Source organism: Sphaerisporangium perillae (genome assembly GCF_023276435.1).
GTDB classification, from domain to species: Bacteria; Actinomycetota; Actinomycetes; order Streptosporangiales; family Streptosporangiaceae; genus Sphaerisporangium; species Sphaerisporangium perillae.
In genome coordinates this window covers 55,349-158,155 of the sequence record NZ_JALLPO010000023.1, presented here as the reverse complement: position 1 = coordinate 158,155, position 102,807 = coordinate 55,349, and the positions used below count along the sequence as shown (strand labels likewise).

At 71.8% G+C, this 102,807-nt stretch carries 83 protein-coding genes and 1 pseudogene (1 of these 84 running past the window's edge); 49 read left to right on the top strand and 35 right to left on the bottom strand.

Features of this window, described 5'->3' with window-relative positions; translation table 11 throughout:
* The 4 genes from MYF83_RS23345 to MYF83_RS23330 all read left to right on the top strand — a co-directional run.
* The coding region (locus MYF83_RS23345) for a DUF5682 family protein (protein WP_443729300.1) at window positions 1-1,965 on the top strand (1,965 nt) is incomplete at its 5' end.
* A gap of 73 nt (window positions 1,966-2,038) precedes the next feature.
* The gene (locus MYF83_RS23340; protein ID WP_248962755.1) at window positions 2,039-3,220 is read left to right on the top strand and encodes a VWA domain-containing protein; all 1,182 of its coding nucleotides are present in this window, start codon (window positions 2,039-2,041) and stop codon (window positions 3,218-3,220) included.
* Between the two features lie 228 nt (window positions 3,221-3,448).
* Window positions 3,449-4,813: an MFS transporter gene (locus MYF83_RS23335; RefSeq protein ID WP_248962754.1), complete on the top strand. Its 1,365-nt coding sequence runs from the start codon at window positions 3,449-3,451 to the stop codon at window positions 4,811-4,813.
* A 319-nt stretch (window positions 4,814-5,132) separates the two neighbouring features.
* On the top strand, window positions 5,133-6,365 hold the full coding sequence (locus tag MYF83_RS23330) for an enolase C-terminal domain-like protein (protein WP_248962753.1): 1,233 nt from the start codon (window positions 5,133-5,135) through the stop codon (window positions 6,363-6,365).
* Window positions 6,366-6,410: 45 nt separating this feature from the next.
* Here the strand turns inward: MYF83_RS23330 and MYF83_RS23325 are convergent, their stop codons facing one another.
* From MYF83_RS23325 to MYF83_RS23315, 3 genes are all read right to left on the bottom strand, one after another.
* Entirely contained in the window at window positions 6,411-8,006 is a 1,596-nt protein-coding gene (locus MYF83_RS23325; RefSeq protein WP_248962752.1) for an FAD-binding oxidoreductase, read from the bottom strand.
* 358 nt (window positions 8,007-8,364) lie between these two features.
* Window positions 8,365-9,816: an LCP family protein gene (locus MYF83_RS23320; RefSeq protein ID WP_248962751.1), complete on the bottom strand. Its 1,452-nt coding sequence runs from the start codon at window positions 9,814-9,816 to the stop codon at window positions 8,365-8,367.
* A gap of 124 nt (window positions 9,817-9,940) precedes the next feature.
* Entirely contained in the window at window positions 9,941-11,437 is a 1,497-nt protein-coding gene (locus MYF83_RS23315) for an alpha/beta hydrolase family protein (RefSeq protein ID WP_248962750.1), read from the bottom strand.
* Window positions 11,438-11,637: 200 nt separating this feature from the next.
* Between MYF83_RS23315 and MYF83_RS23310 the strand changes: the two genes are divergently transcribed.
* The gene (locus tag MYF83_RS23310; protein ID WP_248962749.1) at window positions 11,638-12,765 is read left to right on the top strand and encodes an exonuclease SbcCD subunit D; all 1,128 of its coding nucleotides are present in this window, start codon (window positions 11,638-11,640) and stop codon (window positions 12,763-12,765) included.
* Window positions 12,766-12,820: 55 nt separating this feature from the next.
* Window positions 12,821-17,365 carry an AAA family ATPase gene (locus MYF83_RS42965; protein ID WP_279339926.1) on the top strand — a complete coding sequence of 1,515 codons (4,545 nt, stop codon included), beginning with the start codon at window positions 12,821-12,823 and terminating at the stop codon, window positions 17,363-17,365.
* Window positions 17,366-17,535: 170 nt separating this feature from the next.
* Here the strand turns inward: MYF83_RS42965 and MYF83_RS23295 are convergent, their stop codons facing one another.
* On the bottom strand, window positions 17,536-18,294 hold the full coding sequence (locus MYF83_RS23295; protein WP_248962748.1) for a M50 family metallopeptidase: 759 nt from the start codon (window positions 18,292-18,294) through the stop codon (window positions 17,536-17,538).
* Window positions 18,295-18,589: 295 nt separating this feature from the next.
* On the opposite strand from MYF83_RS23295, the gene MYF83_RS23290 reads away from it, so the two are divergent.
* The 4 genes from MYF83_RS23290 to MYF83_RS23275 all read left to right on the top strand — a co-directional run bounded on the left by MYF83_RS23290 (window position 18,590) and on the right by MYF83_RS23275 (window position 21,884).
* Window positions 18,590-19,525, top strand: coding sequence for an amidohydrolase family protein (locus tag MYF83_RS23290; RefSeq protein ID WP_308201492.1), 936 nt, complete (start codon window positions 18,590-18,592; stop codon window positions 19,523-19,525).
* A 57-nt stretch (window positions 19,526-19,582) separates the two neighbouring features.
* The gene (locus MYF83_RS23285) at window positions 19,583-20,053 is read left to right on the top strand and encodes a nuclear transport factor 2 family protein (RefSeq protein WP_248962747.1); all 471 of its coding nucleotides are present in this window, start codon (window positions 19,583-19,585) and stop codon (window positions 20,051-20,053) included.
* Between the two features lie 67 nt (window positions 20,054-20,120).
* Window positions 20,121-21,269 carry a magnesium and cobalt transport protein CorA gene (locus MYF83_RS23280; protein WP_248962746.1) on the top strand — a complete coding sequence of 383 codons (1,149 nt, stop codon included), beginning with the start codon at window positions 20,121-20,123 and terminating at the stop codon, window positions 21,267-21,269.
* Window positions 21,270-21,326: 57 nt separating this feature from the next.
* Window positions 21,327-21,884: a TIGR03086 family metal-binding protein gene (locus MYF83_RS23275; RefSeq protein ID WP_308201491.1), complete on the top strand. Its 558-nt coding sequence runs from the start codon at window positions 21,327-21,329 to the stop codon at window positions 21,882-21,884.
* Between the two features lie 54 nt (window positions 21,885-21,938).
* On the opposite strand, the gene MYF83_RS23270 is transcribed toward MYF83_RS23275, so the two are convergent.
* Window positions 21,939-24,152 carry a thiamine pyrophosphate-dependent enzyme gene (locus MYF83_RS23270; protein WP_248962744.1) on the bottom strand — a complete coding sequence of 738 codons (2,214 nt, stop codon included), beginning with the start codon at window positions 24,150-24,152 and terminating at the stop codon, window positions 21,939-21,941.
* A gap of 204 nt (window positions 24,153-24,356) precedes the next feature.
* Here MYF83_RS23270 and MYF83_RS23265 point away from each other — a divergent pair, with 204 nt between their 5' ends.
* Complete coding sequence (locus tag MYF83_RS23265) at window positions 24,357-25,733, top strand: hypothetical protein (protein WP_248962743.1); 1,377 nt, start codon at window positions 24,357-24,359, stop codon at window positions 25,731-25,733.
* A 97-nt stretch (window positions 25,734-25,830) separates the two neighbouring features.
* Here the strand turns inward: MYF83_RS23265 and MYF83_RS23260 are convergent, their stop codons facing one another.
* From MYF83_RS23260 to MYF83_RS23245, 4 genes are all read right to left on the bottom strand, one after another.
* Window positions 25,831-26,703 (bottom strand): ABC transporter permease, encoded by an 873-nt coding sequence (locus MYF83_RS23260; protein ID WP_248962742.1) that lies wholly within the window; start codon window positions 26,701-26,703, stop codon window positions 25,831-25,833.
* Between the two features lie 3 nt (window positions 26,704-26,706).
* On the bottom strand, window positions 26,707-27,690 hold the full coding sequence (locus MYF83_RS23255) for an ATP-binding cassette domain-containing protein (protein WP_248962741.1): 984 nt from the start codon (window positions 27,688-27,690) through the stop codon (window positions 26,707-26,709).
* On the bottom strand, window positions 27,687-28,217 hold the full coding sequence (locus MYF83_RS23250) for a PadR family transcriptional regulator (protein ID WP_248962740.1): 531 nt from the start codon (window positions 28,215-28,217) through the stop codon (window positions 27,687-27,689). The genes MYF83_RS23255 and MYF83_RS23250 overlap by 4 nt, the downstream gene beginning before the upstream one ends.
* A 216-nt stretch (window positions 28,218-28,433) precedes the next feature.
* Entirely contained in the window at window positions 28,434-29,030 is a 597-nt protein-coding gene (locus MYF83_RS23245) for an SACE_7040 family transcriptional regulator (protein ID WP_248962739.1), read from the bottom strand.
* A gap of 85 nt (window positions 29,031-29,115) precedes the next feature.
* Here MYF83_RS23245 and MYF83_RS23240 point away from each other — a divergent pair, with 85 nt between their 5' ends.
* The 8 genes from MYF83_RS23240 to MYF83_RS23205 all read left to right on the top strand — a co-directional run bounded on the left by MYF83_RS23240 (window position 29,116) and on the right by MYF83_RS23205 (window position 37,564).
* On the top strand, window positions 29,116-30,696 hold the full coding sequence (locus MYF83_RS23240) for a carboxyl transferase domain-containing protein (protein WP_248962738.1): 1,581 nt from the start codon (window positions 29,116-29,118) through the stop codon (window positions 30,694-30,696).
* A gap of 2 nt (window positions 30,697-30,698) precedes the next feature.
* Window positions 30,699-32,735 (top strand): acetyl/propionyl/methylcrotonyl-CoA carboxylase subunit alpha, encoded by a 2,037-nt coding sequence (locus MYF83_RS23235; protein ID WP_248962737.1) that lies wholly within the window; start codon window positions 30,699-30,701, stop codon window positions 32,733-32,735.
* Window positions 32,732-33,685: a hydroxymethylglutaryl-CoA lyase gene (locus MYF83_RS23230; protein WP_248962736.1), complete on the top strand. Its 954-nt coding sequence runs from the start codon at window positions 32,732-32,734 to the stop codon at window positions 33,683-33,685. Before MYF83_RS23235 ends, MYF83_RS23230 begins: the two co-directional genes overlap by 4 nt.
* Before the next feature lie 5 nt (window positions 33,686-33,690).
* On the top strand, window positions 33,691-34,869 hold the full coding sequence (locus MYF83_RS23225; protein ID WP_248962735.1) for an acyl-CoA dehydrogenase family protein: 1,179 nt from the start codon (window positions 33,691-33,693) through the stop codon (window positions 34,867-34,869).
* Between the two features lie 168 nt (window positions 34,870-35,037).
* Window positions 35,038-35,388, top strand: a complete 351-nt coding sequence (locus tag MYF83_RS23220; protein ID WP_248962734.1) for a collagen-like protein — start codon at window positions 35,038-35,040, stop codon at window positions 35,386-35,388.
* Complete coding sequence (locus tag MYF83_RS23215; RefSeq protein WP_248962733.1) at window positions 35,285-35,815, top strand: collagen-like domain-containing protein; 531 nt, start codon at window positions 35,285-35,287, stop codon at window positions 35,813-35,815. The genes MYF83_RS23220 and MYF83_RS23215 overlap by 104 nt, the downstream gene beginning before the upstream one ends.
* Before the next feature lie 798 nt (window positions 35,816-36,613).
* Window positions 36,614-37,030, top strand: a complete 417-nt coding sequence (locus tag MYF83_RS23210) for an ester cyclase (RefSeq protein ID WP_248962732.1) — start codon at window positions 36,614-36,616, stop codon at window positions 37,028-37,030.
* An 84-nt stretch (window positions 37,031-37,114) separates the two neighbouring features.
* Window positions 37,115-37,564: a GNAT family N-acetyltransferase gene (locus MYF83_RS23205; protein ID WP_248962731.1), complete on the top strand. Its 450-nt coding sequence runs from the start codon at window positions 37,115-37,117 to the stop codon at window positions 37,562-37,564.
* Window positions 37,565-37,601: 37 nt separating this feature from the next.
* Here the strand turns inward: MYF83_RS23205 and MYF83_RS23200 are convergent, their stop codons facing one another.
* The 3 genes from MYF83_RS23200 to MYF83_RS23190 all read right to left on the bottom strand — a co-directional run bounded on the left by MYF83_RS23200 (window position 37,602) and on the right by MYF83_RS23190 (window position 41,414).
* Complete coding sequence (locus tag MYF83_RS23200) at window positions 37,602-39,446, bottom strand: hypothetical protein (RefSeq protein ID WP_248962730.1); 1,845 nt, start codon at window positions 39,444-39,446, stop codon at window positions 37,602-37,604.
* Between the two features lie 78 nt (window positions 39,447-39,524).
* On the bottom strand, window positions 39,525-40,466 hold the full coding sequence (locus MYF83_RS23195) for a carbohydrate kinase family protein (protein WP_248962729.1): 942 nt from the start codon (window positions 40,464-40,466) through the stop codon (window positions 39,525-39,527).
* On the bottom strand, window positions 40,467-41,414 hold the full coding sequence (locus tag MYF83_RS23190; protein WP_248962728.1) for a pseudouridine-5'-phosphate glycosidase: 948 nt from the start codon (window positions 41,412-41,414) through the stop codon (window positions 40,467-40,469). It abuts the gene before it with no gap.
* 102 nt (window positions 41,415-41,516) lie between these two features.
* Between MYF83_RS23190 and MYF83_RS23185 the strand changes: the two genes are divergently transcribed.
* The 5 genes from MYF83_RS23185 to MYF83_RS23165 all read left to right on the top strand — a co-directional run bounded on the left by MYF83_RS23185 (window position 41,517) and on the right by MYF83_RS23165 (window position 48,800).
* Entirely contained in the window at window positions 41,517-43,058 is a 1,542-nt protein-coding gene (locus MYF83_RS23185; RefSeq protein ID WP_248962727.1) for a phytoene desaturase family protein, read from the top strand.
* 35 nt (window positions 43,059-43,093) lie between these two features.
* Complete coding sequence (locus tag MYF83_RS23180) at window positions 43,094-43,831, top strand: response regulator transcription factor (protein ID WP_279339925.1); 738 nt, start codon at window positions 43,094-43,096, stop codon at window positions 43,829-43,831.
* A complete protein-coding gene (locus MYF83_RS23175) occupies window positions 43,831-45,216 on the top strand; it encodes a HAMP domain-containing sensor histidine kinase (RefSeq protein WP_248962726.1) in 1,386 nt (461 codons plus the stop codon). Before MYF83_RS23180 ends, MYF83_RS23175 begins: the two co-directional genes overlap by 1 nt.
* Window positions 45,217-45,324: 108 nt before the next feature.
* Entirely contained in the window at window positions 45,325-46,530 is a 1,206-nt protein-coding gene (locus MYF83_RS23170) for a bifunctional glycosyltransferase family 2/GtrA family protein (RefSeq protein ID WP_248962725.1), read from the top strand.
* The gene (locus tag MYF83_RS23165) at window positions 46,527-48,800 is read left to right on the top strand and encodes an ArnT family glycosyltransferase (RefSeq protein WP_248962724.1); all 2,274 of its coding nucleotides are present in this window, start codon (window positions 46,527-46,529) and stop codon (window positions 48,798-48,800) included. Before MYF83_RS23170 ends, MYF83_RS23165 begins: the two co-directional genes overlap by 4 nt.
* Here the strand turns inward: MYF83_RS23165 and MYF83_RS23160 are convergent.
* Both MYF83_RS23160 and MYF83_RS23155 read right to left on the bottom strand, forming a co-directional pair.
* Window positions 48,785-50,326, bottom strand: coding sequence for a DUF222 domain-containing protein (locus MYF83_RS23160; RefSeq protein WP_248962723.1), 1,542 nt, complete (start codon window positions 50,324-50,326; stop codon window positions 48,785-48,787). The genes MYF83_RS23165 and MYF83_RS23160 overlap by 16 nt on opposite strands.
* 745 nt (window positions 50,327-51,071) lie before the next feature.
* Window positions 51,072-54,839, bottom strand: coding sequence for an nSTAND1 domain-containing NTPase (locus MYF83_RS23155; RefSeq protein ID WP_248962722.1), 3,768 nt, complete (start codon window positions 54,837-54,839; stop codon window positions 51,072-51,074).
* Between the two features lie 354 nt (window positions 54,840-55,193).
* Here MYF83_RS23155 and MYF83_RS23150 point away from each other — a divergent pair, with 354 nt between their 5' ends.
* The 6 genes and pseudogenes from MYF83_RS23150 (at window position 55,194) to MYF83_RS42960 (ending at window position 57,940) form a co-directional block, all read left to right on the top strand.
* The gene (locus MYF83_RS23150; RefSeq protein ID WP_248962721.1) at window positions 55,194-55,742 is read left to right on the top strand and encodes a hypothetical protein; all 549 of its coding nucleotides are present in this window, start codon (window positions 55,194-55,196) and stop codon (window positions 55,740-55,742) included.
* A 346-nt stretch (window positions 55,743-56,088) separates the two neighbouring features.
* Window positions 56,089-56,187 (top strand): annotated as a pseudogene (locus tag MYF83_RS23145) (IS5/IS1182 family transposase); the annotation flags it as partial.
* A 181-nt stretch (window positions 56,188-56,368) separates the two neighbouring features.
* A complete protein-coding gene (locus tag MYF83_RS23140; RefSeq protein ID WP_248962720.1) occupies window positions 56,369-56,785 on the top strand; it encodes a ferritin-like domain-containing protein in 417 nt (138 codons plus the stop codon).
* A gap of 37 nt (window positions 56,786-56,822) precedes the next feature.
* Window positions 56,823-57,461: a TetR/AcrR family transcriptional regulator gene (locus tag MYF83_RS23135; RefSeq protein ID WP_248962719.1), complete on the top strand. Its 639-nt coding sequence runs from the start codon at window positions 56,823-56,825 to the stop codon at window positions 57,459-57,461.
* Window positions 57,462-57,473: 12 nt separating this feature from the next.
* Complete coding sequence (locus MYF83_RS23130) at window positions 57,474-57,794, top strand: leucine-rich repeat domain-containing protein (RefSeq protein WP_443729301.1); 321 nt, start codon at window positions 57,474-57,476, stop codon at window positions 57,792-57,794.
* 20 nt (window positions 57,795-57,814) lie between these two features.
* Entirely contained in the window at window positions 57,815-57,940 is a 126-nt protein-coding gene (locus MYF83_RS42960) for a hypothetical protein (RefSeq protein WP_279339923.1), read from the top strand.
* A 4-nt stretch (window positions 57,941-57,944) separates the two neighbouring features.
* On the opposite strand, the gene MYF83_RS23125 is transcribed toward MYF83_RS42960, so the two are convergent.
* The 9 genes from MYF83_RS23125 to MYF83_RS23085 form a co-directional block, all read right to left on the bottom strand.
* Window positions 57,945-58,202, bottom strand: a complete 258-nt coding sequence (locus MYF83_RS23125) for a hypothetical protein (protein WP_248962717.1) — start codon at window positions 58,200-58,202, stop codon at window positions 57,945-57,947.
* Window positions 58,203-58,276: 74 nt separating this feature from the next.
* Entirely contained in the window at window positions 58,277-59,128 is an 852-nt protein-coding gene (locus tag MYF83_RS23120) for a helix-turn-helix domain-containing protein (RefSeq protein WP_248962716.1), read from the bottom strand.
* A 71-nt stretch (window positions 59,129-59,199) separates the two neighbouring features.
* A complete protein-coding gene (locus tag MYF83_RS23115) occupies window positions 59,200-59,442 on the bottom strand; it encodes a hypothetical protein (RefSeq protein WP_248962715.1) in 243 nt (80 codons plus the stop codon).
* A gap of 172 nt (window positions 59,443-59,614) precedes the next feature.
* Entirely contained in the window at window positions 59,615-60,118 is a 504-nt protein-coding gene (locus tag MYF83_RS23110) for a DinB family protein (RefSeq protein WP_248962714.1), read from the bottom strand.
* Window positions 60,119-60,187: 69 nt separating this feature from the next.
* On the bottom strand, window positions 60,188-60,991 hold the full coding sequence (locus MYF83_RS23105; RefSeq protein WP_248962713.1) for an enoyl-CoA hydratase-related protein: 804 nt from the start codon (window positions 60,989-60,991) through the stop codon (window positions 60,188-60,190).
* Entirely contained in the window at window positions 60,988-63,027 is a 2,040-nt protein-coding gene (locus MYF83_RS23100; protein ID WP_248962712.1) for an acetyl/propionyl/methylcrotonyl-CoA carboxylase subunit alpha, read from the bottom strand. The genes MYF83_RS23105 and MYF83_RS23100 overlap by 4 nt, the downstream gene beginning before the upstream one ends.
* A gap of 4 nt (window positions 63,028-63,031) precedes the next feature.
* Entirely contained in the window at window positions 63,032-64,630 is a 1,599-nt protein-coding gene (locus MYF83_RS23095; RefSeq protein WP_248962711.1) for an acyl-CoA carboxylase subunit beta, read from the bottom strand.
* A gap of 157 nt (window positions 64,631-64,787) precedes the next feature.
* Window positions 64,788-66,566: a serine/threonine protein kinase gene (locus MYF83_RS23090; RefSeq protein WP_248962710.1), complete on the bottom strand. Its 1,779-nt coding sequence runs from the start codon at window positions 66,564-66,566 to the stop codon at window positions 64,788-64,790.
* A 146-nt stretch (window positions 66,567-66,712) separates the two neighbouring features.
* Window positions 66,713-68,071: an FAD-binding oxidoreductase gene (locus tag MYF83_RS23085; RefSeq protein ID WP_248962709.1), complete on the bottom strand. Its 1,359-nt coding sequence runs from the start codon at window positions 68,069-68,071 to the stop codon at window positions 66,713-66,715.
* A 324-nt stretch (window positions 68,072-68,395) separates the two neighbouring features.
* Here MYF83_RS23085 and MYF83_RS23080 point away from each other — a divergent pair, with 324 nt between their 5' ends.
* Window positions 68,396-71,167 carry an immune inhibitor A domain-containing protein gene (locus MYF83_RS23080; protein WP_248962708.1) on the top strand — a complete coding sequence of 924 codons (2,772 nt, stop codon included), beginning with the start codon at window positions 68,396-68,398 and terminating at the stop codon, window positions 71,165-71,167.
* A 139-nt stretch (window positions 71,168-71,306) separates the two neighbouring features.
* Window positions 71,307-72,245 (top strand): diacylglycerol/lipid kinase family protein, encoded by a 939-nt coding sequence (locus MYF83_RS23075; protein ID WP_248962707.1) that lies wholly within the window; start codon window positions 71,307-71,309, stop codon window positions 72,243-72,245.
* Window positions 72,246-72,273: 28 nt separating this feature from the next.
* Here MYF83_RS23075 and MYF83_RS23070 read toward each other — a convergent pair whose 3' ends face one another.
* A complete protein-coding gene (locus MYF83_RS23070) occupies window positions 72,274-73,461 on the bottom strand; it encodes a MalY/PatB family protein (RefSeq protein WP_248962706.1) in 1,188 nt (395 codons plus the stop codon).
* Window positions 73,462-73,704: 243 nt separating this feature from the next.
* Between MYF83_RS23070 and MYF83_RS23065 the strand changes: the two genes are divergently transcribed.
* From MYF83_RS23065 to MYF83_RS23030, 8 genes are all read left to right on the top strand, one after another.
* Window positions 73,705-74,070 (top strand): DUF5335 family protein, encoded by a 366-nt coding sequence (locus tag MYF83_RS23065; RefSeq protein WP_248962705.1) that lies wholly within the window; start codon window positions 73,705-73,707, stop codon window positions 74,068-74,070.
* Between the two features lie 155 nt (window positions 74,071-74,225).
* Window positions 74,226-74,699 (top strand): HIT family protein, encoded by a 474-nt coding sequence (locus MYF83_RS23060; protein WP_248962704.1) that lies wholly within the window; start codon window positions 74,226-74,228, stop codon window positions 74,697-74,699.
* A gap of 11 nt (window positions 74,700-74,710) precedes the next feature.
* Complete coding sequence (locus MYF83_RS23055; RefSeq protein ID WP_248962703.1) at window positions 74,711-75,904, top strand: sensor histidine kinase; 1,194 nt, start codon at window positions 74,711-74,713, stop codon at window positions 75,902-75,904.
* A gap of 206 nt (window positions 75,905-76,110) precedes the next feature.
* Window positions 76,111-76,881, top strand: coding sequence for a LytR/AlgR family response regulator transcription factor (locus tag MYF83_RS23050; RefSeq protein WP_248962702.1), 771 nt, complete (start codon window positions 76,111-76,113; stop codon window positions 76,879-76,881).
* Window positions 76,878-77,390: a hypothetical protein gene (locus MYF83_RS23045; RefSeq protein ID WP_248962701.1), complete on the top strand. Its 513-nt coding sequence runs from the start codon at window positions 76,878-76,880 to the stop codon at window positions 77,388-77,390. The genes MYF83_RS23050 and MYF83_RS23045 overlap by 4 nt, the downstream gene beginning before the upstream one ends.
* The gene (locus tag MYF83_RS23040; protein WP_248962700.1) at window positions 77,387-79,117 is read left to right on the top strand and encodes a sodium/solute symporter; all 1,731 of its coding nucleotides are present in this window, start codon (window positions 77,387-77,389) and stop codon (window positions 79,115-79,117) included. Before MYF83_RS23045 ends, MYF83_RS23040 begins: the two co-directional genes overlap by 4 nt.
* 180 nt (window positions 79,118-79,297) lie before the next feature.
* Window positions 79,298-79,630, top strand: coding sequence for a DUF485 domain-containing protein (locus MYF83_RS23035; protein WP_248962699.1), 333 nt, complete (start codon window positions 79,298-79,300; stop codon window positions 79,628-79,630).
* Entirely contained in the window at window positions 79,623-81,233 is a 1,611-nt protein-coding gene (locus MYF83_RS23030) for a monocarboxylic acid transporter (protein WP_248962698.1), read from the top strand. Before MYF83_RS23035 ends, MYF83_RS23030 begins: the two co-directional genes overlap by 8 nt.
* Window positions 81,234-81,370: 137 nt before the next feature.
* Here MYF83_RS23030 and MYF83_RS23025 read toward each other — a convergent pair whose 3' ends face one another.
* The 4 genes from MYF83_RS23025 to MYF83_RS23010 all read right to left on the bottom strand — a co-directional run bounded on the left by MYF83_RS23025 (window position 81,371) and on the right by MYF83_RS23010 (window position 87,063).
* Window positions 81,371-82,507: a sulfite oxidase gene (locus MYF83_RS23025; RefSeq protein WP_248962697.1), complete on the bottom strand. Its 1,137-nt coding sequence runs from the start codon at window positions 82,505-82,507 to the stop codon at window positions 81,371-81,373.
* 98 nt (window positions 82,508-82,605) lie between these two features.
* Entirely contained in the window at window positions 82,606-84,291 is a 1,686-nt protein-coding gene (gene polX / locus MYF83_RS23020) for a DNA polymerase/3'-5' exonuclease PolX (RefSeq protein WP_248962696.1), read from the bottom strand.
* Window positions 84,292-84,594: 303 nt separating this feature from the next.
* Window positions 84,595-85,566: an aldo/keto reductase gene (locus tag MYF83_RS23015; protein WP_248962695.1), complete on the bottom strand. Its 972-nt coding sequence runs from the start codon at window positions 85,564-85,566 to the stop codon at window positions 84,595-84,597.
* A 318-nt stretch (window positions 85,567-85,884) separates the two neighbouring features.
* Window positions 85,885-87,063 carry a cytochrome P450 gene (locus MYF83_RS23010; RefSeq protein WP_248962694.1) on the bottom strand — a complete coding sequence of 393 codons (1,179 nt, stop codon included), beginning with the start codon at window positions 87,061-87,063 and terminating at the stop codon, window positions 85,885-85,887.
* Between the two features lie 360 nt (window positions 87,064-87,423).
* Here MYF83_RS23010 and MYF83_RS23005 point away from each other — a divergent pair, with 360 nt between their 5' ends.
* On the top strand, window positions 87,424-87,843 hold the full coding sequence (locus tag MYF83_RS23005; protein WP_248962693.1) for a VOC family protein: 420 nt from the start codon (window positions 87,424-87,426) through the stop codon (window positions 87,841-87,843).
* 271 nt (window positions 87,844-88,114) lie between these two features.
* Here the strand turns inward: MYF83_RS23005 and MYF83_RS23000 are convergent, their stop codons facing one another.
* The 4 genes from MYF83_RS23000 to MYF83_RS22985 all read right to left on the bottom strand — a co-directional run bounded on the left by MYF83_RS23000 (window position 88,115) and on the right by MYF83_RS22985 (window position 91,663).
* Window positions 88,115-89,053, bottom strand: coding sequence for an asparaginase (locus MYF83_RS23000; protein WP_248962692.1), 939 nt, complete (start codon window positions 89,051-89,053; stop codon window positions 88,115-88,117).
* 67 nt (window positions 89,054-89,120) lie between these two features.
* Window positions 89,121-89,987, bottom strand: a complete 867-nt coding sequence (locus MYF83_RS22995; RefSeq protein ID WP_248962691.1) for an amino acid ABC transporter permease — start codon at window positions 89,985-89,987, stop codon at window positions 89,121-89,123.
* 49 nt (window positions 89,988-90,036) lie between these two features.
* Window positions 90,037-90,681 (bottom strand): amino acid ABC transporter permease, encoded by a 645-nt coding sequence (locus MYF83_RS22990; RefSeq protein WP_248962690.1) that lies wholly within the window; start codon window positions 90,679-90,681, stop codon window positions 90,037-90,039.
* A 13-nt stretch (window positions 90,682-90,694) separates the two neighbouring features.
* Window positions 90,695-91,663: a glutamate ABC transporter substrate-binding protein gene (locus tag MYF83_RS22985; protein ID WP_248962689.1), complete on the bottom strand. Its 969-nt coding sequence runs from the start codon at window positions 91,661-91,663 to the stop codon at window positions 90,695-90,697.
* A gap of 111 nt (window positions 91,664-91,774) precedes the next feature.
* Between MYF83_RS22985 and MYF83_RS22980 the strand changes: the two genes are divergently transcribed.
* Window positions 91,775-92,917 carry an ROK family transcriptional regulator gene (locus MYF83_RS22980; RefSeq protein ID WP_248962688.1) on the top strand — a complete coding sequence of 381 codons (1,143 nt, stop codon included), beginning with the start codon at window positions 91,775-91,777 and terminating at the stop codon, window positions 92,915-92,917.
* A 50-nt stretch (window positions 92,918-92,967) separates the two neighbouring features.
* On the opposite strand, the gene MYF83_RS22975 is transcribed toward MYF83_RS22980, so the two are convergent.
* Window positions 92,968-93,942 (bottom strand): magnesium transporter CorA family protein, encoded by a 975-nt coding sequence (locus MYF83_RS22975; protein ID WP_248962687.1) that lies wholly within the window; start codon window positions 93,940-93,942, stop codon window positions 92,968-92,970.
* Window positions 93,943-93,985: 43 nt separating this feature from the next.
* Window positions 93,986-94,312, bottom strand: coding sequence for a spore germination protein GerW family protein (locus tag MYF83_RS22970; protein WP_248962686.1), 327 nt, complete (start codon window positions 94,310-94,312; stop codon window positions 93,986-93,988).
* A 98-nt stretch (window positions 94,313-94,410) separates the two neighbouring features.
* Between MYF83_RS22970 and MYF83_RS22965 the strand changes: the two genes are divergently transcribed.
* The 5 genes from MYF83_RS22965 (at window position 94,411) to MYF83_RS22945 (ending at window position 99,750) form a co-directional block, all read left to right on the top strand.
* Window positions 94,411-95,391: a GNAT family N-acetyltransferase gene (locus MYF83_RS22965; protein WP_248962685.1), complete on the top strand. Its 981-nt coding sequence runs from the start codon at window positions 94,411-94,413 to the stop codon at window positions 95,389-95,391.
* A 181-nt stretch (window positions 95,392-95,572) separates the two neighbouring features.
* On the top strand, window positions 95,573-96,586 hold the full coding sequence (locus MYF83_RS22960) for a LacI family DNA-binding transcriptional regulator (RefSeq protein WP_248962684.1): 1,014 nt from the start codon (window positions 95,573-95,575) through the stop codon (window positions 96,584-96,586).
* The gene (locus tag MYF83_RS22955; RefSeq protein WP_248962683.1) at window positions 96,583-97,518 is read left to right on the top strand and encodes a carbohydrate ABC transporter permease; all 936 of its coding nucleotides are present in this window, start codon (window positions 96,583-96,585) and stop codon (window positions 97,516-97,518) included. Before MYF83_RS22960 ends, MYF83_RS22955 begins: the two co-directional genes overlap by 4 nt.
* 1 nt (window position 97,519) lies before the next feature.
* The gene (locus MYF83_RS22950) at window positions 97,520-98,338 is read left to right on the top strand and encodes a carbohydrate ABC transporter permease (protein ID WP_248962682.1); all 819 of its coding nucleotides are present in this window, start codon (window positions 97,520-97,522) and stop codon (window positions 98,336-98,338) included.
* A 101-nt stretch (window positions 98,339-98,439) separates the two neighbouring features.
* Window positions 98,440-99,750, top strand: coding sequence for an ABC transporter substrate-binding protein (locus MYF83_RS22945; RefSeq protein ID WP_248962681.1), 1,311 nt, complete (start codon window positions 98,440-98,442; stop codon window positions 99,748-99,750).
* A 14-nt stretch (window positions 99,751-99,764) separates the two neighbouring features.
* On the opposite strand, the gene MYF83_RS22940 is transcribed toward MYF83_RS22945, so the two are convergent.
* A complete protein-coding gene (locus MYF83_RS22940) occupies window positions 99,765-100,967 on the bottom strand; it encodes an RNA-guided endonuclease InsQ/TnpB family protein (RefSeq protein ID WP_248962680.1) in 1,203 nt (400 codons plus the stop codon).
* Between the two features lie 155 nt (window positions 100,968-101,122).
* Here MYF83_RS22940 and MYF83_RS22935 point away from each other — a divergent pair, with 155 nt between their 5' ends.
* Both MYF83_RS22935 and MYF83_RS22930 read left to right on the top strand, forming a co-directional pair.
* Window positions 101,123-102,199 carry an ADP-ribosylglycohydrolase family protein gene (locus tag MYF83_RS22935; RefSeq protein WP_248962679.1) on the top strand — a complete coding sequence of 359 codons (1,077 nt, stop codon included), beginning with the start codon at window positions 101,123-101,125 and terminating at the stop codon, window positions 102,197-102,199.
* Window positions 102,200-102,229: 30 nt separating this feature from the next.
* Window positions 102,230-102,807 carry the 5' portion of an ADP-ribosylglycohydrolase family protein gene (locus MYF83_RS22930; RefSeq protein ID WP_248962678.1) on the top strand. It continues 553 nt past the right edge of the window, so only the first 578 of its 1,131 coding nucleotides appear in the window; the start codon lies at window positions 102,230-102,232; its stop codon lies beyond the right edge, outside the window.

Below are 102,807 nucleotides of genomic sequence, written 5' to 3'. Positions count from 1 at the left end.
GCGCCCGGCGGTGGTTCGGGTGGGCCGGGGGCGTCGGGGGATGGCTTGGGCGGGCGGGGGGCGCCGGGGGATGGTGGGGATGCGGGTGAGGGGCGCCCCGTTGTGCATCGTGATCCGATCGGGGAGCTCGCGCGGGCGGCCGGGCACGACGATCCGGAACGGTGGTGGGAGGACGCCGTCGAGCATCGCGGGGACACGCCCTTCGAGGTGATCGCCGAGGCGATGGCGGCGGTCAGGGAGGGGTACCTCCCGCACGAGCACGAGGCGCGGCGCGAGGCGTACATGCGCAAGACCATGCGCACCGCCTTCAAGGAGGGGTACGAACGCGTCGCGGTGGTCTGCGGCGCCTGGCACGTGCCCGCCCTGCGTGAGCTCGGCCCGGCCGCGCCGGATGACCGCCTGCTGCGCGGGCTTCCCAAGGTGAAGGTCGAGATGACCTGGGTTCCCTGGACCTACGGGCGCCTCGCCTCCTGGAGCGGCTACGGCGCCGGCATCACCTCGCCGGGCTGGTACGACCACCTGTTCACCGCGCCCGACCGCCCGATCGAGCGGTGGCTCACCGCGGCCGCCGGCGTGCTGCGTGAGGAGGACCTGCCGGTCTCCTCCGCCCACGTCATCGAGGCCGTGCGGCTGGCGGACGGCCTCGCGATCGTCCGGGGACGCCCGCTGGCCGGGCTGAGCGAGGTGACCGAGGCGGTCCGGGCGGTGCTCTGCGAGGGCGACGAGCTGCCGGTGGAGTTGATCCAGCGGCGCATGGTCGTGGGGGAGCGTCTGGGCCGCGTCCCGGACGGCACGCCCATGGTCCCGCTCCAGCGCGATCTGCGCGACCGGCAGCGACGCCTGAAGCTCCGGCCCGACGCCCTCGAACGCGACCTCGATCTCGATCTGCGCAAGCCCCTCGATCTCGATCGCAGCCGCCTCCTGCACCGGCTCGGCCTGATCGGGGTCGAATGGGGCTCGCCGCGTGAGGCGCGGGGCAAGGGCACCTTCCGTGAGTCCTGGACGCTCGAATGGCGTCCCGAGTTCGACATCGACCTCATCGAGGCGAGCGGGTACGGCACCACCGTCCCGGCCGCGGCCGCCGCCCGGGTGCGCGAGCTCGTCGATCTCGGCTCCGCGCGGACGGCCCGGCACGCGGGGCACGGGCCTGCCGCCGCCTCCCCTCCGAGATCGCTGGCGGAGCTCACCGGGGTGGCGGAGCGCTGCCTGCTCGCCGACCTGCCGGAGGCCCTGCCCGAGGTCCTGTCGTCGATCGCGACCAGGGCGGCGCTCGACAGCGACGTCACCCACTTGATGGCGGCCCTGCCCGCGCTGGTACGCGCGCAGCGGTACGGCGACGTGCGCGGCACCCCGGCCGAAGGCCTGTCGGTGATCGTGGAGTCGCTGCTGAGCCGCATCTGCGCGGGGCTCTCGGCGGCGGTGACCGGGCTGGACGACGACTCGGCCCGCGAGTTGCTGGGGCACGTCGACGCCGTCCACGCGTCGATCGGCCTGCTGGAGTCCCGCAGGGAGGGCTGGCTGGCGGCGCTGCGGGGAGTCGCCGAGCGGCGCGACCTGCACGGGTTGATCGGCGGCAGGCTCACCCGCATCCTGCTCGACGCGGGCACGATCCCCGCCGAGGAGGTCGCGCGGCGTATGTCCCGGTCGATGTCGGCGGGCAATCCTCCCGCGCGGGCAGCGGCCTGGGTGGAGGGGTTCCTTTCGGGCAGCGGCCTTCTGCTCGTCCACGACGCGGGCCTGCTCGGCCTCATCGACACGTGGCTGACCGGCCTGACGGAGGAGGCGTTCGTCGACGTGCTTCCCCTGCTCCGCCGGACCTTCGGGGCCTTCGCGCCACCCGAACGCCGGGCCATCGGCGGAAGGGTCTCCTCCGGTGAGACCGGCAGGGCCACCGCCCCCGAAGCCGACGAAAACCGCGCGGCCCCGGCCGTGCGCACCGTACTCACGATCTTGGGGAGCGGCTGATGCGCCGGCGTGCCAGGTGGAGGAAGTGTCCGGGGGAACCGTTCGGGCGCGGGACGAGTGGAGGGATCGGCTGATGGACGAGCGGTTGCGGCGGTGGCGGCTGGTGCTGGGCGGCGAGGCCGACGGCACGGGCTGCGCCCTCGGCGGCAGGGACGCCCAGATGGACGCGGCGCTCGCCGCGCTGTACAACGGCGGCCGGGGCACCGGCGAGGGAGGGCGCGGGGGCGGCGACGCCGAGCGCGGTGCGGGTCTCGGCGCATCGGCGCCCCGGGTCGCGCGGTGGCTCGGGGACATCCGCTCGTACTTCCCCTCGACGGTCGTCCAGGTGATGCAGAAGGACGCCATCGAGCGGCTCAACCTCACCCGCCTGCTGCTCGAACCCGAGATGCTCGAGGCCGTCGAACCCGACGTCCACCTCGTCGGCACGCTGCTGTCGCTCAACCGGGTGATGCCCGAGACCGCGCGGCGGTCGGCACGCGCGGTCGTCAGGAAGGTGGTCAGTGATCTGGAACGCCGGCTGGCGCAGCGCACGAGGACCGCCGTCACCGGGGCGCTCGACCGGTCGGCCCGCACCCACCGGCCGCGCCGGGCCGCCGACATCGACTGGGACCGTACGATCCGCGCCAACCTCAAGAACTACCTGCCGGAGAAGAACACCGTCGTGCCGTCCCGGCTGGTCGGGTACGCCCGCAGGCAGCGCGCGGTGATCCGCGAGGTCACGCTCTGCATCGACCAGAGCGGCTCGATGGCGGCGTCGGTGGTGTACTCCAGCGTCTTCGGGGCGGTGCTCGCGTCGATGCGCTCGCTCCGCACCTCCCTTGTGGTGTTCGACACCAGCGTGGTGGACCTCACCGACCAGTTGCACGATCCCGTGGAGCTGCTGTTCGGGACGCAGCTCGGCGGTGGCACCGACATCAACCGCGCCATCGCCTACTGCCAGGGCCTGATCACCCGTCCCGCGAACTCCATCTTCATCCTCATCAGCGACCTGTACGAGGGCGGGGTCCGGGAGGAGATGCTGCGCAGGGTCGCGGCCATGACGGCGGCCGGCGTTCAGGTGATCGTGCTGCTCGCCCTCTCCGACGAGGGCCAGCCGCACTACGACCGTGACAACGCCGAGGCGCTGGCCGCCCTGGGCGTCCCCGCTTTCGCCTGCACGCCGGACGCCTTCCCCGGCCTCATGGCCGCCGCCATCGAGCGTCGCGACATCGCCCAGTGGGCAGAACGCACCCTCGCCGTCCGCGCCGCGACGTGAGGAGCCCGGCCGTACCAGGACGCGAGGAGTCGATCCTGCCGGGATGTGAGGGGCCGGAGCTGCCGGGCACGAGGGGCCGGTCGTACCGCTGGGGACGGTTCAAGACTGGGGGACGGCTCAAGATTGTGGACGGCTTAGGACCGTGGGGCGGCTTAGGACGAAAGTCCGAGGGAGGGGGCGGATGTGGCCGGTGAGGATGGCCCCTACGTTGGACAGGTGTCCTCAGCTGTGATCGATCCTCCCGTCAGCGCGCCTCCCGGTGTGCTCAGCCGTCCCTACCGGGGGCTGAGCGCCGGGATGGTCGCCCTCGTGCTCCTCATCGCGTTCGAATACCTCGCGGTGGCGACGGCCATGCCGGTGGTCGCCCGGTCGCTGGACGGGTTACCGCTCTACGGGCTCGCCTTCAGCGGGTCGATGGCGGCGAGCGTGATCGCCACCGTGGCCGGCGGCCGGTGGAGCGACGTCCGGGGACCGGTCGCGCCGCTGTGGGCGGGGGTCGGCGGGTTCACCGCCGGGTTGCTCATCGCCGGGCTGGCGCCCACGATGCACGTTCTGATCATCGGCCGTTTCGTGCAGGGCATCGGCGGCGGGCTGTTCTCGGTGGCGCTGTACGTCGTCGTGGCGCAGGTGTACCCCTCGGTGATGCACCCGAGGGTCTTCTCCCTGCTGGCGGCGGCGTGGGTGCTCCCCTCCATCGTCGGCCCGGCGATCACGGGCGCCGTCGTGGAGCACATCGGATGGCGATGGATCTTCCTCGGCATCCCGCTGTTCGTCGCCCCGGCCGCCGTGGTGCTCTGGCGAGGGATGGCCGGGCGGGCGACGGCCGCCCCGCCGCAGGACGGGCCGCAGCCGGCGCCCTCCCGCGCCGGGTTCGGACCCCTGCTGGCATGGGGCGCCGTGGTGGCCGTCGGCGCCGCGCTGCTCCAGTACGGCAGCGGTCTCGGCGGAGGCGGGTACGTGCTGCTCGTGGCGGGGCTGGTCGTCCTCGCCGTCGCCCTTCCCCGGCTGCTGCCGCGCGGCACGATGCGCGCGGCACGGGGGTTCCCCACCGTGGTCCTCCTGCGCGGCCTGGCGGCCGGAGCGTCGTTCGCCGCCGACGTGTTCGTGCCGCTCATGCTGACGGCGGAACGGGGGCTCAGTCCGACGCAGGCGGGTCTCTTCCTCACCGGGTCGGCGCTCACCTGGTCGCTGGCGTCGTGGATCCAGGGGCGCGGGCGGTACGACCGGAAGCTGCTGCTGCGCGTCGGCACCTCGCTGCTCACCGCGGGCATCGCCGGCACGGCGCTCCTGGCCTTCGACGCGGTTCCGCTGCTCGCCGGCCTGGCCGCCTGGCTGTGCGCCGGGTTCGGCATCGGCCTTGTGTACCCGACGCTGTCGGTCCTCACCCTGGAGCTCTCCGACGCGGGGGAGGAGGGCAGGAACAGCTCCTCGCTGCAGATCGGCGAGTCCGTCTTCTCGGTCGTGGTCATCGCCGTCACCGGCGCGGTGTTCGCCGGGTTCGGCGCGGCCTGGTGGGTGTACCTGGCCTGCTTCGGGCTGATCGTCGGCCAGGCGGCGATGGGCCCGCTGATCGCGGGCCGGGTCCAGCGCTGAAGGTCCCCCCCATCCGGCGGGGCCGCGGCCGTACCTCTCCACGGCCGTACCTCCGTCCACGGCCGTACCTCCGTCCACGGACATCCTCACGGCGGCGCGTCGTCCACGGCCGTACCTCTGGCGCGCCGTCCACGGCCGTCCTTCCGGCGGCGTCTCCACGGCCGCCCGCGCGGCCGAACGTCGTGCGCCGGCGGGACGATCATCGCTGGCGGGAACCCCTCGGCGACCAGCGGAAGGTTTCCGCGCGGACGGGCCGCGTTTGGTGCGCGTCCGCGCAACGGGCACCATGGAAGGGATAGGTGTTCGACGAGGGGGTTCCATGCCGCGTGTTCGTGAGCTCGAGGTCTTCCGGCTGGTGCTGCCCTACGGCAGGCGTCCGGAGAGCATCCTGGTCAAGCTCACCGACTATGGCGGCATGACCGGCTGGGGCGAGGTCGTGCAGTCCGCCGAACGCCGGCCGGTCCGGGGGGCGACCGCGGGCCGGGCGGTCCAGGACACGGCACGCCCCCACCATGAACGGCCGCACGCGGCCGCCGCCGCACCGGCGATCTCCGGTGACGACGCCGGAGGGACCGCTCGCGAGGAGGGCGAGACCGAGGAGGACCTCCACGGGAGGGCGGTGCACGAGCGGGGGGAGGGCGACCGCGAGGATCTGCTCGCGAAGACGTGGACGACGCTGGAGGAGTCGCTGGGCCCGGCCCTCCTCGGCGTCGACTGGGAGCACCCCGACGAGCTGGGCACCGTCCCCGGCGGCACCGCGGTGGACCTGGCCTGCTGGGACCTGTGGGCGCGGATGCAGGGCGTACCGCTGGCCCACGCGCTCGGCGGCAGCCGCACGTCCCTGATGGCCACCGTGCGGCTGGCCGCGGAGCGGTCCCTGGAGGCGATGGTCGCCCGGGTCAACCGGCACGTGTGCGCCGGGTACGCCCACGTGACCCTCGACGTGCACCCCGGGTGGGACGTCGAGCCGGTGCGCGCGGTGCGGCAGGCGTACCCGGCCCTGGCGCTCTCGGTGGACGGCCGGGGCGCCTACACCGACCTCACGGCGCTGGAGGCGCTGGACGCCTACGACGTGACCGCCATCGAGCGGCCTTTCGGCGGCCCGTACACCCCCGCCGACCTCGATCTGCACGCTGAGCTGCAGGAGCGGATCTCGTCGCGGGTGGCGATCGAGGTCCACTCGGTGGCGGCACTGGAGGAGGCCATCGCGGCGCGGGCGGGGAGGGCGCTGCTGCTCCGCCCGTCCCGGTTCGGCTCGCTTCGCGCCGTACGGACCGCGCACGACCGGGCGATGGCGGCGGGATGGGACATCACCGCCGCCGGGGGGAGGGGCACCGGCCTCGCGCGCGCCGCCACGGTGGCGGTCGCCAGCCTGCCGGGGTGCACGCTGCCCAGCGATGTCACCGAGCCGCCGCGCAGCGCCCAGATCGTGACGCCGCCGGTCGGAGCCTCCGGCGGCGTCGTCGCCGTCCCCCTCACCCAGCCAGGCCTCGGCCACCTCGTCGACGAGGACCGTGTCCGGCGGCTGGCCGGCGATTCGTTCCGCCTCTGAGCGGATCGGATCCGCTCGAGGCGCGAGCGGGCGGGAGGCGGGACCTCACCGGATCGACTGGTCGTGCTGGAAGATGTTGTGCGGGTCCCAGGTGCGCTTGGCCTTCAGCAGGCGCTCGTAGTTGTCGCCGTAGTAGAGGCGGTACCAGGGCACCTTGGAGGTGTTCCACTCGTCGCTGCCGAGGTCGCGGTCGGGGTAGTTGATGTAGCAGCCGTCCGTGACCGCGTCGGGGTCGACCGCGCCGTCGGTCGCGGCGGGCACGGGGACGCCGCCGGACGCGTGGTAGACCCTGCGGTAGAGCTCGCGTATCCAGCGCTCGTGGACGTCGTCCTCGGCGGGGTCGGTCCAGTAGGTCTGGTACTGCAGCTTCATGATCGAGTCGCGTTGCGCCACGGCCGTCTCGTGCGCCCCCACGGCGTTGATCCGGCATCCGTAGGTGTCGACCTGGATCAGCGCCTCAGGGTTTGCGTACTCGGTGTTGTCGTAGTCGTTGCCTGGGACGTCGGTGCCGTCGCGCGTGCCGGACAGGAAGTTCCATATGGCCTTGATCTGGTCGTCAGGGAACGGTTTGCGCATATAGGCGGATTTGTACTTGCCGCGCTGGTTGGCGCCCGAGCCGTTGAGCGTCTGCGTCGCCTGGATCCAGGGCACCAGGCGTGGTTCGGCGTGCATCTCACCCATCTGGGGATGCTCGCCCATCCGCACGTCGAGCGTGGTGCGCGGGAGGCCGACGCCGTCCTCCACCTGAGCGAGGAACGCGTCGAGCCGGTCGCGCCCGGCCGCGGGGTTGGTGGCGTCGATCTGGGTGATGAGCCCGATCTTGCCGGCGGCCCGGTGGGTGAGCTTCAGCAGGGAGAACAGGCCGGCGTATTCGCTGCCCGGATGGCTGTTCTCGGCGCAGAACCGTGCGAAGTTCCCGGTGAGCCGGGCGAAACGGTCGTAGGTCATGTCCTCCCAGGGCCAGGCGATGGCGCTCAGCCACACGTTCATGGGAGGCCGCGGCAGATCCTTGAACCAGTAGCGGGTGACCACCCCGAAGTTGCCGCCGCCGCCACCGGTGTGCGCCCACCACAGGTCGCGAAGGTCCCCGTCGTCGTCCCTGCGCGCGATCACCGCTTCGGCCTGGTAGTCGCCGCGCGGCTCGCGGCGCACCACGACGACCTCGACGGCGTACAGGTAGTCGACCGTGAGGCCGTGCCGGCGGGACAGCAGGCCGTACCCGCCGCCGCAGATGTGGCCGCCCGCGCCGATCGAGTAGCAGGACCCGGCGGGCAGGGTGCGGCCGGACTCGCGGTAAAGGCGGGTGTAGTTGTGCCAGTTGGTCGACCCGGCCTCCACGCAGTACGCCCCCATGGCGGGGTCGTGGTGGACGCGGTCCATCTGGCCCATATCGATGATCACCTGGACGCCGGGGTTGGCCACGAAGTTCTCGTAGCAGTGGCCGCCCGAGCGGACGGTGACGCGGGTACGGCCGCTGTTCAACGCTTCGTTCAGGGCTCCGACGACCTCAGAGGTCGAACGCACGACCTTGATGTAGTCGGGATGGGAGGTCCAGCGCTGGTTGAACCCTTGGCACAGCGCGCCGTACCTGTCGTCGATACCCGTTACGGTGATGCCCGAACTGGCTTCCGCGTTGGACACTGCGCTCTCCTTGTCGGGATTGTCGGCGTTGCCGGTGAGGCGTCCTGAGGTGGAGTGATCCATGCCGGTGGACGGGCCCGGCGGGCCCTGTGGGGCCGTCCAGAGCCCGGCGGTGCCCGGTGGCGGGATCCGCACAGGCTGCCGGAACAACGCTCTTAACAGGCCACCCGGAGCGCGGATGAGGGAACGGGAAGGACGCATCGTCGCAGACGGCTCTCAGCACGACCGCGTCACGGGGGGCAGACACACGTGAAAGACTTACCGTAGTCACTCGACTACGTCATGTAACTGAAGCGCTACCGTTACCAAACCGTGAGCGGGCGAGGGGACAGCCCCCTGCCGCCCACCCGCCCGACGGTCAGGCGCCGCAGATGCCCTCGCCGCGCGAGCCGGACTTGGCGGGCGAGGCCTGAGAGGATGACGTCGCGGTCGGCGTGGCCGATGGGGACGCCGCCGTGGCCGGGGATGACGCCGACGGCGTGGCCGCGGGGCCGGAGGCGGAGTCGCGGACGGCCTTGGCGCTGAGCACGCGGATCCGCGCCCAGTCCGGGTTCCCGGTGCTGATCAGGGGTGGCACGAACTGCACCCCGGTCACGTGAGCATCGCGCACCTTGAGGGCGAGCGGGACCAGGTGCTCCAGCATGGGCCGGGGGATGTCGGTGCGGAACATGCCCTTGGACGCCCTGGCCAGCTGGTTGAACCTCACCAGCACGGTGGCCGGGTCCGCCTGGTGCAGGAGGGCGTCGAGCACGCACCGCTGGCGGCCCATGCGGGTGTAGTCGTCGCTGAAGGTGCGCGAGCGGGCGAACCACATCGCGTCCGCTCCGCGCAGCTTGCGGGTGCCCGCCTTGACGAGGCCCTCGTTGCGCTTGCCGAACACCACGTCGGTCGGCACGGTGAGGGTGAGACCGCCGAGAGCGTCGATGATCCGGGCCAGTCCCCACATGTTGACCAGGGCGTACCAGTCGATCTCCAGGCCCAGCGTGTAGCCGATGGTCTGCTTCAGCGTCTCCGGCCCCATGCCGGTGCGCCCTCCGAACAGCTCCGGGTGGCTCTCGGCGTACTCCCACACCGCGAACAGCAGGTCCTCGCGGGACCCGTCGGGGTTGGCCGGCAGGCGGAACCCGGCCGGGAACCTGCGGCGCAGCGGGCTCCCCGGCGGGAAGCGGACGTTCTCCAGATTGCGCGGCAGGCTGAGCAGCACGGTGTCGCCCGTGTGCACGTCCACGCTGGCCACGTTGATGCTGTCGGTGCGCACGCCGACGCGGTCGGGCTGCCAGTCGCCCCCGAGGAGCAGGACGTTCACCCGGGGCCTGCCCGCCCACGGGTCGGCGGGCGCGGCTCCGGCGGTGGGGGCGGCCGCCACGGCGACCGGGGCGTCGAAGACGCTGTCCAGCGTCGCCCCCGACACCATCGCGTACTGGGCGACGACGACGAACGGCGCCGCCACGATGACCGCCAGCGCCCCGGTGAGGACGCCGGAGACGATCTGGCCCGCCTGGGACAGCCGGCCGGGCCGCAGGATCACATACGAGCGGACCAGCAGGGCGAACCAGGCGAGGCCCGTGAGGATCGCCACGACCACGATCCCGCGCAACCAGGCGGGGTCGAGCAGGCGCCCGGCGAGACCGGCGTCCGCCGTGAGCGCCACGACGCCGAGGGCCGCGGCCGCCAGGACGTACCCGCCGAGCAGCAGGAATCCGGTGCGGCGGTGACCGGCGCGCAGGTGCGCGGAGCCCGGCAGGAGGGCGGACAGAGCCGTCCAGCCGATGACCGCGGCCGTGCTCTGTGGCTTGCTCGTGTCCGGCAACGCCGCCCCATTCCCCGTTCCACCTCACTAAAAGGGGCAATGTATTCCCCGCGGCCGACGGGGACGTGAACGCACCGGGAACGGACGCCGAGTCGTACGGATATGTACGGTTAGGTGCCGGCGGTCACCACGGAATGCCGAACAGCCCGTAGTACGCCGCGGTGATCATGAGCAGGCCCGTGCCGCCCAGTACGGCGGCCACCGTGAAGCTCTGCCAGCGCCCCGGCTTCCAGCCGTCCCGCAGGGCGGTGGCGACGGCCGCCACGGTCGTGACCTCCTGCACCAGCATGAGGATGGCGAGCACCCGGACCACGAGCCATCCGGAGAGCACCGCGGGCCACGCTCCCGCCTGGTTCACCGAGAACAGCACGATGAGCGTGATGAACGCCAGCACGGCGGCGAGCAGCCCCACGCCCGTCCAGGCCATCCGGCGCAGGCGGCGGCGGATCCCCGGCCACAGGTCCGGCCGCATCGAGGCGATCACGTCACGGCCGCGCAGCCGTACGACCATCTCGGTGACCGGGGCCGCGACGTAACCGACGGCTGTGAGCGTCAGCGCGAAGCCCAGGATCGCGGTGCGCGCGTACCAGGGGGCCTTCGGCACGTCGGCCGCCTCGTACCGCTGCACTGGCGTCGCGCCCGCGATCTGCGCCCCGGCCGGCGGGCGAGCCGTGCCCGGCAGCCCGAGCACCCAGTTGGCGAGCGTCTCGAGATACCCGTGGGCGAACGGCCCGCCGTTGACCCGCATCGCATGGTCGGCCCCGCCGAGGAAGCGGATCGTGTAGTCGGTGTTGTGCGCGGCGTCCAGCGCGGAGGTGAGCTTCTGGGTGCTCTCCACGAACGGGATGGAGGGGTCCATCGTGCCGTACAGCGCCAGGACCGGCTGCCTGACCTGCCTCAGCTCGGGGACGCTGTCATAGCGCAGGAAGTCGAAGCCGACACCGCCCATCGCCTTGGTCAGCAGCTGGCGGACGCCGGTCGGGGCGTGCAGGCGTTCCAGCTGCTCGTTCAGCGCCCACGCGACCTGCCGTAACGGCGTGACGACGGGGGCGGAGACCAGCACGGCGAACCCGACGTCCAGGCTCCTGGCCGCCGCGATGGGAGTCACCCAGGTGCCCTCGCTCACGCCCCACAGGCCCGCGCGCAGCGGATCGACGTCGGCGCGCTGCCGAAGCGCCTGGATCATGCGCAGCGCGTCGTCGGCGAGCAGGCCGAAGTCACGGTGGCGGAAGTCGTACCCGACGGTGCGCTTGTCGTAGGTGAGCGTCACCACCCCGGCCCTGGCCAGCCAGGTGGCCTGCGTGGTGAACTCGCCCCGGTCGCCGCTGCCCGAGCCCTGGACGAAGACCAGCGCGGGGTGACGGCCGGGCGTGCGCGGCGACCTGATCGTCGCCGTCAGCGTGGTGCCCTTGACCGGGACGGAGACGTCCTGGACGTCGATGGCGGCGTTGTGCGGGACCGGGCGGTACTCGGCCGCGGTCTGCGCGGGCAGCGCCTGGACGCTCGCGCTCTCGCTCAGCCGCGGGGGATCGAAGGACGGCGGGGACAGCACATAGCCCACCATCGCCAGGACCCCGAGCAGGACCCCGGTCGCCACGCTCAGCCGGCTCCGGTCGCTCACGCCACCTCCTCGTCGGGCGGCTCGTCGCGGGCCGTCGCCCTGTGACCGTGCACAGCGCTTCGCTCCCGGCGCGCATGTCCATTGATACGCGGGCTTTCCGCCCTGAATACGACGTCCGAGCATCAGGTTAAGTCACGTGGGAGGAACGATGGTGCGGGTGGGGCCATGTTTGTCGGTGAGACCTGTTAGCTTCCTGCGACATGCGTGTGATGCACACCTCCGACTGGCACCTGGGCCGGGCCTTCCACCGCGAGAGCCTGATCGACGCCCAGGCCGCCTTCGTCGACCACCTGGTCGAGACGATCCGGTCGGAGCGCGTCGACGTCGTGGTCGTCGCCGGTGACGTCTACGATCGCGCGCTTCCCCCGGTCGACGCGGTGGCGCTGTGCAACGAGACGCTGCGCCGGCTCGTCGCCGAGCGGGTCCGCACCATCCTGATCAGCGGCAACCACGACTCCCCGCGCAGGCTGGGCTTCGGCGCCGACCTGATCGACGCGGCCGGCGTCCACCTGCGCACCGACCCCGCGCGCGTCGCCGAGCCGGTCGTCGTCGACGACGTCGCCTTCTACGGCATCCCGTATCTCGAGCCCGAGGTCGTCCGCGCGCCGTGGGAGCTGCCCGAGCGCAGCCACTCGGCCGCGATCGAGCACGCCATGACCCTGATCCGCGACGACCTGGCGGGCCGCGGCACGCGATCGGTCGTGCTCGCCCACGCCTTCGTCACCGGAGGGCAGGGCAGCGACAGCGAGCGCGACATCAGCGTGGGAGGCGTCGCCCACGTGCCGCTCACCGCCTTCGCCGGCGTCGACTACGCGGCCCTCGGCCACCTGCACGGCCGGCAGCGCATGAGCGAGTCCGTGCGCTACTCCGGGTCGCCGATCGCGTACTCCTTCTCCGAGGCGAACCACGTGAAGGGCTCCTGGCTCGTCGACATCGGCCCCGGCGGGCACGACGGGGCCGAGTTCGTGCCGGCCCCCGTGCCCCGCCCGATCGCCCGCGTCAGCGGGCGGCTCGCCGATCTCCTTTCCTCCGAGCGGTGGGCGGGGTTCGAGGACCACTGGCTCCAGGTGACCCTCACCGACCCCGTGCGGCCGAAGGGCGCGATGGAGAGCCTGCGCCGGCGTTTCCCCCACACCCTCGCCCTCGCCTTCGCGCCCGAGCTCACCGCACAGGACGCCCCCCGGGCGCCGCGGCTGTCGGGCCGCCCCGAGATCGAGGTGGCGCTCGACTTCATCCGCGAGGTGCGTGGCGAGCCGGCGGACGACGACGAGAGGCGCCTCCTGCGGGAGGCCGTCGAAGCCTGCAGGGCGAAGGAGGCCCTCGCCTGATGGCCTCCTGCCAGAGTGGTGGTCGTGATCGCGGGACGAGCGGAGGGCGCCCCAGATGAGGTTGCACCGGCTGCGGCTGACGGCGTTCGGATCCTTTCCCGGGGACGAGGAGGTCGACTTCGACGTCCTCGGCGAGGCGGGTCTCTTCCTTGTCCACGGGCCGACGGGCGCGGGGAAGACCACCGTGCTCGACGCCGTGTGCTACGCCCTCTACGGCCAGGTGCCAGGCCAGCGCAACAGCGCCCGACGCCTGCGCTGCGACCACGCCCCGGCCGGCCGCGGGCCCGTCGTCGTCCTCGAGGTCACCCTGCGCGGCAGGCGGCTGCGCATCACCCGATCGCCCGTCTGGCACCGGCCCAAGCTCAGGGGCGAGGGCCTCATCGAGGAGAAGGCCAAGGTCCTGCTGGAGGAGCTTCCTCCCTCCGGGGACCCGGTGTTCCTGTCCGGCAGGGCCGACGAGACCGGCGACCTCGTCGGCGGGCTGCTCGGCATGAACGCCGACCAGTTCTGCCAGGTCGCGATGCTTCCCCAGGGCGACTTCGCGCGTTTCCTGCGGGCCGACGGCGACGAGCGCCGCAAGCTGCTGGAGAAGCTCTTCTCCGTCAAGATCTACAGCGATGTCGAACGCTGGCTGTCCGAGCACCGCACCGGCGCCGGGCAGGAGCGCCAGGAGCTCCGCCACCGGGTCGACTCCGTTGTCGACCACATGCGCGGCGCCGCCGGCCCGACCCTCCTCACTTCCCTGTCACCCCCCGGCGACAACGCCGACGCACCAGGCCAGGACGCCCCTGGCACCGCCGGCCGGGACAACCTCGTCACCCCGGCCGAGGGCGATCTCGGCACTCCCGGTGGGGGTTACCTGGGTACCTCCGGCCGGGGCGACCTCGGCACTCCCGGCCGCGATGCGCCCGGCCCGGGGCCTTCCGCCCCTGACCCGCGGGAGGAGCCGCTGGAGTGGGCACGTGCTCTGCTCGCGGTCGCCGGCCAGGCGTTCGCCGCGGAGGCGGAGGCCCAGGCGGCGAGCGAGGTGACGCTCCGATCGGCCCGGGTGGAGCTCGAGAGCGCCCGCGAGCTGGCTCAGCGGCAGCGCGCCCACGCCGAGGCGGCGGCACGCCGCGACGCTCTCGACAGGACCGCCGACGAGCGGTCCGACCTGGAGGCAATCCTCGCCGAAGCGGCCCGCGCCGACCGGGTGCTGCCGCTCGTCCAGCAGGCCGAGCAGCGCGCGGAGGCCGCCGCCAAGGACGAGCGTCTCGCCGCCGACGCCATGGCCCGGGCGCTCCCGTTCATCGGCCAACCCACCGGCTCGCGGCGCGCGTCCCCCTCCAACCTGCCGGCCCGGTCACCGGGCCCCCACCGGCCCACCCCGGAGGGGACTCCGGAGGCATCCGGCCCCGACCGACCGACAGGCGAGCCCGGTCCCGAGCGGGCGGCGGGAGAAGCCAGCCCGGGGGAGCCTCGTCTCGAGTGGTCGGGAGAGGGCGGTGCCGCGCGGTCGGCGGGCGAGGCCGATGCCGAGCGGTTGGCGGAGCTGGAGCGTGACCGCCGCGACGAGATCGTCCGGCTGGAGCAGCTCCGTCCCGAAGAGACGCGGCTGGCGCGCGTACGCGAGCGGCTCGCGCTGTCGGGGAAGCGTCTCGCGGCCCTCACCGCGCAGGAGGCGCAGGCCGGCGAAAGGCTCGCCGTGCTGCCCGAACTGCGCCGGCAGACCGGCGAGCGCCTGGCGCGGGCACGCCTGGCCGCCTCCGGCCTGCCCGCCGCGCGGGCCGCCGTGGCGAACGCCACCCGCGATCTCGGCGCGGTACGCCGTCGCGACGCCCTCGCGGACAAACTCGCGACGGCCGGGCGCGACCTGCTCCGCACTGTCGCCGACCTCCCCGCCTCCCTATCCGCAGCCCTCTCCGCCCCCGCATCCTTGGATGCCTCCGCGCCCCAGCTCCTGCCCTCGCTCTCGCCTGCCGGTTCGTCCGGGGCGGGGTTCCCCGAGGCTTCCGCGTCTCTGAGTGTCCGCCTGGCCCGTGCGCTGTCCCCGTTCATGGAGGGGGACGCGTCGCCGGGCCGGTCCGCAGCCGAGGTCCAGAAGGTCGTGCGGGAGGTACGCGACCGGCTCGCCGGGCTCGAACGCGCGCATCGCGACGAGCTGGCCGGGCTGGAGCTGCGCAGGGCCGACGAGGCACGGTTCGCCGAGCTCCGCGAGAAACTCGATGCCCTCGACGACCGGCTGACAGATCTGGCCCAGCGCGAGGCGGCCCTGGCGGACACGCGGGCGGAGCTGCCCGGCCGCCTGGAGGAGACCCTGGGGCGGCTCGCGGAGGTGAAGGCGGAGGCGGGGCTGATCCCGGCGGCCGAGGCCGCCTGCCAGGCGGCCGTCGTACTGCTGGATCAGGCGCGGCGCCGGGACGCCCTGACCGTGGAGCTGGAGGCCGCCGACGGCGAGCGCCGCCGAGCCGTCGACGAGGCGCAGGAACTGCGTGACCGTCTCCAGTCGATCAGGCAGGCCCGCATCGACGGCATGGCGGCCGAGCTGGCCCGGGGCCTGGTCCCCGGAGAGCCGTGCGCGGTGTGCGGTTCCGCCGACCATCCCGCGCCCGCGTCGCCCGCGAGCTCCACGCCCGCGGTCGACGACGAGCAGGCGGCGCAGGCGCTGTCGGACGCGGCGCAGGAGGCGCGCCAGGCCGCCGAGGGCAGGGTCGCGGTGCTCTCCTCCCAGCTGGAAGAGGCGACCGTCCGGGCTGAGGGCCTGCCGGTCGAGGCCGCGCTGGCCGGGCACGATGAGGCGGAGGCCGAGCTGGCCCGCCTTCGCGAAGTGGCCGCGCGGGCACCCGGCCTGGAGGAGGAGGCCCGGCGCGCCCAGGACGCTCTCGAAGCCCTGGCGGGCCAGGCGCACGAGCTCGACCTGCTGACCGCGGAGCACCGTGCCCAGCACACCGGGCTGCGGGAGGAACTGGACCATCTCGCGGCCGTCCTCGACGCGGCCCGCGATGGCGATGACAGCGTGACCGCTCGTCATGACCGCCTCACAGAGGAGGCGGGGCTCCTGGTGGCCGCCCTCCAGGCGGCCACGCGCACCGGTGAGGCGGCCGCCGCCTACGAGGAGTCCCGCGCCGCCGCCCGGCGCACCCACGCGCCGCACACCGAAGGGCCGGCCACCGCGTCTGGGCCGGTCGTCCAGAACCCCCATGGAGATCTCGGTGACGCCGGTCCGGCAGAAGGACTTGCCGGGGGAGAAGCGGGTGGGGTCGGGGCGATCGCGGAAGGTGCTGAGGGAGTCGGTAGGGGTGGGCTGATCTCGGAGGGGGTCGGGGAGGGCCGGGACGAGATCGAGCTGAGCCTTGCGGAGGCTGAGGAGGCTCTTCGGGGGGCGGAGGTGGCTCTGGCGGAGCTGCGGGAGGTCGCGGGTGGGGAGGCCGCTCTGGTGGAGGCGGCCGGGCGCATCGACAGCGAGATCGCCGAGCTCGGCGAGCGGGCCACGCGCATCGGGCTGGAGATCGCCGCTGAGCGGGCCGGGCAGACGGGCCTCGCCGCCGACGCCGAGCAGCTGGCGGCACGCCTGGACGAGGCCAGAGGCCCGGACGCCACGCTCGCCGCCCGCCTCGAGCGACTTACAGATGAGGCGGGGCTCCTGCGTGAAGCCGCCGAGACCGCGAGGCTCGCGCGGGCTGCTGGCGCGGAGCGGAACGCCGCCCTGGCCCGGGCCGAGAGCGCCGCGGTGGACGCCGGGTTCTCCGGCATGGCCGATGTACGGGCGGCCACGCGGACCGCGGCGGCTCGCGACTCCATGGCCGAGCGGCTGCGCGAGCTGGACGCCGAGCGTGCCGCCGTGGCCGCGCTGCTGGCCGATCCGCAGCTGGTCGCGGCGGCGGCCATGTCCGTTCCCGATCTGGCGGCGCTGGCCGAGGCCTTCGAGAGGGCCGAGCGGGGGCATGCCGTACGGGGCTCCGCGCGCGACCAGGCCGCGGCCCGGCGTGACCAGCTGCGCGGGCTCGCCACCGATCTCGAAGCGGCCCTGGCGGAGTGGCGGCCGGCGGAGGACCGCTACCGCCTGGCCAAGCGGCTCGCGGAGCTCGCCGTCGGCACCTCCCCGGACAACACGCTCGACATGCGGCTGTCGTCGTACGTGCTCGGAGAGCGGTTGCGGCAGGTCGTGGACGCGGCCAACCAGCGGCTCGACCACATGTCGGCGGGTCGCTACAGCCTGCTGTACGACGTGCGCAAGTCGGCGGCCGACCGTAAGCGCTCCGGCGGCGGCCTCGGGCTGCGCGTGCTCGACGGCTGGACCGGCGCCGACCGCGATCCGGTGACGCTGTCGGGCGGGGAGGCGTTCATGGCGTCGCTGGCTCTCGCGCTGGCGCTGGCCGACGTGGTGACCGCCGAGGCCGGCGGGGTGGAGCTCGGCACGCTCTTCATCGACGAGGGCTTCGGCACCCTGGACGAGGACACCCTCGACGGCGTGCTGGACATCCTCGACGAGCTGCGGGACGGCGGCCGGGCCGTCGGCATCGTCAGCCATGTGGGGGAGCTGCGCGCCCGCGTTCCCGCGCAGCTCAAAGTGGTCAAGCAGCGCTTCGGCTCGAGCCTGTCCGTGGCCGTCCCCGCCTGAGCGGCGTCCCCGGTCTGGGCGGCGTCTCGCCTGAACGGCGTCCCCGGTCTGGGCGGCGTCTCGCCTAAACGGCGTTCCCGTCTGTACGGCGTCCGCGCCTGGGGCGGCGTCCAGCCTGAACGGCGTCCCCGTCGGGACGTCCTGGTCGCCTTCACGGTGGTGAGTCGGGGTCAGGCGGGGTGGAACAGGTCCAGTACTTCCGTGGGGGTTAGCAGGTAGCCGCCGATGATCAGGGCGGCGCCGGAGATCAGTAGGAAGAGGAAGACGAAGAAGCCGCCAGGGAACGGGGTCAGTCGCGCGAGCTGGTCGGCGTCGGAGTCGGGGGCTCTGCCGCGCCGGCGCTTGCCGCGCAGCTCCAGGATCGGCCGGACGCCTCCGAGGAGCAGGAACCAGGCGGCGAGCTGCGCGCCCACGGCCTGCACGTCCGCCGGGGCGAACCCCGACAGCACGAACACGGCCCCGCCGATGGTGAGCAGCGAGATCACGCCGAACACGTTGCGGATCATCAGCAGCATGCAGGCGAGCAGCAGCAGGATCGTCCAGAGCAGGATCGTGACGTAGCCGAGGGCGGTGAGCCAGGCGGCGCCGAGCCCGAGCAGTGAGGGCGCGACGTACCCGGCGGCCGCCGTGAAGATCATGCCGGGCCCGGTGGGGCGTCCTCGGGTCAGGGTGACGCCGGAGGTGTCGGAGTGCAGGCGAATGCCCTGGAGCTTGCGCCGGGTGAGCAGCGCGACGAGCGCGTGGCCTCCTTCGTGCGCGACCGTGATCAGGCCTCGGGAAATGTGCCAGGACCTGGGGTAGACGACCACGCCGAGGGCGATGAGCGCGGCCAGGGCCGTGATCCACGTGGGCGGCTCCGGTTGCACGGTGGTCAGCCGTGCCCAGAGACCGCTGAGCGTCTGCAGGGTCCACCTCCGTCGGGTGCGCATCGGGCGGGCGCGCGGGCGAGAACGCGCGGACCTAGCGTCGCACGACCGGTGAGCAGGGTGTGCCGTGTCCGGCCAGAACAAGATTCGATTCGATGCTACGTGGAATTTCCGTACCCTGAGCGGCGGCGGGACGTGTCCCGCGACGGAGGGCCGCGGGAGGCGTTCTCGACCGCTCAGCGGTCGCAGGTGTATGAAGGACGCCGTCCCGGATGCAGTCCTCCCGCACCCGTCGTGGGGGGTCGTGCCGGTGAGAGGCGATCGGGTGGGATCGATGGGGGTTGATGGGGTGAGTTCTGTGCGGACTGACGGCGCCGGGTCGGTGGGGGTGGATCGCCCGGGCCAGGTTCCGAGGGAGGATGCCGACGTCCGGGGCTGGACCGAGGCGCTCGGGCTGCCGGGCCTGGTGGACGTGCACGTGCACTTCCTCCCGGACAGGATGGAGCGGCGCGTCTGGCATCACTTCGACAACGGCGGGCCACTGGTCGGCCCGGGCTGGGACATCCGCTACCGCCTGCCCCGAGAGGAACGGGTCGAGCGGCTGCGCGAGATCGGCGTGCGGCACTTCACGGCCCTCGCCTACGCCCACAAACCCGGCATGGCGCAGAGCCTCAACGACTGGACGCTGGACTTCGCCCGCGTGACCCCGGAGTGCGCGCCCTCGGCCACGTTCTTCCCCGAGCCCGGCGTGCTGGACTACGTCCGCTCCGCGCTCGACGCGGGCGCGCGCGTGTTCAAGGTGCATCTGCAGGTCGGGGCGTTCGACCCGCGCGATCCGGAGATCGACGCGGTCTGGGGCCTGCTGGCCGAGGCCGGGGTGGCGGTGGTGGTGCACGCCTCCTCGATGCCGGTGCCGGGCAGGTGTACCGGTCCCGAGCCCATCGCCGGCGTCCTGAAGGCCCACCCGCGGCTCGCCGTGGTGGTGGCCCATCTCGGCATGCCGGAGTACGACGAGTTCCTCGACCTGGCCGTCCGCTATCCCAACGTGAGCCTGGACACAACGATGGCGTTCACCGATTTCGCCGACGCCGTGGCGCCGTTCCCGGCGCGGCACAAGCCGCTGCTGCGCGACCTCGGGCTGGCCGGCAAGGTCGTGCTGGGTTCGGACTTCCCGACGATCCCCTACCCGTACGCCCACCAGTTGCACGGCCTGGCGCGACTGGACCTCGGCGCCGACTGGCTTCGGGCGGTCTGCTGGCACAACGGGGCCCGTGTTCTGGGAAAACGGCCCTAAGCTGGGGGAGTGCCAAACTCCCGTACATCGGCGTCACGGGGCGGCGAGCATCAGCAGGTGATCCGCGAGTTCTTCGACGCTCTCGCACGTGGTGACATCGAAGCCCTCGCGCGGTGCTATCACCCCGAGATCAGCTTCGGCGATCCCGTCTACCTGGAGCTGGAAGGCCGCGAGCGCGTGGTGGGCATGTGGCGCATGCTGCTGGAGTCCAGCGCGGAACTGCAGGTGGCGGCGCGTGACATCACGGCGGACAACCATTCGGGCGCGGCCCACTGGACGGCCCGGTACGTCCTGCAGCACAACGGCAGGCGGGTGGTGAGCGAGGTCGACGCGCAGTTCCGTTTCGAGGACGGGCTGATCATCCGCCACCACGACGACTTCGATTTCCGTCACTGGTCGAAGATGGCGCTGGGCAGGCCCACGGGAGTGCTGGTGGGCTGGACGCCGGCCCTGCGCCGGAGGGTCCGCGATCGGGCGCGCCGCCAGTTGGACGAGTACCTGCGGAGCGATTCCCCCATATCGGGTTAGGGTCTGACACGGGCGGGACTATCGGGTCGTATCCGCGGCCGCTCCGATCGTCCAGGGGAGGTGTCCGGTGTCCGATCGTCGTGTGCGAGGGCTGAGAGATCTGATGCGCGTGCCGGCGCGGGCGGGCGATCGGGAGGTCGCCCCTGAGCACTCCATGGATCCCCGTTCCCAGGAGGCCGATTCCTCCTTGCGGCGGCAGAGCGTGATCGACAACGCCGTCTACGTGGACGGCCGGCGCGTCGACACTCCGCCGTCGCTGGCCGAGGCCGTGGCGGCCCTGCGCTCCCGGCAGGGGAGCATGGCGTGGATCGGCCTGTACCGCCCGGCGGAGTCGGAGATCCTCAAGGTCGCCGAGGAGTTCGGCCTGCACGAGCTGGCCGTCGAGGACGCCATCGTCGCCCACCAGCGGCCGAAGGCCGACCGGTACGGCGAGACGCTGTTCCTGGTCCTGCGGGCCGCGCAGTATCTCGACTCGCCGGAGAAGGTGGAGTTCGGCGAGTTGCACGTCTTCGTCGGTCCCGACTTCGTGCTGACCGTGCGTCACAGCGAGGCGCCGGATCTGAGCAAGGTCCGGCGCCGGATGGAGAACGACCCCGACCTGCTGCGCCAGGGGCCGCAGGCGGTGCTCTACGCCATCTTGGACGCCGTGGTCGACGGCTACGCGCCGGTCGTCGCCGGCCTGCAGAAGGACATCGACGAGATCGAGGTGCAGGTCTTCGGTGGCGACCCGGCGGCGCCGCGGCGTATCTACGCGCTGTCGCGCGAGGTGATCGAGTTCCAGCGGGCGACCCGGCCGCTGCTCGAGATGCTGAACAACCTGATCGCGGGCTCCTTGAAGTACGGCGTCGACGGGGAGCTCCAGCGCTACCTGCGCGACGTGGCCGACCACGCCATCACGGTGGTGGAGCGGGTGGACAACTTCCGCCAGATGCTCCAGGACATCCTCATCGTGAACTCGACGCTGGTGAGCCAGGCGCAGAACGAGGAGATGAAGAACGTCACCCAGGCGAGCTACGCCCAGAGCGAGGAGGTCAAGAAGATCTCCTCCTGGGCGGCCATCCTGTTCGCCCCCACCCTCGTCGGCACGATCTACGGGATGAACTTCACCCACATGCCCGAGCTGGGCTGGATCTACGGCTATCCGTTCGCCGTGGCGCTCATGGCGGCGGTCTGCGGCACGCTGTACCTGATCTTCAAGCGCCGCGACTGGCTCTGATCCCATCCGGCGGGATGAGCCCGGCATTTCGGGTACGTCCGGCGTATGGAGGATCGTGTGCTGGAACTGCACGCCATCGCGATGGACGAGTTCGGTCTCCGGGTGGCGATGATCGATGACGACCGGTGGGACGCCCGGACGCCGTGCTCGGACTGGAGCGTCCGCGATCTGGTCAACCACCTGGTCGTCGAGCAACTGTGGGTGCCGCCGCTGCTCGCCGGGGAGACGGTGGAGAGCGTCGGCGACCGCTTCGACGGGGACCGGCTCGGCGACGACCCCGTGCGCAGCTGGACGGAGGCCGGCGTCGCGGCCCAGCGGGCGCTGGCAGCGCCGGGAGCGCTCGACCGGGACGTCCACCTCTCCTACGGCACGGTCGGCGCCCGGCGCTACTGCATGGAGATGACCAGCGACCTCGCCGTCCACGCCTGGGACCTGGCCCGCGGCCTCGGCGTCGACGACCGCATCGACCCGGGGCTGATGAGCGCGGTGTACGACTACCTGTCCCCGATGAAGGAGGCGCTCGCGGGAAGCGGCATGTTCGCCGAGCCCGTCCCCGTGCCGGACGACGCCGACTCCCAGACCCGCACGCTGGCCCTCACCGGCCGCCACCCGTGACGGCCCGGCCACCCGTGACGGCCCGGTACCCGTGACCGCCGCGCCGCGGCGGGCTCAGCCGAGGAGCTTGCGGGCGGCCTCCTCGATGTCGGCCTCGGAGAGCAGGACGTGCGCGGCGGCGTCGCCCAGTGGGACGAAACTGTCCCGGGAGGTGACCCGCGCGACCCGGCCGGCGAACCCGCTGTCGGCCAGCGCCGCGATCACCCCCTCCGACACGCCTCCCGTGCCGCGGGTCTCGTCCGCGATCAGGACCTTGCCGGTCAGGTCGGCCGCGCGGAGCAGATCGTCCACGGGGAGCGGCGACAGCCAGCGCAGGTCGAGGACGCGGCAGCCGTGCCCCTCGGCGGTGAGCCTGATCGCCGCCCGCAGGCTCATGCGCAGGCCGTTGCCGAACGTCACGATGGTGAGGTCCCGGCCGTCGCCGTAGGCGCGAGCTTTGCCGATCGGGACGTGGGTCTCCGCCCACCGCGAAGGCGGCACGTACGGGGTGAGCCAGCCGTTGTCGCCGTCGTCCATCAGGTCGCGGGTGTTGTAGAGCGCTATCGGCTCCAGGAACACGCAGACCTCGCCGTCGGCCTTGGCGGCGGCGACGCAGGTGCGCAGCATCGCGGCGGCGTCGTCGGGCCGGGCGGGCGAGGCGACCACCAGCCCCGGGATGTCGCGCAGGGCCGCGACGGAGTTGTCGTTGTGGAAATGGCCGCCGAAGCCCTTCTGGTAGGCGTACCCGGGCACCCGCACGACCATCGGGTTGCGGTAGGCCCCCTGGGAGAAGAACCGCAGTGTCGCCGCCTCGCCGCGGAGCTGGTCCAGCGCGTTGTGCAGGTAGGCCAGGTACTGGATCTCGGGGACCGGCAGCAGGCCGGAGTTCGCCGAGCCGAGGGCGAGGCCGAGCAGCGCCTGCTCGTCGAGGAGGGTGTCGAACACCCGGCCGGCGCCGAAGCGCTTGAGCAGCCCGCGCGTCACGCCGTACACCCCGCCCTTGCGGGCCACGTCCTCGCCGAACAGCATCATCTCGGGGTGGGCGCCCATGAGGTCGGCGAGCGTGCGGTTGATCGACTGGGCGAGCGTGAGGGACCCTTCCCGCTCGGGCGGGGTGTCGCCGAACAGCTCGCCCCGGTCGGCCGCCTGCCGCGCCACCTGCGCAGCGACCTGGGCGGGACGGCGGGGGGCGAGGGGCTCCATGATCTCGCGCGCCGAGCGCAGCCTGGGCCGCCGGGTGGACTCCAGCGCGAGCTTCAGCACGTGCTCGCGGATCGTCTCGTAGCGCCCGAGCAGCTCGTCGGGCATCACCAGCCCGGCCTCCACCAGCGACCTCGCCGTGGCGAGCAGCGGATCGCGTTCCAGGTCGGCGGCGATCTCCCGCGGAGCGCGGTACGCCGACTCGACGTCGGAGCCGGCGTGTCCCATCAGGCGGACGGTGCGCAGGTGCAGGAACGCCGGTGACCGCCGGGTGCGCACGTGCTCTACGGCCTGGCACGCCGCGTCGTACGCCTCGGGCAGGTCGCAGCCGTCGGCGCGGAACCTCGGGATGAGGGGGTGGCCGGAGGCCTCGATCCACCCCGGAGGCGTGCGCACGCTGATGCCGATGCCGTTGTCCTCGCAGACGAACAGGATGGGCAGGGGCAGACCCTGGTAGGCGCAGTAGGCGGCCGTGTTGAACCCGGTGAGGGCGCTGGCGTGGTTGGCCGACGCGTCGCCGAAGCTGCACACCGCGATCGAGCCCTCCGGCCAGGCGGCGCCTGAGACGCCGAGCTTGCGGGCCCGCTCGATGGCGAACGCCACGCCGACCGCCCTCGGCAGGTGGCTCGCGATCGTGGAGGTCTGCGGGATGATCGCCAGGTCGGGGTGGCCGAAGACCTTGTGGCGCCCGCCGGCGATGGGCTCCTCGGCCGCGGCCGTGAGGCCGAGCAGCACGTCGCGCAGACCCTCTTCGGCGAGCCGGCCGGCCTGTGCCGAGCGGGCCAGGTAGAACGCCCCCGACCGGTAGTGCAGGAGCGCGGGATCGGTGACGCGCAGGGCCGCGGCCACCGCCGCGTTGCCCTCGTGGCCCGCCGAGCCGATCGTGTAGAAGCCCTCGCCCTGCTCGCGCAGCCAGCGGGCGGCGATGTCGAGCAGCCGGCTGGCGAGCTGGATCTCGAAGAGCTCGCGACATCGGGCACCGGTCAGGGTCGTGCCGGGTCGCACGGGAAGGCCGGGATCACGGCGGCTCCCCGGGATCATCGCGGCGACCGAGTCGGTGAAGTGCGTCTCTACTGTGTCGCGGGCCACAAGGCCGATTATGTCGCCATGAACCGGGTCGCGTCCTGTGGCTTGCCGAGACTGCCTCACTGTCCGGCTGGACCGTTCTATTTGACTGAGTTCAATGACGGTTTGTCAGACACACCAACCACTGGCCACCGGGAGCCGTCTACTACAAAGGAATGGACGTGGCACCCTCAAGCCGCGTTTAAGCATCGGGAAGGACGGATACCCGTGTTACAACGCATCCGCGCTGTCGTCATGGCGATGGCGATGGGGACCGGAGCCTTGGCTCTGGTCGCCACGCCCGCCTCGGCGACGGCGGTAGCGCAAGCGGCACCCACCGTCTCATCGGTGGAGGTGAGCCCGAGCCCGGTCGTCGTCGACGGCAAGGACGGCAAGCAGGTCACGCTGAAGTTCGCCGTCGACGGGGCGACCACCGGAGGGTTCACGCTCAAGCGCCCCGACGGTTCGACGGTCGACGTCGAGGCCAAGAAGGTCGGCGACGCCGACGGCAAGCAGCAGTGGCAGGGCACGCGCACCTTCACCCGCTCCGACGCCCCGGGCAGGTGGAACGTCACCGCGAAGGCGAGCAGCGCCGTCGGTACCGGTAAGGCCGACAAGGACTTCCTGGTCAAGCAGGTCTGGGAGACCGACCTCGCCGGGTTCGGCGCCTCGCCGGAGCCGATCGACAAGGGTGACACGCTGACCCTCCAGGGCCGGCTGCTGATCAACAGCACCGGCGGGTGGAAGGCGTACAGGGGCCAGAAGATCTTCATCGCCTTCCGTGCCGAGGGCAGCTCGGGTTACGAGCGGGTGGCCTCGGATCACACCGACTGGAGAGGCCGGTTCTCGGTCGGCGTCAAGGCCGAGCGCAGCGGCTGGTGGCGGGCCGAGTACGACGGTTCCAGCGTGGCCCTGAAGTCGGTCAGCGACAGCGACCAGGTGGACGTGCGCACGCGAACCACCGTCAGCCGGATCACCGGCTTCGACGTGACTCCCGACCCGGCCGACCAGGGTGACAGGCTGTCGGCGCGCGGGCGCCTGGACGTGGACACCTCCCACGGCTGGGACGGCTCCGGGGGCAAGAAGGTCGACCTGCTGTTCAAGGCCGACGGTTCGAGCTCGTGGCACGTCGTCGGACACGACTGGACCGACCGCGGCGGCCGGTTCTACATCGGCACCGAGGCGGAGCAGTCCGGCTGGTTCCGGGCCGTGTTCCGCGGCGAGCCCGGGGTCGAGGGCACCAGCAGCCGCGCCGTGCACGTCACGGTGCAGGAGGTCGTGGAACCCGCCGACACCCGCATCATCAGGTACAACGCCTACCCCGAGCCCGTGAAGTACGGCAAGTACGTCAAGAGCAAGGGCAAGCTGCAGGTCTGGGACGGCGATCACTGGGTCGCCTACGACCACGTGAAGGTGGCCCTGTACTTCAAGCAGGCCGGCCACTCCAAGTGGGAGTACGTCAAGACGGTGAAGACCAGCAGCGCCGGCGCGTTCTACGCGAAGGTCAAGGCCTGGCACTCGGGCTACTGGAAGATCACCTTCAAGGGCGACGACGAGACCAACGCCTCGTCCAGCCGGGTCGACTACGTCCGCGTGAAGAGGTAGCGAGAGCACGAGCGGTGACCGCCGCGAGGTGACGAGCCGCGAGGTTACGACGGCCCGGGAGCGGACGCTCCCGGGCCGTTCGCTCGCCGGCGCCGGTCTAGTCGGTGCGGCGGAACTGGGCGATCGCGACGCCGAGCAGGGCGATGCCCATGAGTGCCACGATGCCGAGTTCGGCGGCGACCGGGACGTGCCAGGCGTACCAGTGGACGCCGGGGTTGAGCGCCTCGACGGCCTGCGGGCTGACGTCCAGGTGGGTGAAGACCGCGTGCCGCATCGGGTCGACCGCGTACGTCAGAGGGTTGATCTTCGTCAGGAAGGACAGCCACGCGGGCAGGTTCGACAGCGGGAACATCGCGCCGGAGAGGAAGATCATCGGCATGATCGCCATCTGCATGATGCCGAAGAAGGTCTGCATGTTCTTCATCCGGGCGGCCAGGCTCACGCCGAACGCGGTGATGGCGAACGACGCGAGGAACATCTCGCCGAGCAGCGTGATGATCAGGGTGGGGGAGTAGGGCACGTGGACCAGGCCCGCGAGGGCCAGGATGATGATCCCCTGCGCCGTCGCCACGATGCCGCCGCCCAGGCACTTGCCGATCACGATCGATGCGCGGCCGACCGGGGCGACCAGCATCTCGCGCAGGAACCCGAACTCCCGGTCCCACACGATCGAGCCCGCCGAGAACATCGCCGTCGTGATCACCGTCATGGCGATCACGCCGGGGTACATGAAGGTGCGGAAGTCCACGCCCTGGCTCGGCCCGCGTGACACCAGCGTGCTGAGGCCGGTGCCCATGACGAACAGCCACAGCACGGGCTGCACCAGCGTGGAGACCATGCGGGTGCGGTCGTTGACGAACCGCAGCATCTCGCGGTGGAGCACTATCTTGATCGCCCGGATGTCGTGCCGCACGCTGCGTCCGGGGACGCGCACCCCGACCACGCCGGGAGCGGTGATGCCAGTGGTCATCGTCTACCTCCTCGCCCTGGCGCGCATCCACGCCGACGCGCCGCTCTCGCCCTCGGCGTCGCGGATGGTGGAACCGGTGTAGTTCATGAAGACGTCGTCGAGCGACGGCCGCGACACGTGCACCGAGCGGATCGGCACGCCCAGATCGGCGAACAGGCGGGGCACGAACTCCTCCCCGGAGGCGACGGCGAAGGTCACCACGCCCTCCCGGACGGCCGCGTCGAGGCCGAACCGCTCCGCGAGCGCGGTGATCGCCGTCTGGTCGTCAGCGGTCTGGATCTGCACGCGGTCCTTGCCGACGCTGGCCTTCAGGGCCTCGGGGGAGTCGATGACGACGATCTCGCCGTGGTCGATGATCGCGATGCGGTCGCAGTACTCGGCCTCATCCATGTAGTGCGTCGTCATGAAGATCGTGATGTCCTCGGTGTGACGCAACTTGTTGATATATCCCCAGATGGCGGACCGGGTCTGCGGGTCCAGGCCGACCGTGGGCTCGTCCAGGAACAGCACCCTCGGCGAGTGGAGGAGGCCGCGGGCGATCTCCAGCCGGCGCTTCATGCCTCCGGAGAACGTCATCACCTTGGCGTCCTTGCGGTCCCACAGCGCGACCATCTCCATGACCTGCCTGATGCGCTCGCCGACCACCTCCTTCGGCACGCCGTACAGTTCGGCGTGGAAGCGCAGGTTCTGCTCGGCCGACAGGTAGCCGTCCAGGGTCGGATCCTGGAACACCAGGCCGATGTTGCGCCGGACCTCGTCCCGCTCCTTGACCACGTCGTGCCCGGCGACGGACGCGCTCCCGCCCGTCGGCCTGGAGAGCGTGCACAGCATGCTGATCGTGGTGGTCTTGCCGGCGCCGTTCGGCCCGAGGAACCCGAAGACCTCCCCGGGCCGGACCTCGAAGTCGATGCCTTTCACGGCCTCGACGTCGCCGTAGTTCTTCTTCAGCCCCCGTACGGCGACGGCGGGCTCCTCGCTTGTCGTCATTGTTCCTTTTCCTCCTCGTCCCTGTCGTCGGCGTCGTCGGCGAGGATCGCGAAGACGGACCTTCTGGTGTTCTTGAGCAGCTTGCGCGCCGCCGCCACCTGCCTGGGGTTGGCGACCTGGGTGAGCTGGCCGAAGGCCTCGCTCAGCTGACCCCACAGCATCCGCAGTTCCATCATGTCCTCGGGCAGCGTCCGCGCCACCTCCGACCAGGGGTCGCCGAGCGAGCGGGTGGTGACGTACCGCCGGCCCTGGTCGGTGAGGGCGTAGGTGCGGCTGCCGCCGGACTCCTCGCCCGTGACCAGCCCCTCGTCCTCCAACTGCTGGAGCGCCGGGTACACCGACCCGGGGCTGGGCCGCCAGACGCCGTGGCTGCGGTGCTGGATCTCCTGGATCATCTGGTACCCGTTGCGGGATCCCTCGTTCAGCAGAGACAGCAGGGCCGCTCGGACTTCCCCCCGCCGCACCCGCGGCGCGAAGTGCGGCCCGTGCGAGGCGCCCGGCGGCCCCGTGAAGTTCGAAGCGTCCATATCACCGATCTTCCAACTATCTAGATACGTTGACGATATATCTAGATAGTTGGCAAGACAAGCCCCAATTCGGACATGGGGGAGATTACGGCTCACCGTGTAGGGAGGGCGTATGCCGCGGAAGAGTCGTATGCCGCCACGGAAAGGCGCGGCCGGCCGGGACGGGGCCCGACCGGCCGGCGGTCCATGTAGATCGGGGCGCGGCCCCCACGGGCGTTAGTGGTCGTTAACGAGATCGGCGAGCGCGGCGCGGGCCATGCGGTGCAGGAGTGCGGCCATGGCGTCCCGGGGAAGCTCCCCGGCGCTGTGCGGGGTGGAGTTCAACAGCCCGAAGATGGCATGGGTCGCCGCCCGCAGCCTCGGCGGGGGCGCGTCCGGGTACAGCTCGGTCAGCACGGTGACCCATTCCTCGACGTAGAGCCGCTGGAGCCGCCGGATCCGCCGCCGGGCCGGCTCGGGGACGTTGCCGAGCTCGCGGTCGTGCACCGTGATCAGCGCGGGATGGTCGAGCGCGAAGTCGATCTGCCCGGCCAGCAGAGCGTCCAGGGCCTGCTCCCCGTCGGCGGCCCGGGTGGCGCGTTCCACCGCCGAGGTGCGCAGCCGCTCGCTGATGTCCAGCAGCATCTCCGAGAGCAGGGACTCCTTGCCGCTGAAGTGGCGATAGAGCGCGGGGCCCGAGATGCCGACCGCTCCGCCGATCTCCTCGATGGATACCCCGTGGAAGCCCCTGGCGGCGAACAGGGTCGCCGCGGCGTCCAGGATCTCCCTGCGGCGAGGACTCGGAACGCGGGTAGGACTCCGCACAACGGTCATGACCGGCAATGGTAGACGAATCGGTTAATGATGACTAACATCCGAGGCGGTGTTAGTGGACGTTAACCCCTGGGAGGTGCGCACCATGGCCCCTGTCCTCCGGACGGCGGTGGGCCCGGACGGCGAGGAGTTCAAGCGCAACGCGGAGGTCAACGAGAATCTGGCCGCCGAGCTGCGCGAGCGCCTGGCCGTCGCGGCCCTCGGCGGGCCCGAGCGGTCCCGTGCGCGGCACGTCGAGCGCGGCAAGCTCCTGCCCCGCGACCGCGTCGGCACCCTCCTCGACCCCGCTTCCCGCTTCCTGGAGCTCTCGCCGCTGGCCGCCACCGGGCTGTACGGCGACGAGGCGCCCGCCGCCGGGATCATCACCGGGGTCGGACGGGTGAGCGGCAGGGAATGCGTGATCGTCGCCAACGACGCGACCGTCAAGGGCGGCACCTACTACCCGATCACCGTCAAGAAGCACCTGCGCGCCCAGGAGGTCGCCCTCCACAACCACCTGCCGTGCGTGTACCTGGTGGACTCCGGCGGCGCGTTCCTGCCCCTGCAGGACGAGGTCTTCCCCGACCGCGAGCACTTCGGGCGGATCTTCTACAACCAGGCCACCATGTCGCGGCGCGGCATCCCGCAGATCGCCGCCGTGCTCGGCTCCTGCACCGCCGGCGGCGCGTACGTGCCGGCCATGAGCGACGAGGCCGTCATCGTCAGGAACCAGGGCACGATCTTCCTGGGCGGCCCGCCGCTGGTGAAGGCCGCCACCGGCGAGGAGGTCACCGCCGAGGAGCTCGGCGGCGGCGACGTGCACGCCCGGGTCAGCGGGGTTACCGACCACCTCGCCGAGGACGACGCCCACGCGCTGTCGATCGTCCGCGACATCGTCGCCACGCTCGCGCCCAGGGCGCCGAGCCCCTGGGAGCGGGGACGGACGGAGGAGCCGCTGCACGACCCCCGTGACCTGTACGGCATCGTGCCCGCCGACACCCGCACGCCCTACGACGTCCGCGAGGTCATCGGCCGCATCGTCGACGGCAGCCGGTTCCTGGAGTTCAAGGCCGAGTACGGCCCCACGCTGGTGACCGGCTTCGCGCACATCCACGGCCACCCGGTCGGCGTCATCGCCAACAACGGCATCCTGTTCAGCGAGTCGGCGCTGAAGGGCGCCCACTTCATCGAGCTGTGCGACCAGCGCGGGATCCCGCTGCTCTTCCTGCAGAACATCAGCGGGTTCATGGTCGGCCGCGCCTACGAGTCCGGCGGCATCGCCAAGCACGGCGCCAAGATGGTCACCGCCGTCTCCTGCGCCCGGGTGCCCAAGCTCACCGTGGTCATCGGCGGGTCCTTCGGCGCCGGCAACTACGCGATGGCCGGACGGGCGTACTCGCCGCGCTTCCTGTGGATGTGGCCGAACGCCCGCATCTCGGTCATGGGCGGCGAGCAGGCGGCCAACGTGCTGGCCACCGTGCGTCCCGGCGGCGACGACGAGGCGGAGTTCAAGCGCGCGATCCGCGAGCGGTACGAGGAGCAGGGCAACCCCTACTACTCCACGGCGCGGATCTGGGACGACGGCGTGGTCGACCCTCTCGACACCCGCACCGTCCTCGGCCTCGCCCTCTCCGCGGCGGCGAACGCCCCCCTCGACCCCATCGGCTACGGCGTCTTCCGGATGTGACCATGATGTTGACGTTCGACACGGTTCTCGTCGCCAACCGGGGAGAGATCGCGCTCCGCGTCATCCGGACGCTGCGCCGGCTCGGCGTGCGGTCCGTCGCCGTGTACAGCGACGCCGACGCGGGCGCGCGGCACGTCCGCGAGGCCGACGCCGCCGTGCGGCTGGAGTCGGGATACCTCGCCGTCGAGGAGGTCCTCCAGGCCGCCAAGCGCTCCGGCGCGCAGGCGGTGCACCCCGGCTACGGGTTCCTCGCCGAGAGCACCGCGTTCGCCCGCCGGTGCGCCGAGGAGGGGCTGGTCTTCGTCGGGCCGCCGGCCGAGGCGGTCGAGGCGATGGGCGACAAGATCCGGGCCAAGGCCACCGTCGCCGCCGCGGGCGTCCCGGTCGTGCCGGGCGGCGCGGAGCCCGGCGACCTGCTGGAGGCGGCACTGCGCATCGGCTTCCCGGTGCTGGTCAAGCCGTCGGCGGGCGGCGGCGGCAAGGGCATGCTGGTGGCCCGGTCGGCGGAGGAGCTGCCGCAGGTCCTGGAGTCGGCCCGCCGCACGGCCGCCGCCGCGTTCGGCGACCCGACGCTGCTGCTGGAGCGGTTCATCGCCGACCCCCGGCACATCGAGATCCAGGTGCTCGCCGACGCGCACGGCAACGTGATCCACCTCGGCGAGCGCGAGTGCAGCCTGCAGCGCCGCCACCAGAAGATCATCGAGGAGGCGCCCTCTCCGCTGCTGGACGAGGAGACGCGGCGCAGGATGGGCGCCGACGCCGTGCGGGCCGCTCGGTCGGTCGGGTACGTCGGCGCGGGAACGGTCGAGTTCATCGTCGCCGGGGACGAGCCGGGCCACCCGGGCTACTTCATCGAGATGAACACCCGGCTGCAGGTCGAGCACCCGGTCACCGAGCTGGTCACCGGGCTCGACCTGGTGGAGCTCCAGCTGCGCGTCGCGGCCGGGGAGCCGCTGCCGTTGTCGCAGGACGACGTGCGGCTGCGCGGCCACGCGGTCGAGGCGCGCGTGTACGCCGAGGACCCCTCCAGGGACTTCCTGCCCACGGGAGGCAAGGTGCTCGCCCTCGCCGAGCCCGGGGACCCCGGCGTGCGGGTCGACTCCGGCATCCAGGCCGGCACGGTCGTCGGCAGCGACTACGACCCGATGCTGTCCAAGGTCATCGCCTGGGCCCCGGACCGGGCGGGCGCGCTGCGGCGGCTGGACGCGGCGCTGCGCGCGACGACCGTGCTCGGCGTGACGACCAACATCGCGTTCCTGCGCGCGCTGCTGGCCGACCCCGACGTCACGGCGGGAAGGCTCGGCACCGGGCTGATCGACCAGCGGCTCGACGCGCTGCTCGCCGCCGCCTACGGCACCGGCGGGGCGCCGCCCGCCGAGGTGCCCGCCACCGCGGCGCTGGTCCTGCACGACGAGCTGGCGGCCCGCGCCGGTGAGGACCCGTGGCAGGTGCCGGACGGGTGGCGCGTCGGCGAGCCGGCCTGGACCACCTGGCTGCTCGCGACGGCGCGTGGAGAGACGGTCCCGGTCAAGGTGCGCGGCCTCCCGGCGCGAGGGTGCGAGGTCGCCGTGGGCGACGCCCCCGCCGTCCAGGCCCGGCTCGCGCGCGGCGACGGCGAGGTGATCGTGACGCTCGACGGGCTCACGACCCGCTTCTCCTGCGCGAGGGACGGCGCCGCCGTCTGGCTCGGCCGGGACGGCAGGTCGTACGCGATCATCCCGCACGAGGCCGGGGATCGCGGCGACCACGCCGGCGCGGGCGGCGCGGGCGACGGGGTGGTGCGCAGCCCGATGCCCGGCACCGTGCTGCTGGTCAAGGTCGTCCCCGGCGAACGGGTCACCGAGGGGCAGCCGCTGATGATCGTCGAGGCGATGAAGATGGAGCACACCGTGACCGCCCCCGCGGACGGGGTCGTCGCCGAACTCGCCGTGCGGGCGGGGCAGCCGGTCGACATGGACGCCGTGCTCGCGGTCGTCCGCGACGAGCCCCCGGACACCGGCGCCGGCGCGGTCACGGCGGCGGAGACGGGAGGATCATGATGCGCGCACCGTTCCAGGCGCCGATGGAGGGCCTGCCGGACCGGGTGACGATCTACGAGGTCGGGCCCAGGGACGGCCTGCAGAACGAGTCGGCGATCCTGCCCGTGGAGGTCAAGGCCGAGCTCGTCGCCCGGCTCGCGCGGGCCGGCCTGGCCACCATCGAGGCGACCAGCTTCGTCCACCCCAAATGGGTGCCGCAGCTCGCGGACGCCGAGGAGCTGCTGGGGCGCCTGGACCGGGTCCCGGGCGTGCGCTACCCGGTGCTGGTCCCCAACGAGCGGGGCCTGGACCGCGCGCTCGGCCTCGGCGTCACCGACATCGCGATCTTCGGCAGCGCCACCGAGACGTTCGCCCGGCGCAACCTCAACCGCAGCGTGGACGGCTCGATCGAGATGTTCACCCCGGTCGTCGAGCGCGCCCTCGACGCCGGGCTGGCCGTCCGGGCGTACCTGTCGATGTGCTTCGGCGACCCGTGGGAGGGGCCGGTGCCGGTCGAGCAGGTGGTGCGGCACGGCAGGCGGCTGCTCGACCTCGGCTGCTCGCAGTTGTCCCTCGGCGACACCATCGGCGTCGGCACCCCCGGGCACGTCACCGCCCTCCTGCGGGCGTTCGCCGAGGCCGGCGTGGGTCCCGAGCGGCTCGCCGTGCACTTCCACGACACCTACGGCCAGGCCCTGGCCAACACGCTCAGCGCCCTGAGAGCCGGGGTGACCGTCGTGGACGCCTCCGCCGGAGGCATCGGCGGCTGCCCGTACGCCCAGAGCGCCACCGGCAACCTCGCCACCGAGGACCTGGTCTGGATGCTGTCCGGGCTCGGCGTGGAGACCGGCGTCGACCTTGAATCCCTGGTCGGGACCAGCGTCTGGCTCGCCGGAGAGCTGGGCCGCCCGAGCCCGTCCCGCGTCGTCCAGGCCCTGGCAGGCAAGCCCCCGGCCGAAGAAGAGGAGTGAAGAGCATGCACCGGCTCAACGACGAGTACGAGGCACTGCGCGCGAGCGTCGAGAAGTTCGCCCGGGACGTCGTCGCCCCGGTCATCGGCGACTACTACGAGCGCTGCGCCTTCCCTTACGACATCGTCTCGCAGATGGGGAAGATGGGGCTGTTCGGGCTGCCGATCCCGGAGGAGTACGGCGGCATGGGCGGTGACTACTTCGCCCTGTGCTTGGCCCTGGAGGAGCTGGCCCGCGTCGACTCCTCGGTGGCCATCACCCTGGAGGCCGCGGTGTCCCTCGGCGCCATGCCGCTCTACCGGTTCGGCACGGCGGAGCAGAAGGCCGACTGGCTTCCCCGGCTGAGCTCGGGGGAGATGCTCGGCGCCTTCGGCCTGACCGAGCCCGGAGGCGGCTCCGACGTGCCGGGCGGCATGCGCACGACGGCGGCGCTGGACGGCGGCGAGTGGGTGATCAACGGCTCGAAGGCGTTCATCACCAACTCCGGGACCGACATCACCGGGTTCGTCGCGGTCGCCGCCATCACCGGCCGGCGCGAGCGGGCCGACGGCGAGGGGCGCGCCGCGCCCGAGATCAGCACCATCATCGTCCCCTCCGGCACGCCCGGGTTCACGGTCTCCAAGAAGTACTCCAAGGTCGGCTGGTCGGCCTCCGACACCCGGGAGCTGTCGTTCACCGACTGCCGGGTGCCCGCCGCCAACCTGCTCGGCGAGCGGGGCCGGGGGTACGCCCAGTTCCTGCAGACCCTGGACGAGGGGCGCGTCGCGATCGCGGCGCTGTCGGTCGGCCTCGCGCAGGGCTGCGTCGACGAGTGCCTGCGGTACGTGCGGGAACGGCACGCCTTCGGCGGGCCCATCGGGCGCTACCAGGCCATCCAGTTCAAGGTCGCCGACATGGAGGTCCGCGCCCACACGGCGCGCCTGGCCTACTACCACGCCGCCGAGAAGATGCTGGCGGGCGAGCCGTTCAAGAAGGAGGCCGCCATCGCCAAGCTGGTGAGCTCCAACGCGGCGATGGACAACGCCCGCGACGCCACCCAGATCTTCGGCGGCTACGGCTTCATGAACGAGTACCCGGTGGGGCGCTTCTACCGGGACGCCAAGATCCTGGAGATCGGCGAGGGCACCAGCGAGGTCCAGCGCATGCTGATCGCCCGCGAGCTGGGAGTGGGCACATCCAGTTAGATAGCCGGGAATCGATTGCGCGTTGACTTGCGCGGCGAGCCGGGCGCACGTTTCGCGCGATGGTGCCATTGTGACAGAAATGAGTCATGGGAACTGTGGGGCGTTGATGGACCGTTCTAATAAAGTTTTCCCGCCAGAAGACCGGAGTGTCCGGATTCTGGGAGAGAAGTGGCTGTCAAGCTTCCCGGCGGGCGACTGCTCGCCGCCGCCGGCGTCGGGGTATTGGCCGGCTCGATCATCGCAGGCGGTTTCGCCTACGCGGCGGGGGCGAACAGCCCCGTGTACGCCTGCGTCGACAAGAGCTCGCACCTGGTCCGCATCGTGGGCGTCACGACCAAGTGCAAGACCACCGAGGTGAAGACCTCGTGGAACCGGCAGGGTCCGGAGGGGCCGGCAGGCTCTCCCGGCACCACCGGTGCCACCGGCCCGCGCGGCCTGCAGGGGCCCAAGGGCGCCGACGGCAAAGGACGGTGCGCAGGGGGCCAAGGGCGACACGGGTTCGCAGGGCCTCAAGGGTGACGGCGGCGCGCGGGGCCCGCAAGGCGAGGCCGGGCCGCAGGGCACGAAGGGCGCCGACGGCAAGGATGGCAAGGACGGGGAGCGCGGCCCTCAGGGTCCGGAGGGGCCGCGTGGCCCGCAGGGCGCCAAAGGCGAGGACGGCAAGGACGGCGAGGACGGCGAGGACGGTAAGAACGGCTCCTCTGGCACGAGCGCCCGTGTCGTCAGCGAGGGCTTCAGCACCTCCCAAGGCGGCAGCTTCTCGGCGAACTGCGAGTCCGACGAGGTCGTCACCGGCGGCGGGTATTGGCTCACCTCCAGCAAGAACTTCGGCGTGCTGGCGAGCGCCCCGTACGGCAACAGCTGGACGGTGAAGCTGGAGAAGCAGTCCAGCGGCCAGGCTTCCACGTCCGGCGACGTCTTCGCCATCTGCGCCAAGAAGGCCTGATCACCCTTCTCCTGGCGCGTGGCCCGGGCCGGTGCGGCGGATCCGCGGCGGACAGACGCCGGGCGCGCACCCGACCCGGCCTCCGCGTCGGCCGGGCGACCAACGGCCTCCGGCCGTCTCGCCGGCCGAGCGGGGCGTGGACGTGACCGTCCGGGGTCGGGCGGGGCGGTGAACGCGGAGGCGGGGGGGCCCCCGGGGGGGGGCGCCCCCGGGGGGGGGGCCGCCGCCTCTTGTCGTTCTGTGCCGTCTGGCGACGCCTTCCGGGCCTCCGCTCAGCCGGCCAAGATCGCGGGGAGGGTGTTCTGGTAGGCGACGCGGAGCTCGTCCAGCGGGATCTCCAGCACCCCCTCGACCCGGGCGCGCGGGGGCGTGGACCCTGACAATTCAAGTAGCGGGCTATGACGTCATGCTCGAGGAGACTCTTATTGGGCTCTCGCGGGAAGGTTGTCGTGTTCTGAGGCGAAAGACGCCAGAAGGCGAAACGCCTGCTCAGCGCCATAGGGCTGATGTTGCCCCAGGTCGCCAGATGCGGTGCCGGAGAACCTGGAGATCGGCGAGGGCACCAAGCGAGGTCCAGCGCATGCTGATCGCCCGCCGGCTCGGCATGCCGGCGTGGGCGTGGCTCGCGGGCGCGCAGGCTCGCGAGGGGATAGGTGCCGGGTGACCTGCGCTATCGTGCAAACATGGGGGCGCCGGCAGTGCGCCCGGCCGGTGCGCCGGCCGGCCGGGTGACGCGTGCCTCCTTCGCCGATCCTGTCGCGAGAAAGGGCCGTCTCCATGTACGAGGCCAGTGAGATCATGGATCGGCTGACAGAGGCGTACAACAGTCATGACGTCGATGCGATCACGCGGTGCTACGGCCCGCGAGCCGTCACCGTCACGCCGGGCGGCGTCGCCGAGGGCCGGGAGGAGATCTACTCCTACTACGCCGAGTGGGTCGGGGCCTTCCCCGACTCGGTGGCGACACCCTCGCTGCTCGTCGTCTCCGAGGACACGGGCGTGCTGGAGTTCATGGTCACCGGCACCCACAAGGGGCCGCTGGTCCTGGCCGATGGGGTGGTGGCGGAGGCCACCGGCCGCCCCATCGCCCTCCGCTGCTGCTCGGTCTGCACGATGGAGGACGGGGCCGTCGCCAGCCACCGCCTCTACTACGACCAGCTGGAGCTGGCCGCGCAGCTCGGCTATCCCATGCCGGGCGGAGACCGGGCGTTCTGATCGCCGGCCTGCCGCGCGCCCCCCATCTCACGGCCCTGTTGATCGAATGGACGAACAGGCCGTGCACTCCTTAAAGTCCTTTTCATGACTTCTGATGATCTCCTGGTGCGAAGGGCCGAGAAGAGGGACACCGAGGAGATCTTCGGACTGGCCCGCGAGTTCGCTCTCTCCTTCCGCCCCCAGCGGTCGGCGTTCGACTCGGCCTTCCCGCTCCTGCTGGAGAACCCCGACGCCCTGCTCCTGGTCGCCACCGTCGGCGGCGTCGTACGCGGTTACCTGCTCGGCTTCGTGCACCTCACCCTGTTCGCCAACGGCCACGTCGCCTGGGTCGAGGAGGCCATGACCCAGCACGGCTTCCGCCGGCGCGGCCTCGGCCGGACGCTGCTGGAGGAGTTCGAGACCTGGGCCCGCTCCCGGGACGCCGGGTACATCGCGCTGGCCACCCGGCGCGCGCCGGAGTTCTACCAGGCCCTTGAGTACGAGTCCGCCGGCAACTTCTACCGCAAGGTGCTCAAGACCGACCGCCAGGCCTGATCGCCGGCGCCCCGCCGTCCCGCCCGGGCCGCCCGGCTCAGGAGGTGAGCTGGGCGTCCAGGCGGTAGCCGTCCACCGTTACGTAGATCGCGTCGCCGGGCCGGGCGTTCAGGCGCATCAGCACCGGCTGGAGCGAGTCGAACACCGGCTGGCGGTCGCGCCAGACCAGCACCACCGCGTTGTCCCCGGGCCCGGTGACCGACAGCAGCGTGCCGGGGCGCATGCCGAGCTGCGTGGCGTACCCCTCGGGCACGGGCACGGGCTCGCCCCGCAGGTGCTCGCTGGTGACGTCGATGCGCTGCCAGCGCCGGGGGTCGGACGCGGGGCCGGGCAGCGGCGGCGCGTGGGTCGCCGCGCGCGGCTCGGGCACCAGATGGGGCCGGGGAGGGCCGGAGAGCGCCGTGAGGGCGGCCAGGGCCGTCTGGGCGTCGGGCAGGTTGTCGGCGACGTTCGGGACCGGCAGGCCGCCGCGCATCTGGTGGGCGTTCGTCCCCGGAGTACGGCGGGGGAGCGGCGCGAACCCGTTGGTCGTCGTCGCCGGCTCCGGCGGACGCGTCATCGCCCTCGGCAGCGCGTCGATCCAGGCCTGCGCCGAGTGCGCGCGGATGCCCGCCTGGGCGAGCAGCTCGGCCGCGTCCTCGCCGGAGGTCTTGTCGCCCAGCAGCTGCGCCGTCCGCTCACGGAGCCTGGTGAGGTCGCCGACGACCAGCCAGCGGTCCTGCAGGCGCCGGTCGGGCATGAGCGCCACGAGCACGCGCCACAACGGCGTGCCGAGCGAGGGGACCTGGATCGGGTGCGCCGGGTCGGCCCCGATCAGCTGGTCCTCGGTGGCGGCGACGCCGAGCCATTCGGTGAGCCGGAACAGGTGCCCGGTCACGGCGGTGGACTCCGGAGAGCGCAGCCACTGGATCACCCGCTCCTCGGCCGCCCGCTGCGCCTGGGAGAGCACGTCGCGGTCGACGTGCAGCTCGTGGGCCAGCGTGCGCAGGCTGACCGGCTCCTCGGCGAACAGCCGCTCTATGGCGACGGCCCGCTCCAGGGGCGTCCACTCGCGAAAGACCGCGTCGACGAGCCTGACCAGTGGGTTGTCCGAGACCGGCGGCGGGGGAGGCGCCGCGGAGGCGGCCGGGGCCGGTGCCTCGGGGTACGGCGACGGCACCCGCGGGACCCCGTTCGCCGGGACCCCGTTCGCCGGGATCCCGTTCGGCGGGACTCCGTTCGGCGGGGTCCCGTTCGCCGGCATCCCGTTCGGCACGGGGATGCCCGGGCCGGGCTGGCGTACCGCCGGGTGCGGGCCGGTGGGTTGTCCCGGATAGGGGCCCGTGGGCTGCGCCGGATGGGGGCCGGTCGGCTGCGCGGGAAGGGGCCCGGCCGGCTGGACCGGATGGGGCCCGGTGCGCTGGGCGGGATGCGGCCCGGTGGGCGTCCCGGCGGGCGGGGGAACCTGCGGGGCGATGGCGGGCACCCGGCCGAGGATCTCCCGGAAGACGGCGGTGATGATCACTTCGGGGGACGCGGGGACCGCGGGCATCCGCAGGTCGGCGGCGGTGAGCCTGCGCAGGCGCTGGATCCCGCCCATGCCGCTGATGGCCGATCGCGCGGGCTCGGGCCAGCCGGGCAGCCCCGGATCCACCACGTGGACCTGGAGCGCCGGCAGCACGTCCATCAGTGCCAGGTGGTCCCACCGGCTGACGGCGAGCCGCGAGAGGCGGTCGCAGAGCCACTCGACACCGGTGGTGCCGAGGGCACGGCTGAGGGCGACCGAAGCCCACCAGCCCCCCGGCAGCCGGGGATCGGCGAGCACTTCGGCGATCTGCTGAGGACGGCTCCAGCGCAGAGCGGGGACGAGATCACTCAGGCAGATCATTGAATCGGCGTCCATCGGCTGACCGCATCCTCCCGAGTGTGACGCATGTTGCTAATGGTGCAGCTTACGCCGGAGGCTATCAATTAGCGCCATCTAGGGAGAACATAGCGGCTCCCCCGTCCCTGAGTTCGCCACCTCCGCAAGGCCGCCGCCCGGCAGGGGGCGCCCGCCCAGCCTGGCGACCGCCTCGGCGCCCGCCAGACAGCCCGCTTCCAGCGCCGATGCCGGCGAATTGCCATCGAGCAGCGCGGTGAGGAAACCGGCCGCGAAGGCGTCCCCGGCGCCGGTGGAGTCCACGGCGCGCGTGGCCGCGGCGGGCGCCCGGTGCACCACGCGGCCGGCCACGGCGAGCAGCGCCCCGGAGGCGCCGAGCTTGACCGCCGCCATGCCATAGCGGGCGCTGAGCGCCTTCGCCGCGGTGGCAGGGTCGGACTCGCCGGTGAGGAGCAGAGCCTCATCCCTGTTCGGGATGATCGTGGTCGCTCCCGCGGTCTCGCGCAGGAACCTCTCGGGCCCGAAGGCCCGCAGCGGCCCGGTCGACGCCGGGTCCACGCTGATCCGCACGTCACGGGCCAGCGCGGCCGCCACGGCCAGCCGCACCAGCGCGAGGCCCGGCGCGGCGAACAGCGTGTACCCGGAGATGTGCAGGCGCCCGACGCCGTCGAGCAGGCCGTCGTCCCAGTCGGCCGGACCGATGTGCGCGCCCGCGCCCCGGTTGGTGAGCATGGAACGTTCGCCGCTCATGTCCACCATCGCGATGACCACGGCGGTAGGGTGCGCCGGATCGAGCAGCACGTGCGGCCGCACGCCCGACCTGCGCAGCTCGGCGATGTGCCACGCCCCGGTGTCGTACCCGACCCGCGTCAGGATCCGCGCGTCCGCGCCCAGGTGAGCGGCCCAGGACGCGGTGTTCGCGCCCGAGCCGCCCGGCCGTACGACGATGTCGGCGGCGGTGTCGGTGCCGGTCGCGACCGGAGCCTCGTGCAGCGCCACCACGTCGGTGACCGCGTCGCCGATGACGAGCAGGCCCGACACTCAGTTCTCCAGGGCCTCGGGGGCGGCCCAGGAGGCCGCGATGCGGCCGGCCAGGCGGGTGTTGCCGCGCACGGCGGCCAGGTTCGCCTCCAGGGAGGCGCCGCCGGTGCCCCGGACGAGGAAGTCCAGCAGGAACGGGGTGATCGCCTGGCCGGTGATCCCCTCCCGGTCGGCGGCGGCCAGTGCCTCGGCCAGCACGCGGTCGTGCAGCTCCGGGTCGAGCTGCTCGGCGACCGGCACCGGGTTGGCCACGATCAGCGCCGTCTCGGGCCCGCCCAGCCGGTCCTGCGCCCGCATGACGGCGGCGGCCTGCTCCGGGGCCTCCAGGCGCCAGTCCACGGGCAGCCCGGAGGTGTGCAGGTAGAAGCCGGGGAAGGCGTCCGTGCGGTACCCCGCCACGCTGACGCCGCGCGTCTCCAGCCGCTGGAGGGTGGCGGGCACGTCGAGGATCGACTTCACGCCCGCGCAGACGACCGTGATCCTGGTCTTGGCGAGCATGTCCAGGTCGGCGGACTCGTCCTGGTCGGCCGTCCACCCGCGGTGCACGCCGCCGAGGCCGCCGGTCGCGAACACCCGGATCCCGGCGCGCGCCGCGAGGAACGCCGTGGCGGAGACGGTCGTGGCGCCGCTCTCCTTCAGCGCGGCGGCGAGGGGGAGGTCGCGGAACCCGAGCTTGCGCAGCCCGGGCTCGGTGGCGACCCGCTCCAGCATGCCCTTGTCCAGGCCCACGCGGGCCACCCCGTCGAGCACGGCGATGGTCGCCGGCACGGCTCCGGCCTCCCTGACCAGCCCCTCCAGCTCGATGGCGACCTGCAGGTTGCGGGGCTGCGGCAGGCCGTGCGAGATGATCGTGGTCTCGAGCGCCACCACGGGGGTCCCCGCGGCGAGGGCCTCGGTGACCTCCTCGGATGTCGTGATGATCGCCTCGCCGGGGCCGGTCATGTGCATGCTCGCTCTCGGTCCTCTCCGTCTGTACGCTCGGTTCTCTCCAGGGGGTTTGTTCCCCTGACGCGCTGTCTTACCGTACTGTCCGGGTTAGGAGTCTTTGGCATGCACCGGTCCCATTACGACGCCGTCATCGTGGGCGGGGGGCACAACGGCCTGGTCGCGGCCTCCTACCTGACGCGGGCAGGGCGCCGCGTGCTGGTGCTGGAACGGCTGCCCCACGTGGGCGGGCTCGCGATCTCCACGCAGGCCTTCCCGGGGGTCGAGGCCCGCCTCTCGCGCTACTCCTACCTGGTCAGCCTGCTGCCGAGCAGGATCGTCGCCGACCTCGGCCTGCGGCTGGACCTGCGGCGGCGGCGCTTCGCCTCCTACACCCCCCTCGGCGCGACCGGGCTGCTCGTGGACGGCGGCGACGCCGAGCGCACCGCCGCCTCCTTCGCCCGGGTGACCGGCGGGACCGGCGACCACGAGCAGTGGAACCGGTTCTACGCGATGACGGCCGGGGTCGCCCGGCGCGTCGCCCCCACCCTGCTGGAGCCGCTGCGCGACCGCGCGGGCATGCGCGACGTGGTCGCCGACGCCGGCGCCTGGCGCGACCTGTTCGAGCGGCCGATCGGCGAGGTGGCCGCCGAGCGCTTCGGCGACGACGTCGTGCGGGGAGTGGTGCTGACCGACGCCCTGATCGGCACCTTCGCCGACCCGGCCCGGGACCTGCTCGCGAACCGCTGCTTCCTGTACCACGTCATCGGCGACGGCACGGGAGACTGGAACGTACCGGTCGGCGGCATGGGAGCGGTCAGCGGCGCGCTCGCCGACGCGGCGCGGCGCGGCGGCGCGGAGATCCGCACTGGCGCGGAGGTGCTCGCGATCGACCCGGGAGGGGAGGTCGCGTTCCGCGACGCCGATGGCGCCGAGCACACGGTGAGCGGGGACCACGTGCTGGTCAACACCCCGCCCGCCGTCCTGGCCCGGCTCCTCGGCGAGGCCCCGCCGGAGGCGCCGGAAGGGGCGCAGCTCAAGGTCAACATGGTGCTGTCCCGCCTGCCCCGCCTGAAGGACACCTCGGTCGACCCCGCGGAGGCGTTCGCGGGCACGTTCCACATCAACGAGAGCCGCGACCAGCTGGCGCTGGCCTACGAGCAGGCCTCCGCCGGCGTGATCCCGGCGCTTCCGCCGGCGGAGGTGTACTGCCACTCGCTGACCGATCCTTCGATCCTCGGGCCGTCGCTGCGGGGGTCCGGCGCGCACACGATGACGCTGTTCGGCCTGCACATGCCCGCCCGCCTTTTCCGTAAAGATCCGGAAAAATCACGAAACGAGGCGTTGGCGGCCACCATGGCCTCCATCGACGCCGTCCTGGCGGAACCCCTCGAAGACTGCCTGCTCCGCGCCCCCGACGGCTCCCTGTGCGTCGAGGCCAAGAGCCCGGTGGACCTGGAGAACGAGGCCGGGCTCCCCGGCGGCCACATCTTCCACCGGGACCTGTCGTGGCCCTACGCCGAGGACGCCGCCGACACCGGCAGGTGGGGCGTGGAGACCCCGCACGAGCGGATCCTGCTGTGCGGCGCGGGAGCCCGGCGCGGCGGCGGGGTCAGCGGCATCCCCGGCCACAACGCCGCCATGGCCGTCCTGGGCGAACGCTCCTGACGGGTCTCTCGCTCTCGCTTAATGGAGCTCTCACAATGTCCGGCTACCGTGGGCCCGTGAGCATGACGGGAGACAAGGACGGCGCGCGCCTCCTCGTGGTCGATGACGAGCCGGCCCTGCGGGAGGCGCTGCAGAGCAGCCTGGAGTTCGAGGGGTACGGCGTCGGCCTCGCCAAGGACGGCGCCGAGGCCCTGGACGCGCTCGGGCGTGACCCCTACGACCTGGTCCTCCTCGACGTCATGATGCCCAAGGTCGACGGGCTCACCGCCTGCCGGCGGCTGCGCGCCGCCGGGAACCAGGTGCCCGTCCTCATGCTCACCGCCCGCGACGCCGTCGGCGACCGGGTGTCCGGCCTGGACGCCGGCGCCGACGACTACCTGGTCAAGCCGTTCGAGCTGGACGAGCTGTTCGCGCGGGTCCGCGCCCTCCTGCGGCGCGGCGCCCGGCACGTCCCCGCCGCCGACCCCGACGGCGTGCTGGCCTACGGCGACCTGCGCATGGACACGACCAGCCGCGAGGTCCTCCGCGGCGATCGCCAGCTGGAGCTCACCCGCACCGAGCACCTGCTGCTCGAGCTGTTCCTCGCCCACCCCCGGCAGGTGCTCACCCGCGAGCAGATCCTCAGCGAGGTGTGGGGCTTCGACTTCGAGCCGTCGTCCAACTCTCTCGACGTGTACATCATGTACCTGCGCCGCAAGACCGAGGCCGGCGGCGCCCCCCGCCTGATCCACACCGTACGCGGCGTCGGGTACGTCCTGCGGATCCCGTCCTGATGTCCGTCCGGCCGATACGGGGCGGGCGCCGGTCGATGGGGTCCCGCCTCACCCTGCTGGTCGCGATCGCCGTCGCCGCCGCGATCGCCGTATGCGCCGCCGCCTGCTGGTTCCTCGTCAGGAACGAGCTGTCCCGGCAGCTGAGCGAGTCGCTGAACCAGCCCCCGGTCGGGGGCAGGACCGTCGGGATGATCCTCGGCAACTGCTCGGAGCACCCGACCGGCACCGAGGCCCCGGGACCGTTCCTGCGCCTCCAGCAGATCGTCCGGGCCGACGGCACCCGCTGCGCCCAAGGATGGGACGCCGTCGTCGTGGACCCGGCCGACCAGCGCGTCGCCCTCCGTCTCGGAGAGCGGCGGCTGCGCGACGGCGTCACCGACAGCGGAGACCCGGTACGCGTGCTCACCGTCAACGTCGGGCCCGGCATCGCCGTCAGCGTCTCGCGCTCCCTGTCGGACACCGACGCCACGCTGCGCGGCCTCGCCCTGCTCCTCGCGGGGGTCGCCGCGCTCGGCGTCCTCGGCGCCGCGACCGCCGGCCGGCTGGTCTCCCGTACCGCGCTGCGCCCCGTCGGACGCCTGACCGGCGCCGTCGAGCACATCGCGCGGACCGAGGACCTGCGGATCCGCATCCCCGTCGACGGCGACGACGAGATCGCCAGGCTGGGCGCCTCCTTCAACGCCATGACGGCCGCCCTGGCCGGCTCCCGCGAGCGCCAGCGGCAGCTCATCGCCGACGCCGGCCACGAGCTGCGCACCCCGCTCACCAGCCTGCGGGCCAACATCGACCTGCTCCTGCACAGCGAGAACACCGGCAGGCAACTGGACCCGCAGGCCAGGAAGCGCCTGCTCACGAGCGTGAAGGCCCAGATGACCGAGCTGTCGGGTCTCGTCGGCGACCTTCTGGAGCTCTCGCGCGTGTCCGGCGGCGAGGAACCCATCGCCGACCTGCCGTTCCACGACGTCGTCGAGGCCGCCGTCGCCCGCGCCCGCCTGCGCGCCAACGACGTGCGCATCGACGCCGGCCTGGCGGAATGGTACGTCCACGGCCGCGAGGGGGCGCTGGAACGCGCCGTGGTCAACCTGCTGGACAACGCCGTGAAGTTCAGCCCCGCCGCGGGCACGGTCACCGTGCGCCTGCGCGAGGGGGGGCTGACCGTCCGCGACCACGGTCCCGGCATCCCCGAGGACGAGCTTCCGCTGGTCTTCGAGCGCTTCTGGCGGTCCTCCACGGCCAGGAGCATGCCCGGCTCCGGCCTCGGCCTGGCCATCGTCGCCCAGGCGGTCAGGGACGCCGGCGGCGACGTCGCCCTGTCCAACCCGCCCGGCGGAGGCACCCTCGCCACGCTCCGCCTGCCGGGACGGGCCACTCCCGCGCAGGCCTGAACCCCCTGCCGCGCCGGTTCTCAGACAGGGTTAATGAACGCCTAAGGGTGGTTCAATCCGGCTCCACGACGGTTGGGGCATGAGCCAGCCGATCCATAGTCGCCGCGCATGACCTCCCTGACGCAGGAGCCGTACGCGCGCCACACGACCCGCACCCGACTCGTCGAGATCGTCGTCCCCGTCTACAACGAGCGCAAAGTGCTCGCGCAGAGCGTGCGCCGCCTCCACGACTACCTGACCCGTACCTTCCCCTACGGTTTCCGCATCACGATCGCCGACAACGCCAGCACCGACGGCACCTGGGACATCGCCACCGCGCTCACCCGCGAGCTGCCGCACGTCCAGGCCGTCCACCTCGACCAGAAGGGCCGGGGACGCGCGCTGCGCAAGGTCTGGGCGCGAAGCGACGCCGACGTCGTCAGCTACATGGACGTCGACCTGTCCACCGACCTCACCGCCTTCCTGCCGCTGATCGCCCCCTTGCTGTCCGGCCACAGCGACCTCGCCATCGGGACCCGCCTGGCCAGGACGTCCCGGGTCGAGCGGGGGCCGAAGCGGGAGATCATCTCCCGCGCCTACAACCTGCTGCTGCGGTCCACGCTGGGCGCCCGCTTCTCAGACGCCCAGTGCGGGTTCAAAGCCGCCCGCACCGAGATCGTCCAGGCTCTGCTGCCGGCCGTCGAGGACGAGGAGTGGTTCTTCGACACCGAGTTGCTCCTCCTGGCCGAGCGCCACGGCCTGCGCATCCACGAGGTGCCCGTCGACTGGGTGGACGACCCCGACAGCCGGGTCGACGTCGTGCGGACCGCGCTCGACGACCTCAGGGGCATGGCCAGGGTCGCCCGCAGGACGCTCTCGGGCGCGGCGCGCATCCCCGTACCGGACCGGGTGGCCGCCGCCCGGCTGCCCTCGGGCATGGGCCGCCAGCTGCCGAGCTTCGTGATCGTCGGCTTATTCAGCACCCTGGCCTACCTCATGCTGTTCTGGGCGCTGCGCGAGATCATGACGGCCGTGCTGGCCAACGCGATCGCGCTGCTGGTCACCGCCCTGGCCAACACCGCCGCCAACCGGCGCTTCACGTTCGGCGTGACGGGTTCGGCGGGCGCATTACGGCACCAGGTCGAGGGCCTCGCAGCCTTCCTGGTCGGCCTCGCCCTGACCACCGGCGTGCTGGCGCTCCTGCCGGAGGCGGCGTCCCGGTGGGTCGAGCTCGCCGGTGTGATCGTCGCGAACGCCCTCGCCACCCTGGTCCGCTTCATGCTGCTCCGCGCCTGGGTCTTCAGCCCTCGCCGCCGGAAGGAGAACCGTTCATGACCATCGACGTCGATCGCCAGCCTCAGGGGGAGCCCCCGATGGGGCCCGGCGCCGGCCAGATGCCGCCCGGAGAACCGGCACGGCACGACACCGGGCCGGCGGCGGAGGTGCCGGGGCGAGACGGCGCGAGCGGCCATCGCCGCACCGCTCCGCGGAGCCGCCTCGCGTCCGTCGTGCTGGGCGGCGCAGGAGATCCGCGCTGGGCCCGTCCCGCGCTGATCGGCGTGCTCGCGCTGGCGGCGGTGCTGTACACCTGGGCGCTCGGCCGCAACGGGTACGCCAACCAGTACTACGCGGCCGCCGTCCTGTCGGGCACGCACAGCTGGAAGGCGTTCTTCTTCGGCGCCATCGACTCGGCGTCGTTCATCACCGTCGACAAGCCGCCGTTCGGGCTGTGGGTCATGGGACTGTCGGCCCGGATCTTCGGATTCGGCACCTGGAGCATGCTGCTCCCGCAGGCCGTCGCGGGCATCGCCGCCGTGGGCCTGGTCCACTCCGCCGTGCGGCGCGCGCTCGGCGGCGTCCAAGGGCACGCCGCCGGGCTCGTCGCGGCCCTGGTCATGACACTGACCCCGATCACCGTGGCGATCAACCGCGACAACAACCCCGACACGATCCTCGTCCTGCTCCTGGTGGCCGCGGCCTGGTGCTGCGCCGAGGCGATCAGGACCGGGCGCATGCGGACCCTGGTGTTCTGCGCGGTCCTCGTCGGAGTGGGCTTCAACACCAAGATGCTGCAGGCCTACCTCGTGCTTCCCGCCTTCGCGCTGGTGTACCTGTACGCCGCGCCGGGCCGGATCGCGCGGCGCGTCGGGCATCTCCTGGCGGCCGGTGCGGCTCTGGTGGTGTCGAGCGCCTGGTGGATGGTCGTCGTCGACCTGTGGCCCGCCGCCGACCGCCCGTACATCGGCGGCAGCACCGACAACACCGTCTGGGACCTGGTCGTCGGCTACAACGGCCTCGGCCGGATCTTCGGCGGTGACGGGAACGGAGGCGGCGGTGGCCGTGGCGGGTTCGGCGGAGGCGGCGGCTTCGGCGGTGCTTCCGGCGCGGACCGGATGTTCAACGACGTCATCGCCGGACAGATCTCCTGGCTGCTCCCCTTCGCCGTGCTCGCGCTGGCCGCGGGACTGCTCCTGGCGGCCCGCCGTCCGGGCCCGCTCCAGGCGGGCCGTCGTTCCGCCCCGCGCGCGGCCCTGCTGCTTTGGGGTGGGTGGCTGGCCGTCCACTTCATCGTGTTCAGCTTCTCGGCGGGGACCTTCCACCCGTACTACACGACGGCGCTGGCGCCCGCCATCGCAGCTCTGACCGGTCTCGGTGGAGTGCTGATGTGGCAGGCGTACCGGCGGACGCGAGCATGGGCGTGGGTGTTGCCCGCGGGCATCGCGCTCACGGGCGCATGGGCGTTCGCCGTGCTGCGCCGTACCCCTGACTGGACGCCATGGCTCGCCTACGCCGTCGCCGGGCTGTGCGCCATCGCCGCCGTCGGCCTGATCGTGCTGCGGCTCGGAGGCGAAGGCCGGGCCCGGTTCGCCGCGCTCGCGCTGGTCATCGGCCTCGTGGGTGGCCTGGCCGCTCCCGCCGCGTACGCGCTCACCCCGTTGTCCTCCGGCGTGAACGGCACCAACCCCACGGCCGGTCCGGAGGGCAGCGGCGGCTTCGGCGGCATGGGAGGACGGGGCGGCATGCCCGGGGCTATGCGCGGCCAGTTCCCCGGTGGCCAGTTCCCCGGTGGCCGGTTCCCCGGCGGCCAGGACGGCCCGGGCACGCCGCCGGCGGGCGCCGAGCCGTCGGCCGGAACCGACCAGCCGTCCGGCGCTGACATGCTGCCCGGCACCGAGCCGCCCGCCGGTTCAGAGACCTCGTCCGGTGCGGACGGTCGAGGGCGCGGCGGCTTCGGCGGCGGTCCCGGCGGGAACGTCGGCAGCGAGATGATCTCCTATCTGGAGAAGAACCAGGGCGACGCCACCTGGCTGCTCGCCGTGAGCAGTGCCCAGAGCGCCTCGTCCGTCATCCTGTCCACCGGCGGCGAGCCCGTCATCGCGATGGGCGGCTTCACCGGCAGCGACCCCGCCATGACCGTGGCCAAGCTCGAGCAGTACGTCTCCAGCGGGCAGCTGAAGTACATCCTGCTCGGCGGAGGCATGGGCGGCCCCGACCGAGGTGGCGACAACGAGATCACCACCTGGGTGCAGGCCAACGGCACGGTCGTGGACCCCTCCGAGTACGGCGGAACCGACACCGGCCAGCCCCTCTACAAGCTCGGCTGAGCGCTCCTTCCGTCTTGGCTCGGCACTCCTTGCGCACGAGGAGGGGGTGGGTGACCGGGGGTGCGTCCCCGGTAGGTGTAGGTCCAGCGGTCTTCGCCGGTACGGCGGCGTTGGTAGCGGTCGGGGTGTCGGTAGCGGTCGCGGTTGTGGAACTGGCAGGCGGGTCCGAGGTTGGCCAGGTCGGTGGGGCCGCCTTCTGCCCAGCCGTCGGCGTGGTCGATCTGGCACGTGGTGGCGGGGAGCGGGCATCCCTCCACCCAGCAGGTGGCGTATCGGGCGATGACGGCTCGCCGTTGAGCGGGAGTGGCGAGCCGTACCTTGCGGCCGAGGTCCAGTACCTGCCGGTCGGCGTTCATCACGATGCGTACCAGGGTGGAGGTGCGGGCCAGCCGGTGGACATCCCCCACCGGCAACAGTTGCCCGGTCGAAGCCAGCAGACCGGGCAGCCACCGATCGGCCCGATGCCCGCACCTGCCGCACACATCGCCAGCAGCCCAGGCGCCCTCCTCCGCTCTGGTAGGTACGCCCGCAGGCTCGGTGGATGCCGCGCAAGCTTTGCACTCGGTGGGTCCGGCGGGTCCGGTACGTCCGGCGGGTCCGGTACGTCCGGCGGGTCCGGTACGTCCGCTGGGTTTGCTCGGCGCGGAGTGTGTGCCGGAGTCGATCGGCTCGTTACGTCCGGCGGGTCCGGTACGTCCGCTGGGTTTGCTCGGCGCGGAGTGTGTGCCGGAGTCGATCGCCTCGTTACGTCTGGCGGGTCCGGTACGCGTGCCGGGATCGGTGGGCGCCTCGGGTGTGGAGTCGTCGGGGAGGGAGGCGGCGTTGACCAGGACCAGCAGCTCAGTGGTGATGTTCTCCTCCAGCAGCGAGATCAACGCATCAGCGTTTCGTACCCGCAGTGGACGATCATCACCCTCGGCCCGAGGCTTGGCGTAGGCGTCCAGCAGCGCCCTCAACCGGCCGGCCGCCTCACGCGGCAACCGAAACTCCCCCTCCACCCCACCCGAAGCGGTCGGCCGCACGATGAGAAACCGCGCCGCGTAGTCGGCCTCGGCCTCCTGCCCCGCCTCATCAGGACAGAGCACCTCACGCAGGTAACGACCCGCCCGAGCCACCTCCACCGGGCTCGCCTCATCGGCCAGAGCGACCAGGATCGACTCGGCCGGCCCCGTCTGCTCATCGGTCAACAAGGCGGTGGCACCGCAGATCGCCGACACCATCCCCTCGGCCAGGGCCCCGGAAGCGAACCGCTCGCGCACCAGCGGCAGACGCGCCAGCTCCACCGCCAAACCGACCAGACGCCCCGCCCCCGCCGAACTCATCCCGCACTGCGACCGCAACCAGGTCTTCGTCGAGGCATGCCCACGGGTTTTGACCTCACCCGACCCATGCACCCGCCCCACCCGCGCCGCAATCGCCGAGGTCAGCCGATCACGCGCGAGCACCAGAGCCTCCACCTCGGCCACACAAACCGCCGCCGACTCCGGCACCCCGGCCACCGCCAACTCCTCGGCGGCCCCCCGCACCCGTCCCACCAACACCCACGACGACCGGCCACCAGCACCAGCGCCCGTAGCAGGGCCATCAGCACCGCCACCGGCACCCGCACCGGTAGCAGCGCTATCAGCACCCCCACTCACACCGGCACCGGCAGGCTTGAGACCAGGACGCGGAGGGACATCACGAGCCTGGGCGTCATGCGCGTCACCGAGCGGATCGACCGGCGGATCGATGTTGCGGGCAGCCGAGCCCTCAGTGGAGCAACCGCTGGAACGCGCGACCATCGCCGCCCACCACGCCGGCCCCAGCACACCACGCCCCGGCGGGTGCGACCGATCACGCCTTGAAGAATCAGCCACGCCACACCTCCAACGCCATTCGAAAACCTGTACGAATAATTTCACACACCAACCCCGTTCGCAACCGACTTCCGTCAATAATTAATGTGTGAAGCAAGAAATCAATCACCATTGTCGCGACAAAGTTAAATGTCGGAATTAGCGGTATCTGTGGGGTGAGGGGCAGGGATGGCCGCGGGTGTACCGTCGCAGCGCGGAGACATCGTCTCGGCTTCTCGCGTGCCAGAACCCGCCGGCAGCCGTTGAGACGAAGAGCCTCCGACAAGTTGAGACGAAGAGCCTCCGACAATTCGTGACATTCATCTAATTCGACATGGCGCCACGGCGCAGCAGGGGTAAGCCGGCGAGCACGCCCAATGCGTCAGAGGCAGGGAACCGGTGCATTCACACCGACACGGCGCAGGAGGCGCACTCACCGCCGCCGGCCGCAGGTGTCCGAGTAGGGCAGCTCGGGGATATGGCTTTCCCACTCGGCACGGGACATGCCGCCGTCCAGGTCGCAGATCAAGGCGCTGGAAGCGTCGGGATCGACGGGGATCTCTAGCAATGCTCCGTCGGGCAAGGAGATCAGCAGCGCCGTCCTACTGAACCCCACGGCCGTCCCCCTGAACCCTAGCCCCGGGGGAAGGTGGTAGTACTCGATCGGCGAGCCGACCTGCTGGAATCCCCGCCAGTCCCACAGCCTGACGAGCCCTTCGTCCCCGGAGACGGTGGCGAAGAGGTGGCCCGGCGGGAAGGGCACGATGGCGTTGATCGGTGCCACGTCAGCGCTCTGCGGCGGAGCCAGCGGTACGCGCAAGCTTTGGTCCCAGAACGTTAAGCGACCTGAGTTGTCGACCGTCACGGCCGCGTCGCCGGAGAAGAGGGTTTCTCCCTGGGCGCGGACGTCGGGTCTGTCCTTGCTCACCGTTCCCGCGGCGGTATCCACCAGGTTCCCCTGCAATGTGTCCCCGGCGTACAGCCGGCGTCCGCCGGGAAGGAAGGTGAGGATCTCTCCACCCGCACCCGAGATGGTCTTGATCCACGCGCCGCTTCGGACATCCCACAGTTCCAGCTCTTCGCCCCCTCGGCGGTCGGGAAGGCTCAGCGCCATGGTCGCGCCGTCCGGAGAGAATGCCAGAGACGTGACCCCGCCGGGTTCCGGGTTCCGAAGGCGGATTGCCCTGACGCGGGTACCGGCCTCGATGTTCCACAACGTCACCGTCGTGGATTCATGGTGGGTGAGGGCGAGCGTTCGCCCGTCCGGGCTGAAGTGGGGGGAGTACCCTCCGGGTCCGCGCATAAGTGCCTCTCGCGAGGGATCGTCGAGGAGGATCGGGCGGCCCACGGGCTTTCGGAGGGCAATGTCCCAGATCGACACTTGACGTTTTCCCTTGTGACCGCCCTCCACCGCCAGGAAGCGGCCGTCCGGGCTGAATCGCCTCTCGTCGCCGGATCGGGCGAGGACGGTCGGTCTGGTGTGGGCGGAGACATCGAGGACGTGTACGGTTCCGTCCGGGCCGGACACCCTGAGGAACCGGCCGTCGGAAGACATGCGTGGAGCGTCCGCCGGGAGCTCCACGGCCGGTGGGAGCGGGTGGCTCATCAGCTCGACGCCGTCCCGCACCCGCCACAGGTGCACGCGCGCCGTGGCCGCCGACCCGGTGAGGTATCGCCCATCCGGGCTGAACCGCACGTGCTCGGTGAACGGAAGCAGCGGGTCCGAGATCTCCCGCCCGGTGGTGACGTCGAACACCCGGATCCCCTCAAGGGTGGTGAGGGCGAGCGTCCGCCCGTCCGGGCCGAACACGCCATCCATGGCGGCGGCCGGCAGCCATGGCGCCGGGACCGGCTTTCGGCGTTGGAGGTCCCAGACCTCCACGAGCCTGTTTCCCGACGGTTCCTCGTGCCACGTAGAGCCATCGGTGGACCATTGCCCGACAGCTCTGACCTCCACGGCCTCCGGAGGGATCACGAGAGCCAGCCGGTCGTCCGCGCTGACGGCTCTGACCGGCTCCGTGAGCACGCGCCGGCGAAGCGCGACGTCCCAGGTCTCGGTGGCGTCGCCGTTGGCCATGACGAGCAGGCGGCCGCTCGGACTGAACGCCAACCGGTCGTCGCCGGACGGAGGATCCTGCTGGGCGAGGCCGAACGACGGGCCGCTCGGCGGAGGGCCTGCGACGGTCCACAGCCGAACCCCTGACGGGTCGCCCACCGCCACGGTGCGGCCGTCGGGGTTCCACGCGAGGGCGTTCACCCGCTGTCCGCTCGCCCAGATGGCACTGGCGATCTGCTTCTTCGCGGCCACGTCGTAGACGCGCAACCAGCCCGGCTCGCCGGGCCTGCCCGCGGTGTAGGTGGCCAGCTTGGCGCCGTCCGCGCTGAGCGCGTGCACCGTTCCCGCGGCGCTGTACGGATCGCTGAAGACGTCGGCCGCCGGGTCGGTCATCGAGTCGATCAGCTCGTCACGGGCCTCCGGGACGCGGGCGATCCGCCAGGCCGCGGCGCTCATCTGGCGGGCGAGCTTTGGATCGGTGTCGCGCAAAGCGGCGGCACGTCTAGCGACCAGCCGCCCGAGCGCCTCCTCCAGCCGGTCTCCGGCCAATCTCGCCTGCCAGGAGGCCGCTCCCGCCGCCGTCGTGGCGACGACCAGCAGCACCGCCAGCGCGGCGGAGACGATAACCCGTATACGGGTTCCGCGCCGGGCCAGCGCCGCACTGGCGAGGAGGAAGCCCGACTCGACGGGCGTCAGGTCGTCGCGGTGTTCCGGCTCGGTGAGCAGCCCCTCCACGACGGCTAAGCGCGTGCCCCGGTACAGGACCCCGGTGTCCCGGCCGTGCTCCTCCCATGTCCTCGCGGCCTCGGTCAGCTGCCGCTGAGCGCGCAGGCGGTCGCGGTCCTCGTCCACCCAGGCGCGCAGGCGCGGCCAGGAGCCGATGAGCGCCTCGTGGGCCAGCTCGACGGTGTCCAGGTGGAGTGTGAGGAGCCGGCAACCGGCCAGACGCTCGATGACCAGCGCCGTGTCGGCCTCCCCTCGCGGGTCCAGCTCGGCACGGGCGGCGGGACGGCGGGTGTCCTCGCTCTGCTCACCTGGGTTGACCAACCTCAGGAGGATCCGCCGGGCGATCCTCGCCTGCTCCGGCGACAGCTTCGCGTACAGACCCTCCGCGGTGTGGCTGATGGCCCCCTGGACCCTGCCCACGCTCTCGTAGGACTCCAAGGTCAGCATCTTCGCCTTGCGGCGGTGCCAGACTTCGCGCAGTGCGTGCGACATCAGCGGCAGCGCCCCTGACTCGCCGGCGACGTCGTCGATGATCTCGGCCGTGAGCGCCCGTTCAACGGTGAGGCCCTCCGCCATGGCCGGCCGTATGATCGCTTCCCGGAGTTCCTCCCTGCTCATCGGTCCGACCAGGAGGTTGGCGTCGCGCAGGGATTCGGCCAGCTCGCGGTGCTCCGCGCATCGCCCGTAGAAGTCCGCTCGGACGGCTATGACCACCCGCACACGGCTTTCCGGGCGTCGCGCGGTCAGCAGCAGGTCGATGAACGCGGCGCGCTCGGCCTGGTCCCGGCAGAGCGTGAAGACCTCCTCGAACTGGTCGACCACGGCCAGGACGCCGGAACCGCCCTCGCCCGCGACGAGCCGATCGGCATGACGCATGGGCCGATCGCCGGGGGTGAACACGCGGATCTCCTCCGAAGCGTGCTCCGGCGAGGCGGTCCCTTCGCGCAGGACCGGCACCAGCCCGGCTTTCAGCAGTGAGGACTTCCCGCTGCCCGACGGGCCGAACACCGCCGCGAAACGACGCTGTCCCAGCAGTTCGAGCAGGTCCCCGACCAGCCGGTCCCGGCCGAAGAACCGATGGGAGTCGGCCGTGCCGTAAGGGGCCAGCCCCAGGTAGGGCGCGGGAGCGGTGTCCTCTCCTTGCATTTCACGGGCCGATTCCTGGGCGGCCTGGTGCCAACGGGACTCCCATTCGGAGGCGTCGCCGTCGCACGTCGCCACGTAGGCGAGGACGACGGGCAGCGACGCCAGGCGCTCTCCTCCCGCGGCCTGCGACAGCGTGGTGACCGAATAGCCCGCGCGCTTTGCCATGGCCCGATAGGTCATGCCGCCGGCTTCCTGACGGAGCTTCCGCAGCTCGTAGGCGAAGCGCTGTACCGGTCCCGCCGCGGGGTCCAGCGGGCTCTCACGACGACCCATCGTTCGGGCTCTCCGCTCGTTGGACGACAAGATCGCTCAGAGAGCCCCAAACTACCCATGTCAAGCGGTATCCACAACGGTGTCAGCGCTCACACGTGACGACTGTATCGATGCGCCGCCGGCCGCCGCCCCGTCGGGCGCCACACCGATTTTTTGTTTGCCCTGGTCATGGGGGCTGCCAAACAACCTTCCCCGCCCGAAACCTGGATGCACACCCCCGAAAACGGCGCGGGTCACCACCGTCCGCCGCTCGCGACAAGGGGTGGCGGCATACGGGGAGAAAGGCAGCCACAGATTCGACCAAACCCCACCAAAACCCTCAAAGACGAACATTTAGCTAGAAAAGGAAAAGGGATGCGCAAAACCATCACCACCCTCGTAGGCGGTCTCGCCCTGGGCGCGACCGTGGTCATCGGAGGAGCTTCGGGCGCGTCGGCGGCCACCCAGGGCCCCCAGGCGAATGCCGGCGTGGTCGGCTCCAGCCTCATCACCCCATCGCTCACGGGCGGCGATCTGTCAACGGCGGCGAGCACGTCCGCGGACCCCCTCAAGGCGGCGAGCTGGGTACGGAGGAACTGCGGCATCACCACGTGTTCCTGGTACTTCAGCAAGGCGACGACACGCTCTATCAAGCGGAACTTCGACACCTACGGCTGGACCGCGAAGACGGCCGCGTCACGCCTGTGCAGGCTCCTGCCGCACGTGGGCGCCAAAGCCGGCTGCACCCTCGCGGTCCGCTACCACTACCGGAGCGCGAACAGCAACGTGAAAGCCGCCTACAACCGCGGGGGCTGTGTGGTGGTCAGGGTGAGGGCCGCCTACATGAGCACGCCGGCGCTTTCATGGAAGACCATCAAGTTCGACAACGTCCCGCTCAGCAACCGCTACTGCGACGCCAGTTGACCCCAGGCGTGCCGGGCATCCGGCCTCAGGCCGGACGCGCCCGCTGAGGCGCCGACGGCCCGTCACCCCGGCCACCCCCGCTGCCCGCTCGGCCGAGCGGGCAGCGGGGGTCGCGGCGTCCGGCTGAATCGGCGACTACTTCGACGCGATGGAGAAGCTGCTCGCCGCGCAGGCCTAGCCGTACTCGGCCGTGACGTTGTGACACTTGTGGTCCTGTGCCGCGAGCCGGTCGGCAGTTAGGTCCGCGACACGCCGGATCCGTTGTGGTGCAACAAGAAGACGCAGAGCCCCGGGTATGAAGGTGGTCCTTCCACAGACCAGCTTCACCCGGGGCTCCGCGTCGACGATGAGTGTCACATACACCGCTGTGCTGCCGGTACGCGACGAGACGGTGGACTTCCTGACCGAGCTTCTGGCGGAGGAGCGCGCGCGGCGGGGTACCCGCGTACCACAATCAGTGATCAACACGTTGCGCGGAAGGGCTCAATACGGGCGATGCGCCCGAGGAGGTCGGCGCCGGCCGGTCCTGTGCGGAGCCGGTCTGAACGCATGGGCGTCGTGGCGCATCGTCGCCGGCATCGGGGGTAGGAGGGGGCCTCGACCGCTCACGAAAGGGATGATCTCGCGTGGACCAGCAGAGCTTCGTCGCCCTCCTCAACGAGGACCTGGAGAGCGAGTACCGCTCGATCGTGCAGTACACCCAGCACACCGCGACGATCAAGGGGGCCGAGTACCAGAGCATCATCGAGGAGCTGAAGGCTCACCTGCACCAGGAACTGGAGCACGCTACGACGCTCGCCGCGCAGATCTCCTTCCTCGGCGGCGTCCCGTCGGTCTCCGTTCCGAGGATCCCCAACGTGCCCAATGGCGCCGACGCCCTCCGCCTCGACCTCGATCTGGAGGCGGCGCAGCTCGAGCGATACCGCCAGCGGGTCAGCCAGGCCATGGAGCTCGGCCTGCACGACGTCGCCGAGGCCCTGCGCCCGCTCCTGCAGCAGACCCAGGACCACGTCATGGACCTGCAGGGCGCCCTGGGCAGGTAGACACCGGCAGTGGAGGCGGCCGGGGTAGGATCTGGCCGTGCGAAGTGCGGAGGGGACACGCGGCAGCCGGGCCGATCAGGCCGATCAGCGCCGGGCGGAGCTGCTGGACGCCGCGCGCCGGGTGGTGCTCGAGCGCGGCATCTCCAACACCCGGGTGGCCGACATCGCCAAGGCGACGAACGTCAGCGGCGGGCTGATCCACTATCACTTCGCCACCAAGGACGAGCTGATCACCGCGATGCTCCGGGTGACCATCGACGGCGAGGTCGCGAGGCTCAAGGAGCTGGTCCAGGCCGAGGGGCCGGCCGCCGAGCGCCTCGACCGGGTGCTGCGGTACTACATCCCCCGGTCGCGCACCGACCAGAGCTGGCTGCTGTGGATCGACGCCTTCGCGGCCGGCCTTCGCGAGACCGTCGTGCGGGACATCTTGCTGGAGCTGGAGACGGCCTGGATCGGCGCGGTCGAGCAGGTGATCCAGGCCGGCGTCGATTCGGGCGCGTTCACCTGCGACGATCCGCATGGCGCTGCCGAGCGCCTCGACAGCATGCTCGACGGCCTGATCATCCGCTATACGCTCCACCCCTCGGTGCTCTCGCGCGGGCGGCTCCTCGAGCACGCTCGCATAGCCGCCGCCCGCGAGGTGAGCGTCCCGCGCTCCGCCTTTCCCCTCTCCTAGAGGCCGGCTTCCATCGACGGTGATCGGACCACTGCCGGGGTTCGTGCGGGTGCGGTTGCTCGCGCGGCGGAGTTCCGGGCTTCCGGGGCGGGGCTGGACCGGGTGCCCGAGGCGATCGGCGATCTGCCGGATCTGCGGCGGATCGATCTGGCGTGGAACCGCATCACCGACGTCCCGCCATCGATCGGCCGCCTGCGCCGGCTGGCCGTGCTGCTGCTCGACGGCAACCGCCTCACCGGCCTGCCCCAGGAGATCGGGCGGCTCGGCGCGCTCCGCGAGCTGCACCTGGACGGCAACGCCCTGGAGGCCTCCCCCGGGCCCTGCTGGAGCTGACCGGCCTGTCGACCCTCTTCATGTACGGCAACCGCATCGCCGAGCTGCCCCGGCTGGAGAAGCTCGACCTGCGCTGGAACAAGCTGGACCGCGAGCCCGAGGCCCTGCGCGTCCTTCGCGACCGCGGCTGCGCGGTTCTGCTGTAGCCCGTCAGGCGGGGAGGGCGGCGAGGAGGTAGGCGAGGCGGCCGGCGGCGTTGTCGATGTCGTCCGCGGTGCCGAGCCGGTAGCCCCAGGAGGTGAGGAAGACGCCCTGCGGGCTGCAGGTGACGACCTCCATCAGGGTGGTGCTGAAGCGGTTGCGGACCCGTACACCGGCCGGGTTGCCGTCGATGAGCTGCACCGAGAGGTCGATGTGCAGGCGGGCCGCGCACGCGAACCGCTCAAGGCATGACATGGTGTCCAGCATGTGCCTCACCTCCACATCACCCTGGGAAGGTCAGGATTGCATGATCTTGCCGGGTTCGGCAAGCAATTGTGGCGTCAAGACGTCGATTGTTTGGCGAAATCGACAAGAACGCGAACGATGACCTCGCGGGCCTCCTCCCGGAACGCCGCCACCTCGCACAGGTCCTCGAACGCGCTCGCGTAGAAGGCCACGTCGTCGGGGTCGCGCAGCACCAGGTCCTTGGTCCTGGTCGGGACGCCCACCATGGACTCGTTGTAGATCCAGAACCCGTTGAGCAGGGCGGACGGCAGCTCGGCCGAGAAGGGGATCACGCCGAACTCGACGTTGGGCAGGGTGGTGACGGCGAGCAGCCGGTCGAGCTGGCCGCGCATGACGTCGTCGGGCGCGAGCCGGTAGCGCAGCACCGCTTCCGGCAGCACGAAACGGAAATGCCGCCCCTGGTCGTACAGGATCTCCTGCCGGCGCATCCGGACCCGGATGGCCGAGTCGATGTCGTCGGCGGCGCCGTAGAGCCGGCGCACCTTGGAGAAGATGTTGCGCGCGTACTCGGCGGTCTGCAGCAGGCCGATGACGACGCCCGGCTCGAACACGCGGAACAAGGTGGTGCGCGCCTCGAGGTCGCGGACGTCCTCCTGGAGCGCGGCCAGCCCGCTCCGGTGCCGCTGGCGCCAGGAGTCCTGGCGCTCCAGCAGCGTCACCGCCTTGCCGATCAGGTCGTCGACGACCTCGGGGGCCGCCTCGACGGCCTGGCACCACACCACCACGTCGTCCTCGGTGGCGCTCTGCCGGGCGTTCTCGATGCGGGACACCTTGGAGGCCTGCCAGTTCAGGCGGGCCGCGAGGTCCTTGCCGGAGAGTTGCGCGGCCTCGCGCAACTGGCGGAGCCGGGTGCCCAGGTCGATCCGTGCCTGCTGGAAGCCGCTCACGCTCACCTCCAGTCGGCCTCGGACTCGCATGAGGTTAGACCGCGCGCGGCGATCATGCCATAGGGATCTCCCTATTCGTGATCAGCGACACTTGCTGCGGGCCCGGAGACGCCGAGCACCTGGCGGGCGACCTCGATGAGAAGCTCGCGCGGCACCTCCACGGCCGACTCGCCGTCGAGGACGTGCCGCAGATCGGCGTACGCCTCGGAGTCGGTCAGCGTGAGCCCCTGGACGACGATCGTGCCACGGTCGGTCTCGTACAACGAAGGGCAGGCGCCGGCCTCCGAAGTTGAGCCGAGAAATCGCAGACGCATGACGATCCTTCCCCGAAACGCCGAGCTGGTCGCAATTGCGCGCAATTGTAGAGCATGATCGACGGTTCTGTCCCCTATGTCCTTCATGTCACGGGGACGGCCCCAGAAGGCCCGGGGGCAAGACCCAGGCGTGCCGGGCCTGGACGCGCGCCGACCCGGGGCGACCGGCTCATCAGTCGCCGGTGGTGCCGTCCGCCAGTTCCCGCAGGATGTCCAGGTGCCCGTTGTGCCGGGCGGTCTCCTCGACCAGATGGTGCAAAATCCAGCGCAGCGTGACGTGCCTGCCGTCCCTGATCGGCTGCTTGGCCACGGTGTCCAGGTCCAGGCCGGCGACCAGTTCGCGGTACCGGGCGCACTGCGCCTCGTACTCCTCCAGCAGCCGCGCCAGCGGGATCTCCACGGCCATCCGCATCTCACGGTCGGGATCCTCCTCCGTCCACGGCGCGTGCTCCTCCTCGCCGAGCAGCCGGACCTGGATCCAGGAGTACTCCACCCAGCGCAGGTGGCTCACCAGACCGCTGATCGTCATCAGGGGCGAGCCGGGCAGGGGGGCCTTCCTGGCGTCCTCCTCCGAGAGCCCCTCGCACTTGGCGTGGACGGTGGCCCGGGCGTAGTCCAGGAACGTGGTCAGCGTGGCCCGTTCGTCCCATGACGGGGGGATATCTGTGCGTGTCATGTGGGGCAGCCTGCTGGAAAGGGACCCGCTTGTCGAACCATTAAGCCCCCCGCGACCGGGGTGGCCCCGTCAGGAGGCGTCCTGCCCGGGGTCCGCCGCCGGGATCCAGGACGCCGGGCGCTTCTCCATGAAGGCGCGGATGCCCTCCTGGCCTTCCCGGGAGGTGAAGCGCTGGGCGGAGAGCTCCGCCATCTGCCGCATCCCCTCGTCCACCGAGAGGCCGGGGACGGTGCGCACGAGCTGCTTGGTGATCGCCAGGGCCTCGGGGCCGCCGCGCAGCAGCATGCCGGCATAGCGCGCGACCGTGGCGTCGAGCTCCTCGGCCGGCACGGCACGGGTCAGCAGGCCGATCTCGGCGGCGCGGGCGGCGCTGAACACCTCGCCGGTGAGGAAGTACTCGGCGGCGGCGCGCGGGTCGAGCCGCCGCAGCACGGTCACCGAGATCATGGCGGGCACCACCCCGAGCCGTACCTCGCTGAAGGCGAACGTCGCCGAGTCGGGGGCGATCGCGAAGTCGCAGGCCGCGACCAGGCCGAGGCCGCCCGCGCGGGCGGTGCCGTTGAGGCGGCAGATCACCGGCTTGGGGCTTCCCCAGATCAGGCTCATGATCTCCGGGAACGACGCGGTGACGGGCGCGTCGTGCGGCATGGCGTTGGGAGCGGGGGCCTGTTCCTTCAGGTCGGCGCCCGAGCAGAACACCGGGCCGGTGCCGGTGAGCACGATGACGCGGACGTCCGCGTCGCCGATGGCGCGGTCGAGAGCGCGCTCCAGGTCGCCGAGGAGGCGGATGGACAGGGCGTTCCTGTTGCCCGGCGAGTCGAGCGTGATCGTCGCGATCCCGCCCCGCACCTCGCGGTGAACCAGCGTGGTCATCGCCGCTCCTCGGTGACGGACTCCGTGACGGCCTCGTGGACGGCGTCGATGACGGCCAGCACGGCTCCCGCCTCGACCTGGCGGCCCGGTGTGACGTTGAGGGCGGAGACGACGCCCGCCGCCGGAGCGGAGATCTGATGCTCCATCTTCATCGCCTCCAGGATGAGGATCGGCTGCCCCTCGGTGACGGGTGCGCCGGGATCGACCTCGACCCGCAGAACGGTACCCGGCATGGGGGCGAGCAACGAGCCCGGGGCGATGCGCACCACCGGCTCCGGCAGCCTCGGCAGCGGCGTGAGCCGCGCCGAGCCGAGCGGCGCGTCCACGTGGACCGCGTCGGGGTAGCGGGCCACGGCGAACCGGCTCACCACCCCCGCGACGTCCAGGACGACCTCCTCGGGGGTCGCCGAGACGAGCGCCACGTCCGGGAAGCCCTCCGCGCGCAGGCCGTCGCGGGTGAGCCGGTAGGCGATCTCGACGCGGCCGTCCGGCCCGTCGAAGGCGGCGCGCTGCGGCTCGGAGGGCACGTTGCGCCAGCCGCTCGGCAGGCCGCCCAGCACTGGCGCCGCCGCCCGGTTGCCGGCCGCCGCGGCGAGCGCGGCGGCCAGGGCGAGCAGGCCTGTGGAGGCCACGCCGTACGTCGCGGACGCCGCGCTCCCGGGGACGGCCGCCGGCGTGGTCAGGTCGTGCTGGTCGAGGAACCCCGTGTGGGTGTCGCCGGCGAGGAACGCCTCGTGGCGCAGCACGCGCACGAGCAGGTCGCGGTTTGTCGTGAGGCCGTGGATGCGGGCGCCGGCCAGCGCGGCGGCGAGCCGCCGCGCCACCGCGGCCCGGCCGGGCCCGCACGCGATGACCTTGGCCAGCATGGCGTCGTAGTGCACGCCGACCTGCGACCCGCTCTCCACCCCCGAGTCCAGCCGCAGGCCCTCGGCGGCGATGCCCGGCGGCACCTCGAACCGGGCGGTCACGCCCGGCACCTCGAACAGGTGCAGCGTGCCGTTCTGCGGGCGCCAGCCCTGGGCGGGGTCCTCGGCGTACAGCCGGACCTCGATGGCGTGGCCGCGCGGCTCGGGCGGCGCGGCCGGCAGGCGGGCGCCCTCGGCGATCTCCAGCTGGAGGCGGACGAGGTCCAGGCCGTACACGCACTCGGTGACCGGGTGCTCGACCTGGAGCCGGGTGTTCATCTCCAGGAACGCGATCGTGTTCCCCGCGACGAGGAACTCGACCGTCCCCGCGCCGACGTAGCCGATCGCCTTGGCGGCCCTGGCGGCGGCCTCGAGCAGGACGTCGCGCGCGCCGGGGGAGAGGCCGGGCGAGGGGGTCTCCTCCACGACCTTCTGGTGCCTGCGCTGGATGGAGCACTCGCGTTCGCCGAGCGTCCACACGGTGCCGTGCGCGTCGGCGAGGATCTGCACCTCGATGTGCCGGGCGTTCTCCAGCAGCGGCTCGACGAACACGGTGCCGTCCCCGAACGCCGCCAGCGCCTCGCGGCCGGCAGCCTCGACGGCCTCCGCCAGCCCGGCCGGGTCGCGGACGACGCGCATCCCGCGCCCGCCGCCGCCCGCCGACGCCTTCACAAGGACGGGGAACGGCAGCTCCGCGGCGCTGTCTCCGCCGCCGGCGCCCGCAGGGAGCACCGAGGACAGCACGGGCACTCCCGCCTGGGCCATCAGGCGCTTGGCCTCGATCTTGGAGCCCATCGCGGCGATGGCGTCCGGGCCCGGTCCGATCCACGTCAGCCCGGCGTCCTGTACGGCTCGCGCGAAGGCGGGGTTCTCCGACAGGAACCCGTACCCGGGATGGACGGCGTCCGCGCCGGCCTTCACGGCGGCGCCGATGATGGCGGCGATGTCGAGATAGGTGTCGGCGGGCCTCGCCCCGGGCAGCCGGACCGCCTGGCCGGCCTCGGCGGCGTGCGGCGCGGCGGCGTCCGCGTCGGAGAACACGGCCACGGTCTCGATGCCGAGGTCACGGCAGGTGCGGAAGATCCGGCGGGCGATCTCCCCCCGGTTGGCCACCAGCAGTCGTCTGATCATGCGCTCACATCCGGAAGACGCCGAAACCGGCTCGGGCAGGGGCGGGGGCGTTGCCGATGGCGGACAGGCAGAGCCCGAGGACGGTGCGGGTGTCGCGCGGGTCGATGACCCCGTCGTCGTACAGCCGCCCGGACAGGAAGAAGGGCAGCGACTCAGCCTCGATCTGGGCCTCGACCATCTGCCGCATGGCCGCGTCGGCCTCCTCGTCGTACGCCTGGCCGCGCGCCTCGGCGGCGGCGCGCGCGACGATGGACAGCACCCCGGCGAGCTGGGCCGGCCCCATGACCGCGGACTTGGCGCTCGGCCAGGAGAACAGGAAGCGCGGGTCGTACGCCCGCCCGCACATGCCGTAGTTCCCGGCTCCGTAGGAGGCGCCCATGACGACCGTGAGGTGGGGCACCGTGGAGTTGGACACGGCGTTGATCATCATGGCGCCGTGCTTGATGATGCCGTTCTGCTCGTAGTCCTTGCCGACCATGTAGCCGGTGGTGTTCTGCAGGAACAGCAGGGGAGTGCGCGACTGGTCGGCGAGCTGGATGAACTGGGCCGCCTTCTGCGCCTCCTCGCTGAACAGCACGCCGCGGGCGTTGGCGAGGATGCCGATCGGGTGCCCGTGCAGGGTGGCCCACCCGGTGACCAGGCTCCCGCCGTACAGGGGCTTGAACTCGTCGAACTCGCTGCCGTCGACGATGCGGACGATGACCTCGCGCGGGTCGAAGGGGATCTTCAGATCCTCCGGCACGATGCCGAGCAACTCGTCCTCGTCGCGGAGCGGGGGGCGGACGCCGCCCGGGTGGGGCCCGCCGGGCTTGCGCCGGTCGAGGCGCCTGACGATGCGGCGGCCGATGCGGAGCGCGTCGTGCTCGTCGGCGGCCAGGTGGTCGGCGAGTCCGGAGACGCGGGCGTGCATCTCGGCGCCGCCCAGCGACTCGTCGTCGGACTCCTCACCCGTCGCCATCTTGACCAGTGGCGGCCCGCCGAGGAAGACCTTGGCGCGTTCCTTGACCATGACCACGTGGTCGCTCATGCCGGGGACGTACGCGCCTCCGGCCGTGGAGTTGCCGAAGACGAGCGCGATGGTCGGGATGCCTGCGGCCGACAGGCGGGTCAGATCACGAAATATCCGGCCGCCCGGGATGAAGATCTCCTTCTGCGTCGGCAGGTCCGCGCCCCCCGACTCCACCAGGTTGATCAGCGGCAGCCGGTTCTCCAGCGCGATGTCCATCGCGCGCAAGGTCTTGCGCAGCGTCCAGGGGTTGGACGCCCCACCCCGCACCGTCGGGTCGCTCGCGATGATCACGCATTCGACGCCCTCGACCACGCCGATGCCGGTGACCACGCTCGCGCCCACCGGGAAGTCGGTGCCCCACGCCGCCAGCGGCGAGAGCTCCAGGAACGGCGAGTCGGGGTCGACCAGCAGCTCCACCCGCTCCCTGGCCGACAGCTTGCCGCGCCGGTGGTGGCGCTCGACGTACTTCGGGCCACCGCCCGCGACCGCCTTGGCCTGCTCGGCCGACAGCTCGTCCAGCTTGGCGAGCATGGCCGCGCGTCTGGCCTGGTAATCGGCGCTCGCGGGGTCCAGACGACTGCTCAAGACGCTCACCCGCCACCTCCTCCGGGATCGCCGCCCTGGGCGGCGCGATCAGCCCTGGCAAAACGTAGTACACCGGCCGGCCGCACGAGCGGCCGGGTTGATCGGCCACAGGTCGACGGCCGCCGTGACCCCGATCAGCGGGCCCGTGAGCGCCGTGCGGGCGGGGTCATCCGCAGTGGGACCAGCCGCTCTTCCACGTCGCCGTGCCGTAGGTGCCGCCCCAGATGACGCACGCCTGCTTGGCGGCGAGCCGGACCGGGCCCGCGTAGGTGGTGTAGGCGCCCGCGTCGTTCCCCGTGGCGCCGCCCTGGACCTGCAGCACCACGCCCATCCGGATCTTCTGCGGGACGACGTACCTCGACATCGTGACCACGCAGTTCTTCCCCGCCGCACCGCTGTAGAGCAGGTACACGGTGGCGGCGCCCAGCGAATGGGAGTCGATGGCCTTGTAGCCGGAGCCGCACACCCCGGCCGCCGTGTACGGGTTGGGCTTGGGCGTCGGCTTGGCGGAGGTGGTCGGCTTGGGAGTGGAGCTCGGCTTCTGGGTCGGCGCCGGGGTCGGCGTCGGCTTCCTGGTCGGCGAGGCCGACGGCTTGGGGGTGGGCGTCGCCTTCGGGGTGGGCCGGCGCGTCGGCGCCGGGGTACGCGACGGCGCGGGGGTGGAGCGCCGGGGGGTGGCGGACGGCGGCGCGGAGGAGTCGCCGGCCTGGGTCTTCCCCTTGTTGGAGGCCTGCCCGGTGCGGGACGGCGACGCGGCCGGGGGTTCCGACGGCGACGCCGGCTCCCCGGCCGTGGCGTCCACGGTGGGCCAGGTGCCCGTCTGGTCCTCGCTGGGGCCCTGGCCGGTCGCCTCCTGGCCGGCGGCGACCTTCCCGGCGGCCGGGCCGCCGGACCCCGACTGGGCCAGCACGACGGTGCCCGCGGTCACGACCGCGGCCGCGAGCCCCGCCGCGATCGACAGGGCGACCGTCCGCCCGCCACGCGACTTGCGGCCGGCGGTGCCCTGCGTGGCGCCCGCGGAATGTCCCGGGGCACCGAGCCTGGTGCCCTCGGCGTTCCCGGGGCCGCCGCCGGTGGGGCCCGGTCCTGGCGCGCCCGCGGGCCCGGGTATGGGGGCGCCCGCAGCTGCGGGTGCGGCGGCGGGCCGGCCCATGAGATGGGCCACCAGGTCCTCGGCGGAGGGACGCTGGGCCGGGTCCTTGGCCAGGCAGGCGGTGACGAGGGGGCGTAACTGACCCTCGAGGGCGGTCAGGTCCGGTTCCTCGTTGAGGATACGGTTGATCACGGCCGGGATGGAGTCCGAGCCGAAGGCCGGACGGCCGGTGGCGGCGAAGACGATCGTCACGCCCCAGGCGAACACGTCGACCGCCGGGGTGACCGCCGCGCCGGCCAGCTGCTCGGGGGACAGGTACGAGGGGGTGCCGAGGGTGTCGCCGGTGGCGGTGGCCCCCGGCGTGTCCAGCGCCCGGGCGATGCCGAAGTCGATCACGACGGGCCCTTCGGGACCCATCAGCACGTTGGCGGGCTTGAAGTCGCGGTGCAGGATGCCGGCCCGGTGGATGGCGGCGAGCGCGGTGGCGGTGCTGACCGCGAGGCGGTCCAGCGCGGCCCCGCGGCGCGGTCCCTCCCGGTCGACGAGCTGGCGCAGCGAAGGCCCGGGGACGTACTCGCTGACGATGTAGGGCTGGTTGCCGGCCAGGTCGGCGTGGAGCACCGAGGCGGTGCAGAACCGGGCGACCCGCTGCGCGACCGAGACCTCGCGCAGGAAGCGGGCGCGCGCGTCGGCGTCGCCGGAGAGCCGGGCGTGCAGCAGCTTGATCGCCACCGGGTCGCCTGTGCCGGAACGGCCGAGGTAGACGACCCCCTGGCCGCCCTCTCCCAGCCGGCCGAGGATCTCGAACGCGCCGAGCCGGCGCGGATCCTCATCCGTGAGCCCCTGTGCCACCCCGACCCCCGATAACGCTATACGTCCCCACTTTGGTGATGAACGGTACCAGTGGGACGGCTGGTGCCGGGGCCGGTAAGTACCGATGGCCCCGCACATCAGCCGAGATCAGCGCAAATCGGCGGAGATGGCGCCGCCTGGCCGGGTCAGATGGCCTTGCCCGGGTTCATGATGCCCAGCGGATCGAAGACCGCCTTGATCCCGTGCTGCACCTCGGTCACCACCGGGCCGCTCTCCAGGGCGAGCCAGCGGCGCTTGAGCAGGCCGACGCCGTGCTCGCCGGTCAGCGTCCCCCCGAGGTCGAGCGCCGCGCGGAAGACCTCGTCCGCGGCGGCCCAGACGTTCGCCGGCGGCTCGGGGAGCCCGCGGTCGAAGATGAAGACCGGGTGCAGGTTGCCGTCCCCGGCGTGCGCGACCGTGCAGATCTTGGCGTCGTGCCGGGCGGCGGCCCGCTCGATCATGGTGATCATGTCGGGCAGCACCGACCGGGGGACGCAGACGTCCTCCACCAGGCACGCGCCCAGCCGCTCCTGGGCGTTGTAGGCCAGCCGGCGCAGGCCGATCAGCTCGTCGGTCTCCTCCGGAGTCGCCGGCACCGCGACGAAGCTCGCGCCGTTCGCCTCGCAGAGCCGGGCCATCTCCTCGGCGTCGCCGGGCAACCGCCCGTCCGACTGGGCGAGGAGCATGGCCCGCACGCCGGGGTCCAGGCCGATGTTCTTCCAGGCGTCGATCGCCTCCAGGGTGCCGCGGTCCATCAGCTCCAGCAGCAGGGGCCGGCATCCGGCGGCGACGATCGCGGCGACGGCGTCCCCGGCCGCGCGCGGCGAGGGGAACTCGGCGGCGATGGTGACCGGCGGCACGGCGGGCGCCCGGCGCAGCCGCAGGGTCGCCGCGGTGATGACTCCGAGCGTGCCCTCCGAGCCGACGAAGAGCCCGGTGAGGTCGTACCCGGTCACGCCCTTCATGGTGCGGCGGCCGGTGCCGAGGATCCTGCCGTCGGCGAGCACGACCTCAAGGCCCAGCGTGGAGTCGCGGGTGACGCCGTACTTCACGCAGCGCAGCCCGCCCGCGTTGGTGGCGAGGTTGCCGCCGATGGTGGAGATCTCGTAGGAGGAGGGGTCCGGGGCGTACATCAGGCCGTGCTCCCGGGCGGCGCGGTCGAGGTCGGCCGTGATGACTCCGGGCTCGACGACGGCGATCTCGTCGGCGGGGGACAGCTCGCGGATCGCGGTCATGCGCGCGAGCGAGAGCATCACGCAGCCCTCGACCGCGACGGCTCCGCCGGCGAGCCCCGTGCCCGCTCCGCGCGGGACCACCGGGACGCGGTGCTCGGAGGCCCAGCGCATCGTGGCCACCACGTCGTCGCGCGTCCGCGCCGCCACGGCGCACAGCGGCTTGCCGGGTTGGAGGAACGTCTGGTCGCGGGCGTAGGAGCCCGCCACGTCCGGATCGGTCAGAACCCTTCCGGCGGGCAGCGCGTCGATGAGGGCGTCAACGGGGTTCACGCCTGTGACTGTACGTTCTGGCCGCCGGAATCCGAATTCACCACGAAAGGGCATGAATCGGGCATCACATTCCGCGGCCGGCGGTAGTGCGGGCTGGAAAGCCCATGGCGGCTGGACCGTCGAGGATGACGATTTCGCAACATCCTCTGTCGGCTTTACTACTCCTTTACCTTTTCGTCTAACGTCCGCTTTGCCGATTCTGGGGCGTTCCATTGGTAAACGCCACAGATCTCCACGGCTGGCGTGTCCATCCCGGCGCGCCTTGACGTGTGCCCGGAGACCCCGGGCCGAGCCCGGACACTCCGGGCGGAGGAGGAAACCCTGTTGTCACGCAGAGTCAGGCGTCTCGCCGCGGTACTGCCGGTCCTTGGGCTGGCGGCGGCGGGCCTCGCGGTCACAGGTGCCGCGGCACCGGGGGACACCACGGTCGCCAGGTACCAGCCCAGCGCGAGCGACTACTACATCAACTACGCGCCTCCGAGGGTGCAGAGCGACACGGCCTCGAAGGCCGCGGAGAAGGTGGACACCGGGGCGGCCAAGCGGCACGGCACCGCGCCCACCCCCGAGGAGTTCGACCACAAGTTCTCCCTGGGCAACCCGGTCGCCGCCCGCGAGCTCACCAAGCATGAGCGCACGGCCGTCCGCACCGGCAAGAACCCCTACGAGTTCCTGTACAAGAAGGCCACGACCACGCAGAAGGCGAAACTGCTCACGCTGCTGGTCGAGTTCAACGAGAACGCGAACGACGACTTCTCGGGCTTCAGCCACCCCAAGACCATCGACGACGCGGACGACTGCATCACGGAGCCTCCCGGCACCAAGATCAACGGCCCGCTGCACAACACCATCCCGAACCCCGCCCTCGCGGCCGGCGGCGGTAAGGACAACAACTCCATGTGGGTGGCGGATTTCAACAACGCCCACTACAACGACATGCTCTACTCCACCAAGGGCATCACCAAGCGGGTCCGCACGGACCTGAAGGACCCGCGCGACGGCAAGCCGGGCATCGACATCTCCGGCTACACCATGAAGAACATGTACGAGGAGATGTCCAAGGGCGCCTACACCGTCACCGGTGAGGCGATCGGCTGGCTCAAGGTCCCGCACTCCGAGGCCTGGTACGGCGCGGGCGCCTGCCACGCCGCCGTGCAGGACACCTCCGGCCACCCGGACAACCCGCGCGGCGCGTCGCAGCTCGGCATCGACGCGGTGAACGAGCTGGTCAAGCAGAACCCGAGCTTCCCCTGGGCCGACTACGACCAGGAGGACACCGGCGACGCCGACGGCGACGGCAACTACAACGAGCCCGACGGCGTGGTGGACCACCTGGTGCTCGTCCACGCGGGCGAGGACAAGTCCGGCGGCGGCGGCGCGCAGGGCACCTTCGCCATCTGGGCCCACTCCAGCGCGATCGCCGGCGGCTACACCGTCCCCGGCACCAGCGTCAAGATCTCCAACTACATCGTGCAGCCGGAGGACTCCGGCGTCGGCGTGTTCGCCCACGAGTACGGCCACGACCTCGGCCTGCCCGACCTGTACGACGCCACCGGCGCCGGTGACAGCGACGTGGAGTTCTGGGACCTGATGTCGACCGGCTCCCACTCCGGGCCGATCTTCCAGTCGATGCCGATCCACATGGGCCTGTGGGACAAGTGGGTGCTCGGCTGGGCGAACCCGAAGGTCATCAACCCCGGTGACGGCACCAAGCTCGTGACCGTCGGCCAGGCCTCGCGCACGCCCAAGCTCACCGAGGACGGCGTCCGGATCAACCTGCCCGACAAGTCCGTCACGCTCACCACCCCGCACAGCGGGGCCAAGGTGTGGTGGTCGAGCAACGACCAGGACTGGGCCGACACGCGGATCACCCGCGACATCTCCGTCCCGGCCGGAACCGACGGCAGGTTCTGGTTCTGGAACGACTTCACCATCGAGCAGGACTGGGACTACGGCTTCGTCGAGGTCTCCACCGACGGCGGCACGACCTGGGCCGAGCAGAAGGTCTACGGCGAGGACGGCGCGCTGGTCTCCACCGGCGACGACTACCCCGACCCCAACAAGCGCCTGCGCGACTACGGCAACAAGAAGTACGGCCTGACCGGCGACTCCGGCGGCTGGCAGCACTACTACGCCGATCTCGCGCCGTTCGCGGGCAAGGACGTCAAGCTGCGCCTGCGGTACGCCACCGACGCCGCCGCCAACGAGCGCGGCTGGTTCGTCGACGACCTCTCGGTCACCAGCGGCGGCACCACCGTGTGGAGCGACGACGTGGAGTCCGGCGCCAACGGCTGGACCGCCACCGCCGGCACCTTCACCGACACCAAGGGCGCCGGCTGGACGCAGCACAGTGGCAGCCTCCAGAGCGCGCAGTACTACCTGGCCGAGTGGCGCAACCTGGACGGGTTCGACAAGGGCCTGAGCTACACCTACGACACCACCTGGAGCCACGACAACGCCTGGAAGGTGGAGAAGGTCCCCTACAACGCTCCGGGCATGCTCGTCTGGCTGCGCGACACCTCGCTCGGCTACAACAACGCCGCGTCCAACGTCTGGTCGCTGCCGTCGGCGGGCGCCAAGGGCCAGTTGCTCCTGGTCGACTCCCACTTCGACCCGCTGCGCCGCACCGGCAAGGCGGCCGAGCTGGACCCGGGCACGCTGAAGAACATCCCCTCGCGCCCGCAGTCGTCCAACGCGGCGTTCGGCTTCATCAAGACGTACCCCTTCAAGGAGTGCCTCGAGGGCGAGCCGTTCACCGAGTACTGCACGCAGTTCGCGCCGCAGGCGGGGGTGAAGACCTTCACCGACGCCAAGACGTGGTACCCGGGTCTGGAGAGCCGCGAGACCGGGCTCTTCTACCGCTTCCGTGACGGCTCGGTGGTCGTCCCCTCCAAGGGCGACCAGCCGTACTCCGTGCGGGTGGTCAACGCCGACGGCAGCCCGGCCACCGACCTGTACGGCGAGACGATCAACGGCTTCACCCTCGGCTCCGGTAACCCCGGCGACGAGGGCAAGCAGCTCGGCGTGCAGATCAAGCTGGTCGCGCCGCTCCCGGGCAACCTGGGCGTGATCGCGCAGTTCACCCCGCCGGAGAAGTAAGAGCACCACGAGAACAGGTAAGGCGGAACCGGCGGCCGGTCGGCCGCCGCGGGACGGGTACGGCCTCGCCGTACCCGTCCCGTTCGTTTTCCGCGAGTGCATAGCATGTCCCGGACAGCTTCTACGGGATGGGTGATCGGTGAGCGAGCCGCGGAGCAAGGCGGAACACACCAAGGCGATCCGCGATCTGCGCAGAATGGTGCTGGTGGTCAACACCCGGTCCCGGCGGGGCCGCCATCGCTACTTCGAGACGCTGCGGCTCCTCCAGGCCGGCGGCTTCCGGCCGCTGCGCACCTACGCCGTCATGGACCCCTCCCGGCTGCCGCAGATCATCGAGGAGGCCCTGGACCTCCAGCCCGACCTGCTCGCGGTCGGCGGGGGCGACGGCACCCTCAGCGAGGCGGTCAAGCACGTCGCCCACCGCGACGTGGCCCTCGGCGTGCTGCCCCTCGGCACCACCAACAACTTCGCGCGCAGCCTCGGGCTCCCGCTCGACCTGGCCCAGGCGGTCAAGGTGTTCAGCCGGGGCAAGGTCGCCGACATCGACCTCGGCATGGCCGGTGACCGGCCCTTCGCCAACCTGGCGAGCTTCGGGGTGTCGGTCGAGGTGGCGGGGACGGTCAGGCCGTGGCTCAAGCGGATCCTCGGCCGGGCGGCCTACCCGCTCACCGCGCTCACCATCCTGCCCAAGCACGAGCCGTTCCGCGCGTACATCACGGTGGACGGCCGCCGCCACGAGCTGCTGACGCACCAGCTCAACATCGCCAACGGGCGCTACCACGGCGGCTGGCAGATCGCCAGCGACATCAGCATCGACAACCGCAACCTGGTGGCCTACCAGCTCGGCTCCGGCAAGCGGCTGCGGCTGCTCGCCGAGACCCTGGTGCGCGCGGCCGGCGGGCGCTGGCGGAGCCTCGCCGGCGGGCCGTTCGTCACCGGCAGGGAGATGCTGCTGGAGACCGAGCCGCCGATGGCCGCCGACGTGGACGGCGAGGTGCTGCTGCGCACGCCGATGACGATCCGGGCGATCCCCAACGGCCTGCGCGTGATGGTGCCCCCGAGCTTCGTCGACACCTGATCGCGCCGCGCGCCCGGGGGCGACGGCCTCACCCGCGCGCCGGCGCGGCGCCTCCCAGCGAGTCCGCCATGCGGCCGACCGCGTCGGCCACCCGCTCGGGCGAGGTGGCGAAGTTGAACCGCGCGAAGCCGTGCCCCGGCGTCCCGAACTTGTGGCCGGAGTACAGCGCCACCCCGCCCTTCCGCAGGAACCACTCCGCGGGGTCGTCGCCGAGCCCGAGCGCGCGCAGGTCCAGCCAGGCCAGGTAGGTCGCCTGCGGGGGCTGGTACCCGACCTCGGGCAGCCGCTCGGCGAGCAGGTCGCGCAGGAGGGCGCGGTTGGCGGTGAGACCGGCCATCAGTTCGTCCAGCCACGGCTCACAGGCGGTGAACGCCACCTCCGAGGCGATCACGCCGAACAGGCCGGCGCTCTCGCTGACCTCGAGGTCGACGGCGGCGAGGTCGGCGCCGGCCTCCGCCCCGGGCACGGCGAGCGCGGCCTTCAGGCCGGCGAGGTTCCACGCCTTGGAGGCCGAGGTGAGCGTGATCGAGCGGGCCGAGGCGGAGGCGTCCAGCGACGCGAACGGCACGTGCCGTGCCTCGGCGTAGACCAGCGGGGCGTGGATCTCGTCCGCCACGACCCGGACCCCGTACCGCTCGGCGAGGCGGGCGACCGCCAGCAGCTCCTCCTCGGTGAACACCAGCCCGGTGGGGTTGTGCGGGCTGCACAGCAGGTACGCGGTGGCGCCGGCGGCGAAGTCGCGCTCCAGAGCGGAAAGGTCCAGCCGGAAGCCCTCCGGGCCGAGCGTGAGCGGGCTCTCGACGACCTGCCGCCCGATGCGCGGCAGCCAGTAGAAGTACGGCGGGTAGGCGGGCGTGTTGACCACGATCCGGTCTCCCGGCTCGGTCACCACGTGCAGAACCTCGACGATCCCGGCCATCACGTCGGGTACCAGGCGGATCGCCGAGGGGTCGGTGTGCCAGCCGAAGCGGCGGGCCGCGAACCGGGCGAACGCCTCCGGCAGGCCCCCGGCGACGGCGTACCCGGTGTCGCCGCGCTCGATGGCCGCGGCCAGCGCGGCGGCGATCGGCTCGGCGAGCGGGGTGTCCATCTCCGCGACCCACACCGGCAGCACGTCCGGTGGGTACTCCCGCCACTTGGCGCTGCGGCGTTCCCGCAGCTGGTCGAGGCCGTAGGCGGAGAGCGGGGATTCGCTGCCGGTGCTGGTGCTGCTCAAGGTCGTCCTTTCGCCGGGAACACGGCCCTGCGCCGTACTGTCGATCATGACTGCCCGTTGATGATTGCCGATGTAAGTCGTCTTTCACGTGATAGCACATGATTTGTCGCTCCGAGCGGGGAGTTTCAGGCTATTCCTGCCGAGGCGCGGTGATTTCTACCCGATCGGGTGATGTGCCGGGAATCGGGGACGCTCAGCATGGTGACGACGCGGCGGCCCGCGGGCCGGGGAGGGAGCCATGTCATGAAGCAGCGGCCGGATCTTCCGCGCGAGGAGTGGCGGCAGTTCTTCGACGCGATGACGCGCGACTACGAGGGCGTGGACGTCACGGTCGAAGTGGTCAGCGGGGAACTCGGCGACCTCGTCGAGGCCGAGCGGTCACCGCTGGCCTACCTGGAGTACGACCCCAAGGACGACCAGTTCGCGGTGGGCCTGGAAGACCGCGAGGGCGACCCGGTGACCCGTCACGCCATCGACCACCCCCAGCAGATCATGGCCGACACCGTGCAGCATGGCACCGTGCGGGCCTTCGACGTCATCGACGCCGAAGGCGGCCAGACGATCGTGACCCTCTACCTGAGCCGGCTCGCCGAGGGCGCCTCCGCCTGAGCCTCACCGGCGGGCGTCCCGCCGAGCGGCCTGCCCCGCGAGCGGATGTCCGGTGGGCCGGTCTCGGCGGGCCCGATCTTCGAGGGGGCGCGCGGCCCGGGCGCGGAGCGTGCTGGAATGGGCCGAGACCGCCTCCCTACCGATCGGACGCCCGCATGGACCCGCAGCCGAACGAGAACCCGGCGACCGGCGGAGGCTCCGGCCCGGCGTGCGTGTTCTGCCGGATCGCCGCGGGCGCCGTCCCCGCCCAGGTCGTGCTCGCCGACGAGGTCGCCGTGGCCTTCCTCGACGCCCGCCCGGTGTTCAAGGGCCACGTGCTCGTCATCCCCGCGAGGCACGTCGAGACCCTCGCCGACCTCCCCGGCGAGGCGGTCGGGCCGTACTTCGCCCGGGTCCAGGCGATCTCCCGGGCCGTCGAGAAGGGCCTCGGGGCCGACGGCAGCTTCGTCGCGATGAACAACAGGATCAGCCAGAGCGTCCCGCACCTGCACACCCATGTCGTGCCCCGCCGGCGCAAGGACGGCCTGCGCGGCTTCTTCTGGCCGAGGGTGAAGTACGACGGCGACACCGAGGCGGAGTCGTACGCCGGCAGGATCCGCGAGGCCCTCGACGGCGGCCCGCTGGAGTAGGCTCCGGCGGCGTGGACCCCCTGCTCGCCCTGCCCGTGCTCCTCGCCCTCGTCGGGGTGCCGGCCGTGGTGCTCTGGCGCGTGCTGCGCGGCCGGCGCGAGCTCGGCACCAGCCCCGCCGAGCGCGCCACCTTCGAGACCCTGCACACCGCCTCGCTCGCCGCGCCGCCGCTGCGGGCCGGGCTGACCGCCGCCGGGGCGCTCAAGGCCTCGCGCTACCTGCGCGAGCTGCTCGGCTCGCCCGCCATCGCCATCACCAACGGCGAAGAGCTGCTGGTCTACGACGGCGCGGGCGACCACCACGCGAAGAACGCCTTCGCCCACGCCGCCGAGACCCTCCGCGACGGCCGCATCCAGGTGCTCGGGCCCGACGTCGTCTCCTGCGAGCTGCCCGAATGCCCCATCAGGCACGCCGTCGTCGTGCCGCTGACGACCGACGACCGGGTGGTCGGCTCCCTCGCGGCCTACGGCGACCACGCCTCGGCCGGCCTGGTCAGGGCGACGGGCGAGGTCGCCGCCTGGGTCGACTCCCAGCTGGAGCTGGCCGAGCTGGACCGCTCGCGGACCCTGCTCATGGAGGCCGAGGTGCGGGCGCTGCGCGCGCAGATCTCCCCGCACTTCATCTACAACTCGCTGACCACCATCGCCTCGTTCGTGCGCACCGACCCCGAACGCGCCCGCGAGCTGCTGCTGGACTTCGCCGACTTCACCCGATACTCCTTCCGGCGGCACGGCGAGTTCACGACGCTCGCCGAGGAGCTGCGGTCGATCGACCGCTACCTCACCCTCGAACGGGCCCGCTTCGGCGACCAGCTCCGGGTCACTCTGCGCATCGCGCCGGAGGTGCTGCCCGTCGCCGTGCCCTTCCTGTGCCTGCAGCCCCTCGTCGAGAACGCTCTGCGGCACGGCCTGGAGAGCAAGGACGGCGTCGGGCGCATCGCGATCACCGCCGAGGACGCCGGCGCCGAGTGCCTGATCAGCGTGGAGGACGACGGCATCGGCATGGACCCCGAGCGGCTGCGCCGCATCCTGTCCGGCGACTCCGACGAGCGGTCGGGGACCGGTGGGGTCGGGCTCGCCAACGTGGACGAACGGCTGCGCCAGGTGTACGGCGACGAGTACGGCCTGGTGGTCGAGACGGCCGTGGGCGCCGGCGCCAAGGTGAGCGTCCGCCTCCCCAAGTACCGCCCGGGCGTCTCCGCGTAGCAGCCCCCGGCGGCGCCACCTGGCATGATCGGCCGAGGGTGTCTCCTTATAGTTATCGTCGCCGGTGCCCCGGGCCGTTGACTTCCCCTGCCTGATTCATCACTCTCTTGTGCGATGACCAGTTACGCCCGCCACGTCCCGACCGATCCCCCCCAGCATGAGCCGGCCCATCCGGTGCTCACGCCACCGGGGCGAACGGCACTGACGTGACCGGCCTGCGCGTGCTGGCCGTGGACGACGAGCAGCCGGCGCTGGAGGACCTCGCGTACCTGCTGCGGGCCGATCCCCGCATCGGCGAGGTGGCCATGGCACGCGACGGCGCGTCGGCGCTGAAGATGCTCGACCGCGCCATGGCCGACGGCAAGCCGGTCGAGGCGGTCTTCCTCGACATCCGGATGCGCGGCCTCGACGGCGTCGTGCTCGGCCGCCTGCTCGCCCAGTTCGCCCGGCCGCCCCGCGTCGTGTTCGTCACCGCCTACGAAGAGCACGCGGTGGACGCCTTCGAGATCAAGGCCGAGGACTACCTGCTGAAGCCGGTGCGGCCCGAGCGGCTGGCCGAGGCGATCCGCAGGGTCTGCGCGAGCATCCCCGGCGGACCGGCGCCGGACGAGACCGGCCGCCCCGCGCCGGACGGCGAGACGATCCCGGTGGAGCTGGCGGGGGTGACGCGGTTCGTCGCCAGCTCCGACGTCCGCTACGTCGAGGCGCAGGGCGACTACGCCCGCCTGCACACCGCCACCGGCAGCCACCTGGTCCGCATCCCGCTCGCCGCGCTCGAGGAGCGCTGGGCCGCTGCCGGGTTCATCCGCGTGCACCGCAGCCACCTGGTCGCCGTCAAGCACATCGACGAGCTGCACATCGACTCCGGCCGCTGCACCGTCCGCATCGGCGACACCGAGATCCCCGTCAGCCGCCGCCACACCCGGGAGCTGCGCGACCTGCTCGTCCGCCGCGCCAGGAAGGGCCGCGCGGAGTGACCCCCGACAAGGATCCCTCCGGAGCCGCCCGCGGCGAGCGGGCCGGGCGGGACAAGGACCTCCCCGGGTCCGCCTGGTGGGAGCGGGCCGCGCGCGGCGAGGCCACGGACGGCGGACGGCGCCGGACGGCGCCGAAGGCCCCGGAACGGCCGCGGCGGCAGGTCGTCACCAGCCCGCGCACGACGGCCGCCCGCAGGCCGCGCTATCCGGCGACCATGGAGATCGACGAGCAGACGCGCCTCGGCGAGGTCTACATGCGCTCGCTGGTGCGCACGCAGTTCCGGCTGGCCCTGTTCGTCTGCACGGTCCTGTCGTGCCTGATCGGCGGCCTGCCGCTGCTGTTCCTCGCGGTCCCCGGGCTGCGCGAGACGCGGCTGCTCGGCCTGCCTCTGCCCTGGGTGGTGCTCGCGGGGCTCGTCTACCCGGCGTTCGTCGCCGGAGCCTGGCTCTACGTCCGGCAGGCCGAGCGCAACGAGCGCCACTTCGCCGACCTGGTCGAACGCCGGTGAGCGCCGGACTCGGCGTCTCCGCGGTGGTGGTGGTCGTGGTGGCGGCCATCCTCATCGGGGCCTTCGGGCTACGGCTGTCCCGGACGACCTCCGACTTCTACGTCGCCTCGCGGTCGGTGTCACCGCTGTGGAACGCCTCGGCGATCGGCGGGGAGTACCTCTCGGCGGCCTCCTTCCTCGGCATCGCCGGCCTGATCCTCGCCTACGGGGCCGACATGCTGTGGCTTCCGGTGGGCTGGACGGGCGGCTACCTGGTGCTGCTCGTCCTGGTCTCCGCGCCGCTGCGCCGGTCGGGCGCCTACACGCTGCCGGACTTCGCCGAGGCCCGGCTGGAATCGATGGCCGTGCGGCGGATGGCCAGCGTGCTGGTCGTGCTGATCGGCTGGCTGTACCTCATGCCGCAGTTCCAGAGCGCGGGCCTGGTCCTGCGCACGATCACCGGCGGCCCGGCCTGGGTGGGCGGCCTGCTCGTGGCCGTCGTCGTCGCGGTCAACGTGCTGTCCGGCGGGATGCGCTCGATCACCTTCGTCCAGGCGTTCCAGTACTGGCTGAAGCTGACCGCCCTCGCCCTGCCGGTGGTGTTCCTGCTGTTCGCCTGGCACGGGCACGGCAAGCCGGGGCTCGGGCGCGACGCGCCGCCGGTCTTCACCGACCCGGTCACGGTGACGGTGAGTACCGAGGTGAGCGTCCGCGTCGAGCGGCCGGTCGAGGTCACGGTCAGCGGCCAGGTGGACGGCAGGGCGGCACGCGGGGAGCGGATCACGCTTCGGCCCGGCCCGCACACGATCGCGGCGGACACGACGGTCGGCTTCCCCGCCGGGGCCCCGGTGCCGCACATCGAGAGCCTGCCGGTGCTGACCGACCACGAGTGGGCGCTGCCGCTGCACGGCCGCGAGCATCCGCTGTACGCCACCTACTCGCTCATCCTGGCGACGTTCCTCGGCACCATGGGGCTCCCGCATGTCCTGGTGCGGTTCTACACCAACCCCGACGGGCGGGCGGCCCGTCGCACGACGCTCGTGGTGCTGACCCTGCTCGGTGCCTTCTACCTGCTCCCGGCCATCTACGGCGCCCTCGGCCGTCTCTACACCCCCGAGCTGCTGATGACGGGCCGTACGGACGCCGTCGTGCTGACCCTGCCGGGACGCCTGGTCGGCGGCACGGCGGGCGAGCTGCTCGGCGCGCTGGTCACCGCCGGGGCCTTCGCCGCGTTCCTGTCCACCTCCTCCGGGCTCGCGGTGTCGGTGGCGGGCGTCATCGGGCAGGACATCCTGCGCGGGGGAGTGCGGTCGTTCCGGGCGGCCACGCTGCTGGCCGTCACCGTGCCGCTCGCGCTCGCCATGGCGGCCCGGTCCCTCGCCGTCGCCGACGTGGTGGGCCTCGCCTTCGCGGTGGCCGCCTCCTCCTTCTGCCCGCTGCTCGTGCTCGGCATCTGGTGGCGCCGGCTGAGCGCGGCGGGGGCGATGGCCGGCCTGCTCACCGGCGGTGGCCTGGCCAGCGTCGCGGTGATCGCGGTCATCACCGGCGGCCCGTACACGGGCTGGACCGGGGCGCTGCTCGCGCAGCCGGCGGCCTGGACGGTCCCGATCTCCTTCACCGTGATGATCGTCGTCTCGCTGCTGACCCCGGGCGGCGTCCCGCTCGGGGTGGCGCGGACGATGGTGCGGCTGCACGCGCCCGAGACGCTCAACGTGAACCGCGGCGACTGGCGCCCGCGCTCCAGCTGAGCGGCGGACCTTCCGCGCCGCCCGACCACTCGTCGCAGGGAACGGGCCTTTGGGCGCAGGGGCGCGCCACGTGAGCGAGCGGTCGGGGCGGCTTGGCGACGGTGGCGCCCGCACCTCCTGCGGGCGGGCCGCCCCTCCTTCTACGGTATGCGTGATCCAGATCACAACGTGGGAGGTCTTGTGACCACTCGACAAGACGAGTCGTCGGAATATGAACGGGTGCAGGCCGGCCCCGAGTTCCAGGAGCTGCGCCGGCGTTACCGTAACTGGGCGTTCCCTGTGACCGTCGGGTTCCTTGTGTGGTACCTGCTGTACGTGGTGCTGTCCGGCTGGGCCCGTGGGTTCATGGGCACCCAGGTCTTCGGCAACGTCAATGTGGCGCTGATCTTCGGTTTCCTCCAGTTCGTGTCGACGTTCCTGATCGCGTGGGCGTACGCCCGGCATGCGGACAAGAAGCTCGATCCGCTGTCGGACAAGCTGCGCGGCGAGATGGAGGGAACGTCCAATGAGTAACCACGCGCTGTCGATCACCCTTTTCGTCGTCTTCGTCGCCGCGACGCTGGGCATCACGTTCTGGGCCAGCCGCCACACCAAGGACGCCACCGACTACTACGCGGGCGGCCGGTCGTTCAGCGGCGTGCAGAACGGCATGGCCATCGGCGGCGACTACATGTCGGCCGCCTCCTTCCTCGGCATCGCCGGCATCATCGCCCTTTCGGGGTACGACGGGTTCCTCTACTCGATCGGCTTCCTGGTCGCCTGGCTGGTGGCGCTGCTGCTCGTCGCCGAGCTGATGCGCAACTCCGGCAAGTACACGATGGCCGACGTGCTCGCCTTCCGGATGAGCCCGCGCCCGGTGCGCACCGCCGCCGGCGTCTCGACGATCATCGTCAGCATCTTCTACCTGCTCGCCCAGATGGTGGGCGCGGGCGCGCTGGTCGGCCTGCTCTTCGGCATCACCTCCGACGCCGGCAAGATCGGCACGATCGTCGTCGTGGGCATCTTGATGATCGTCTACGTGGTCGTCGGCGGCATGAAGGGCACCACCTGGGTGCAGATCGTCAAGGCCGTGCTGCTGATGACCGGCGCCGCCCTGGTGACCCTGCTCGTGCTCGGCCGCTTCGGGTTCAACCTGTCGAGCCTGCTCGGCACCGCCGCCGAGCAGAGCGGCAAGGGCAACGCGTTCCTCAACCCGGGGCTGAAGTACGGCGTCGAGGCCAAGGGCCTGACCAGCAAGCTCGACCTGATCAGCCTCGGACTCGCCCTGGTCCTCGGCACGGCGGGCCTGCCGCACATCCTGATCCGCTTCTACACCGTGCCGACCGCCAAGGAAGCCCGCAAGTCGGTCATCTGGGGCATCGGCATCATCGGCGTGTTCTACCTGCTCACCCTGGTGCTCGGCTTCGGCGCCGCCGCCCTGGTCGGCAGCAAGGCCATCGCCGCGCAGAACAAGGCGGGCAACACGGCGGCTCCCCAGCTCGCGGAGAAGGTCGGCCAGCTCATCTTCGGCGACGTCGGCGGCACGATCCTGCTCGCGGTCATCGCCGCGGTGGCGTTCGCGACGATCCTCGCGGTGGTCGCGGGCCTGACGCTGGCGTCCTCCTCCAGCTTCGCCCACGACCTGTACGCGCACGTCTTCAAGAAGGGCACCGCCAGCGAGCAGGAGGAGATCAGGGTCGCCCGGATCTCCGCCTTCGCGATCGGCGCGGTGTCGATCGTGCTCGGGATCTTCGCGCAGAACCTCAACGTGGCGTTCCTCGTGGCCCTGGCCTTCGCGGTCGCGGCCTCGGGCAACCTGCCCGCGATCATCTACAGCCTGTTCTGGAAGCGGTTCAACACCGCGGGGGCGGTCTCGGCGATCTACGGCGGCCTCGCGTCGGCCGTGCTGCTGGTGATCTTCTCGCCGGTGGTGTCGGGCACGCCGACCGCGCTGTTCCCGAACGTGGACTTCCACTGGTTCCCGCTGGAGAACCCGGGTCTGGTCTCGATCCCGATCGGGTTCCTCGCCGGGTACATCGGGACGGTGCTCAGCAAGGAGTACAACGCGGCCAAGTACGCCGAGATCGAGGTCAGGTCGCTCACGGGCGCCGGCGCCGAGAAGGCGGTCTACCACTGATAACGCCTCCAGGGGCGGGCCGGCCGGCGCGCCCCTGGACGCGCTGAGGTGCCTCCCCCCTCAGCCCGCCCGGCCGCGGGTCCTCCCCCTCACCTCCCAAAGACCCCCGGCCGGGCCCCGCCGCGCCGGCGGCGGTCTCAGCGGATCACCGTCACCGGATGCTCGACCACGCCGTCGAAGAGATACCCCAGCGTGTTGTACCGGGCCCGCGCGGGCTGGACGGCGCCGGTCTCGTCGGTGGCCCTGGCCATCAGGACGTGCGGCCCCGGCCGGGCCGGCACCCACGCCACGTGCCAGGGCGCCCAGGCCCGTGCCAGGCGCGGGCCGCGGGTCTCGGCCGGGATCCAGGTGCCGCCGCCGTCCACGCTGACCTCCACCCGCACGATGTGCCCGTTGCCCGACCACGACCGGCCGTGCAGGATGTGCTGCCGCCCGGCGCGGACCGTGGCGCCCCAGGGCAGCTCGAAGGCGCTCTTGATGGTCTGGGTGGTCACCGGGGACCCCTCGGCGGGGTGTCCGGGGCCGAACAGGCGGTAGAAGTAGGTGTTCCAGGGCGATGACAGGGGAGTGGCGGAGACCTCGATGTCGCCGAGCCACTTGATCCAGGCGACCCCGTTCCAGCCGGGCACCACCAGGCGGGCGGGGAACCCGTGGTCGGGCGGGAGCGGCCGGCCGTTCATCTCGTAGGCGACCAGCACGTCCGACAGGGCCTTGGCGATGGGAAGCGGGCGCCGGACGTGCCCGTGGTCGATCCCGTCCTCGACGTAGCGGTCGTCCAGGCCTCGGGGCATGACGTCGACGGCGTCGTCGCTCACCCCGGCCAGGTCCAGGAGCGCCGCCAGCGGCACGCCGCGCCAGCGGGCGACGCCGATGCCGCCGAGCCGCCAGGGGATGCCGGGGGCGGGCTCGCCCTGCTGGACATCGAAGAACGCCCGCCCGTTGCCGGCGCACTCGATGGCCACGTCGACGGTCGTCGCGGGGAGGGCCAGCAGGTCCTCGTAGGTCAGGCCGCGGGGGGAGCGCAGCCCGGACCCGTGCAGCCGCAGCCGCCAGGTGCGGGCGTCGATGAGCGGGGTGGCGGTGTGGTTGCGGACGAAGAAGCGGTCCAGCGGGGTGTGGTATCCCTGGCCCCGCATGGACTCCCAGCGCATCTCGGCGTTGCCGTCATGGACCACGAACAGATCGGGCGGCAGCGGCTTGACGATGGGTGAAGGCGCGACCTCCGGCACGCTCACGGCGGTCGCGGTGTCAGCGGTCCGGTGATCGAGATGCATGGGGTACCCCCACGTCCGGGTCAAATTTCTACCTATTTCCTACCAACAAACTCGCTTATATGGCCAGTCTACTCCCGGAGCGCTTCCCGGCGAATCCCTCAGCCCCGGTCGAGGAAGGCCAGCAGGCGGTCCAGCGGCCAGGCGTTGAGGACGTCCTCACCGGTCAGCCAGGCCCGCTGGGCGACGCCGACGCCGAAGCGCATGTTCTCCATGTGCGGCACGGCGTGCGAGTCGCTGTCGATGGAGAACCGCACCCCGTGGTGACGCGCCTGCCGCACCAGGTCGGCGGGCAGGTCGGCGCGGTCGGGATAGGCGTCGATCTCCATCGCCGTGCCCGTGCGCGCCGCCGCGGCGAAGACGGCCTCCCAGTCGGCGTCCACCGGCGGGCGCTTGCCGATCTTGCGAGTGGTGGGATGGCCGATGATGTGCACATGCGGGTTCTCGCAGGCGGCGATGAACCGGCGGGTCATCTCCTCGCGCGACTGGGTGAAGTGCGAGTGGACCGAGGCCACGCACACGTCGAAGCCCTTGAGGATCTCGGCCGGCCAGTCGACGGTGCCGTCGGGGGCGATGTTCAGCTCGGTGCCGTGCAGCAGCCGCATACCCGGATAGGAGTCCTGCAGCCGGTGGAGCCGCTCACGCTGCTCCAGCATCTTCTCGAGCGTCATCCGCTGCATGAACAGGTTCGGCGCGTGGTCGGTCACCGCGTAGTAGGCGTACCCGCGCCGCGAGGCCGCCTCCACCATCTCCTCGAGCGTCGCGATGCCGTCGGTCAGGTCGGTGTGGGTGTGCAGGTCGCCCTTCAGGTCGTCAAGCGTGACGAGGTCGGGCAGGGCGCCCCGCAGAGCCGCCTCGATCTCGCCGCCGTCCCCCCGCAGCGGCGGCGGCACCCACTGCATGCCGAGCGCCCCGTAGATCTCCTCCTCGGTCTTGGAGGCGATCACCGTCTCACCCTCGAACAGGCCGTACTCCGACAGCTTCCAGCCGCGCTTCACGCACATCTCGCGCAGCCGCACGTTGTGCTCCTTGGAGCCGGTGAAGTACTGCATCGCCGCGCCCCACGACTCGGCCGGCACCACGCGGAGGTCCACCTGCAGGCCCTGCGTGGTGCGCACCGAGGTTTTCAGGCCGCCGCTCGCGATGACCTCGGTCACGTACGGCTGCCGCTTGAACTCCTCCATCAGCGTCTCGGGGCCCACCGCGAGGATGTCGACGTCGCCGATCGTCTCCTTCATCCGGCGCAGCGACCCCGCGTAGGCGATGCGCTCGGCGGGGAGCGAGGCGATGACGCGCTCGGCGAGGTCCATGGCCACGCCGATGTGCACCCGCCCGCCGGCCTGCTGGAGCTGCTCGATGCCCTTGAGGAGGTTCTCCTCGCTCTTGGCGCCGAACCCCCGCAGCCCCGCGAGCCGGCCCTCGCCGATCGCCTCGGCCAGCGCCTCGGGGGAGTCGATGCCGAGCTCCCGGTACAGGAAGACGGCCTTCTTCGGGCCGAGGGAGGCGATGCGCGTCAGCCGGCGCACCCCCTCGGGCACCTCCAGCCGCAGGGCGTCGAGCTGGCGGAAGCTCCCCCGCTGGAGGAACTCCTCCACCTTCTTGGCGATCGCCTCGCCGACCCCGGGCACCTCGCGGACGTTCACCCGCGAGATGTCCTCGGGGAAGCCCGCGATGGCCTTCGCCGCCTTCTGGTAGCTGCGCACCCGGAAGGCGTCACCGCCGGTCATCGCGAACAGATCGGCATACTCCTCCAGCGCCGCCGCCGCGTCATCGTTCGCCCGCCCCATGGGGATCAGCTTACGGAACGCGGCCCGCTCGCGCCGCACGGACATCACTGGCCGAGAAGCCGGGAAGCTACCGCCATGTCAGGGCGGCCTCCCGGCGGCGCCCGGGGCATTTGCCACACGGGCCCATCGAGCGGTACGCGTCCGTCGGCGCGTCATGACCGGTTCCGAGCCACCCCTGGACCCGAGCCCGGCTGTACGAACTTCGTCAGGCGCACGGGACGGGCAGACCGGCTTCGGGGAGCGGCCGCTCCCGATCCATTACGCGGACGGACCCGGGAGCGGCCGCATCTCCGAACCGCGGCCTCAGTGGACGACGGGGCGCGCCTGGTACGGCTCGGCGAGGTAGGCGAGCTCCTTGTCGCTGAGCGACAGCTCCACCGCCGCGATCGCGTCGTCCACGTGGCGCTCCTTGGTGGCGCCGACGATCGGAGCGGTCACGCCGGGCTGGGCGAGCAGCCAGGCCAGCGCCACCTGGGCAGGGGCGACGCCCCGCTCGGCGGCGGTCTCGGCCACCCGGGCGAGGACGGCGGCGTCGCCGGGCCCGCCGTACAACTGTTCGATGCGGCCGTCCACGCCCGAGCGTGTCGTCTCACCCGGCGCGTCCGCCCGCGCCAGCAGGCCACGGGCCAGCGGGCTCCACGGGATCACGCCGACCCCCTGGTCCCGGCAGAGCGGGATCATCTCGCGCTCCTCCTCGCGGTACAGGAGGTTGTAGTGGTTCTGCATCGACACGAACCTGGTCCAGTCGTGGACCCCGGCGACGTGCTGCGCCTTGGCGAACTGCCAGGCGTACATGCTGGAGGCGCCGATGTAGCGGACCTTGCCGGCCTTCACGAGGTCGTGCAACGCCTCCATCGTCTCCTCGATGGGGGTGTGGTCGTCCCACCGGTGGATCTGGTAAAGGTCCACGTAGTCGGTGCCCAGGCGCCGCAGCGAGGCGTCGATCGCGGCGTGGATGTGCTTGCGCGACAGCCCGGCGTCGTTGACGGCCTGGCCGACCGGGAAGAAGACCTTCGTGGCCAGCACGTAGTCCTCGCGGCGGGGGAAGATCTTGCGGAGCAGGTTCCCCGTGACCTCCTCACTCGCGCCGGCGGAGTACACGTCGGCCGTGTCGAAGAACGTCACGCCCGCCTCGGCGGCCTTGCGCACGAGCGGCTCGCTGTGTTCCTCGTCGAGCGCCCAATCCTGCCACCTGGCGGGATCGCCATAACTCATCATGCCGAGGCAGACCCGGGACACCTTCATCCCGGTAGATCCAAGCCTGACGTATTCCATATCCATACCTCCCGCAGACCATCCCACCACATCACCTGGGCTCCGGGCGGGGCGGCCCATAGGGTGTCGTAGCTCGTCGGCGCGCATGGCCGCGCGGCCGTGCTGTCGGCAGAGGGCTCGACGGCGGCGCGCCGCGTCCGGGGAAGCACGCCTCACGCAGGGCTGACGCGCCGTGGCCGCCGGACTGCCGCCGAATCTCCTGCTCTCCACCCGCTCGCAGAGGGGCCTTGTCATCGGCGTCGGGTCGGCGGGATGGTGGACGGCGAATCCGGCGCCGCCGTACGGCGAGCAATCCGGCGAACCTTCTCGGTCAGAGCACTATGTCCCAAGAAGGACGGGAAGCGCGTCCGTGCCGTGTTGCACGAAGCCCCGCGCGCCGTAGTAGAAGCTCGGCGGGGAATCAGGGTGCAGGCGCACGGCCGGGCAGGCGGCGAGGAGCGCGGTGAGCGCGGCCCGCACCTCGATGCGGGCGAGCGGCGCGCCTACGCAGTAGTGCGGTCCGAAGCCGAACCCGAGGTGCCCGCCGCGCCGCTCCAGGTCGAACCGCTCGGCCTCCGGATAGACCTGCTCGTCGAAGTGCGCCGCCGCGACACATAGATACACCATGCTCCCCGCGACCATGTCCATCCCCGCGATCCGCGTATCCCGCCGCACCAACCGGTACAGCCCGGCCGACGGGTTGGCCCAGCGGAAGGCCTCGTCGATGGCGGCGTCGATGAGACCGGGGTCCGCGCGGACACGCGCGAGCGATTCGGGATTGAGCAGCAACGAGGCGATGGTGGCGGACAGCATCTGGATGGTCGTCTCGAAGCCGCCGAGCAACAGGCCGACCACGGCGACCGTGACCGTTTCCGGCGAGTAGGCGTCCTCGCTCAGGTATGCCCGGACGACCTCGCCCAGCAGGTTGTCTCCCGGACTCTCCCGCTCTCGTTCCACCAGTTGCCTGGTGTAGGCGCTCAGCTCCGCGAAAGCCTGCCCGCCGGGGCCGGCGAGCTCCTCGCTCATCGGCGATCCGAGCCAGCTGACGATCGTGCGCACCCACCGCAGCCCCTGGTCGCCGAGCTCGTCCGGGATGCCCAACAGGGCGAGGAACACCTCCATCGGGTACCGGGCGCCCGCGTCCTCGACGAGGTCCGCTTGGTTCTTCGCGGCCAGCGCGCCGAAAGTGCGCTCGGCGATCGGCGCCACGGTCCTCGCGTACCTGGCGCTCGCGACCGCGCTGAAGAAACGATTGTGGATGCGGCGCTGGCGGTGGTGGTCCGCCCCGTCGAGAGCGATCATGGCCGAGCTCATCGGGCCCATGGCGTACACCTGGGTGCTGAACGTCGCCGTGTCGCGGAGGGCGGCCGAGACATCGCCGTGGCGCAACACCAGCGGCGCGGCCATGAACTCGTCGAAGACGACCGGGTGCTCGCGGCCGAGGGCGGCCAGCCTGCTCCCGAAGGCCGCCGGGGATGACGAACGGCGACGGAATGGGCTGTCCGCACTGGCGATCATGGGGCTCCTTCGTGGACGCTCTCCGCTTCACCCGTGGGCGCGAGGCCGGCTCGCCATCTCGACGGGCACGCCGGACGACGGGCGCCCGCGGCCGTCGGGGCAACCCCGATCCCGGGCCTCACCGGCGCGAACGGGCGGGTGTGGCGGCCCGGTCGGCGTCGGCCTCGCTCATGCCTGGACTGTAACTCCGGCCCCCGCGCGTGCCAAGGGCGCCGCGGTCTTCCTTCCTCGTCCTGCGAGGCGCCGGTTAGGCCATGTGAGACGGGAGATCGATCTGACAGGGACGACCGATACCATTCGCATGGTCATCATGCGCGAACGTCATGGGAAGGTGCCGTGACGGACGAAAGGCGATCTACTGTGCCGAAGCCGGCCGGCTCCTTCGAGAGTGCCACCTCCGTGGCGTCCCCTTTCGGGCTCGGGCTGCATCACGTGCAGCTCGCGTCGCCGCCGGGGGAGGAGGAGGTGTGCCGGCGGTTCTACGTGGGCGTGCTCGGCATGACCGAGGTCGACAAGCCGCCGGAGCTGGCCGCCCGGGGCGGGCTGTGGGTGCGCGCCGACGCCCTTGAGATCCATCTGGGCGTCGAGCCGGACTTCCGCCCGGCGCGCAAGGCCCACCCCGGCATCCTCGTCGCCGACCTGGACGCCCTCGCCGAGCGGCTGACCTCCTGCGGCGTCGAGATCACCTGGGACGACGCCTTCCCCGGCCACCGCCGCTTCTACGCCCCCGACTGCCACGGAAACCGCCTGGAGTTCCTCACCCCCCACAAACGCTCCTGACAGCCCTCGCCGTGGTGCGGCGCCGCCGTACGGGGGGTGACGCGGCGAGCCTTCGCGGGCATGGGGCTAAGCCTTCGGTGAGTCCCAGGGGCCGCCGGCGAGGAATGTGTCCAGTGCCGACGCGTACGGGGCCGGGTCCAGGCCCTTCTTCTCGGCCCAGGTGTCGTCGTGGTAGGTCCGTTCGCCCGTGCTCGCCCACGCACCCGCGTCCGCCGCCGGAGAGTCAGCGCACCCCAGCCGGAGGTGAGCGCCTCGCGCAGGCCGGCCCCGCTCAGAGGGTGGGGTGGATCTCGCCTACGGGGTGGCCGCCGCCGAGGACCGGGACGGTGGTGAAGGCCTCCGCGCCGGTGATGTCGGCGCCGAGGGCGGCGAGGGTGGCGAGGGCGATCGCGGAGGTCGCGCGCGGGCCGCCGTCGATGACCTTGACGGCCACCGCGTGCCCTTCCGGCGTCGCGGCCACCAGCACGCCCTCCGCGCCGCCCTTGACGACGCTCCCCGGCAGGGCGCGCATCAGCTCGGTGTTGAGGTGCCCGGTGCCGCCGACGTACTCGGGGAACGACCGCATGGCGTCCGCCACCGCCCGCTCGGGAGTGTCCTTGGGGGCGATGGCGAGCGCCCGCACCGCGCGTGCCAGGCCGGTCAGGGAGAGCGCGAACAGCGGGGCGCCGCAGCCGTCCACGGCGGTGTGCGCGCTCTTCTCCCCGGACAGCCGCTGGACGACCGACCGCACCCGCCGCTGCAGAGGGTGGGAGGCGGTGAGGTACGACGCGGTGTCCCAGCCGGCGGCGGCGCAGGCCATCAGCATCGCCGCGTGCTTGCCGGAGCAGTTCATGCGCACCCTGGCGCGGTCCTCGCCGGCGGTGATCATGGCCCGCCGGGTGGCCTCGTCCTCCGGCCAGTCGGCGGGGCAGCGCAGCGCCTCCGGGCCGAGGCCGGCCTCCTCCAGCATCGTGCGGACGAGCGCGACGTGGAAGTCCTCGCCCGTGTGGCTTCCCGCGGCGATCGCCAGGCGCGAGCCGTACAGGGCGGCGCCGGCCTCCAGGCAGGCCAGGGCCTGGAAGGGCTTGGCCGAGGACCGTGGGAGCATTGGCTCGTCGACGGCGCCGCGCGTGAGCGCGAGGCTGCCGTCGGGCGCGAGGGCGGCGACGCTGCCGAAGTGGACGCTCTCCACGAAACCGGACCTGATGACCTCCGCCAGACGCGCGTACATACGGGTTGCCTTTCTGAGATGGCGTTAAGGGTGGGAGCCGGGGCGTCAGCGGTCGTGCGCCGCGCCGTCAGGCATGGAGGGCGGCTTCCGGGGCGGCGGGGGGCTTCGGGGCGCCGGCCTCGGCGCGGCGGGCGGCGCCGGCCTGGCGGGTCTCCAGCGTACGGGCGAGCTTGGACAGCGACGCGTTCACCACCAGATACACCAGCGCCACGACGATGTAGGTCTGGATGAGCAGGTGGTTGTAGTTCGCCAGGACCTTGCCGCTGTACAGCAGCTCGGCGTAGCTGACGACGAAGCCCAGCGAGGTGTCCTTGAGCAGGCCCACCGACTGGCTGACGATGGACGGCAGCACGCGCCGGGCCGCCTGGGGGAGCACGATCAGGCGCATGGTCTGCCCGCGGGTCAGCCCGATGGCCAGGCCCGCCTCGCTCTGGCCGCGCTCGACCGACAGGATGCCCGCCCGGAAGATCTCGGCGAACGCCGCCGCGTTGGACACCGACAGCGGCACCACGAGCTTCCAGAACAGCGGCAGGTCCAGCCCGTACCTCGGCAGGGCGAACAGCACCACGTAGACCAGCAGCAGCGCGGGGATCGTCCGGACGACCTCGACGTACGTCCCCGCCGCCCAGCGCACCGGGCGACGCGGCGACACCCGGCCGAGCGCGAGCAGCAGCCCGCCGGCCATGGCCAGGGCGGCGGAGACCACGGCCGCGAGGAGGGTGGACCACAGGCCGCCGAGCAGGTAGCGCCACATCGGCCAGGTGGCGTACGGCTGCCAGCGGGCCGCGTCGAGCTGCCCGTTGGCGGCGAACTGGCGCACGGCCAGGGCGGCCAGCGCCAGCAGCACGAGCGCGGAGACCAGCGTGGCGGCGCGGGTGCCCCGCCGGGCGCGCGGCCCCGGCTCGTCGAACAGCAGGCGGCTGGTGGCGCTCATCGGTGCACCTGCCGGGAGAGGGCTGCCGGTGAACGGAGAGGGGAACGGCTCATCGGTGCACCGCCAGCCTGCGTTCCAGGACACCGGTGACGAATCCGACCAGCGACGACAGCAGCATGTACGCCACTCCGGCCCCCACGAAGATCGGGATCGGCTGTGCCTCGATGAGGTTGACCCGGTTGGCGGCGGCGGTCAGCTCGACCACGCCGACCGCCGCCGCCAGGGAGGTGTTCATCGTGAGCATGATGAAGATGTTGCCGAGCGGCTGGACGACCGTGCCGAGCGACTGGGGGAGCACCACGTGGCGCAGCGACCCGGTGAAGCCCAGCCCGAGCGCCCGCGCGGCCTCGCCCTGCCCGGCGGGGACCGAGTTGATCCCCGACCGCAGCGCCTCGGCGATGTAGGCGGCCTGGTACAGGGCGATCACCACCACGGCCGTCGTGAACAGCCCCGCCTGGACACCGATCTCCGGCAGCCCGAAGACGGCCAGGATCAGCAGCACCAGCAGCGGGATGTTCTGCAGGGTCTCCACGTAGACCGTCCCCGCCGCGCGCAGCACCGGGACCGGGCTGACGCGCGCGGTGGCGACGAGGATCCCGGCCACGGACGCGCCCGCGAACGCGAGCAGCGTGAGCTGCAGGGTGACGATCAGGCCGTCCCACAGCGCGGGGAGGTTGCCGGACAGGGCGTCCATCGAAGGCGGTGACCTAGGAGCCGGGGACCGAGCCGATGGCGGGCGGCGCGGGAGCCTCGCCCTGCACGACCGTGCCGATGGAGTTCTTCCACGCCTGCTGCCACAGGCCGGCGTCCTGGATCTTCTTCAGCCAGTCGTTGACGAACTTCTTCATCTGGTCGTCGCCGTGCTTGAGCCCGATGCCGTACGGGTCGGTCGTGAACGGCTCGCCGACGACCTGCAGTTCGGGGTCGGTCTTGCCGTCGGCGACGAGCAGCGACTGGTCCTGGACGTAGGCGACGCCGCGGTCCTGCTTGAGCGCCTGGACGCACTCGGGGTCGCTGCCGAAGGTGACGATCTTCGCGTTCGGGGCGACCTTCTTGATGGCGGGGATGGCCGGGGTGTTGGCGCCCGCGATGACGGTCTTGCCGTCGAGGTCCTCGGGCTTGGTGATGCCGGTCGTGCCCTTCTTCACCGCCACGGCCAGACCGGAGGTGTAGTACGGCCCGGCGAAGGCGACCTGCTGGGCGCGCTCGGGCGTGATCGTGTAGGTCTGGAACACCACGTCGACCGTGCCGTTGGACAGCAGCGCCTCGCGCGTCTCCGACGCCGAGTTGACGATCTTCACCTTCGGCTCGCCGATGATGTACTTCGCGAGCAGCTTGCCGAGGTCGGCGTCGAAGCCCTCGACCTGGCCGGTCACCGGGTTCTGCTGGGAGAGCAGCGGTGCGTCGAGGGAGCCGCCGACGATGAGCTCGCCGCGCTTCTTGATCTTGTCCATCGTCGAGCCGGCCGGGATCTCCGAGGCCGCGGCGACGGGGGCGGAGGCGAAGGCGTCGGCGCTCTTACCACCGGAGTCGCCCGCCGGGCCGGGAGGCACGGCGGCCGAGCCGCCGCTTCCCGAGCAGGCCGCGACACCGGCCAGCGACAACGCGGTCACAACCGTCAGCGCCGCGCGGCGCGTGCGGGACAGGGCGGGAGTGTTCCCGCGCAGCTCGATCATCGTTTACCATCCGACTTCGTTCGGAATCGAATTTTTTACGGACGATAGAGGTCGATGTCGGCCTAAGTCAATCAATTGCTGCATTAAGTAATGCCGTGGTATGCATCTCCTGTGTCAGGCAAAGGGGAGCTACTCCGTCTCGTCGCGCTGGGCCACGCCGAGTCTCGCGCCGAGCTCGCCAGGCATTCCGGCCTCGCCCCGTCGAGCGTGTCGCTGCGCGTGGAGGAGCTCATCGACGCCGGCCTGCTCCAGGAGGAGGGCGCCGGGCTGTCCAGGGGCGGCCGCCGGCCACGGCGCCTCAAGCTCGCCCCCGCGGCGGGCCTGCTCGCGATCGCCGACCTCGGCAGCCACCACGCCCGCCTCGGCCTGGTCGACCTCAGCGGCACGCCGCTCGCCATCGTCGAGCACGCCTGCGACATAGGGGCCGGCGCCGCCGTCACGCTGGACTGGCTCGCGACGCGGCTGGAGGAGCTCGTCGCCGCGAGCGGCGGCGGCCTGCCCGTGCGCGGGGTGGGCATCGGAGTCCCCGGGCCGGTCGACCCCGCCGACGGGACGGTGATCTCGCCGTCCCGCATGCCCGGCTGGAGCGAGTACCCCGTCGGCGCCCACCTGGCAGAACGGTTCGGCGTCCCGATCCTGGTCGAGAACGACGCCAACCTGATGGCCGCCGGCGAGTACCTGGCCTGGCCCGGCTGCGAGAACCTCATGGTGCTCAAGGTGGGCACCGGCATCGGGTGCGGCATCATCACCGGCGGCCGGCTGCACCGCGGGCGCGGGGCGGCCGGCGACATCAGCCACGTCCACGTGCGCGCGGACCGGTCGGTGATCTGCTCCTGCGGCCACCCCGACTGCCTGGAGGCCTACGCCAGCGGCGCGGCGCTGATGGCGGCCCTCGCCGAGCAGGGCATCGAGGTGGACCACCCGGCCCGCATCGCCGGCCTGGCCGCCGACGGCGTGCCGCAGGCCACCAACCTCGTGCGCGGCGCGGGCAGGCTCATCGGCGACGTGCTCACCGCCCTGGTCAACTTCTTCAACCCCGACGCGGTCGTGATCGGCGGCAGCCTGTCGGCGGCCGAGCAGCTCATCGCCGCGATCAGGGGAGCGGTCTACGAGCGGTGCCTGCCGCTGGCCACCCGCGACCTGCGGATCGACGTCACGCGCGCGGGCCCGAACGCCGCCATCCTCGGCGCCGGTTCCCTGCTGCTCGACGTCGTGCTCTCCGGCGGCTGGGTCGAGGAGGACGTCCGGCCGTGACCCCGCCCGGCCGTGACCCCGCCCGCGCGGCGGCCGGTGGTCGTGGTGGCTCAGATCCAGTCCTTCTTGCGGAACACGACGTAGAGGATCCAGGAGACCAGGACGATCAGAAGGGTGGACGTCCAGAAGCCCTCGGCGCGCGAGAAGCCGGGAAAGGGGATGTTCTGCCCGTAAAACCCGGTGATCAGGGTGGGCACCGCGATGATCGCCGCCCAGCTCGTCACCTTCTTCATGATGTCGTTCATCCGGTAGCCCTGCAGGTTCAGATGGGTCTCGTAGACGTTGCCCACCAGGTCGCGCAGCGAGTCGGTCCACTCCGACACCCGCAGCACGTGGTCGTAGATGTCCTGGTAGTAGGGCGCCATCTCCTGCTCCACCACCCCCAGGTCGCGGCGCAGGAGGCCGGTCACCACCTCGCGCATCGGCAGCACGACCCGCCGGAACCGCACGGCCGTCCTGCGCAGGTCGAACATCCGCCGCTGGATCCCCTTGTTGTTGCCGGGATGGTCGGTGAACAGCTCGTCCTCCAGGGACTCCACCCGGTCGTCGAGCTCCTGGGCGATGTCGAAGTGGCCGTCCACCACGTAGTCCAGCAGGGCGTACAGGAGGAAGGACACGCCGTGCTTGGCCATGCCCGGGCTGGCGTCCCAGCGCGCCACGATGGCGTCGATGTCGCAGGAGTCGTCCGACCGCACGGTGACCAGGGCGTTCTTGGTCACGAACACCGAGATCTCGGTGAGGCGCAGTCCGGCGGTGTCACCACCCAGCCTGACGGCGTACAGCGTCAGGAACAGGTGGCTGTCGTAGACGTCGAGCTTGGGCCGCTGGTGCGGGTGCAGGACGTCCTCGACGGCCAGGTGGTGCAGCCCGAGCTCTTCGCTGATCAGGTCGAGCTTCTCGGGGGTGGGGGCGAGCAGGTCGAACCAGACCGTGGCCGAGGGATCCTTGACGTACTCGGAGACCTCGGCGTAGGGGAAGCCCTCGGCCTGCAGGACACCGTCGCGGTAAAGGCGGGTGCGGACCATGACGCAACACTAGACCCGCACGTCGACAGTGCGCGGACCCCTCTCAGCGGCGGCGCCGGGCGCTCAGCGCGTAGGCGATGAGGACGACGCCGACGAGGATCTGGCCGCCGAGCACGATGCGGTTGACGTCGACGGCCGGCTCCCACGACACCTTGCCGTCCCTGATGACGTACGCGCCGAGGGGACGGGCGATCGCGCCCCCGCCCCCGCCCGAGCCGCCGGACACCTGGTCCTTGACGTCGCCCTTGCCGAACCCGCCCCCGGCGCGCACCGAGAGGGCCGGGATCACGGTGACGCCGTCCTTCTCGTACGGCTCCCCGTACACCCGCCGCGCTCCGGAAAGGTGCTCGAAGAACTCCCGCAGTTCCATGCCGGCCTCCGTGTCGAGTGTCGCGTGACCCTCATCATGCCTCAGGGAACCAAGCCGGTACCCAGTCCGGCGCAAGTGCCCAGGGCTAGAAATAAAGGGTGAACGAGAACGCGAGGGGCGACGACGCCTTCATGAGCGCATACGACATCCGGCGGCCGGCGGCCGGCGACGCGCCGGCGGTGTACGGGGTGGTGTCCGCCTGCGACACCGAGGTGCTGGGCCACCCGGACATGACCGAGGACGACGTGGCCGACGTCCTAGCCGAACCCGACCTTGACCTCGGCCGCGACGCCTGGCTGGTGCACCCGCGCGGCGGCGACGGCCCGCTGGTCGGTTTCGCGTACGCCTGCCGGAAGGGCGATACCGGCACCGTGGAGGTGGAGGTGTGCTCCCGGGACGCGCGGCTGACCCCCTGGCTGTGGGACACCGTGCTGGGCCGCGCGCGGGAGATCGCCGCGGAGGCCGGCCGGCCGCAGGCGGTGGCCGAGGTCGCCGTCTACCGGCAGGACGACGCCAAGCGGGCGCTGGCCGGCAAGTACGGCTTCGCGCCCACGACCAGCTTCCACCGGCTGCGCATCGACCACACCGAGGTGGACCCGGGCTTCCTTCCCGGGGTGACCGTCCACCCGGCGGCCGACTCCGAGGAGCTGATGCGGGCCGCCCACCGGATCCACCAAGTGGGTTTCGCCGAGCACTTCGGGTTCGTCCCCAAGGAGTTCGGCCAGTGGAAGGAGGATTTCGAGTCCTCCAGCACCCATGACTGGTCGCAGCTCCTTCTCGCCAAGGCGCAGGGCCGGCCGGCGGCGATGCTGCTCGGGTCCAACATGTTCGCCGCCGACGAGAACTGCGGGTACGTGCGCATCCTGTCAGTGCTGCCCGAGTTCCGCGGGAGGGGGCTCGGCCGGTTGCTGCTCAAGCGCGCCTTCTCCGCCGACGCCCGCCGGGGGAGAGCCGGCACCTACCTGCACGTGGACGCCGGCAATACCACCCCGGCGCTCGATCTGTACCTGTCCGTCGGCATGCGCCCGGTGCTCGCCATCGACGTCTGGCAACGCGCTCTCCAGGAGGGGCTCCGCTAGGAGCTGCGGGGCCGGCGCAGCAAGGGAAGCACGCGGGCCCCGCTCCGCATCGTTTTACCTGATCGTGACTTGACGTTGCATGTGTCGTGCAGGTTACATGGGCTAACTCCGTAAACGTTTACAGTGGCTTTTCCGGGCCAATCAGTAAACGTTTACCGTTTCCCGAGGACCGAGGTGACACGTGAGTGACGGGCCGACGATCACGACGATCGCCCAGCGCGCCGGCGTATCCATCGCCTCGGTGTCGCGCGTCCTCAACGGCCTGCCCACCAAGGCCGAGACCGAGCGCCGCGTGATGAGCGCCGCCCGCGAGCTCGGCTACGTGCCCAACTCGGTGGCCAGGTCGCTGAAGTCGCGGCGCAGCAACCAGCTCGGCTTCGCCATGGCCGACATAGGGAACCCGGTGTACCTGGCGATGATCCGCGAGATCCAGCCGCTGCTGAGGGCGGCCGGTTACCGGCTCGTCCTGCACTCCACCAACGCCGACGCCGCCGACGAGATCGACGTGCTGCGCGGCCTCGGGGAGCGCTACATCGACGGGCTCATCATGATCCCGCTGCGCGTCACCGGCGAGCACCTGAAGATGTTCGCCGCCGCCCGCGCGCCCATCGTCGTCATCGGCTCGGTGCCCGAGGGCACCCCGGTCGACAACGTGCGGGCCGACTCGCGCGCCGGCGTGCGGCTGGCCGTCGAGCACCTCCACGGGCTCGGCCGCCGCCGCATCGGCTTCGTCAACGGCCCGCTCGACACCGTCCCCGGCGCCGCCCGCTCGGCCGCCTACGCCGAGGCGGTGCGCGCCGCCGGGCTCCCGTACGACGCGGACCTCGTCGAGGTCGGCGACTTCTACCGCGCCGACGGCGCGCGGGCCACCGCCCGCCTGCTCGAACGCGTGCCCGACGTCGACGCCCTGCTGTGCGCCAACGACCTGATCGCGCTCGGGGCGCTCGACGTCCTGCGGCGCGAAGGGCGGCGGGTGCCGCAGGACGTCGCCGTGGCCGGCATGGACGACACCGACCTCGCCACCCTCGCCTGGCCGCCGCTGACCAGCGTCTCGCTCGGTTCGGCCGAACGCGGCCGGGCCGCCGCCGAACTGCTGCTCGACCGGCTCGGCGAGGGCGAGCGGGCCCCGCGCGTGGTCACCGTCGAGCCCCGGCTCATCACCCGCGCCTCGACCATCGGGGAGGAGACTCCATGACCCTGACGGCGGAGAGAACCCACAGGCCCGCCGCGGGGCATCGCGGCGGCGGCAGGGGCGGGGGATGGCAGCGGCGCGAGACGCTCATGCTGATGCTGCCCGCGCTCGTGCCGGTGCTGGTCTTCAGCGTCGGCCCGCTGCTCTACGGCATCTTCCTCGCCTTCACCGACGCGAGGTCCGGGCGCAACGCCGTGACCTCGTTCGTGGGGCTGTCGAACTTCGGCGACCTGCTCGCCGACGGCGACTTCTGGGCGTCGTTCCGCATCGGCCTCGTCTGGGCCGTGTCGGTCACCGTTCTGCAGTTCCTGGCCTCGCTCGGCCTGGCCCTGCTGCTCAACGAGAACCTGCGGTTCCGGTCGTTCGCGCGGGTGCTGGCCCTGGTGCCCTGGGCCATGCCGCCGGTCGTCATCGGCCTGATGTGGCGCCTGGTCTACCACCCGAACGCGGGCATCCTCAACAGCGTCCTGCAGGACGCCGGGCTGCTCGACCACAACGTCGACTGGCTCAACGACTTCTCCCTCGCCCTGCCCGCGGTGATCGTCGTCGGGATCTGGACGGGCATGCCGCAGACGACCGTCGTGCTGCTCGCCGGGCTGCAGAACGTGCCCAAGGAACTGCACGAGGCCGGCCACATGGACGGCGCCTCGACCTTCCGCCGCTTCTGGAGCATCACGCTGCCGCAGCTGCGCCCGGTCATCGTCACCATCACCTCGCTGGACTTCGTCTGGAACATCAACCAGTTCGGGCTGGTGTACGTGCTCACCCAGGGCGGCCCCGGAGGCCAGACCCGGCTGCCGATGCTCTTCGCCTACGAGGAGGCGTTCCGCTACGGCTTCTTCGGGTACGCCGCCACGCTCGGCGTCGCCTTCGTCATCGTCGTGCTGGCCCTGTTGAGCATCTACATCGGCCGGCAGATGCGGGAGGCGAACTGACATGCGCAGGCCACTGCAGTACCTCGCCCTCGTGGCGTACATGGTCTTCCTGGCATTCCCGCTGGTCTGGCTGCTGTCCACGGCGCTCAAGACCTCCCAGGAGATGGCGAGCCTCACCCCGACGTGGATCCCGCGCCACCCGGTGCTCACCAACTTCGCCGACGCCTTCACCGAGCAGGACATCGTCGGCAGCGCCCTGCGCAGCCTGGTCGTCGCCGTCGCCACCTCCGCGCTGACGATCGTGCTCGCGCTGCCCGCGGCGTACGCGATGGCCCGCTACCGCTCGCTGGTCAACCGGCTCGCCGTGGGGTGGGTGCTGGTCAGCCAGGTCTTCCCGTTCATCCTGATCATCATCCCGCTGTTCATGGTGCTGCGGAGCCTGGACCTGGTGAACACGCTGCCCGGGCTCATGATCGTGCACGTCACCTTCGTGCTGCCGTTCGCGCTGTGGATGCTCCAGGGGTACGTGCGCGCCGTGCCGCGCGAGCTGGAGGAGGCAGCCGCCGTCGACGGCGCGGGACGCGTCCGCGCCATCGTGCGGGTCGTCGCGCCGCTGCTCGCCCCGGGAGTGGTCGCCACGGCGCTGTTCGCCTTCATCTCCTCCTGGAACGAGTTCCTGTTCGCGCTGGTCGTGCTGAAGGACCCCGGCGTGGCCACCCTGCCCCTGACCCTCGTCAAGTTCACCGGCGCGGAGGGGGTCGTGCGCCTCGGCCCGCTCGCGGCGGCCTCGCTGCTCGCCACGATCCCGAGCCTGGTGTTCTTCGCGATCATCCAGAGACGGCTCAGATCCGGCCTCATGGCCGGCGCCGTCAAGGGATGAGACCTCCTATGACCGACCCGCGGACATCCGCACAAATAGCGAACGAGCCGAGCCGTGCGCGGCGGAGCCACAGCCATAGCACCCCCCGATAGGAGAATCTCGTGCGTACCAGAACCGCACTCGCGGTGGCGGCGGCAGCGATCGTCGCGCTGACGGCCGGCTGCTCGTCCGGCGGCGGCGGCGCCGGCGGCGACAAGGCCGACGGACCGGTGAGCCTGAAGTTCCTCAGCCTCGCCTGGCAGAAGGAGTCCATCGCCGCGAACAAGCAGATCGTCGACGAATGGAACAAGGCCAACCCCAACATCAAGGTCGAGTACGTCCAGGGAAGCTGGGACAACGTCAACGACCAGCTCGTCACCTCCTTCGAGGCCGGCGACCCGCCGGACGTCATCCACGACGACTCCCCGGCACTCGCCGGGTTCGCCTCGCGCGGCTACCTGCTCGACCTCACCGGGAAGCTGCCCGCCGAGCTCACCGGGGACATCCCGAAGCCCGCCTGGGACACCGTCACCTTCGGCGACGGCAAGGGCGGGCAGGGCGTGTACGGCGTGCCGTTCCTGCAGGAGTCGCAGGTCCTGATCGGCAACAAGAAGCTCCTCGACGCCGCCAAGGTCCGCATCCCGACCCCCGACAACCCCTGGACGTGGGACGAGTTCGCCGAGATCAGCAAGAAGCTGACCAAGGAAGGCTCCTTCGGGGTGGCCTGGCCGCTGAAGTCGCCGGTCAACAAGGTGCTCAACCTGGCGCTGAACTTCGGCGGCACCTTCTTCCAGGTCGACGGCACCAAGGCCACCGTCAAGGTCGGGCCCGAGGAGCAGGAGGTGATGCGGCGCATCCACGACCAGCTCTACAAGGACAAGTCGGCCGACCCGTCCGCGCTCGGCATGGGCACCGCCGACCCGTTGCCCGGTTTCTACGCCGGCAAGTACGCGCTGCTCCCGGCCGGCGTCTACCTGCGCCAGCAGGTCGTCGAGCAGGCTCCGAAGGACTTCGAGTGGATCACCGTCCCGCCGCTGAAGGGCACCAGCGCGGAGCAGGGCGCCACCTCCCAGACCCTGTCGGTCGCGGCAGACAGCAAGTACCCCGACCAGGCGGCGAAGTTCATCTCCTTCTTCCTTAACAGCGCCAACCAGGCCAAACTGGCCAAGGGTGACTGGCTGCTGCCGACCAGCGTCAAGGCCGCGAGCGACCCGTCCATGACCACCACGGAGAACGGCTGGGACGTCGCCACCGCCTCCGCCAAGAACCTGGTGGTCGCGCCGTACCTCAAGGTCAACGGCTTCGACGAGTGGAAGAGCAAGGTGGCCACCCCGACCCTGCAGCAGTACTTCGCCGACAAGATCACCCTCGACCAGGCGGCCAAGACGCTCGTCGAGGAGGGCAACAAGGTGCTGGAGCGGTACAACAATTGACTTCCTCCCCCTGCCTAAAGGCGAGGGATTCCAGCCTTCGCAGGCTGGGTTTCCTGCTTCATAGCCGACCGCACCCGGGAGGACCCGGAATGTCTTACATCAGCTCCACAGGCGGACACCGCTCGACCAGCGGCCACGATGTTCTTGGCGGCGTTGATGTCCCGGTCGTGCCGGGTGCCGCAGGACGGGCATTGCCACGTCCGGGTGGAGAGCGAGAGTTCGGTGAGCAGATGCCCGCACATCGAACAGGTCTTGGTGGATGGGTACCAGCGGTCGATCACGATCAGGTGCCGGCCGGCCCGCGCGGTCTTGTACTGCAGTTGGCGGCGGAACTCGCCCCACCCGCAGTCGGAGATGACCCGCGCGAGGGACCGGTTGCGGACCATGCCGCGCACGTTCAGGTCTTCGATCACGATCAGGTCGTGCTCGACGGCCAGCCGGGCGGAGGTTTTGTGCAGGAAGTCGGCGCGGGCGTCGCGGACCTTGGTGTGGGCGCGGGCGACCTTCGCCCTGGCCTTGACCCGGTTGTTCGAGCCGCGTTGCTTGCGGGCCATCCGCCGCTGGTAGCGGGCCAGGTTCTTGGCTTTGCGTTCCAGGTGGCGCGGGTTGGCGACCTTCTCGCCGGTGGACAGGACGGCGAAGTGGTTCACGCCCAGGTCGATGCCGACCGCCGAACCGGTGGCCGGGGCCTGCTCGGGCTCGTCGGCGGTCTCGACCGCCAGGCAGGCGTACCAGCGGCCGTCAGGGTCGCGGGAGACGGTCACCATGGACGGGTCCAGTGTGGCCGGGTCGATGCCGGGCCAGGACCACACCAACTCCAGCGGGGCGTCCATCTTGGCCAGGTGCAATCGGCCCTCGCGCCAGCGGAACGCCGACCGGGTGTAGGTCGCCGACTGCCTGCCGTGCCGGGACTTGAAACGCGGATAGCGGGCGCGTCCGGCGAAGAAGTTCACAAACGCCGTGTACTGGTGCCGCAGCGTCTGCTGCAACGGCACCGAGGACACCTCGAACAGGAAGGCGAACTCCGGGTCGCGTTTCACCTCGGTCAGATACCGGTCGGTCTGCGCGTAGGAGGTCTTCACGCCTTCGGCGTGGTAGCGGGCCTGCCGCCACGCCAGCACCCGGTTCCACACCAGGCGTACGCACCCGAACGTGCGGTGCAGCACCGCAGCCTGCTCGGGGGTGGGGTAGACCCGCACCCGGTAAGCCGTACGCATGTTCGTATCCTGCCGCACCGCCGTCTGATCGTTCAGCGAAACGGGAACGTCATGAGCGCTTCGCACTCTGGGCTGTCCCGGCTCCGCCGGACCACCCCTGACGGGATCCGGATTCGTCCCCGGCCCGAAGGCCGGGGCATCCTCCCGAGGTCTCGGTGAAGCTGACCCGAGCCCGGGGGTGCCTGCTCGGCCTGGCGGCCGGCGACGCCCTCGGGCGGCCCGTCGAGAACCTCTCTCCTGAGGAGATCGCCCGGCGTCATGGCCGGCTAACAGAGATCGAACCGGGCAAGGGCGGCACCGACGACACCGAGTACACCATCTTCGCCGCGTCGCTGCTGTGCAGGTACGGCCCGGCGATGACCCCGGCCGACGTGGCCAGGGAGTACCGCGAGCAGATCATCCCGAACATCGACGGCCCGATGCGCGGCGCCGGCTTCTCCGAGCTCGGCGCCGTCCAGGCGCTGCGCCGCGGCCTCGAGCCACCGATGTCGGGCATGTGGCACCAGCACGGCTGGTCCGACGGCCTGGCCATGCGCGCCGCGCCGTACGGCATCTTCGCCACCGGGGACCCCGGCGAGGCGGCCCGGCTGGTCGCCGTGGACGGCGTGGTCAGCAACAGTGTCGAGGGGGTCTACGGAGGCCAGGCGGTGGCGGCGGCCGTGGCCGTCGCGATGACCGGCGCCTCGCCCGGCGACGTCGTCGAGGCGGGGATCGCCGCCGTCCCCGAGGACTCCTGGACCTCCCGCAACCTGCGGGCCGCCGTCTCGGCCGTCGCCGCGGGATCCGTCGAGCGGCTCTACCAGGCCGTCGTCGTACGCCACTACCCGTGGACCGACCTCGCTCCCGAGGCGGTCGCGCTCGCCTTCGCCGGCTACCTCATGGGCGCCGGCGAGGTCGAGGACTCCGTCGTCTCCGCGGCCAATCTCGGCAGGGACGCCGACACCACCGCGGCGATCGCCGGCGCCCTCGCGGGGGCGGGGCGCGGGGAGATCGCCGTACCGGAACGGTGGGCCAGGGAGATCGGGCCGGTCACCGGAAGGTGCCTCCCGGTCGTCGCGGGACGGCACGTGCTCGACGTCGCCACCGAACTCGTGGCGGCGACCGAGAACCGGGCCGCGGGGGGCGCGCGGGGCCGGGCCGTGGCGGGGGCCCGGCCCGCGGCGGGCGTGCCGGAAAGGGCCGTGGCGGTGGACCGGTCCGCGGGAAGTTCGCGGAGCCGGTCCGAGGGATAGCGGAGCCGGTCCGAGGGATAAAGGAGAGACATGTCATCGGGGGACAGGATCCAGGGCGCCTTCATCGGCCTGGCGATCGGAGACGCTGCCGGCTGGCCGGCCGCGCGTCACCGCTCCGCGCTGCTCGCGCCGTGGAGCAGGCGGCTGGAAAGGGAACTGGACGCCTTCGCCGAGGAGCACCGCGTCACGACGCTCCCCGTGCCGTTCACGCTGAACCAGCCGGTCGAGCCGCTCGCGATCGGGCCGTCCGACGACGCCGAATGGCTCGCCTGGACCGCGCTGACCATCCACCAGGACCGAGCCGAGGCGTTCGGCGGCCTCGCGGGACGCACCGACCTGCGGGTGCGCATCTCGGTGCGCGCGGCGCTGGACAACCTGGCGGCGGGCAAGGCGCCCCCGGCCAGCGGGCACGACAACCCGCACCACTTCGACGACGCGGCCGCCATCCGCGCCGTGGCCTTCGGCGCCGCCGCCGGTAACGCCGCGGCCGATGGCCCATGCGCAGCCGTCCCGGCCGGTCGGCGGCGTGCGGCCGTCCCGGCCGATGGCCCGCACGCAGCGGTTCCGGCCGATGGGCGGCGCGCGGCCGTCCCGGCCGATGGAGCGGC

Excerpts from the sequence above, each read along its gene's own strand:
- MYF83_RS23250 (WP_248962740.1), bottom strand. The coding sequence starts at position 28,217 with ATGGACGCTTCGAACTTCACGGGGCCGCCGGGCGCCTCGCACGGGCCG.
- MYF83_RS23115 (WP_248962715.1), bottom strand. The coding sequence starts at position 59,442 with ATGCGTCTGCGATTTCTCGGCTCAACTTCGGAGGCCGGCGCCTGCCCT.
- MYF83_RS23060 (WP_248962704.1), top strand. The coding sequence starts at position 74,226 with ATGGACCCGCAGCCGAACGAGAACCCGGCGACCGGCGGAGGCTCCGGC.
- MYF83_RS23025 (WP_248962697.1), bottom strand. The coding sequence starts at position 82,507 with ATGCATCTCGATCACCGGACCGCTGACACCGCGACCGCCGTGAGCGTG.
- MYF83_RS23065 (WP_248962705.1), top strand. The coding sequence starts at position 73,705 with ATGAAGCAGCGGCCGGATCTTCCGCGCGAGGAGTGGCGGCAGTTCTTC.
- MYF83_RS23155 (WP_248962722.1), bottom strand. The coding sequence starts at position 54,839 with ATGGGTCGTCGTGAGAGCCCGCTGGACCCCGCGGCGGGACCGGTACAG.
- MYF83_RS22975 (WP_248962687.1), bottom strand. The coding sequence starts at position 93,942 with ATGGTCCGCACCCGCCTTTACCGCGACGGTGTCCTGCAGGCCGAGGGC.
- MYF83_RS22955 (WP_248962683.1), top strand. The coding sequence starts at position 96,583 with ATGACCCTGACGGCGGAGAGAACCCACAGGCCCGCCGCGGGGCATCGC.
- MYF83_RS23185 (WP_248962727.1), top strand. The coding sequence starts at position 41,517 with ATGCACCGGTCCCATTACGACGCCGTCATCGTGGGCGGGGGGCACAAC.
- MYF83_RS23235 (WP_248962737.1), top strand. The coding sequence starts at position 30,699 with ATGATGTTGACGTTCGACACGGTTCTCGTCGCCAACCGGGGAGAGATC.
- MYF83_RS23100 (WP_248962712.1), bottom strand. The coding sequence starts at position 63,027 with ATGATCAGACGACTGCTGGTGGCCAACCGGGGGGAGATCGCCCGCCGG.
- MYF83_RS23310 (WP_248962749.1), top strand. The coding sequence starts at position 11,638 with ATGCGTGTGATGCACACCTCCGACTGGCACCTGGGCCGGGCCTTCCAC.
- MYF83_RS23330 (WP_248962753.1), top strand. The coding sequence starts at position 5,133 with ATGCCGCGTGTTCGTGAGCTCGAGGTCTTCCGGCTGGTGCTGCCCTAC.
- MYF83_RS23000 (WP_248962692.1), bottom strand. The coding sequence starts at position 89,053 with ATGTACGCGCGTCTGGCGGAGGTCATCAGGTCCGGTTTCGTGGAGAGC.
- MYF83_RS23170 (WP_248962725.1), top strand. The coding sequence starts at position 45,325 with ATGACCTCCCTGACGCAGGAGCCGTACGCGCGCCACACGACCCGCACC.
- MYF83_RS22985 (WP_248962689.1), bottom strand. The coding sequence starts at position 91,663 with ATGATCGAGCTGCGCGGGAACACTCCCGCCCTGTCCCGCACGCGCCGC.
- MYF83_RS42960 (WP_279339923.1), top strand. The coding sequence starts at position 57,815 with ATGTACGGCAACCGCATCGCCGAGCTGCCCCGGCTGGAGAAGCTCGAC.
- MYF83_RS23015 (WP_248962695.1), bottom strand. The coding sequence starts at position 85,566 with ATGGAATACGTCAGGCTTGGATCTACCGGGATGAAGGTGTCCCGGGTC.
- MYF83_RS22995 (WP_248962691.1), bottom strand. The coding sequence starts at position 89,987 with ATGAGCGCCACCAGCCGCCTGCTGTTCGACGAGCCGGGGCCGCGCGCC.
- MYF83_RS23240 (WP_248962738.1), top strand. The coding sequence starts at position 29,116 with ATGGCCCCTGTCCTCCGGACGGCGGTGGGCCCGGACGGCGAGGAGTTC.
- MYF83_RS23245 (WP_248962739.1), bottom strand. The coding sequence starts at position 29,030 with ATGACCGTTGTGCGGAGTCCTACCCGCGTTCCGAGTCCTCGCCGCAGG.
- MYF83_RS23010 (WP_248962694.1), bottom strand. The coding sequence starts at position 87,063 with ATGATCGCCAGTGCGGACAGCCCATTCCGTCGCCGTTCGTCATCCCCG.
- MYF83_RS23200 (WP_248962730.1), bottom strand. The coding sequence starts at position 39,446 with ATGGACGCCGATTCAATGATCTGCCTGAGTGATCTCGTCCCCGCTCTG.
- MYF83_RS23165 (WP_248962724.1), top strand. The coding sequence starts at position 46,527 with ATGACCATCGACGTCGATCGCCAGCCTCAGGGGGAGCCCCCGATGGGG.
- MYF83_RS23295 (WP_248962748.1), bottom strand. The coding sequence starts at position 18,294 with ATGCGCACCCGACGGAGGTGGACCCTGCAGACGCTCAGCGGTCTCTGG.
- MYF83_RS23030 (WP_248962698.1), top strand. The coding sequence starts at position 79,623 with ATGAGTAACCACGCGCTGTCGATCACCCTTTTCGTCGTCTTCGTCGCC.
- MYF83_RS22950 (WP_248962682.1), top strand. The coding sequence starts at position 97,520 with ATGCGCAGGCCACTGCAGTACCTCGCCCTCGTGGCGTACATGGTCTTC.
- MYF83_RS23205 (WP_248962731.1), top strand. The coding sequence starts at position 37,115 with ATGACTTCTGATGATCTCCTGGTGCGAAGGGCCGAGAAGAGGGACACC.
- MYF83_RS23110 (WP_248962714.1), bottom strand. The coding sequence starts at position 60,118 with ATGACACGCACAGATATCCCCCCGTCATGGGACGAACGGGCCACGCTG.
- MYF83_RS23105 (WP_248962713.1), bottom strand. The coding sequence starts at position 60,991 with ATGACCACGCTGGTTCACCGCGAGGTGCGGGGCGGGATCGCGACGATC.
- MYF83_RS23230 (WP_248962736.1), top strand. The coding sequence starts at position 32,732 with ATGATGCGCGCACCGTTCCAGGCGCCGATGGAGGGCCTGCCGGACCGG.
- MYF83_RS23340 (WP_248962755.1), top strand. The coding sequence starts at position 2,039 with ATGGACGAGCGGTTGCGGCGGTGGCGGCTGGTGCTGGGCGGCGAGGCC.
- MYF83_RS23210 (WP_248962732.1), top strand. The coding sequence starts at position 36,614 with ATGGATCGGCTGACAGAGGCGTACAACAGTCATGACGTCGATGCGATC.
- MYF83_RS23150 (WP_248962721.1), top strand. The coding sequence starts at position 55,194 with ATGCGCAAAACCATCACCACCCTCGTAGGCGGTCTCGCCCTGGGCGCG.
- MYF83_RS23190 (WP_248962728.1), bottom strand. The coding sequence starts at position 41,414 with ATGCACATGACCGGCCCCGGCGAGGCGATCATCACGACATCCGAGGAG.
- MYF83_RS42965 (WP_279339926.1), top strand. The coding sequence starts at position 12,821 with ATGAGGTTGCACCGGCTGCGGCTGACGGCGTTCGGATCCTTTCCCGGG.
- MYF83_RS22940 (WP_248962680.1), bottom strand. The coding sequence starts at position 100,967 with ATGCGTACGGCTTACCGGGTGCGGGTCTACCCCACCCCCGAGCAGGCT.
- MYF83_RS23260 (WP_248962742.1), bottom strand. The coding sequence starts at position 26,703 with ATGACCACTGGCATCACCGCTCCCGGCGTGGTCGGGGTGCGCGTCCCC.
- MYF83_RS22970 (WP_248962686.1), bottom strand. The coding sequence starts at position 94,312 with ATGGAACTGCGGGAGTTCTTCGAGCACCTTTCCGGAGCGCGGCGGGTG.
- MYF83_RS23175 (WP_248962726.1), top strand. The coding sequence starts at position 43,831 with ATGTCCGTCCGGCCGATACGGGGCGGGCGCCGGTCGATGGGGTCCCGC.
- MYF83_RS23125 (WP_248962717.1), bottom strand. The coding sequence starts at position 58,202 with ATGCTGGACACCATGTCATGCCTTGAGCGGTTCGCGTGCGCGGCCCGC.
- MYF83_RS23225 (WP_248962735.1), top strand. The coding sequence starts at position 33,691 with ATGCACCGGCTCAACGACGAGTACGAGGCACTGCGCGCGAGCGTCGAG.
- polX (WP_248962696.1), bottom strand. The coding sequence starts at position 84,291 with ATGGGGCGGGCGAACGATGACGCGGCGGCGGCGCTGGAGGAGTATGCC.
- MYF83_RS23180 (WP_279339925.1), top strand. The coding sequence starts at position 43,094 with ATGTCCGGCTACCGTGGGCCCGTGAGCATGACGGGAGACAAGGACGGC.
- MYF83_RS23255 (WP_248962741.1), bottom strand. The coding sequence starts at position 27,690 with ATGACGACAAGCGAGGAGCCCGCCGTCGCCGTACGGGGGCTGAAGAAG.
- MYF83_RS22990 (WP_248962690.1), bottom strand. The coding sequence starts at position 90,681 with ATGGACGCCCTGTCCGGCAACCTCCCCGCGCTGTGGGACGGCCTGATC.